This window comes from Pseudomonas sp. NFACC56-3, from assembly GCF_900100025.1.
GTDB lineage: Bacteria > Pseudomonadota > Gammaproteobacteria > Pseudomonadales > Pseudomonadaceae > Aquipseudomonas > Aquipseudomonas fluorescens_AA.
In genome coordinates, this window is sequence record NZ_FMTK01000018.1 from 1 (window position 1) to 115,343 (window position 115,343).

The window sequence follows — 115,343 nt, forward strand, 5'->3', positions numbered from 1 at the left end:
CGTTCGTCTAGTGCCGGAACCATACAAAACTAAGCCCTTGAAAAATGAGGGGGCTTTGTTTTTTCTGAAGTATTCACTTTTATGCACCCCCTGAAAAACCTGTGGGAGCGAGCCTGCTCGCGATGAGGCCATCAAACCCACCGACAATCTTTCAGCCAAGACAACAGGCAGCCTTCCCTGGACCGGCTCAACCAAACAGCATCTTTTGCCAGTGATCCTCACCCACAATGGCAATCGAAGCCCCCGCCTCCCGCAGTTCCACTGCCTTCATGATCTTCGTTCCGTAGGTGCTGTGGCGCCACTGCTCATTACCCACGCTGCCGACCACCAGGTAATGCACCTTCTTACTCATCCCACCACCAATCAAACCGCCACGCTCTTCGACCAGTGCCTGGCAATCTTTGCGAGGTCCAAAGGCCATGACGCCTGTAAATACAAACATTCGGCCATCCCACACCAAGTCAGGGGCTGGGGAATTGAAGGGAAGGTCCGTTGGAGTAATGGCAACAGCTTCGCCGATCTTCGATCTCTCAATGCCCACGCCAGAAAAGCTACGTAGGATGTTAAGCAGCTCAAGAGACTCGTCCGGGTCCAGAGCATCGTCCTGAAGCATGGACGCCAGACGCGAATACAACAGATTGATCACAGGGTCATTTAGATGGGCGAGGTTGTTTTCCAACCATTGCTTTAGGAAAACCGCTTCGCTGGTGTTCACGACACCGTCCGCCGTAATCCCCGCGGCCAGTCCCACCAAGGCATCGGCGGCGCGTCGATCGATGCGGGCGTGGTGGAGGAATTTGCTGTTTTCGAACTCGTTGTGTAGGTCCATTACGGGGTTCCTTAGGATGGGTATCGGTTCAGCACTGAAGCATTACCGGTTGGGGAAATGTTGTGTTCAAACCTAGCACTCCTGCGCACAGCCCCCCATTTTTTGATCGAGGAAATAAATCCGTCCCCTTTTCCGTCCCCTTTTCCAAGCCCTGTCCCACGCTTCCGATCTGCTCCACGTTGCCAAGGTCCTGGCCGAGGACGCGGCGATGATTCGCGGTACGGATCGGTATGCCTGGGCGTCGTGTTATTTGCAGGATATGAGCAAGGCCGTCATCGACGACGTGGTGAAGGTGCTGGAGGCGCCGGGGAGTAATCCTGCTTAAGGGCCGCAGGCCCAATGCTGTCCGCTGGGTCGAGCAGCATTGGGTTTCTTCTGTATGACGGGAACGATTGAAGAAGGGCTGCTTCGCAGCCCAGCGGGAGCAAGCTCCCTCGCCACGGATTAGGGACAGAACACAATGACTGACTGCAATGAGTTTGTGGGATTTCTGAATGGGCTGTGTTCCCTCCACCCTCCCCCTGTCCAAACAGTTTGCAACGTATTCATCTAATCAAATCCCCCGCCGATACCTCATATAAGCGCATGGAATACCGCAAGGCTCCGTTCGCGCTCGACTACACTTTTCCAGAATTCTCCCGCTCCAGGAGCAGTAAGCGATGAAGATCCGCACCAAGGTCATAGGCTCGGGGTTGGTCAGTCTTTCCTTTGCGTTGCTGCTCGGCGGTATTGGGCTGTGGGGCTATCACTCCATGACCGAGGCCTTGGTGCAGAACGAGACCAGTATCTCCGCCATGCGCAAGCACATGGAGGCGGACATGATGCACGACGCCATTCGTGCCGATGTGCTAGCCGCCCTGCTGGTAACGCCGGGGGATGCCCAGGGGGCGAAGGAGGTACTGGAGTCATTCGACGAACATACGCAGCGGATGCGCAAGGTCATCGCCGAAAATGCCGAGGCGAAGTTGCCGCAGGATATTGCCAAGTCGATTGGCGAGCTCAAGCCACAGGTCGAAACCTATATCGATAAAGCCAAGCAAGTGATTGGCAAGGCGCTGAGCGGGGCTCAGGACGGTCGCGCGCTACGGGCGGAGTTCGACGGGGCGTTTTCGGCGTTGGAGGAGCGCAACGAGGCGGTGAGTGAGCTGATCGAAAACCAGGCGCAGACGTCCCGCGAACTCCAGGACGGCAGCATTCAAAGCTCGCAGGGTTGGCTGGTCGGGACGTTGCTGGCCACCTGCGTGGCGCTGGCGCTGTTGTCGTGGAGCCTGCTCAAGGCGGTGCTTACGCCGCTGAACAAGATCATCCTCAATACCCAGGCGATTTCCCAAGGGGATCTGCAGCGGTCGATGGGGGCCCAAAGCAAAGATGAGCTGGGCCAGCTACAAGGCGTGATCGAGCAGATGCAGACCAATCTGCGGCAGATGATCGCCACGATCCGCGGCCAGAGCGATGAGTTGCATGGCACGTCCCGGAACCTGGGCGATACGGCGCGGCAGATTGTGTCCAGCGCCGACCAGCAGGCCCAGAGCGCGACCAGCATGGCGGCCAGCATGGAACAGATGATGGCGAACATCAGCCAGATCCATCAGCACGCCGACAGCGCCCGGACGATTTCGGCGCAGTCCGAACAATTGGCGAGCAGCGGTGGCCAGGTGATTCTCGGGGTGGTGGAAGGCATGAACCGGATCGCCGAGGTGGTCAACCAGTCCTCCAGCAAGATCACCGCGCTGGACGCCTCGTCCGAAGACATTCATTCCATCATCCAAGTGATCAAGAGCATCGCCGAACAGACCAACCTGCTGGCCCTCAATGCCGCCATCGAAGCCGCCCGCGCCGGCGAGGCGGGCCGCGGTTTTGCGGTGGTGGCCGACGAAGTGCGCAACCTGGCGGCGCGCACCACCCAGTCCACCCAGGAAATCACCGCGATGATCGAGCGCATCCAGTCCAGCGCACGGGACGCGGTGGCGAACATGCAGGCGTGTGTCAGCCGCGTGGACGAAGGCGTCAACCTGGCCCAGCAGGCCGGGGTGTCCATCAGCGAGATCCGCACCGGCGCCCGGCATGCCGCCGAAGTGGTGGAGGAAATTTCCCAGACCATTGCCGAGCAGTCGAAGGCCAGTGATGAGATGGCTCAGCGGGTGGAGTCGATTGCTGCCCAATCGCGAGAAAACACGCTTTCCATCCACAATCTGCAACACACCGCCGATCAGTTGAATGATGCGGCGGGATCGATGCAGTCGTCGGTGCAGCGGTTCAAGATTTGATCCGACCCGGCCAGGGGGCTGTTGCAGCCCCTTGTCACAGCCGGGTCAATGGCAACTCACACCTGACTCACCTCGAACACAAACGAAATCTCCCGCTTCTGGGCACTCCAGACATAGCGAATATGCTTGCCTTGCACCGGAATCGAAACCGCCGGCGGGCGAAACGCGGCCACGCATTCGTGGCCAGGCAAGCGGACGCTGTTGTACAGCAGCCCCCAGGACAAGGTTTCACGCAATTGCCGGGCGAACACCTGGGATGGGCCGTAGGCCGTAGGGTCCGGGTTGTGGAGGTGGGGGTAGTCGTGGCGAATGTCGTGCAGGGGTTTGACGACCTTGTTGACGTAGGTGCGCATGGTCAACTCCAGGTCTGGCTCGTTGGTCGCCCCGAGGAATCGCGCCTGGTGGTAACAGGTCTCGGCGATGGCGGCTTCCTGGCTGCTGGCGGCGTAGTAGACACCGAAGGTGCCGTCGCTGAAGCGGCTGCTTTTGCCGATGTGGGTAAACGCCGCCATCACCGGCGAGGAGCCGGGCCCGGAAACGCGGTCCTCGGGGCGGACCCGGGACAGCACGCCGGCCTGTTCCATCAGCCGATCGTTGGTCAGCGCTTCCAGGGCGTAGGCCGTGGGCAGGTCTTCAGGGTCGAGTACGTCTTCGAACAGCGAAATCGGTGGGAAGCTGCTGTTGACGATCCGATAGGCCCGTTTCCATTGCGGGTCCGCCAGGGGTGGCATCATTAACCGCGCACTCCGTCCAGGTATCGCCGCACATCGGCGATGTCCACCACCCGCCCGGTCAACATGTAGGACAGCGCCGACTGGCCGTTGAACGGTGCCGCGGTATTCGGGCTGCTGACCCACTGATAGGCACGGTCCCGGTTATTGCTGAAGATGATGCTCAGCGCCTTGTGGATACCCATGAGGTAGGAAATGCGCTCCAGCGTATCGCGAGGCAGCCTCACGTTCTCCGGCAACTGTTTGTATTTGTAGAAGGTCGTGTTGCCCACCTTGCCCAACAAGGTGCGCTGCTGCTCGACGCTGCAGCCCCAGAGCGCCATGAGGTTGAAGAAAAACTTCAACGCGACTCGACCCGCATCCGGGGAATCCAATTGCTGCTGCGCGTTGAGGGTGATGGAGGAAGTCGCCATGGGTTTGGGCTCCTTTTAGCGGGTTGGTGCTGAGAGGATAGTACACATATGGATTATTTTTAAGTTTTTATTCGCAAATGGACTCTATCGCCACGCTATTTGAACAATTCGGCATGGCTTCCCAGGTCAATAAACGTAACCAGCTTCCCGCCAACGGGTCCTGGCCAGTATCTGCTGGGCAAAATCCCCAAATCCCGCATAAGCTCCAACCATCGCCTCCCGGCGCTTTTCGGCACAAAATCGCGACAAGCGTGACAAGGTGCATGATGATAGCCGGCATGGCCACTTGGCCGGCCCAGGTGCACAACAATAGCGAGCCCACTTAAGCAGAGGGCATTACCTCATGGATAGCAGAACCCTACGCAACCTCATGCGTATCGTGCAGACTGGCTCGTTGTCGGCAGCGGCCGAGCATTCGTGCCTCACGGTGCAGGCGTTGGCGGCGCAGTTGAACAAGGTCGAGGAGCAGTTCGGTTTCCGGTTGTTCCGGCGCTCGAACAAAGGCCTGACGTTGACGAGCCAGGGCTCGGAACTGACCCCCTTCATGGATCAGGTGCTGATTGCCACCCGGCAATTGGAAGAAAAAGTCGCGGCACTCAAGACACCGCGACAGCGCACGCTCAGAGTGGCGCTCAATACCACCCTGCCGGCGGAGTTCAACCGGCGGATGATCGATCGATTGATCGCCGTGTTCCCCCAGTATCAATTGGAATTCAGCTACGCCGAGTCGATGGAGAACCTGAGCAAGCTCAGGAACGAAGATTTTGACCTGGCGATCCTGATCGGGCAGCAACCGGGCGGTTTTACCAGCATCGCCATGCCGGATGTGCAGGTGCGGGTGGTCGGCGCCCATTGTGGCGACGAAGACGACTCCCTGGGCCTGCTCGGTGACAAGTTTCAGGTGCGTCCGGCAGAAGAATGTCCGTATTCCCACAGCTTCCTGCGCTTTCTCGACGCTGGCCTGGGTGAATACGGGTCGAGCCAGCGCATGGTGTATTCCTGCAGTGAGACGCTGACATTGTCGTTGATCACGCAGCTCGACGGCCTGGGGCTGGTGTCCCGGGAGGCGGCGCTGCGCAACGGCCTGGCGATTTTCCCGGACTTCGAGGATTTCCTCGAGGTCCGCCTGGCGGTGAACAATCCGGAGTTGCCAGGCCAGGCGCTGCACGATGTGGTGGACCTGACGCTACAGGAACGAACCGAGCGCGATATACGCCGCCGTGCCCAGCGCCACACTGAGAAACAGGTTGCGGCTGAAATACGCACATAACAGCGTCGGAATCGCGGCATAAAACTCAGGGCGGTCGAGTTGTATCTGCTGGTCCTTGATCAAGAGTGGGGTCAGGCTGATGGCAGCGACGATCGCCACTGGCAGGTATTCCAGGGCACGGGCGACGAAGGGCGGCCAGTGTTCGGTATTGACCTGCAACGGCAGGGCACGTGGCAGGAAAGTCACGGCCATCATCAGGACCACGACCAGGATCAGGAACGTTTGGTCAGGCATACGCCCACCCCGCAGCCAATGAACGTGGCAATGAAGACATTGAACGGCGAGCTGCCCAGCAGGCTCAGCCCGCCCATGCAGACGACGGCCGCCAGGGCCGCGATCAGTTTGTTGCGGGTGTCGCACAACGAAACCAGCACATAGAGCATCATCGCGGTCAGCGCATAGTCGAGCTGGTATTTGATGAGGTGCGCCGCGTATTGCGCACACACCGCGCCCAGCAAGCCACCGAGCACCCAGGACGTATGGCAGAACAGGTTGAAACCGACCAGGTAGCGCACGCTCACCGGCGCCCCGCTGCCGAGCTTGACGCTGTGGAAAGCGAATGACTCGTCCGTCAACCCTGCCGCGTAGCACCAGCGTTCGAAACGACTGAGGCCCAGCGCACGCAGGGCCTTGGCCATGTAGACCGACATCAGCATATGCCGGGCATTGATCAGGAACGTGGTGAGCACGATGGTGGTCAGTGACGCACCGCTGGAAATCAATGCCAGCGCCGCGAATTGCGAAGCCCCCGCGTAGACGAACAGGCACATCGCCACCGGCAACCACAGGGGCAGCCCGGCGTTGACCGCCATCAGACCGAACACAAACGAAACCGTGAAATAACCCGCTACCACCGGACTGGCTTCAGCAAAGGTACGCGAGGCTTGTGCTTCGACCGCCAGCGGCTGGCTGGAAGTCTTGTTCATAAATCCCTCTCGAAGGTGATTTCACCCCGGGGCTCACAGAACCCCTGGGCGGCCCAGAAACGCTTGCCGGCCAGATTAGCATCGTCGACGAAAAGGAACATGCGCAGCACGCCTACCCGCTTCATGTCAGCCGAGGCGGCCTCGACCAGGCGCTGGCCCAGGCCTTTGGTGCGATGCGGCGGGCTGACCGCCAAGTGATTGATCGTGCCACGGGTACCGAGCATGCCGCCGATCACCGCGCCCACCACGTCACCGCTCGCATCGATGGCCAGGTACGCGGTGGTGGTGTCCTGCAACAACACACCGCGCAGGAAGCGGGCATCCTGCCATTCGCAGAACGACACTTCGTCGAAACCGCGAAAGAACCGCTCCAGTCGCTCGGCGTCCCGGACCATGGCCCGGCGCAACAGGACTTGCTGCGTCGGGTCATCCATGGGTTCGAGCCGTTCAGCGAACAATGTCGAAAGCGGTCCCGGGCCGCGAGAAGGAAATGGCCAGGATCTGCCGGTACGCCATGTCATGCTTATGGGTGTTGCGCGCCGGCGTCACGTAGTGGCGCATGTCGCGGTCCAGGAAGAACGTGGTGTCGAGGATGTCCTCGTAAGTCGTCGCCGCCAGCTGCTCTTCCTGGGCGCTGTACAAACGGCTCTCCGCACCCGCCACATTCTGGCGCCCCCAGAAGTGCACGCCGCTGAACGGATAGCCGTCGCAGTGGATCCCTTCGGGGGTGATTTCCAGTTGTTTGCCCGGCTTGATCTCGATGCGGATCTGATGGATCTGGCATTGCCAGATTTGATCGTGCAAGTCCTGGGGCAGGACGTTCTTGTACACCTCGAAGTCCGTGTCGATCAGGCTGCGCATCACCGGCGAATTGATCACTTCGTTGGAGAAGTCCTGGAAGTGACGCTCCAGCCCGCCGACATAGCTGTTGTTGGCCTTGGACTGAACGTAGGCCCGGTGTTCGAGCTGCTTGAGCTCTCGGGTCGTGGGGTTGTATTCGAAATCGCTGTAGCGGCGAAAACGCATGCCTGACTCGGCCTGGCCGTAGTAACTGTCGGGCTCCATGTTTTCCCAGCTTTTGGTCAGCCGGACAAAGTCGCCGAAATGACCGTAGAGGTTGAAGTCCCCACCGCGAACGTTGACGTATTTGTCACGTCTCAGCGCTTCGCCCACTTCCCTGTTCAGAACGATCATTTTTCATAGGTCTCCACTGCATTGAGCGGCCTAATCTAGTAGGTGCAGGATTTACGTCCATGAGAAAGTATTTGAGGCATTTCAAGCGACGCTTGAAACGGAGGGCAACGTTGCATGAGTACGACTTTTTCTCGGGAAAACAGGCTGTTTCAGTGGCTTTTCTTGCGCTAAAAGCCAAAAGAACCCGAGTTTGGCGTCGCAACGCTATTCACTTCAGGCAGGTATGAATCAGTCGTGGCGAGGGAGCGTGCTCCCTCGCCACGGTTTTATCGGCTCGTAACCCGTTCAGGCATCAGAAGACGCTGATCGGGTAATCCACGAACACCCGCAGTTCATTGCCGCTGACGTTGTATTCGCTGGACTTCTGCGACACCCGCAACACGGAGCTGCGCAACCTGACGCTCAAGTCCTTGGCCGGGCCGCCCTGGACCACGTACTTGAACTGGTTGAAGATCTCGCGCTCGGTACCGCCTTCGCTGGTGGACGTGGTGATGTTATCGCCACGCACATAAGCGACGTTGTAGGTCAGGCCCGGAACGCCGAAGGGGGTGAAGTCCAGGCCGTAGCCCAACTGCCAGCTGCGCTCATCCTCGGCGTTGAAGTCGGACCAGTAGGAGTTGGCCAGGTAGATCGTGTTGCCGCCGTCACCCACGCGATTCTGCCCGCGCTGATAGCCGCCGTAGGCGTAGCCCAGGTTGCTGTCGCCGGTGCTGCGCTGGTGAGCGAGCGTGAAGCTGTGCGGGCCGGTGGCGAAGGTGGCGGCCAGGCTCCAGATCTTGTTGTCGTCGCCGGTGACGTTGTTTTCGCGAACGTAGCTGTTGTCCAGCTTGGTGCGATAACCGTTGAAGTCCAGGGTCAGGGACTGATCCTTGGCCAGCGGGAACACGTAGTTGGCGTTCACGTATTGCTTCTTCAATACATCCTCGACATCCGAGGCGTAGAGCGAAGCCTTGAACTGCTCGGTGAACTGGTAGCTGCCGCCCAATACGTTGATCGACTTCAGGCCACCGCTGTCACGGCCTTCGGCGCTCTTGCGCGATTCGGCGGTGAAACGGCCGGCATTCAGTTCCAGGCCCTTGATCTCCTTGGAGGTGATCAGCGTGCCGGTGTAGCTTTCCGGCAGCAGGCGCGAGTTGTCATAGCTCAGCACCGGCAGGGCCGGCATCTGGTCACCGTAGGCCAGTACGGTGTTGGAAACGCGGAACTTGACCGCGGCACCGAACTTGGACAAGTCATCGGCCGCGTTGCCGCTGTCACCTTGCTTGAAGAAATCGATGCCTTGCGCACCGCTACGACCTTTGCCGCCGTCCAGACGCAACGCATACAGGCCGAAGGCATCTACACCCACGCCCACCGTGCCTTGGGTGAAACCGGACGAGAACGTACCGATGGCCGCCTGGCCCCATTCGGCCTTGTCCTCGTTGCCGTCTTTGTAGTCGCGGTTGATATAAGCGTTGCGCAACAGCACTTTCAAGCTGCTGTCTTCAACGAACCCCCTTGACTCTGCCTGGTCGTTGGCCATGGCGTGTGTCGTGCTCAAGATCCCCAGTGCGATCAAACTAATGCGCTTGTTCAACATGATTATTTTCCTTGTATGGGTTGATACGCACCGCGGCGAGCAGCCGAAATGGCGCTTTCTGCGCTCTTTTTCGGACTCTTGCTCCTGAAAATAATGAAAAGGCCCGCCCACGAGCGAGCGTGTCGGGCCTTTTTATTATTTAAGAGTCATGGCTGTCAGCCACAGGCGTAGGGCGAATCCTAGTCGCGCCCTCAACAGTGTGTCAATTTCGTGAATCGTCTGTAATTAGGCGAAAAACATCTAAGAATCGATCAAAACGAACAGCCGTCCAAACCGCAAGTCGCCGAGGACGCGCAGGCCTGCTCCGGCAGGGTTTGCTTGAGGGCGAAAGCCACTGCCCAGGAACTCCCCCAGGGATTTTGTGTGGATTCGAATCCTGCGAACACAAAAAAAGCGCTGCCATTCCGGCCAGCGCTTTTTATCAATCCGTCGAATCCTATCCTTGCATCACATCCCACAACGCTTCCAACTCAGCCTCGCTGAACAGGCCAGCGGGGTAACGCTCAACGATCATCCGGCGCGGATCAGGTTCTCTGATCTGACGCGTTCCGTTGGACTTCAACCACTGTGCCAAGGCTTGAAGCGACTCACCATTAACGGCCAAGGGATGGCATGTGCGCTCGCTTGTCATATTCATTCCAGCGCCCTCTCCTGGTTGATGAGCGGCTAATTTATCCAAGGTTTATGACAAAACAACTCAGCCCCATTCCCGGAACTGCCGCTGATCCGATACAAGAGCTATGCCAATGTATCCACGCCAACCCATGAACAGATACAAAAAAACCCGCGACCCCATCGGGCCGCGGGCTTGCCGGGATGGATCCAAAATCGCCTGCCCAGGGCCGGCGCAGGCGCTACCGACGGGCTGTTACATCGTCACTCATTTTACGTACGGCGCGGGTTGCTGTTGGGTAAGGCAATGAATATTCCCGCCGCCCAGTAACAGTTCGCGCCCGGGCACCATGACCACTTCGTGCTGCGGGAACAGGCCCTGCAGGATGTCCCTGGCCGGTGCATCCAGCGGGTCGTCAAAGCTGGGCGCGATGATGCCGCCGTTGACGATCAGGAAGTTCACATAGGAACCGGCCAGTCGCACGGTTGGGTTGCGCTCCTGGGAACCTTCCACCGCATCCACGCCCGCGCATTCCTCTTCGGTGGCATACATCGGTCCCGGAATCGGCATTTTGTGCACTGTGAACGGGCGCCCCCTGGCGTCAGTGCTGTTTTGCAGCACATCCATCGCCGCTTGGCAGCGGGTGTAGTTCGGGTTTTGCGGGTCGTCGGTCCAGGCAAGCAGGACTTCCCCCGGACGCACGTAGCAACAGAAGTTATCCACATGGCCGTCGGTTTCGTCATTGAACAGACCGTCCGGCAGCCAGATGATCTTGTCCACCGCCAATTGCGCGCTGAGCACCGCCTCGATCTGCTCACGACTCATGTGCGGGTTGCGATTGCGGTTGAGCAGGCACTCCTCGGTGGTGATCAGGGTGCCTTCGCCATCCACATGGATCGACCCGCCCTCGAGCACGAAACCTTCGGTGCGATAACGCGGGCTGCGTTCGATCTCGAGAATCTTGCCGGCCACTTGCGCATCACGGTTCCAGGGCGCATACAGGCCGCCGTCAAAACCGCCCCAGGCATTGAAATCCCAATCGACGCCACGCACTTCCCCACTGTCATTGATCACGAACGTAGGGCCGGTATCGCGGACCCAGGCATCGTCGCTGGACATTTCTACCAAGCGGATATTCGGCACGTCGAGGCGCGCCCGGGCATTTTCGTACTGGGCCGCGGACACCGCCACAGTCACCGGTTCAAAACGGGCGATGGCCTTGGCGACCGCCACGTGGGCGGCCTGCGCAGGCTTGCCGCCCAGGCGCCAGTTGTCCGGACGCTCGGGCCAGATCATCCAGACCTGGGTCTGGGTCGCCCATTCGGCAGGCATGTGGAAACCATCCGCGCGCGGAGTGCTGTGCAACGTTGTCATGGGTCATCTCCTGGGCGATGGGCAGTGGCAACTTTATAAACGATAAATATCGACTAATAAAGCCACAAAAACTGAACCCCATCAAAAAACAGCTTAAAACACCGACAAAAATCGATTTAAGAACAGCACTGACCCTATGGGCGCGAGCTCGCTCGCGATAGCGGTGAGTCAGCCACATAGATATTGGCTTAAGCACCGCTATCGCGAGCAAGCTCGCTCCCACAGGGAAACAGCTTGACGTTCCAGATCGATTACAGCCCCTCGTCCAATACCTTCGCCAGCATATCGACAAAGAAATCCACACTCTGACGCGTGGTCACCATCGGCGGTTTGATCTTGAGGATGTTCAGATAATCGCCCGTCGGTTGCATGAAGATCCCCAACTCCCGCAGGCGATTGCACAGCGCCGTGGTCTCTTCAGTGGCCGGTTCCAGGGTCTCGCGATCCCGGATCAGTTCCACGCCCAGGTAGAACCCGGAACCATGCACCGCACCGACCAATGGATACTGGTCGATCAGGGCCTCCAGTCGAGCCTTGAAGTGCCCGCCAACCACCCGTGCGTTTTCCCAGAGGTTGTCTTCTTCCATGACATCCAGCACCGCCATGCCGATCTGGCAACTGACCGGACTGCCACCGGCCGACGAGAAGAAGTACCCCTCGGCTTCCAGTGCCTCGGCGATTTCCCGGCGGGTGATGACCGCACCCAGCGGCTGGCCGTTGCCCATGCCCTTGGCCATGGTGATGATGTCCGGCACCACGCCTTGCTCTTCGAAGCCCCAGAAAAACTCGCCCATGCGCCCGTACCCGACCTGCACCTCGTCGGCGATACAGACCCCACCGCGCTCGCGCACCATCGCGTAGACCTGCTTCAGGTAACCGGGCGGCAGCGCGATCCCACCGGCGTTGCCGTACACCGGTTCGCAGATGAAGCCGGCGAGCTGACGCTTGCTCTCGGCAATTTTCGCCAGGTTGTGCTCGACGCTGCGCACGTAGTCCGGCGCACTGTCGGGACCGCGGAACTCGCCGCGGTAGGTGTTCGGGGCGGTCACCGGGTGCACCCAGTCCGGGCGGCTGCTCAGGGCCTGGGGGTTATCGGCGATGGACGTCGACACCGCGTCGGCGGCCACCGACCAGCCGTGATAGGCCTCCAGCACACTGAGCATGTCCCGTCCGCCGCTGTAGGCCCAGGCCAGGCGGATCGCCAGGTCATTGGCCTCGGTGCCGCTGTTGACCAGGAACACCCGGTCCATGTTGGACGGCGACAGCGCCAGCAGGCGTTCGGAAAACTCGGCGATCGCCGCATAGTGGAAACGCGAGTTGGTATTGAGCAGCGACCATTGCCGGGCAGCCACCGCCGCCATGCGTGGATGGCCGTGGCCCAGCACGGCGACGTTGTTGAGCATGTCCAGATACGAGCGGCCCTGCATGTCGATCAGGTGGTTGCGCCAGCCACGCTCGATGCGCGGCGGATCGACGTAATAATGTTTCTGCGAACGGGCGAAGCTCGCATCGCGGCGGGCCAGCAGTGCCTCGGGATCGACCTCCGGTTCGGCATCGCACGCCAGCCCCAGCAGCACCGCCGGCGAAGGGCAAAGCGCCTGCCAGGCCAGGGCCCTGGAGGGCGTGCAGAACAGCGGCGGATTCACCTGGGCGTCCCGGCATAACTGAACCTGCAACGGCCCCGTCACTTCACCCAACACCTGCCCCTTGACCAGCGCCGCCCCGGAATGCAGCGGCGACGTCACGCCCCACAAGCGCACGCTCAACTGCGCGCTGTCCAGTTGCAACATGCCGTCGGCGGCCTTGTGCACAACCCCGGCGAACGGTGATTCGAGCGGCGTGCCCTGGGGCACACTCAACGCCACGTGCAATGGATAAGTGTCGGGTTCGACGGCGCTGTCCGGCCGGGTGCGAGACAAACGGTACTGCCCGTAGCGGCTGGCGGCCAGGCCGTGAAGCCCGGCGGCTTCGTCCAGCAGACGCTGGTCGATTCCCGGCTGCTCCCAATTGCCGGCCTCGAAATGCGGGCTCAACACACCCAGGTCGATCAGGGCGAACTCACGTCCCACCAGAGTCGGCAACAGCGGCGCAAAGCCCTCGCTTGCAATGGCCGGCAGGCTGTGGCCGACGGCGGTGAGAATCGCCGCTTCCATCAGTTCGAAGGGCACCGAGTGCGCCACTCGGAAAATCTCCCACTCATGGGTCAGGTTGTCGCGGCTGTATTGGTTGTCCGGGTCGATGGAAACCTGCTGTTCACCGCTGAGCACCAGCACCGCGGCACGCGCCACGATCAGTGGCCACAGCGCCAACAGTTCCTGGCGCTGCAAGGGGTTGACCGCGTGATAGGCCTTGATCGCCGGCAAGATGAAGAACGGATCGCCATCGGCGTGATGCAGCAGGGCCGCGCACGTCACCGACAAGTCAGTGATGCGCCAGGTACGGACCAGGTCGCCGAAATCGATGACGCCCTGCAATTGCCACTGGCGCTGGGCATCGCGCTGCCAGACCACGTTGTCATCGGTGATGTCCATGTGGATCGCCTGCACCGGCAAGCTGGCCTTGAGCGGCTGCAAGCGCCGCTCGGCCTGTTGCGCGACCTCGGCGACCAGATGTCGCCGTTGTTCATCCTCGATGACAGGCAACAGGTATTCGACCAGGGCCGGAGCATGGCGCGCATCCCATTGCAGGGTGCGCTCCAGGCCCGGGTGGTCGAATGTCGCCAGGGCCAGGTCCATTTCCGCGCACAGGCGGCCCAGGCCCGTGACAAGCTCGGGTGTCAGGTGCTTGAGTTGCGTGAGGGACTGGCCGTCGATGTACTCCAGCAGGCGCATGTGAATCGCTTGGCCGTCGACGTCCAATGTCAGCAGGTCCAGCCCGTTGCTGGCGCAAATCACCCGCGGGACTTTCACCGCGTCGTGTCCGGCCAACTGCTTGAGGGCTGCGTGTTGGGCCTGTATTTCCGGGACAGCGTAGTCGCCGTGGCAAATTTTCAACACAAAGCGCCCGCGCTCGCTGTCGACGCGGTAGTTGAGGTCCTGGTTGCTGCCAAGGGGTCGAAGGTCGCCGCTGAGTCCGTAATTCAAGCGCAACAGCACCAGCGCCTGCTCGGCGCTGATCTGTGGGCTTGGCAAACTGGCACGGTGAACCAACGTAGCGAGTGGCATACAAAGACCCCTGGGGTGGTTTTGTTCGGATGCCTATCTCGCCACTGAGTCGGAGGATAAGCAACCCCTCTGTTCAAAAATATGCACAGCGCTCCTGAGGCAATGCATCGGGAGCGTGTGCCCGGGGGATATTCGCTTGCGCCGCTCCCGCCATGCCGACAAGCTATGCTCCTATGCTTTGTCGTCCCACGGAAAAAGGCTTAACCGGATGCGCATTCTCATCACTGGCGGTGCTGGCTTCATCGGCTCGGCGCTCATACGGCACTTGATTCTCGATACCGAGCACCAGGTCCTGAACCTCGACAAGCTGACGTACGCAGGCAATCTCGAATCGCTGAGCAGCATCGATCACGACAGCCGCTACGAATTCGTCCAGGCCGACATTGTCGATCAAGCGACCGTCAGTGCGGTGCTTGCGCGATTCAAGCCTGAGGCCGTCATGCACCTGGCGGCCGAATCCCATGTAGACCGCTCCATCGATGGCCCGGCAGACTTCATCCAGACCAACATAGTGGGCACCTACAGCCTGCTGGAAGCCACCCGCGCATATTGGCAGGCCCTGGCCGAGCCGCAGAAACGCGCGTTTCGCTTCCACCACATCTCCACCGACGAAGTGTATGGCGACTTGCACGGCGTGGATGACCTGTTCACCGAAACCACCGCTTACGCCCCAAGCTCACCGTATTCGGCGAGCAAGGCGGCGTCCGACCATCTGGTCCGCGCCTGGCAACGCACCTACGGCTTGCCCGTGCTGTTGACCAACTGCTCGAACAACTACGGGCCGTTTCACTTCCCCGAGAAGTTGATTCCCCTGGTGATTCTCAACGCGCTGGCCGGTAAACCGCTGCCGGTCTATGGCAACGGCCAGCAAGTACGCGACTGGCTGTTCGTCGAAGACCATGCCCGGGCGCTGCTCAAAGTCGTCACCCAGGGCGCGGTCGGCGAGACGTACAACATTGGCGGGCACAACGAGCAGAAAAACATCGACGTGGTGCGCAGCATCTGCGCGCTGCTCGAAGAGCTGGCGCCACGCAAACCCGAGGGCGTCGAGCACTATGCCGACCTGATCAGCTTCGTCCAGGATCGCCCCGGCCACGACCTGCGCTATGCCATCGACGCCAGCAAGATCGAACGGGAACTGGGCTGGGCACCTCGGGAAACCTTCGAGACCGGACTGCGCAAGACGGTGCAGTGGTACCTCGAGAACCTGCTGTGGTGCCAACGGGTCCAGGACGGCAGTTATCAGGGCGAGCGCCTGGGCTCGCTCGACAACAAGGATGCAATTGCATGATGAAAGGCATTGTCCTGGCCGGCGGTTCCGGCACCCGCCTGCACCCGATTACCCTCGGGGTTTCCAAGCAGCTGCTGCCGATTTATGACAAACCGATGATTTATTACCCGATCTCGGTGCTGATGCTCGCGGGCATCAAGGACATCCTGATCATTTCCACCCCCCAGGATCTGCCGCAATACCGCAACCTGTTGGGCGACGGCCAGCAGTTTGGCGTGCAATTCAGCTATGCCGAGCAGCCGTCGCCCGATGGCTTGGCCCAGGCGTTCCTGATCGGCGAACAGTTCATTGGCAGCGACTCGGTGTGCCTGATCCTGGGCGACAACATTTTCCACGGTCAGTATTTCGGCGAGCAATTGCAGACGGCCATCAACCGGCCAAGTGGCGCGACGGTGTTCGGCTACTGGGTCAAGGACCCCGAGCGATTTGGCGTGATCGACTTCGATTCGGAAGGGCGGGCGATGTCCATCGAAGAAAAACCCACTGCGCCTAAATCCAGCTACGCGGTGACCGGCCTGTACTTCTACGACAACGACGTGATCGAGATCGCCAAGTCCATCAAGCCATCCAAACGCGGCGAACTGGAAATCACCGACGTCAACAACGCCTATCTGCAACGCGGCGACCTGCACGTCGAGCGCTTCGGCCGCGGTTTCGCCTGGCTGGACACCGGCACCCACGACAGCCTGCTGGAAGCCTCGCAGTACGTGCAAACCATCGAACATCGCCAAGGCCTGAAAGTGGCGTGCCTCGAAGAAATTGCCTACCAGCAAGGTTGGGTCAGCCGCGAGCACATCCTTGAGCGCGCCCGGTATTTCGGCAAGACCGGCTACGGCCAGTACCTGTTCAAGATCGCCGGAGAAACACGTTGAACGTCATTGCCACCCGTCTGCCGGACATCCTGATCATCGAACCGAAAGTCTTCGGTGACGATCGGGGGTTTTTCTACGAAAGCTTCAATGCCCGGGCGTTTGCCGAGGCGACCGGCTGCACCCTGCCGTTCGTCCAGGACAACCACTCACGCTCCACCCGGGGCGTGTTGCGGGGCCTGCACTATCAAATCGAACAGACCCAGGGGAAACTCGTACGCGTCACTGCCGGGGAGGTGCTGGATATCGCGGTGGACATTCGTCGCGGCTCGCCGACCTTCGGCCAATGGGCAAGCGTTCGCCTGTCGGCGCAGAACCATCGGCAGCTGTGGGTGCCACCAGGGTTTGCCCACGGCTTCGTCGTGCTGAGCGAATCGGCGGACTTCCTCTACAAGACCACCGATTACTACTCACCTTCGGCCGAACGCTGCATTCGCTGGGACGATCCGCAACTGGCCATCGATTGGGAGCTGGAAGGCGCGCCGATCCTTTCGGCCAAGGACCAGAACGGCAAGGCCTTGCACGAGGCAGACCTGTTCCCATGAATCCCCCCCTGCGCATCCTGATCGTCGGCCGCAATGGCCAGGTTTCCCGGGCACTCCAGTCGCGCCTGAGCGGCATGGGCGAGTTGCTGGTACGCGGCAGCGACCAACTCGATCTGGCGCAACCGGACGCCCTGCGCGCGCCCATCGAGGCCCTGAGCCCCGACCTGATCATCAATGCCGCCGCCCACACGGCCGTCGACCAGGCCGAGAGCGAACCGGAACGGGCGTTTGCCATCAATGCCACGGCACCGGGCATCCTGGCCCAGGCAGCGCTCGACCTGGGCATCCCGTTGATTCACTACTCCACCGACTACGTCTTCGATGGCCTCAAGCCCGCCCCCTACACCGAGGACGACACCCCCAACCCCCTGAGTGTCTACGGGCGCAGCAAACTGGCCGGCGAACATGCTATTCGCCAGGTTGGCGGCCAGCACCTGATCCTGCGCACCAGTTGGGTGTACTCCACCGAAGGACGCAATTTCCTGCTGACCATGCAACGCCTGTTGCAGGAAAAACCGCAACTGCGGGTGGTGGCCGATCAGATTGGCGCACCGACCTGGGCGGGCACCATTGCCGACAGCACCGCCCAACTGATCGAGCGCTGGCAGGCCGCTCAACCCGGAGCCTGGGGCACCTATCACCTGACGGCCCGGGGCGAGACGTCCTGGTTCGGTTTCGCCCAGGCCATCGGCGAAAACCTGCTCGAGCGACACAAGCCGTGTGCACTGCTGGAGCCCATTGCGTCCAGCGCTTACCCGACGCCGGCCCCTCGACCGCTGAACTCGCGCCTGGACTGCAGCCGCCTGCTCAAGGAATGGACGGTGAGCCAACCCGGCTGGCGAGACGCGTTGCAGCAGTGTCTTGCCGGACAAGCCTGGTAAGGCCTTACAAATAGTATTTGCGGGGCAACTAGGCATAATACGCCTGTCACCACAGGCGCCCGATGCCCATGAACTCCACCCTTCCCCGCAGACCCCGTTGGCGCAGCCTGGCCTTGCTTGCGCTGTGCCTGGCGCCGTTGTTGTGGCCGCTCGAGCACCTGGCCGAACGTTATTACCGTAGCGAACTGGCCGGACAGAACCGTCAGACCCTCGACCTCTACGTCGCCAACCTGTTGGGCACGCTGCACCGCTATGAGGTGCTGCCACAGATTCTCGGCGACCTGCCGGCCTTGCGCGCCGTCTTGTCGACCCCGGACGACGGCGTGAGCCAAGGCAACGCCAACCGGCTGCTGAAAAACATCAGTGCCCAGACCGGCGCGGAAGTCATGTACCTGATGGACCCTACCGGCAAGACCCTGGCGGCGTCGAACTGGGACAAGCACGACAGTTTCGTCGGGCGCAACTTCGCCTTCCGTCCGTACTTCATCGAAGCCATGGCCGGGCGCCTGGGGCGCTTCTTCGGCTTGGGTACCACGTCGGCCAAGCGCGGTTATTTCTTCGCCGCCGCCGTGCACGACCGCGAAAAAGTCATCGGCGTGCTGGTGGTCAAGGTCGACCTCGACCACACCGAAAGCCTGTGGGGCAAGACCCCGGAACAGTTGCTGGTGACTGACCATAATGGCGTGGTCATCCTCACGTCGCGCCAGGAATGGCGATTTCGCGCGACTCGACCGCTAAGTGATGACGAGCGCCAGGCCATCAGCGCGGTACAGCCTTATCCGACCCGCGACCCCAAGCCGCTGAACCTGGATGCCAACGCCTGGCTGACCCAGACCCAATCCATCGAAGAAACCGGCTGGAGCGTGAGCATTCTCGCCCCGCGCACGCTGATCGACCGGCCGGTGCGCACCGTGGTCGCCATCGGCGGCGCGGCATTGCTGGTCTTGATGCTGTTGCTCGGGTTGATGATGCAACGCCGGCGCCATTATCTGGATCGGATCGCCTTCGAAGCCAAGGCCCGTCACGAGCTGGAGGGGCGGGTGGCCGAACGGACCAGCGACCTGGAAGGCCTGAACCGGCGACTGCGCCAGGAGGTGCTGGAGCGCGAGCAGGCCCAGCAGGAGTTGGTCCGTGCCCAGGATGACCTGGTGCAAGCCGGCAAGCTGTCGGCCCTGGGCACCATGTCGGCGAGCATCAGCCACGAACTCAACCAGCCGCTGGCGGCGATTCGCAGCTACGCGGAAAACGCCGAGATATTGCTCGACCACCAACGCACCGAGGATGCCCGCGGCAACCTCAAGCTGATCAGCGAACTGACCGGGCGCATGGCATCGATCATCGCCCACTTGCGCGCCTTTGCCCGGCGCGATCGCCACGCCCCGGAAAGCGTCGCCCTGCAACCGGCGCTGGACGATGCCCTGGCGCTGCTCGCCAAACGCCGGCGCAGCATGGAAGTGGAACTGATCCGCGACTTGCCGGCCGCCACGTTGTGGGTCGAGGCCGGCGAAACCCGCCTGCGCCAGGTGCTCGGCAACCTTTTGGCCAACGCCCTCGACGCCCTCACGGAAAAAGGCCCGCCACGCAAACTCTGGCTCAGCGCCCAGGCCACCGACACCGGCGTCAACCTGTACATCCGCGATAACGGCCCGGGGTTTTGCATGGAAGCCTTGGGGCGCGCCGGTGAGCCCTTCTACACCACCAAGACGCGCACCCAGGGCCTTGGCCTGGGGCTGGCGATCTGCGACACCCTGATGCGCGCCTTCGGCGGCGAACTGTCGTTCGCCAACCACAAGGAAGGCGGCGCCCTGATCACCCTGAAGCTGCGCGCCGGCGCGCCCGGGGTGAGCCTGCAACCGTCCGAGGACCGAAGTGTATGACCATCGATAACCGGATTGAGGTGGTGCTGATCGATGACGATCCCCATCTACGTCAGGCCTTGAGCCAGACCCTCGACCTGGCCGGCCTGAAGATCCTGCCCCTGGCCGAAGCCAAGGGCGTGGCCGGGCAACTGCCCCGTGACTGGCCGGGGGTGGTGGTCAGTGATATTCGCATGCCGGGCATGGACGGCCTCGAACTGCTGGGCGAACTCCACGCCCAGGACCCGGAACTGCCGGTGCTGCTGATCACCGGCCACGGCGACGTGCCGCTGGCGGTGCAAGCGATGCGCGCCGGGGCCTACGACTTCCTGGAAAAACCTTTTGCCAGCGATCATCTGCTCGACAGCGTGCGCCGGGCCCTGGCCTTGCGCCGCCTGGTGCTGGACAACCGCAGCCTGCGCCTGGCCCTGAGCGATCGCCACGAACTCAGCGCCCGCCTGGTCGGCCAATCGGCTCCGATGCTGCGCCTGCGCGAGCAGATCGGGGCACTGGCCGCCACCCGCGCCGACGTGTTGATCCTCGGTGAAACCGGCGCTGGCAAGGAAGTGGTCGCCCGTGCCCTGCACGACCTCTCAAGCCGACGCAATGGCCCCTTCGTGGCGATCAACGCCGGAGCCCTGGCCGAGTCGGTGGTGGAAAGCGAGCTGTTCGGCCACGAACCCGGTGCTTTTACCGGTGCGCAGAAACGCCGTATCGGCAAGTTCGAGTTCGCCAACGGTGGCACGCTGTTTCTGGATGAAATCGAAAGCATGAGCCTGGATGTCCAGGTCAAGCTACTGCGCCTGCTGCAAGAGCGCATGGTGGAACGACTGGGGGGCAATCAACAGATCCCGCTGGATATCCGCGTCATCGCCGCGACCAAGGAAGACCTGCGCCAGGCCGCCGACCAGGGACGTTTCCGCGCCGACCTGTATTACCGCCTGAACGTCGCGCCGCTGCGCATACCGCCGTTGCGGGAACGGGGCGAGGATGCGCTCATGCTATTCCAGCATTTCACCAACGAAGCCAGTGCTCGCCATGGCCTGCCGCCCCATGAATTGCAACCGGCGCAACGGGCGTTGCTGCTGCGCCACAGCTGGCCGGGCAATGTCCGGGAGCTGCAGAACGCCGCCGAACGCTTTGCCCTGGGACTGGAACTGGCCCTGGACAACAGCGCGCCAGACGGCAGCCCCGGCGCACCGGTGGAACTGGTCAGCGGCGGCTTGAGCGAGCAAGTGGAAAACTTCGAGAAAACCCTGATCGCCGCCGAACTGGCCCGTCCCCACAGCTCGGTGCGCAGCCTGGCCGAAGCCCTGGGCATCCCCCGCAAGACCCTGCACGACAAGTTGCGCAAGCATGGCCTGACCTTCGGCGACAGCAGCCAGGGTTCGGCCGATGAGTCCGATTGAATTATCGTCATTTCCCCGTCAAGCAAGAGGCCCCGCAATGAACCGCGACAGCCGTTACCTGGAATCGATCCTGCACCACGACATCCCCTTGACCCGGGACATGGGCCTCAAGGTGCTCGATTGGCAGGCCCGGCAACTGCGCCTGTTCTTGCCGCTGGCGGCCAACGTCAACCACAAGAGCACCATGTTCGGTGGCAGCCTGTATTGCGGCGCCGTACTGGGTGGCTGGGGCTGGCTGCACCTGGCCCTGCGTGAGGAAGGCATCGAAGACGGGCATATCGTGATTCAGGAAGGGCAGATCAGCTATCCGCTGCCAGTGACCCGCGATGCGACGGTTGTCTGCGATGCGCCCGAGGAAAAGCTGTGCCAACGCTTCCTGGCCACGTATCGGCGCTATGGCCGGGCGCGGCTGGCGTTGCAGACACAGGTGATGAACGTGGGAAGCGATGAAATCGCGGTGCAATTCGAGGGGCAATACGTGTTGCACCGCTGAAACACCGCCGGCCCCTGTGGCGAGGTACCGCTTTGTGGGAGCAAGGCTTGCCCGCGATGGAGGCGCTGCGGTCTTTCAGAAATCGAGGCGCCTGTATCGCGAGCAAGCTTTGCTCCCACAATCCCCTCGCCACAAGGGATCGAGCCAGACTTAAGAGCGAGCCAGCTCCAACAGCTTCCCACGCCACGCCGCCTTGGCCGGCAACGCCAGGAATGACGTATTCAACAGCGACTCCCGCGGTGGATAGCAGAACGCTTCGCCGCTCAAGTCCAACACCTCGCCCCCCGCCCCTTCCAGCACACCCTGGGCGGCGGCGGTGTCCCACTGGGAGGTCGGCGCCAGCCGGGGATAACAATCCGCCGCGCCTTCAGCCACCAGGCAAAACTTCAACGAACTGCCAATGCTGGTCAGTTGCAGCTCGCCCAGGCTCTCGCTCAAGCCCTCCAGCAGGCGTTCCTGCGCCGGGCTGGTGTGCCGGCGACTGGCGACCACGGTGAACGTTTCGCCCGGCGCCAATGCATCACGAACCGCGATAGGCAAAGGCACACCGCCCTTGTCGCCACGCCAGGCACCCAACCCTGCGCCGCCGACGTAAAAGCGTCCATTGGTCGGCATCGATACCACACCGAAGACCACGCGGTCCTGTTCCACCAAGGCGATATTGACGGTGAATTCCTCGCTGCCGGAGATGAATTCCTTGGTGCCATCCAACGGGTCCACCAGCCACCAGCGTTGCCAGCCGGCGCGCACGCTTTGGGCAATATCGGCATCCTCTTCGGAGAGGATCGGAATATCCGGGGCCAGCGCCGTCAATCCGGCCACGATCACATCATGAGCCGCCATGTCCGCGGCAGTCACCGGCGACTCGTCGGCCTTACGGTCGACCTGCACGTTGGCGCGCCAGAACGGCAGGATCGCTTCACCGGCCTGGAGCGCCAGCTCGACTACGGGGGCCATCAACGGATGAGGGAAAGTCATGACAGGAACGCTCCACGCTGGGCCAGCAGGTCACGGGCCAGGTACAGCGCCGCCAAGGCCCGGCCCTCGGTGAATTGCGGATTCTGCGCCAGGGCCGAGAGCTCACGCAGGTTGACCTTGTCCACCCCCATCGGCTCGGGCTCGTCGCCCTCCAGCCGTTCTTCATACAGATCGGTGGCCAGCACCACCTGGATCTTCTGGCTCATGTAGCCAGGGGACAGCGACAACTCGGTCAGGTGTTCCAACTGTCGCGCGCCGAAGCCAGCTTCTTCCTTGAGCTCCCGCTCGGCCGCCGCCAACACGTCTTCCCCTGGCTCGATCAAGCCCTTGGGCAGGGACAGTTCGTAGGCATCGGTGCCACCGCAATACTCTTCCACCAGCACCGCGTGGTCGGCATCGAGCATCGCCACGATCATCACCGCGCCGTAGCCCGCCCCCTTGCTCGCCAGACGCTCATAGGTACGCTCTACGCCGTTGGAAAAGCGCAATTTCAGTTCTTCCACACAGAACAGGCGGCTGGTAGCGACGATCCGGCGATCGAGTATGGTGGGTTTCTGGCGCATAAACGGCTCCCTGGGCGATAGCAGGCTACTATACCCGGCCTATTCTGATTGTTTGTGTCGGATATCCGATTACCGCTGGAGAAGTTTTATGGCCTCGTTGCCCTGGCATGAGATCGATACGGTTCTGCTGGACATGGACGGCACTCTGTTGGACCTGCATTACGACAACCATTTCTGGCTCGAACACCTGCCCCAGCGCTATGCCGAACTGCATGGCGTGAGCCGGGCGATGGCCGAGATGGAGCTGCAACCCCTGTTCGAGCGCAACGCCGGCCAGTTGCAGTGGTATTGCTTGGATTTCTGGAGCACTGAGCTGAAGTTGCCGGTGCGCGAACTGAAGTTGGAAACCGCCCACTTGATCGCCTTGCGCCCGGACGCCGATACGTTCCTGGCGGCAATCCAGCGGGCCGGCAAACGCGTGGTGATGATCACCAATGCCCACCGCGATTCGTTGTCCTTGAAGCTGGAACGCATCGAACTGGCCCCCTACTTCGAACGCTTGATCAGTTCCCACGACTACGGTTTCCCCAAGGAGAATCCGCAATTCTGGGACGCGCTGCAAGCCGACCTGAATTTCGACCCGGCCCGCAGCCTGTTCATCGACGACACCCTGCCGGTGCTGCGCAGCGCCCGGGACTTCGGCGTGGCGCACCTGCTGGCGGTCAGCGAGCCGGACAGTCGCAAGGGGCCGAAGGATACGGGGGAGTTCGAGGCGTTGGGGGATTATCGGGACTTGATTGCCGGGCTTTGAACCGCGCCGTATTCATCGCGAGCAAGCTCGCTCCCACATTGGTTTCGCGACGAACCAAGAACCCCTGTGGGAGCGAGCTTGCTCGCGATGAAGGCAACACAGGCCTGAAAGTTACTCGGGAATACGCAACACCTGTCCCGGATAGATCTTGTCCGGATGCGACAGCATTGGCTTGTTGGCTTCGAAGATTTTGTTGTACTTGTTCGCATCGCCGTATTCGGCCTTGGAGATGGCGCTGAGGGTGTCGCCTTTCTTCACCGTCACGAAACGCGCCGCCTTGGCCACCGGGCCCGTCACGGTGATCTGGTCGTCGACACTGCCGACACCGGCGATGTTACCCACCGCCAACAGGATCTTTTCCTTCTCTTCCTGGCTCGCGACTTCACCGGTGACGATGACTTTGTCGCCCTCGACGGTCGCCTGAACGTTCGGATTGCCCAGGCCGACCTTTTCAATGTGCTCTTTCAGTTGTTCGCTGGCATTGGCATTGCCGGGGGTCAGCAGGTCGATCAGCTTTTCACCGGCTTCCTTCACAAAACTAAAGATACTCATGGCACACGCTCCTTGATTAAATGTCCAGACGCAAAGACTAGACCAGGCGAGACGAACCCGGTTCCCAGCCGACCAATGACCCCGCCACGCGCAAGCGCTAGAATCCGAATCTTCCCGCGCCCTGGAGCGAAGATGGACATCAAGCAGCTGAAATTTCTCATCGCGCTGGACGAAACCCGTCACTTCGGCCAGGCCGCCGCACGCTGCCATATCACCCAGCCGACGCTGTCGATGCGTCTGCGCAGCCTGGAAGAAGAACTCGACCTGCCGCTGGTCAACCGCGGCCAGCGCTTTGAAGGTTTCACCGCGCCGGGAGAACGGGTGCTGGCCTGGGCACGCACGGTGCTGGCGGCCTATGACGGGCTGCAGGCCGAAGCGGCGGCCTGTCGGGGCAACCTGGTGGGTACGCTGCGCCTGGGGGTGGTGCCGTTGTCGGACTTCGACCCGCTGGCGATGATGCAGCGCTTGCACGCCGAGCACCCCAGCCTGCGTTTCGAATTGTCGTCCCTGAGCTCCGAACGCATCCTCGAACAGTTGGCGAACAACCGCATCGACCTGGGCATTTCCTACCTGGAACGCCTGGACAACGAACGCTTCGAGGCCCTGCCCTTCAGCCCCACCCGCATGGGCTTGCTTTACGACCAGCGTTATTTCTTTTTCGGTGAACAACCGCTGAGCTGGGAGGCATTGATCGAATTGCCCCTGGGCATGCTCACCAGCGGCATGCATTTTCGCCAGTCCATCGACCACAACTTCCACAGCCGGGGTCTAACCCCACAACCGCTGTTGCAAACCGACGCGGTGCATCAATTGTTACAAGCTGTGCACGGCGGACTGTGTTGCGCGGTGATGCCCCTGGACAGCGGCCTGGACGTGCTGACCGAAGACTTGCGCATCCAGCCCATTGAAAGCGCGCAAACACTGGTCTCGCTGGGCCTGATCATGCGACGCGGCGCCCCCCGCTCGGCGTTGGCAGAGGCCTGTTTTGCCCTCTACCAGAAATCAGCGACGACTTCTTGATCGACGTTATCTATTGAAAGATCAGTAATAGCGATTAGACGTGGCAGATTGCCGCATTTAGTCTTAACACTATTCCTACTTTCAGTGATGCCCATGAACGACAAGCCTCCGGTCAGTCCAGCGCCAGCGATGGAAACATCCACGCCGGTCGCCAGCCAGAGCTATGGCTACTGCAATCTGGACCACTCCCAATCGGACAGCACCGCGCTGGCCGAGGAAGTGGCGCTGGCGATTGCCTATAACGGCATCAGCCAGGCAGTCATGCTAGTCACTCCCACCGACCTGGAAGACTTCATCGTCGGTTTCAGCCTCGGCAGCGGCATCATCGAAGATTCATCGGACATCTATGACCTGCAACTGAGCGGCACGGGTGCCGCGCACTATGCCCAGGTGACCATCGCCAACCGCGCCTTCTGGAACCTCAAGCAGCAACGCCGGCAGTTGGCGGGCACCAGTGGCTGCGGATTGTGCGGCGTGGAAGCGGTGGAACAGGCCTTGCCAAACCTCAAGGTGCTGCCCGGCGCACCACTGCCCGCGGCGCAATGGCTCGATGGCCTGCGTGACCGTATCAGCCAGTTCCAGCCCCTGGGCCGACATTGCGGCGCGGTCCATGCGGCGTTGTTCATGAACGCCCAGGGTGAATTGCTGCTGGGCCGCGAAGACATTGGCCGGCACAACGCCCTCGACAAGCTGATCGGCGCATTGATCCGACAACAGGTTCCGGTGGCCGGTGGCGTGGCGATCGTCACCAGCCGTTGCAGCCTCGAACTGATCCAGAAAGTACTGCGCGCCGGCATCCAGACCCTGGTCAGCCTGTCGTCGCCCACGGGCCTCGCCGTGCAGTGGGCCCGCCAACACAACCTCAACCTCATCCACCTGCCGCAAAAAAGTGCGCCGCGGGTCTACAGCCCTGCGATGGAGAAACAAGCGTGAGCAATCATCAACAAGCCGACCAGAAACCCATACCGCGTTACAAGCCTTACAAGGGCCCGGCCGGTGGTTGGGGTGCGCTGATCAGTGTCGCTCAGGCCTGGTTGACCAGCGACAACGCGCTGAAGAACATCCGCATGATGCTCAAGACCAACCAGAATGGCGGTTTTGACTGCCCTGGCTGCGCCTGGGGCGACTCTCCCGAAAGCGGTATGGTCAAGTTCTGCGAGAACGGCGCCAAGGCCGTGAACTGGGAAGCCACCAAGCGCCGCGTCGACGGTGCGTTTTTCGCCAAGCACAGCGTGACCTCGCTGCTGGAGCAGAGCGATTACTGGCTCGAATACCAGGGTCGCCTGACCGAACCCATGCGCTACGACGCCGACACCGACCGCTACAAGCCCATCAGCTGGGAAGCGGCGTTCGCCCTGATCGGCAAGCACCTGCAAGGGCTGTCCAGCCCCAGCCAGGCCGAGTTCTATACGTCGGGCCGGGCCAGCAACGAAGCGGCCTACCTGTATCAACTGTTCGTGCGCGCCTACGGCACCAACAACTTCCCCGACTGCTCGAACATGTGCCACGAAGCCAGCGGCGTAGCCCTGGCCCAGAGCGTGGGCGTGGGCAAGGGCACGGTGACGTTCGACGACTTCGAGCACGCCGACGCGATTTTCGTCTGGGGCCAGAACCCTGGCACCAATCATCCAAGGATGCTCGAACCGCTGCGTGAAGCAGTGAAGCGCGGCGCCCAGGTGGTGTGCATCAACCCGCTCAAGGAGCGTGGTCTGGAGCGTTTCCAGCATCCGCAACACCCGCTCGAAATGCTCACCAACGGTGACAAGCCAACCAATACCGCGTATTTCCGCCCGGCCCTGGGTGGCGACATGGCGATCTTGCGCGGCATGGCCAAGTTTCTGCTGCAATGGGAGCGTGAGGCGCAGAACAGCGGCGCGGCGTCGGTATTCGACCACACGTTCATCAATGAACACAGCACCAACGTGCTGGATTACCTGGCGGCGGTCGACGATACGCCGTGGGAACAGATCGTCGAGCAATCGGGCTTGACCTTGGTCGAAATCGAGCAGGCGGCGCGCATGTACGCCAAAAGCGAGAACGTGATCATGTGCTGGGCGATGGGCATCACCCAGCACCGCCATTCGGTGGCGACCATCCAGGAAATCGCCAACGTGATGATGTTGCGCGGCAACATTGGCCGGCCAGGCGCAGGCTTGTGCCCGGTCCGCGGCCACAGCAACGTGCAGGGCGACCGGACCATGGGCATCAACGAGCGTCCGCCGGTGGCATTCCTCGACGCCCTGGAGCGGCGCTTCCAGTTCAAGGTACCGCGAGAAAATGGCCACAACGTGGTCGAGGCGATCCACGCCATGGCCGACGGCCAGGCGAAGGTGTTCATCGCCCTGGGCGGCAACTTCGCCCAAGCCACGCCGGACAGCCAGCGGACCTTCCAGGCCTTGGCCAATTGCGACCTGACGGTACAGATCAGTACCAAGCTCAACCGCAGCCACCTGGCTCATGGCAAGGACGCATTGATCCTGCCGTGCCTGGGCCGCACCGACATCGACCTGCAAACCGAAGGCGCGCAAGCGGTGACCGTGGAAGACTCCTTCAGCATGGTGCATGCCTCATACGGCCAGTTGCAGCCGCTGTCGAACCAGATGCGCTCCGAACCGTGGATCATCGCCGGCATCGCCGCCGCCACGCTGGGTAGCCGTCCGGTGGACTGGAACTGGCTGGTGGCCGACTACAGTCGCATCCGCGACCTGATCGCCGATACCGTCCCCGGTTTCAAGGACTTCAATGAAAAACTGAAGAACCCTGGCGGATTCTATCTGGGCAACAGCGCCGGTTCGCGACGCTGGAACACCCCATCGGGCCGCGCCAACTTCAAGTCCAACCGGCTGCCGAGCGACCTTGTGCATGAACGCACCCGTGCCACCGGCCAGTTGCCCGACCTGATCATGCAGTCCATGCGCTCCCACGATCAGTACAACACCACCATCTATGGCCTCGATGACCGCTATCGCGGCGTCAAGGGCCAGCGTGACGTGTTATTCGCCAACGAAGCGGACATCATTCGCCTGGGCTTCAAGCCGGGGCAGAAAGCCGACATCGTCTCGCTCTGGGATGACGGTCGCGAACGTCGGGTCAAGGGTTTTACCCTGCTGGCGTTCGACATTCCGGCCGGGCAGGCCGCGGCCTACTACCCTGAAGTGAACCCGTTGGTGCCGCTGGAAAGCACAGGCGACGGCAGCCACACCCCGACCTCGAAATTCGTCGCGATCCGCCTGGAAGCGGCGAGCGAAAATGGACTGATCCTGGCCAAGTCGGCCTGACATACAGTTCATTGGCGAGGCGATTGGATTGTGTGGAAGCAAGCTTTGCTCCCACACAGCTCGCCCCCATGAGCGTACTTTTCGAGCGCCCACAAAAAAGGCCGTTTTCCCTAGAAAACGGCCTGTCCGAAGTAGCTAAAGACCGGCCAATTTGCGTTAAGTTCCGACCGTAAAACAATAACTTAGAGAATTGTGCACAAGTCGTGTTACTCGTCGGATTTCGATTGTAAGCAAGCGAAGCGAGCCTCAGGATCGCGCCGTCATCCCTTTGAGGCTCCTCTATGAAGTTCTCCTCCATTCTCTTGTTGTCCCTTAGCCTGACCAGCGGCATCGCTTGCGCCGGTGGTACTGCCGAAGCAGGTGTGGGCGGCGCATTGGGCGGGGTTTTGGGTTCGGTCGTCGGCCAGTCCCTGGGCGGCAACACCGGTTCCACTATCGGCGCGGCGCTGGGCGGTGCGGGCGGTAGTGCGGTCGGCGCAGACAAACACAGCCGCGGCGAAGCGGCGATCGGCGGCGCGCTGGGCGCGGCCGGCGGCAACGTGGTCGGCCGTAGCGTCGGTGGCAGCACCGGCAGCCTGATCGGTGCGGCGGCGGGCGGTGGCGCGGGTGGCGCCCTGGGTAACTACATGGGCAAGGACGATGACGATGACCGTCGTTATGATGATCGCCGTGGTGATCGCCGCTACTACCGTGACGGCCACCCAGGTCGCGGCCATGCCTATGGGCACCGCAAAAAACATCATCGCCACTACCGCGACTAACGGCGGATCGATACCAGCCGTTGAAGATCGCAGCCTCCGACAGCGCCCAGCGCTGGCAGGAGGCTGCGATTTTTTGTTTCAGACCACCAACCGCTCCAACGCCCCACGTAGCCGATCCGGAATCGCCACCGGTCGATTCGACGCCCGATCCACGAATACGTGAACAAAACGCCCCGCCGCACACGCCTCCTCCTCGCCCGCCTTGAACACCGCCAGCTCATATTGCACCGAACTGCTGCCCAACTTGCCCACCCGCAGGCCGATTTCAATCCGGTCTGGAAAGGCGATCGAGGCGAAGTAGTCGCAGGCCGAACTCACCACGAACCCCACCACGTCTCCATCATGGATATCCAGGCCGCCGACTTCGATCAGGTAGGTATTCACAGCGGTATCGAAAAAGCTGTAGTAGGTGACGTTGTTGACGTGACCGTACACATCGTTGTCGTGCCAGCGCGTGGTGATGGGCTGCAAGTGTGGGTATTCGTTGCGTTGGGGCATCAGGTGTCCTTCATGGTTGTTCAATGGTCTTGACGTGGCACGGGGCTCAGGCCTGCGCGAATCCCTTGCCCTGCGCCGCCAGCTCGCCGATCAGACGCGCGGGTTTCCACTGGTCGCCCTGCTTCGTTTCGAGCTCCAGCAGGCGTGCGTGGATGGTTTCCAGCCCCTGCCCGTCGGCCCAGGCCATCGGCCCGCCCTTGTCCGCAGGGAAGCCGTAGCCGTTGAGGTAGACCAGGTCGATCGCGTGGGCCGACTCGGCAATGCCTTCCTGCAAGATCTTCGCCCCCTCATTGACCAGCGCCAGCAAGCAGCGCTCGAGGATTTCCTCCGGGCCGATTTCGCGACGCTGGAAACCCAGCGCCTCACTGACCCGCAACACCAGGGCATCGACTTCGACATCATGCTCGGCCTGTCGACTGCCCGGCTCGTAGTGATAATACCCATTGCCGCTTTTCTGGCCGAACCGCCCCAGCTCGCACAGACGATTGTCCACCTGCACTTCGGGCGCATCCTGGCCCTTGCCCGCCAGCTCACGGGCGCGCCACTCCAGGTCGATGCCAACGACGTCGTACATGCGAAACGGCCCCATGGCGAAACCGAAGCCTTGCAACGCCGCATCCACCTGATGGGGGAACGCCCCCTCCAGCAACATCTTGCGCGCTTCCAGCACATACGGATGAAGCATCCGGTTGCCGATGAAGCCGTGGCAGTTGCCTGATATCACGCTGACCTTGCCCATGCGCTGGCCCAGCGCCAGGGCCGCATCCAGCACCGCTTTGGAGGTTTGTGCGCCGCGAACGATCTCCAGCAGCTTCATGATGTGCGCCGGGCTGAAGAAATGCAGGCCCAGGACTTGGGCTGGCCTGTGGGTGACGGCGGCGATGGCATCGATGTCCAGCGCCGACGTGTTGCTCGCCAGGATGGCCTCGGGTTTGAGCAGACCGTCCAGCTCGCGAAAGATGGTCTGTTTGAGCTCCAGGTTTTCGTAGACCGCTTCGATCACCAGGTCCACATCACGGATCGCCGCGTAATCATCCGCCCGTGTCACCCTGGCGATCCGCGCATCTGCCTCACCCTGGTCGATACGGCCCTGGCGCACACCATGGGCATAGGTCTCGGCCACGGCAACCAGTGCCTGCTCGAGCATCTGCGGATTGTTGTCGACCCACTGCACCGCCACGCCGGCGTTGGCCAGGCACATCACGATGCCCCGTCCCATGGTGCCTGCACCGACCACCGCGGCGCTCTGAATGTCGAAAGGTGTCTGGCTCATGTTGGCTCTCTTGTTGGCGATCCGAAGACAGCCTTCACCTTAGTCAGGCGCCGAATGTTTTTGAAATTTATTCGTGTGATGAAGGGCATTCAGCGGATGGATGCAGCTCACAGATGCGCTTGAGTCCACTGGCGAACTTCCGCGTATGGATACGCTTCCAGCGCGGCATACCCAGGAATCTTCCGTGCCTTCAATCGGGTGAACAGCGGCACACTGATCCCGCACAGGAAGCGGGTGAGGCGCTCGGCAGATGGCACGCTGCCGCTGTGCTGCTCATGCTTGTGGATAAAATCGCCACACAACGCCTCGAAGCTTTTATCCACAAGCGCCGGCAGCGCAGGCGGCTCCGGCAGGCGAGCGATCTGCCCATGGCACACCGAACAATGACCACACGGGTGTGGCGCACTGTCGTCGCCGAAATACTGCGCCAAGCGATGACCCAGGCAACGGTCGGTGGCGAACAGTTCGAGCATGGCGTGGATCCGTGCGATTTCACCGTGTTCGTGCCGGGTGAAATAGGCATGCAGCTCGGCACTCAAGGCCTGCACATCCAAATCCGCTTCCAGCACGCTGTACCCCTCGGTCATCTGCTTGCTTTCCAGCTCGATCCAGCCCTTCTCCTGGAAATAATCCAGCGCCTTGACCACTCGATTACGCTCAGCGTGGTACTGCCGGTGCATCCCGTCGAAATCCACCGTGGCCCAGCTCCGGGCGCGACTGGAGGTCTGGATGATGGCCGCGACGAAGTCCCTGCGCTCACCTTCGAAGCGCTCCAGCAGCTCCTGCGGCTCGATCAGGAACTTGAAACGATACTCCGCGAAATAGGCATAGCGCGGCGCGATCAGCCGGCGCAGCTCCAACTGGACCAACAACGTCTTGAGTGGCAGTTGCCGGATGTTGCTCTGGTCCGCCAGCGGACCCAGCAAGAACTCCCATTGCCCATCGGCGGCGGCCGCCTTCAGTTCATCGAGCACGCAAGCAATGCCTGCGAGTTCCGGCGTATCGCCGTACACAAAGTTCTCCAGCACGTTGAGGCTGTCGCGGTTGGCCAGCACCAGGCAATCGGACGGCTGCCCATCGCGCCCGGCCCGACCGATTTCCTGGCTGTAGTTTTCAATGGACTTGGGCAGGTCGAAATGCACCACGTTGCGGATGTCGCTCTTGTCGATGCCCATGCCGAAAGCGATGGTGGCGACAATGCAATTGGATTGCCCGTCCATGAATCGCCGCTGGATGGCTTCCCGTTGCTCATGGGGCAAACCAGCGTGATAGGCCTCGGCCTCGATACCGTGCTGGCTCAGGTATTCGGCGATCTGCTCGGCGGTTCGCTGCAAGGTGACGTAGACGATGCTCGGCTGCCCGACGCGCGCGCCCAACCACTGCACCAGCCGTGCGCGCTTGGCGACACCCGGCACGGGTTCGACCAACAGATTGAGGTTAGGTCGGTAGAACCCGGTCGTCACCACATCAGCGGCGGCAATGGCGAACTTCGCCTGCATGTCGGCGATGACCTTGGGCGTGGCGGTGGCCGTCAGCAGCAATACCTGGGGAATATTGAACTGGTGCTGGTAATCGGGAAGCTTGAGGTAGTCAGGTCGGAAGTTATGCCCCCACTCCGAAATACAGTGGGCCTCGTCCACCACCAGCAACGAAATCGGCACCTGCTGCAGGAAATTGCGAAAGCGCTCGTTCTTCAGGCGCTCCACGGAGATCATCAGGATCTTCAACTCGCCCGAACGGGCCCGCGCCATGGCGTCGTTGGCTTCGTCACGGCTCTGGGCCGAATCGATACTGGCCGCCGCAATGCCGTAGCGCTTGAGGAACGCCAACTGGTCCTGCATCAACGCCAGCAGTGGCGAAACCACCAGGGTCAGGTGCGGCAAGAGCAGGGCCGGCAATTGATAACACAGGGACTTGCCCGAGCCGGTGGGGAAGATGGCTGCCGCCGACCGACCGGCCAGTATGGCGCCGATGGCCGCCTCCTGACCGGGACGAAACTGTGGATAACCGAAAACCTGTTCCAGGGTGCTGTGCATGCGCGGTCGCTCCTTTGACTGCTGCGAGACCCAAAGCCTAGCGGGACAACGCAGCGCGTCGAGAAAAGGTCGGGGGTAAAAACGATACTGGATGATACAGCGTCGAGCGCCTTTGCCTTGCCACGAGCGGATACAAATCCGGGCAATTTGATGTCTCGTCCCGACTTCGCCACCACGGTAAGGTGCGCCGACAACTCATGCTGTACGTCAAGGCCAGGAAGGCTGACGCTCGATTTCAATTCTTCAAGGAACGAACCATGCCACACCCATTTTCCGCTCTACGCGCGCTGACGATCACGTCGGCCTCATTGCTCGCCGGTTGCTTGACCGTCCCCGATCCACCCGGCGTGGACCCTGCCCAGTTCGAAACCCCGGAGTATCACGCTCAACAAGGCTTGGCCGTCATCAAGGCATCAGCGCTCTACGCTCGTGGCAGGACTGGCCAGGATGTTGTCGTGGCGTTGATCGACTCGGGGCTCAACGCCAGCCTCGAGGAGTTCGAGGGCAGACTGGATGATCCTGGGTTCGACCATGTCGAAGACCGTCCCGGCACCGTTGACCGCATCGGTCATGGCACGCAGATGGCCGGTATTCTCGCCGCCAACAAGGACGACCGGGGCATGCACGGCATCGCGTTCAATGCGCGGTTGATCCCCTTTCGCTTTGGCGACGACAACGAGCCGTTTTTCTTCGACAGCGAAATCGCCCGGTCCTGGCAAAGTGGTTTTGACAAGGGTGCCCGGCTGTTCAACAACTCGTGGGCCAACGCCATTCCCGCCACCGAGATCAATGAAGCGCGCTACAACCAGGTGATGCCCGACTCCCTGGCCGTCGCTCGAAAACTGGTCGCGAACGGCGCCGTATTGGTCTTCCCCACCGGTAACGAACTCAAGCGCGAGCCCCTGGCCGAGCCAGGACTGCCGGTCGCATTGCCAGAACTGGAAAAAGGCTGGATCGCAGTGGTGGCGTTGAAGAACGACGGCAGCGCCATCAACGGCAAATCCAACTATTGCGGCGTCGCAGCCGCCTGGTGCATCGCCGTTCCCGGCGGCGACGCCGGTGCACAGGCCGGCCTGCTCACCGTTGGCAAGGACGGCCGCTATGTGCAGACCGCTGGCACATCTCCCGCCGCCGCGTTGGTCAGTGGCGCACTGGCGGCGCTACAAAGCCTTCACCCGCAACTCAGCCCGCAGCAGATACGCGAACATCTGCTGGCGACAGCCAACCGCACAGGTATCTACGCCAACAGCGAAGCCTATGGCAGAGGATTGATGGACCTTGAGGCCGCCGCACTACGCATGCCTGAACAGATGGCTGACTGAACCCAACCCTTATCGCTCGCGAGCCTGGCAGCAATCGACTCGCGATACCCATGAACACTTTGCGCCTGCCCCACCAACGCCAGGACGCCCGCGGTTCGCAGCTTGAAAAAGGAAATAACCATGTTGCACAAACTGAACCTACCTACCGTCCTGATGCTGTCCCTACTACTGGGCGGATGCATGAAATTCCCCGACGACCCGCCAATCCTCGCGACGGTCAAAACCGCAATCGCGACGCCTGCGATTTCTTGATTGCAGCGTTCTTCTTTTTCCAACGGGCAACGATTTCCCCCTAAACTTTCCACCGGTACAGACGCACTTCTTTTATTCTGGACATTTCATCATGCACCTTGCGCCAGACTTCCCCGATGACCATGCCATGCGCCAACTCATGGAACTGCTCCATGAAGAAATCGGCCTGCCTGAACGCAAGACGATTCGCCTGGGCACTGCGATCAATCTCGACTTGGGTTGCGATGGCGCGGACGCCCGACACCTGATGGAGGCACTGGAGGAGCGGTTCGCCATCGAGCTCATCGACTACGACGCCTACCGCTATTTCCAACCGGAAGGGTTCGATGTATTTCAAAAGCGCAGGGCCAAGGGACGGGGGAACAAGCTGCCACTGACCATCGGCATGCTTTACAAGGCGATCAAGGCGCAGCGATGGGATACGCGGGAAGTGGAAGAGGCCTAGCTGATCGGCGCACCTCAAATAGCCGTCCACAAAAAACCGCCCATGAAGGGCGGTTTTTTCATTCACCAACCAAGCCTTACAGCTGCGGACCTGCAGCCTTGATCGCGTCGCTCACGTCGAACTTCTTGAAGTTCTCGGTGAACAGACCGGCCAGCGCCTTGGCTGCTTCGTCGTAGGCGGCTTTGTCGGCCCAGGTGTTGCGTGGGTTCAACAGGCCAGTCTCGACGCCTGGCACAGCCAGCGGCACGTCCAGGTTGATGATGTCCAGGTGTTCGGTTTCAGCACCGATCAGCGCGCCGCTCTGGATCGCCGCGATCACCGCACGGGTGGTCGGGATGTTGAAGCGCTTGCCGACGCCGTAGCCGCCACCGGTCCAGCCGGTGTTGACCAGGTAGACCTTGGAGCCGAAACCACGGATGCGCTTGATCAGCAGCTCAGCGTACTCACCGGCCGGACGCGGGAAGAACGGGGCGCCGAAGCAGGTGGAGAAGGTCGACTTGATGCCGCTGCCCGAACCCATTTCGGTCGAGCCCACCAGTGCGGTGTAGCCGGACAGGAAATGGTAGGCGGCTTGTTCTTCGCTGAGGATCGACACCGGCGGCAGTACGCCGGTCAGGTCGCAGGTCAGGAAGATCACGGCGTTTGGCTCGCCACCGAGGTTTTTCGGTGCGCGTTTTTCGATCAGCTCACGCGGGTACGCAGCGCGGCTGTTCTGGGTCAGGCTGTCGTCGGCGTAGTCGGCTTTCTTGGTGACCGGGTCCAGAACGACGTTTTCCAGTACCGCGCCGTGCTGGATGGCTTTCCAGATCACCGGCTCGTTCTTCTCGGACAGGTCGATGCATTTGGCGTAGCAGCCGCCTTCGATGTTGAAGACCACGCCCACGCCCCAACCGTGTTCGTCGTCACCGATCAGGTAACGGCTTTCATCGGCGGACAAGGTGGTCTTGCCGGTGCCCGATAGGCCGAAGAACAGAGTTACATCGCCCTCTTCGCCCATGTTCGCGGCGCAGTGCATCGGCAGCACATCAACGGCTGGCAGCAGGAAGTTCTGCACGGAGAACAGGGCTTTCTTCATTTCACCGGCGTAGCGCATGCCGGCGATCAGCACTTTCTTGGCCGCAAAATTGATGATCACGGTGCCGTCGGAGTTGGTGCCGTCGCGCTCAGGCTCGCAAACGAAATTCGGCGCGTTGAGGATCTGCCATTCATCCTTGCCACCGGCGTTGTATTGCTCGGGGTTGATGAACAGGCAGCGGCCGAACAGGTTGTGCCACGCCGTCTCGGTGGTCATCTTGACCGGCAGGTAGTGCGCAGGATCGGAGCCTACATGCACATGGGAGACAAAACGCTCGCGCTCGCCCAGGTAGGCTTCGACGCGGTTCCACAGGGCATCGAACTTGTCGGCCGGGAACTTGCGGTTGATCGGGCCCCAGGCGATGGCGTCCTGGGTGGTTGGCTCTTCCACAATGAAACGGTCGACTGGCGAGCGACCGGTACGATGACCGGTGCGGACAACCAGCGCGCCAGTATCGGCAAGCTCGCCTTCACCGCGACTCAGGGCTTCTTTGACCAGATCATCGACACTCAGATCGGTGTACACGGCGTTATTGGCTTGCGTCATGAGATTCCCCGTCGGCCCGTGGCCGAGTGCTCCAAACGTTTTGTAGTAGGAAGTCGCGCACTACTACCCGAAAAAAGTGGGCCGGATTATGCCAGAAAAGCCCAAAAAAAGTAGGGCCCTCCTGTCAGTACGGCGTAAATCCGGCGTTTGCCAGGAGATTTACCTGCGCTGAACCGTTTTAGTGTCGGGTATCTGACGGTGTGTCGACACCCGCACCGGCGAACAATTGAGCGATGTCCGCCGCGTCGAACAGGTAGCGCTCGTTGCAAAACTGGCAGTCGATCTCGATGGCACCGCCATGTTCGATCACCAGTTGCTGCGCATCTTCCAGACCCAGACTGACCAGCGCATTGCCGGAACGTTCACGAGAGCAACTGCATTGGAAGCGCAACGACTGGCCGTCGAACAAGCGTACCTGCTCCTCGTGATAGAGGCGATGCAGCACGGTTTCGTTGTCCAGGCTCAGCAGTTCATCGGCGCTCAGGGTGCTGGCCAGAGCGGTGATGTGTTGCCAACTGGCGTCGCGTTCTTCAGGGTCGCGAAGGCGATCGGCGGGCAGTTGTTGCAGCAGTAAACCGCGCGCGCGCCGCCCGTCGGCGTAGAGCCAGAACCGGGTATTGGTCTGCTGGGACATGACGAAGTAGTTGGTGAAGCACTCGGCCAGGGTCGCGCCGTCGAGATCGACGATGCCCTGGTAGCGCTTGCCATGGGTGGGGTCCACCGTCAGGGCCAGCACGCCGTTGGGCATCATGTCGGCCAGGGTCGCGTCGGGCGCGATCTGCTCGGCGTGATAACGGGCCAGGCCGCGGATTTCGCGCTCGCTGGAGCACTCGATCATCAGCAGCGGGACCGGCCCCTCGGAGCGCGCCTGGAGAATCAGCAAGCCATCGAACTTCAAGGTGCCCACCAGCAACGCCGCAGCCGCCATCAGCTCGCCGAGCAGTTGTGCGACCGGCTCCGGATAGGGGTGCTTGGCGAGGACTTCGGCGTAGCTACGCTCCAACGCCACCAGCTCGCCACGGGCGTCGCTGTCATCGAAGATGAAACGTTGGGTGTAGTCGGTATCCGGTAAATCAGTCATAGGATCTGGTATCTGAGGTGATGACAAATGATGGCGGGCATTTTATGGGCATTCAGGGTGGGTTCCAAGCAAGGCTTGGGTTTGCCTGACGGGAAGAGACCGATGACTCAATCCGAATGGTCATTGTGGCGAGGGAGCTTGCTCCCGCTCGGTTGCGCAGCGACCGTCAGATTTTGGGGCCGCTAAGCAGCCAGCGGGAGCAAGCGCCCTCGCCACGTGCCTTGCGCCAGCTTTTTATTCGTTATTGCTGCCATGAAACTTGAACAGGTCCCGGCGCTGCTTCTTGCTCGGCTTGCCATCGGTGCTGACCCCCAGGGCGCCGGCCTTGCGTTGCGCGGCGGCGGTTTCGCGCTTGGCGATGCTGGCTTCGGTTTCGCGATACAACGCCTGCGCTTCAGGTGCACCGCGACGCACGATCGACAGGGCCTCGACCACCACGGTCTTTTCATCGAACCCGGTGCGGATGACAAACTCATCGCCGATGCGGGGCTCCTTGCCCGGCTTGCAGCGCTCTCCCCGGTGATGGACCTTGCCGCTTTCGATGGCGGTCTTGGCCAGAGCCCGCGTCTTGTAGAAGCGCGCCGCCCACAACCATTTATCGAGACGGACCTTGTCGTCTTCTTCCTTTTTTTGTGCCACTGCAATTCCTCTTTCTGCCATTAGCCGGAACTGTACTACCGTTTTTGTCGAGCGCACGAATCAGGCCCGACGGATAGAATGCCCGCCAAACCGGCGTCACACCCATCGCTTCGGCCGGAATCGGTTACAAGCACACACAAGTGCGTAGATAACTGTCGCCATTTTGTGATTATTCTGCGTGAATACCGCGATTCGCGGAGTCCACGATCCGATGCACTGATCGCAGGTTTTTTTATTGAAGACTTTTGACCATTTGACCGTTGTCGGTCTGCGCGAGTGGGTGGCGCTCCCGGATCTGGGAGTCGTGGGCCTGCGGGCAAAAATCGACACCGGGGCCAGCACCTCCAGCCTGCATGCCACCGACATCGAGCCGTTCGAGCGCGATGGCCAAAAGTGGGTGCGCTTCACGGCGCACCTTGGCACGGTGGTGCAGTTGCGCCATCGCCGCTGCGAAGCCCCGTTGGTGGCGCGCAAGACCATAAAGAGTTCCAACGGCCACGCCCAGGTCCGCTACGTGATCAGCACCACGTTGGCGCTGGGTGACCGGGTCTGGCGGGTCGAGTTCACCCTCGCCTGCCGCAAATCCATGCGATATCGCCTGTTACTGGGTTCCAAAGCCTTGATCGACGGCCAACTGGTAGTCAATCCGGGCACCAAATATGTTCAAGAAAAGCCGGCATTCCCGGTGTCCACTACCTCTGCCACAGGTGTTGCATGAAGATCGCTGTGCTGTCGCGTAATCCGCGTCTGTATTCCACTCGTCGCCTGGTTGAAGCCGGGACCGAACGTGGCCATGAAATGGTGGTGATCGATACCCTGCGCGCCTACATGAACATCGCCAGCCACAAGCCGCAGATCCACTACCGTGGCAAGCCGCTGGAAGGATTCGACGCGGTGATCCCGCGCATCGGCGCATCGGTGACGTTCTATGGCTGCGCGGTGTTGCGCCAGTTCGAAATGATGGGAGTATTTCCCCTCAACGAGTCCGTGGCCATCGCCCGTTCCCGGGACAAGCTGCGCTCGCTGCAATTGCTGTCGCGGCGTGGGATCGGCCTGCCGGTCACCGGTTTTGCCCACTCGCCCGACGACATTCCCGACCTGATTGCGATGGTCAACGGCGCACCGCTGGTGATCAAGGTGCTGGAAGGCACCCAGGGCATCGGCGTGGTCCTGTGTGAAACCGCGACGGCGGCGGAGTCGGTGATCGAGGCATTCATGGGCCTGAAGCAGAACATCATGGTCCAGGAATACATCAAGGAAGCCGGTGGCGCCGACATTCGCTGCTTCGTGGTCGGCGACAAAGTGATTGCCTCGATGAAACGCCAGGCCAAGCCCGGTGAGTTCCGCTCCAACCTGCATCGCGGTGGTAGCGCCAGCCTGATCAAAATCACCCCGGAAGAGCGCATGACCGCCCTGCGGGCCGCAAAAGTCATGGGCCTGGCCGTGGCGGGCGTGGACATCCTGCGCTCCAACCACGGGCCACTGGTAATGGAGGTCAACTCCTCGCCGGGCCTGGAAGGCATCGAGACCACCACCAGCAAGAACGTGGCGGGGATCATCATCGAGCACCTGGAAAAGAATGGCGGGCCGAACATGACCCGGACTAAAGGAAAAGGCTAAGTCAACGTAACCCCCGTGGGAGCGAGCTTGCTCGCGAAAGCGGTACATCAGTGCCGAATCGGTTGACTGACGCACCGTCATCGCGAGCAAGCTCGCTCCCACAGGTTCCTGCAATCAGATCGATTACACCGCATCCCGAGGCAGCATCAGCCCCAACGGCAACCGCACTCGAGCTTCCAGCCCGCCACCGGCGCGATTGCGCAGCTCGACGTTGCCGCCGTGCATCGAGGCGATACGCTTGACGATGGCCAGACCCAGGCCCGTGCCTTTCCCACCCCGGGCGCGATCGCCTCGGGTGAAGGGGTTGAAAATGGCTTCCAGTTCCGAGGGGTCGATGCCGGCGCCACGGTCCATGACGCTCAGCACCACGTAAGGTGCGCTGGTGTCGCCGGAGACATAGGCCGCGACTTCGACGCCGGCGCCGGCATGGTTCAGGGCATTGCCGATCAGGTTGTTCAACAAGCGCTTCATCGACACCCGGCGCAACGGGAACGGCTGAATCGGTTCCAGGCGCAGGTGCACTTTCTCGTCGTTCTGGTTATAGGGCGCGACCACCTCCCGCACCAACTCGCTGAGGTCCACCTCTTCCACGGACTCATCACGGCCGTCGCGTATGAACGCCAGGAACTGGTCGAGAATCGCGTCCATGTCCTCGATATCGCGGACCATCTCGTTGGTCAGGTCGGTGTGCTCGCCCATCAACTCCAGCGACAACCGCAGCCGGGTCAAGGGCGTGCGCAGGTCGTGGGAGACGCCCGCCAGCATCAGCTCGCGTTCGCGCCCGGCCTGCTCCACATCCTCGGCCATCTGGTTGAAGGCGCGGTAGACCTCCGTCATCTCGCTGGGCGTATCGCTGATGGGCAGCCGCACGCTGCGCCCCTGGCCCAATTGGCGGGCGGCGTAGACCAGGCGTTTCAACGGTTGGTTGAGCTGGCTGACGAAGATCCACGCCGATGCCGTCGACAGCAGGCCGATGGCCAGGAACCAGCCGAGCACGTTCCAGATTTTCTGGCCGCGCAACGGATGCGGGTACAACGGCACTTTCAGCCAGCCATCCCCCAGGCTTGGAGCCCGGACCCAAAGCGCCGGCGGCGAGTGCATGCGCAATCGCACCTCGGTATCGGCGCCCAGTTCGGCCTGCATCTGGCGTTGATAGATCTCGCTGTAGGGCCAATGCTGCTCGCCCTCCGGCACGCCAGCACCGACGACACGGATCAGCGTCGCCGCCTCGGCAATTTTCGCCCGGTTGGTTTCGTCCGCCGCCCAATAGGCCCGCAGGGTCAAGGCAACGCCGTGGCTGTACTGCCGGTCCACGAGCACGTCTTCGTTCATCAGCAGGTACACCAACGTCAGTGCCTTGGAGAAGAGCACGACGATCAGCACCAGCCAGAGGGTGCGGGAGAAGAAACTCTGGGGGAACCAAACGGGGGTTTTCATGAATAACCGCTACACACTTGCAGGAGCGAGCGATGCTCGCACAATGACAGACCGCGAGTCGCCTGGAAGAAGACATTTCAACCGGCCAGGCCACCCGCTCCTACAAATCGCCGATCACTTGCTGGCGGCACCATCCGGCACGAACACATAGCCCACGCCCCAGACGGTCTGGATATACCGCGGCTTGGAAGGATCAGGCTCGATCATCCGGCGCAGGCGGGAAATCTGCACGTCGATGGAGCGCTCCAGCGCATCCCATTCACGACCACGGGCCAGGTTCATCAGCTTGTCGCGGGTCAGCGGCTGGCGGGCGTTCATCACCAGGGCCTTGAGCACGGCGAACTCACCGGTGGTGAGCATGTGGACCTCATCGCCGCGCTTGAGCTCACGGGTGGCCAGGGACAGTTCGTAGTCGCCGAAGGTCACGCTTTCATCTTCGCTGCCTGGCGCACCCGGCACCGGCGCCGACTGGCGGCGCAGCACCGCCTTGACGCGGGCCATCAACTCGTCGGGGTTGAACGGCTTGGCCAGGTAATCGTCGGCGCCCAGTTCCAGGCCCTTGATACGGCTCAGCTCGTCGCCCTTGGCGGTGAGCATGATGATCGGGATCTGGTTGTTGGCGCCGCGCAGGCGGCGGCAGGCGGTCAGGCCGTCTTCACCGGGCAGCATCAGGTCGAGTACGACCAGGTTGAATACTTCACGGGCCAGCAACCGATCCATTTGCTCGGTGTTCGGTACGGTGCGGGCGCGGTAGCCCTTGCTGACGAAAAAGCGTTCCAGCAGGCTGCTCAGCCCTGGATCATCGTCAACAATAAGAATTTTTTCGCCTTCAGCAGTTTGTGCAGTGCTGCTCATAGGAAGCTCCTTTGATCTCGGCGCGCATTATGGCCTAGCTGCCGTTATACGCACCGTGTGCATTGTTAGCAGATTTTTCCTCTATCTCCACAAATCCGGGTATCAAGCCTACAGACCATGTCCCCCCCTTCGGGACGGAACGCTGGTTATAATGCGCAGCCTTTTGTGCCAGGGAATGTCGGATCGTGATCCCGGCGTGCCATTTTTTCAGCCTTGGCCAGGCAACTTTTTGAATTTCGCGGGTCGACAGGCAGCCTTTTGACCCAGGCAGCGGCGCATGCCAGGCCGCTCAACCAGTCTCGCCGAGCCCGGTTTCTGTGGTGGCGAGCCTGATTTCACAATTTGTCAGGTGGTTTTATGGACAGCATCAACAGCCGCATCGCCGAGGAACTCGGTGTACGCCCACAACAGGTCGAAGCGGCCGTCGCGCTACTCGATGAAGGTTCCACGGTACCTTTCATCGCCCGTTACCGGAAAGAAGTGACCGGCAGTCTCGATGACACCCAATTGCGGCATCTGGAAGAACGCCTGCGCTACCTGCGAGAACTCGACGAACGGCGCATCAGCATCCTGGCCAGCATCCAGGAGCAGGGCAAGCTGACCCCGCAACTTGAACGCGACATCAAGCTGGCCGACACCAAGACTCGTCTCGAAGACTTGTACCTGCCCTACAAGCAAAAGCGCCGCACCAAGGGCCAGATCGCCCTGGAAGCCGGCCTCGGCGAGCTGGCCGACGGCCTGTTCAACGATCCGACCCTGGCCCCGGAAACCGAAGCCGCGCGCTTCGTCGACGCCGAAAAAGGCGTGGCAGACGTGAAAGCGGCGCTGGAGGGTGCCAAGTACATCCTCATGGAGCGTTTCGCCGAAGACGCCAACCTGTTGGAAAAACTGCGCAACTTCCTCAAACAGGAAGCCATCCTCAGCGCCCGGGTGATCGCCGGCAAGGAAGAGGAAGGCGCGAAGTTCCGCGACTACTTCGAACACGACGAACCGCTCAAAAGCATGCCGTCCCACCGCGCTCTGGCGATTTTCCGGGGTCGCAACGAAGGCATCCTCAGCTCCGCGCTGAAGGTCGGTGAAGAATTGCCCGGTACCATGCACCCGTGCGAAGGCATGATCGGCCAGCAGTTCGGCATCCAGAACCAGAACCGCGCCGCCGACAAATGGCTGGCCGAAGTGGTGCGCTGGACCTGGAAGGTCAAGCTCTACACCCACCTGGAAACCGACCTGCTGGGCGAGTTGCGCGACAACGCCGAGACCGAGGCGATCAACGTGTTCGCCCACAACCTGCACGACCTGCTGCTGGCCGCACCGGCCGGTCCCCGCGCCACCCTGGGCCTGGACCCGGGCCTGCGCACCGGTTGCAAGGTCGCGGTGGTGGACGCCACCGGCAAGCTGCTGGATCACGCCACGGTCTACCCGCACGTGCCGCACAACAAGTGGGACCAGACCCTCGCCGTGCTCGCCGCCCTGTGCGCCAAGCATTCGGTGGACCTGATCGCCATCGGCAACGGCACCGCCAGCCGCGAGACCGACAAACTGGCCACCGAGCTGATCAAGAAATACCCAGCCATGAAAATGACCAAGGTCATGGTCTCCGAGGCCGGCGCTTCGGTTTACTCGGCATCGGAACTGGCTTCCAAGGAGTTCCCCGACCTGGATGTGTCGATCCGTGGCGCGGTGTCCATCGCCCGTCGCCTGCAGGATCCACTGGCGGAGCTGGTGAAGATCGACCCCAAATCCATCGGTGTCGGCCAGTACCAGCACGACGTTTCCCAACTGAAACTGGCCCGTGGCCTGGACGCGGTGGTGGAAGATTGCGTGAACGCCGTGGGCGTGGACGTGAACACCGCTTCGGTGGCGCTGCTGGCGCGGATCTCCGGCCTGAACGCCACGCTGGCGCAGAACATCGTCACCCACCGGGACGAACATGGCGCGTTCAAGACCCGCGCCGCGTTGAAGAAAGTCCCACGCCTGGGTGAAAAAACCTTCGAACAGGCCGCCGGCTTCCTGCGGGTCATGAACGGCGACAACCCGCTGGATTCGTCGGCCGTCCACCCCGAAGCCTACCCGCTGGTGCAACGCATCGCCGCCCAGACCGACCGCGACATCCGCTCGCTGATCGGTGATGCCGCATTCCTCAAGCGCCTGGACCCGAAGAAATTCACCGACGAAACCTTCGGCCTGCCCACCGTCACCGACATCCTCCAGGAGCTGGAAAAACCAGGCCGCGACCCGCGCCCCGAGTTCAAGACCGCCGAGTTCCAGGACGGCGTCGAAGACCTCAAGGACCTGCAACCGGGCATGATCCTCGAAGGCGTGGTGACCAACGTCACCAACTTCGGTGCTTTCGTCGACATCGGCGTGCACCAGGACGGCCTGGTGCACATTTCGGCGTTGTCCGAGAAGTTCATCAAGGACCCGCGCGAAGCGGTGAAGGCTGGCGATGTGGTGAAAGTGAAGGTCATGGAAGTCGACATCCCGCGCAAACGTGTCGGCCTGTCGATGCGCATGAGCGACACGCCCGGCGAGAAAGTCGATGGCGCCCGTGGTGCTCGCCCTGGCTCGACGCCGCGTCAGTCGCAGAACACCGCGCCGCGCAAGGAAACCGCCACCGCGGCCCCGGCGAACAACGCCATGGCCTCGCTGTTCGCCAACGCCAAGCAGTTGAAGAAGCGCTGATGGACGTGCCGGCCGGGTTGGTGGAAAGCGCCTTCTTCAAGCTGCTCGGCTGCCGCTTGCAGAGCCTGGGGGACGGGGTGGCGCAAGTCGCCCTGGGCCTTGAGCCGCCGTTGCGCAACCGCGGCGGCAAGCTGCACGGCGGCGCACTGTTCAGCCTGGTGGACATCGCCATGGGCCTGGCCTGCTCCAGTGTCCATGGCTTTGACCAGCAGAGCGCGACCATCGAATGCAAGATCAACTACATTCGCGCCGTGTCCGACGGCGAAGTGCTGTGCACCGCCCGGGTCATCCATCCGGGTCGGCGCACGCTGGTGGTCGAAGCCGAGGTGATGCAGGGCGACAAACTGGTCGTAAAAGCGCAAGGCACGTTCGCTGTCCTATAGCTCCCTGTCATCGATTTGGGTTAATTTCGACGCCATGAATGCAGTGTCGGACTTTCCTGTGGGAGCGAGCTTGCTCGCGATAGCGCAGGGTCCGTCAAGATCAACGTTGCTGATCCACCGCCATCGCGAGCAAGCTCGCTCCCACAGTGGGGTTGCGGTGGCTAGCTTTTGGCACGAAAACCAGGCGAAAACGCCAGTTTTAACTTCACCCTTGTAGACCGTCTTGCCCACCCCCATATTGGGGCGACTGACGCGTGAAGGAATTCAACTTGAGCGACCTTTTAAACCGCCGCCTGGCCCTGCTCGGCGAGCGCGCCAACCTCTCCCTGCTCGAACAGTGCCTGCACGGCATCGAGCGTGAATGCCTGCGTGTCACGGACGATGGGCGCCTGGCGCAGACTCCGCACCCCAAGGCCCTGGGTTCGGCGCTGACCAACGAACAGATCACTACCGACTATTCCGAGTCGCTGCTGGAGTTCATCACGCCCGCCCTGGCCAACCCGGCCGATACCTTGCGCAGCCTCGACAAGATCCACCGGTTTGCCTACAGCAAACTGGGTGACGAGTATTTGTGGAGCCCGTCGATGCCGTGCCCACTGCCGGCCGAAGAAGAGATTCCGATCGCCTACTACGGCACTTCGAATATCGGTCGGCTCAAGTACGTCTATCGCAAGGGCCTGGCCCTGCGCTACGGCAAGACCATGCAGTGCATCGCAGGTATCCACTACAACTTCTCCTTGCCGGAAAAGCTCTGGCCGCTGTTGCGCCAGGACGAAGCCGCCGAGGTAAGCGACCGGGACTTCCAGTCGTCGGCCTACATCGCGCTGATCCGTAATTTCCGCCGCTACAGCTGGTTGCTGATGTACCTGTTCGGTGCCTCGCCGGCCCTGGACGTCGGTTTCCTGCGGGGCCGCCCGCACCAGTTGGAACAACTGGATCCGGACACCTTGTACCTGCCCTACGCCACCAGCCTGCGCATGAGCGACCTGGGTTACCAGAGCAACGCCCAGGCCGGCCTCACGCCATGCTACAACGACCTGGAGAGCTACACCGACAGCCTGCGCAAAGCGGTGGCGACGCCCTACGCGCCGTACGTCGAAGTCGGCACTCACCAGAACGGCGAGTGGGTGCAGCTCAATACCAACATCTTGCAGATCGAAAACGAGTACTACTCCAACATCCGTCCCAAGCGTGTGACCTACACCGGCGAGCGGCCGATCCAGGCCTTGATGGCCCGGGGGATCCAGTACGTCGAAGTGCGCTGCCTGGACATCAACCCGTTCCTGCCGATGGGTATCGACCTCACCGAAGCGCGGTTCCTCGATGCGTTCCTGCTGTATTGCGGCCTCAATGACAGCCCGCAGCTGGAAAACAACGAATGCGGCAACGCCACGAGCAACTTCCTGACCGTGGTCAAGGAAGGTCGCAAGCCAGGCCTGCAATTGCAGCGCCAGGGTCAAGCGGTGGACATGCAGGCCTGGGCCGTGGAATTGCTGGAAAACATCGCCCCGCTGGCTTCGCTGCTCGACCAGAGCCACGGTGGCGATGCCCATCGCCAGGCACTGGACGCGCAATTGGCGAAAGTCCGCGATCCGTCCCTGACGCCTTCCGCCCAGGTGCTGGCCGCCATGGCCGAACATCAGGAAAGCTTCGCCCAGTTCTCCCTGCGCCAAAGCAAGGCCCACGCCGAATTCTTCCGCGCCGAGCCGTTGCCTGCCCAGGAGCAAGCGACATTCGAAGAGACCGCACGCGAGTCGCTGGTCCAGCAAGCCGAGCTGGAGCAGAACGAGGTGGGGGATTTCGATGTGTTCGTGGGTTCCTACCAGGCGAGCATTCTGGCGATCAGTAACTGACCAGCCCTCTTTGGCGGGGATACTCTTGTGGCGAGGGAGCTTGCTCCCGCTCGGCTGTGCAGCAGTCGTGAAATGGGCCTGCTGCGCAGTCCAGCGGGAGCAAGCTCCCTCGCCACGGAGGCTTTAGTCGTTTCCGGATGTTTTTTTCGCAAATAAGCTAATTCTAAAAAGTTATTTATTTTTGAATTCTTAGATCATTTAGTCTCCTCGAACGCCGAACGTCCGGTGGCCTGTTGAGGAGATTTTCCATGTCTTTGCGTTTCCCCCTTCGCCTTCTCGCGGCCGCCTCCCTGGCCGTCACCAGCTTTTTTGCCCAGGCAGCCGACCTGACCGTCGCCTACCAGACCACCGTCGACCCGGCCAAGGTCGCCCAGGCCGACGGCGCCTATGAAAAAGCCACCCAAGCCAAGATCGACTGGCGCAAGTTCGACAACGGTGCCGACGTCATCACCGCCATCGCCTCGGGCGATGTGCAGATCGGCTACCTCGGCTCCAGCCCGCTGACCGCCGCCATCACCCGCAAGGTCCCGGTGGAAACCTTCCTCATCGCCACCCAGATCGGCGCCGCCGAGGCCCTGGTGACCCGCAACGGCTCCGGGATCAATACCCCGCAGGACCTGATCGGCAAGAAGATCGCCGTGCCGTTCGTGTCCACCGGCCACTACAGCCTGCTCGCCGCGTTGAAGCACTGGAACATCGACCCATCGAAAGTCACCATCCTCAACCTCGCGCCACCGGCCATCATCGCCGCCTGGAAGCGTGGCGACATCGACGCCACCTACGTCTGGGACCCGGCCCTGGGTGTGGCCAAGGAAAACGGCAAGGTGCTGATCACCTCCGCGGAGCTGGCCAAGTTCGGCGCTCCGACGTTCGACGCCTGGATCGTGCGCAAGGACTTCGCCCAGAAGCATCCTGAAATCGTCACAGCCTTCGCCAAAGTGACCCTGGACGCCTACGCCCAGTACCGCAAGGACCCACAGGCCTGGCTGGCCGATGCGTCCAACGTCGACAAACTGGTGAAACTCTCCGGTGCCAAGGCCAGTGATATCCCACTGCTGTTGCAAGGCAACGTCTTCCCCCTGGCGGCCGATCAGGTCGTAAGCCTCGGCGCTCCGACCACCAAAGCCATCACCGACACTGCCGCCTTCCTCAAGGAGCAAGGCAAGGTCGAAGCCGTGCTGCCGGACTACGCGCCTTTCGTCAGCGCCAAATACATCACCCAGTGATCGAACACTAAAAGGAGTCACGGCGATGGCCTTGCTACAGCTGGAGCGCATCAGCGCACAGTACCCCGGTGCGACGGACCCCGTGCTGGCGGACATTTCACTGACCCTGGGGCCCCAGCAGTTGCTGGTCGCCCTCGGCCCGTCCGGCAGTGGCAAGACATCGCTGTTGAACCTGATCGCCGGGTTCGTCGAGCCCAGCGCCGGGCAGATCACCCTCGACGGCACGCCGGTCAAGGGCCCGAGCGCCGAACGCGGCGTGGTGTTCCAGGACGATGCACTGCTGCCGTGGCAAGACGTACTGGCAAACGTTGGGTTCGGCCTGGAACTGGCCGGCATCCCCAAGGAAAAACGCGAGGCTCGCGCCCGGGAAATGCTTGCCCTGGTGGACCTGGCCGGTTTCGAGCGACGCCGCGTCTGGCAGCTCTCCGGCGGCCAGAAGCAACGCGTCGGCCTGGCCCGGGCGTTGGCGGCCGACCCGCGTGTGCTGTTGATGGATGAGCCATTCGGTGCGCTGGACGCCTTCACCCGCGAGCAGATGCAGGAACTGTTGCTGCAGGTCTGGCAACGCACCGCCAAGCCGGTGTTCCTGATCACCCATGACATTGAAGAAGCCGTGTTCCTCGCCACTGACTTGATTCTGCTGGCACCGAACCCGGGGCAGATCGTCGAGCGCCTGAGCCTGGATTTCGGCCAGCGCTACGGGGCCGGGGAATCGGCACGGTCGATCAAGTCCGACCCACGCTTCATCGAAACCCGCGAGCATGTGCTCGCCAAAGTGTTTTCCCAACGCAGCGCCACTCGACCCCAGGAGCGCGCATGAGCAGCTACGAAATTCCAGCCGTGGTCCGTGACGCGACGACCCGGCCCACGGCCAACGGTTTGAGCCCCCATCTGAGTACGCGTTGGATCAGCGGCTTGACCTTGATCGCGCTGCTGGCAGCCTGGTGGGCTGTCACCGCCAGCGGCCTGATCGAACCGCTGTTCCTGCCCCCGCCCTCGGCCGTGCTGCAAAAAGGCTGGCTGCTGGCGACCCACGGCTACATGGACTCCACCCTCTGGCAACACTTGGCCGCCAGCCTTGAACGCATCGGCCTGGGCCTGTTGTTCGCGGTGCTGACGGCGGTGCCGGTGGGCATCGCCATCGGCGCCAACCGCATCGCGCGCGGCGTGCTCGATCCGTTGATCGAGTTCTACCGGCCGATTCCACCGTTGGCGTACCTGCCATTGATCGTGATCTGGTGCGGCATCGGCGAGTTGTCGAAGGTGCTGCTGATCTACCTGGCGATCTTCGCCCCGATTGCCATTGCCACCGCCACCGGCGTGCGCACCGTCGACCGGGCCAAGCTGCGCGCGGCGCAATCGTTGGGCGCCACGCGGGCACAGTTGATTCGCCATGTGATCGTGCCCAGTGCCCTGCCGGATATTCTCACCGGCATCCGCATCGGCCTGGGCGTGGGCTGGTCGACACTGGTGGCCGCCGAACTGATCGCCGCCACCAGCGGGCTGGGATTCATGGTGCAGTCAGCGGCGCAGTTCCTGGTCACCGATGTGGTGGTGCTGGGAATCCTGGTGATCGCGCTGATTGCCTTCGCCATGGAAATGGGCCTGCGCGCCCTGCAACGCAAACTGGTGCCGTGGCACGGCCAGACACATTGATACCCAATGACCACGCCGACCATTCGGCGCCCAGACCGAGAACACTGCGATGAACCGCCCGACCATTACGCCTTTGAGCACCGCCCTCGGCGCGCAGATCGAAGGAATCGATATCCGCCAGCCGCTGAGCCAGGCCGACCGCGACACCCTCGAGCAGGCGCTGCTCGAACACCAGGTGCTGTTTTTCCGCGACCAGCCGATCGAACCGCCCCAGCAGGCGCGTTTCGCCGCGTATTTTGGCGACTTGCACATTCATCCGATCTACCCCAACGTGCCGGAGCAGCCTGAAGTCTTGGTGCTCGACACCGCCGTTACCGATGTGCGCGACAACGCCGTGTGGCACACCGACGTGACCTTTCTCCCAACGCCAGCCCTGGGTGCGGTGCTCAGCGCCAAGCTGTTGCCAGCGGTGGGTGGGGATACGTTGTGGGCCAGTGGCATCGCCGCCTACGAAGCCTTGTCGACACCGTTGAAACGCTTGCTGGCAGGCCTGACGGCAACCCACGATTTTACCCGGTCCTTTCCCTTGGAGCGCTTTGGCAACACCGCCGAAGACCTGGCGCGCTGGGAAGAGGCACGGCGGAAAAACCCGCCGCTGTCCCATCCGGTGATCCGCACCCATCCGGTGAGCGGGCGTCGCTCACTGTTCGTCAACGAAGGCTTCACGACACGGATCAACGAGCTGTCGGAAAGCGAAAGCGAGGCGATCCTGAAACTGCTGTTCGCCCACGCCACCCGCCCGGAGTTCACCCTGCGCTGGCGCTGGCAGGTCAACGACGTGGCGTTCTGGGATAACCGTGTGACCCAGCATTTCGCCGTGGACGACTACCGCCCGGCCCGGCGGGTAATGCACCGGGCGACGGTGTTGGGGGATGTGCCGTTTTTTCGCTGAACGCACCACTCACTTGTGGCGAGGGAGCTTGCTCCCGCTCGACAGCGCAGCAGTCGTAAAACCTGTGCGCCGTATTGAATGGGTTTTGGGGCTGCTACGCAGCCCAGCGGGAGCAAGCTCCCTCGCCACAGGGTTTTGTGTTACTCCGCTGACGAAGGCTTTTCCCAAAGATTGATCCCGCCTTCCTGGGCAAATCGGTCGATCTCGGCCAGTTCTTCGGCGCTGAAGTTCAGGTTCTGCAAGGCTCCGACGTTCTCGATGATCTGCTCCGGCCGGCTAGCGCCGATCAGGGCGGAGGTGACCCGGGGATCGCGCAAGGTCCAGGCCAGGGCCATTTGCGCCAGGCTCTGGCCACGACGCTGGGCGATCTCATTGAGGGCGCGTACGTGGGCGAGGTTCTCCTGCGACAAGTGCGAAGCCTGCAACGAGCCGCCCCCCGGACGATTCACCCGCGCATCGGCCGGAACGCCCTTGAGGTACTTGTCGGTCAGCAGGCCTTGGGCCAACGGGGTGAAGGCAATCACGCCGGTACCCAATTCGTCGGTGGCGTCCAGCAGGTCTTTTTCCACCCAGCGGTTGAGCAGGTTGTAGGCCGGCTGATGGATCAGCAGCGGGATTTTCCACTCCTTGAGCAGCGCCGCCATTTCCCGGGTCTTCACCCCGGAGTACGAGGAAATGCCGATGTACAGCGCCTTGCCCTGCTGCACTGCAGTGGCCAGTGCACTGGCGGTTTCTTCCAGGGGCGTATCGGGGTCGAAGCGGTGGGAATAGAAGATATCCACATAGTCCAGCCCCAGGCGTTGCAGGCTCTGGTCGAGGCTGGCCAGCACGTATTTGCGCGAGCCACCGCCCTGGCCGTAAGGTCCCGGCCACATATCCCAACCGGCCTTGCTGGAGATGATCAGCTCATCGCGGTACTGCTGGAAATCTTCGCGCAGCAACCGGCCGAAATTGATCTCGGCGCTGCCATAGGGCGGGCCGTAGTTGTTGGCCAGGTCGAAATGGTTGATCCCCAGGTCGAACGCCGTGCGCAGCAAGGCACGCTGGGTGTCGATGGGCGTACTGTCGCCAAAGTTGTGCCACAACCCCAGCGACAACGCCGGCAGCACCAACCCGCTGCGACCGACGCGGCGGTAAGGAATGGACTCGTAACGGTTTTGCGCAGCGGTGTAGGTCATCGAAAAGGCTCTCTGTTCGGACGGCGGGTGACAGACGCTAACATTTCACAGACGCCTCGGTCAGGCTGAAAGTTCGCAATAGGGTGGGAGCGAGCTTGCTCGCGATAGCGGTGGATCAGCCAACGAAAATATCGATTGGCAAAGGCCTCATCGTGAGCAAGCTCGCTTCCACAGGGCCAACGATAACCACGGCCCCCATTAACGCGCCTGCGCAAACACCTCCGTCACCCAATCCACGAACACGCGAACCCGTGGCGACATGTGTCGGTTGTGGGGATAGAGCACCGACACCGGCATGGACGGTGGTGGGGTGGCGGTGAGGACTTCCTGGATCAGGCCCTGCCGGATCGGTTCTTCCATTCGGTAATACGGGCATTGAATCAGGCCCAGGCCGGCGATGGCCGAGGCGGCGTAGATCTCGGCGCCGGACACCGACAACGAGCCCCCGATCGGCACCTCCTTGAGTTCGCCATCGACCATGAACTCGAACGGATAGAGTTTGGCGGTAGTCCGCGAGACGTAATTCACCGCCCTGTGATGCTTCAAGTCATCGAAGCTCTTCGGCTCGCCATACTGGCGCAGGTAACCGGGGCTGGCACAGGTGATCTGCCGAAGATTGGCGACACGCCGGCCGATCAATGACGAGTCCGCCAGCGTACCGGAACGCAGCACGCAATCGACGCCCTCGGCAATCAGGTCGACGAAACGATCCGCCTCGCTGATGAACAGTTCTATTTCGGGGTAGCGCGCCATGAATTGCGGCAATGCCGGAATCACGAAGTACCGGGCCTGGGTGCCGTGCAGGTCTACTCTGAGTTTGCCTTTGGGCGCCACGCCGCGAAACGCCAGTTCGGCCTCTTCAAGCTCCGCCAGCAATTGCACGCAGCGCGGGTAGTAGGCCTCGCCGTCGAGGGTCGGGCGCACCTTGCGGGTGCTACGCTCCAGCAAACGAATGCCCAGCCAGGCTTCGAATTGATTGAGCGTATGGGTCAGCGTGGCCCGGGGCATATTCAAGTCTTCAGCGGCCAGGGTGAAGCTGCTGCGCTCGTATATGCGGACAAATACCCTCATCGCCTTGACTTGGTCCATCTGAAGCCCGTGCACCGATTGTTGGAAAATATTGAACAGTCAAGGCAACTCTCGGGCATTTATCGCCAAGAGTAAACATGTGAATCTGGCTTCAATGAACTACGACACTTCAACCTCAAAGGAACCTCACATGACTGTTCAGCATTCGAAAGTTGCCATCGTGACCGGCGCCTCCCGCGGTATCGGAGCAGAAATTGCCAAGCAATTGGCCAGCGAAGGTTTTGCCGTCGTCATCAATTACGCCAACAGCGCCACCGAAGCCTCGAAACTGGTGGTTCAACTGCGCCAGGCCGGCCACCAAGCCATAGCGATCAAGGCGGACGTGTCCTCTTCCGCCGATGTGCGGCGGCTGTTCGACGAAACCGAAGCCCAACTGGGCAAGGTCGATGTGTTGATCAACAACGCCGGCATCCTTCAGGTAATGCCCCTGGCGCAACACAGCGACGAGCTGTTCGAGCAGACGTTCGCCATCAACACCCGTGGCACCTTCAACACCCTGCGCGAAGCCGCGACCCGCCTGAACGACGGTGGCCGGATCGTGAATTTTTCCAGCAGCACCGTAGGGCTGAACCTGCCCGGCTACTCGGTATATATCGCCAGCAAGGCGGCAGTGGAATCCCTGACCCAGGTGTTCGCCAAGGAACTGCGCGGGCGTCAGATCACGGTCAATGCCGTGGCTCCCGGCCCGGTCGCCACCGAACTGTTCATGCACGGCAAAAGCGAAGAACAGGTGCAGCACTACGCCAAGATGCCGCCCCTGGAACGCCTCGGCCAGCCGCAGGACATTGCCAACATCATCGCGTTCCTGGTGAGCCCGGCCGCTGGCTGGGTGAATGGGCAGGTTCTGCGGGCCAATGGCGGGCTTGTCTGAAGCTTCGCCGGGCGCCCGCCAAACCGTTATCGCGAGCAAGCTCGCTCCCACAAGGGAATCGGCAGCCCTCAAGAAGGAATCACTGCCCCTGTGGGAGCGAGCTTGCTCGCGATGAGGCCGGTAAAGATGGAAAACCTACGGCCTCGCTCAGCGCACCAAATGCAGGAACTGCAGGTGCCGCTCGTACTGGTCGAGGATGTCGTTGATGATTTGCTCCTTGGTGTAGCCCACCAAGTCGTAATCCTGGCTGCCTTCGCTCAAGTGCACCTCGGCACGGTAGTAGCGCCGGTTGTTGAGCTGCTTCGAGCCCATGCCGCCGCGGGCGAAGGACGGCGTGAAGTAGCCACGCATCTGCACCTGGTAAATGAACGGATGCTGCTCGCCGTGACCGATCTCCAGGCTGACGCTGTCGTTGGCCGGGTCGGGCTGGGTCACCACCGTCAGCCCCTTCTCGACGAACACCGCGGTCACTTCTTCAATGGCCGGGCGCACCGTGGTGTCGAGGAAACGGTACACCTCGTCACGGGACGGAAAATGCACCGCCTGGCTCAAGCGCTGACGCCAGCCACCCGTGCCCCGGCGCGCTCCCGATACCGGCGCCAGGGAATGCAATTGTGCGATCTGTTTCTGGGACTCCAGGTAAAACGCCTTGTGCAGCCCCCACATCATCAACAGCAGAATCAGTGAGAACGGCAAGGACGTCAGCACCACCGCCGACTTCAGGGCATCGATGCTGCCGGAGAACAACAACGCGCTGGTCACCAGGGCGGTCATCGCGCCCCAGAACACCCGCAGCCATTTCGGCCCATCCTCATCGGGATTGCCGCCCTTGGCTGACAGCGTCGAAAGCACCACGGTGCCCGAGTCAGCGGACGTGACGAAGAACACGAAGCTGATGAACACGGTGACCGCGATGACGGTCTTGCTCCAAGGGTAGGTTTCCAGCAGCAAGTAAAGGCTCATCGACGGGTTGTCCAGGGCGGACATGCCCAGGGCACTCATGCCGTGGTTCAGCACTTGGTCGATGGCGCTGTTGCCGAAGATGGACATCCACGCCAGGGTGAAGCCCAGAGGAATCAGCAGCACGCCGAACACGAACTCACGAATGGTCCGTCCACGGGAAATCCGCGCGATGAACAGGCCCACGAACGGCGACCACGCGATCCACCAGGCCCAGTAGAACACCGTCCAGCCGCCCAGCCAGTCGCTGGGCTCGTTGTAGGCGTACAGGTCGAAACTCTTCATCGGCAGGGCACCGAGGTAATCGCCGATGTTCTGGATCAAGGTATTGAGCAAATGCTGGGTGGGCCCGGCGAACAGCACGAACAGCAACAACGCACAGGCCAGCAGCATGTTGATGTCGGACATGACCCGCACACCCTTGTCGACACCGGCCACGGCGACGATGATCGCCGCGCCCATCATCAGCACGATCAAACCAACTTGAATCCACTGGGTGTGAGCAATGCCGAACAGGTAATCGAGCCCGGAATTGAGGTGCAGCACACCAAAACCCATGTCCGCGCCAAGGCCGAACACCGTCGCGATAATGCCGAAGCCGTCCACGGCGTAGCCGATGGGGCCGTTGATGCGCTTGCCGATCAGCGGGTACAGCGCCGAACGCAGGGCCAGCGGCAAATTGTGCCGATAGGCGAAATACGCCAGGGCCATGCCGACGAACGCGAAAACGCCCCAGCCGTGCAGGCCCCAGTGCAAGAACAGAATCTGCATGGCCTGGCGCGCTGCCTCGGCGGTACCGGCCTCACCCTGGGGCGGCTGCACCAAATGGGTCAGCGGTTCGGAGACGCAGAAGAAAAACAGCGTGATGCTGATGCCGGCGGCGAACAACATGCCGGCCCAGGACAAATAGCTGAACTCGGGCTCGTCGTGGTCGGCACCGAGCTTGATCTTGCCGTAGCCGGACAAGGCGGTGACCACCACGAAGACCAGATACAGCGTCATCGCGAGCATGTAGTACCAGCCGACCGTATTGGCCGCCCAGTTCTGCGCGGCCAGCAACCAGGCGCCGGCCTGGGCGGGCATGGCAATCACCACCAGGCCGAACAACAGGATGAAGGTCGCGGCGAAGTAAAACACCGGCGGATTCATGCGGACCAGGCCGCTGGGTGGCAGGGACGAAGCACTCATGGACGAGGGCCCCCGGGCAACGAAACAGCGAGGGGCGAAAACGGACTCGGCAAAAGCAAGCCTCCTTATTGTGAGCGGGCAGCAAACCGACGGTTTAACTTGAATGAACGTTCAAGTTAAACATGAATAGGCAGCTAAGGACTAATCGCAGGGCTCAACGGCATGCTTCCTACGCTAGCCTACGGGAGGGTATGACGTTGCCTGGTGAACATTCGTTCAGTGACTAAGCCATATACACAGCCCCCTGTGGGAGCGAGCTTGCTCGCGATGGCGGTATGTCAGTAAATACAGAGGCCAACTGAACCACCGCTATCGCGAGCAAGCTCGCTCCCACAGGTTTTTCGGCGCTCACACATCATTCGTGCTTCCTATCCCGCGCCGGTTTACTTCCAAACAAATGATTGCCGGTTGCCCACGAATATCCGCGTGCCTATAGTCCAGACATCGCCTACAACCAGTACGGACCCATGATCAAAGAACAGTTGTCTCGCTTTAACCGTCTCGACCTGCTCAGCCATCCGACACCGCTGGAAAAACTCGACCGCCTCTCCACCTGGCTAGGCCGGGACATCTACATCAAGCGCGACGACCTGACGCCCCTGGCCTTGGGCGGCAACAAACTGCGCAAGCTCGAATACCTGGCCGCCGATGCCATCGCCCAAGGCGCCGATACCCTCATCACCGCCGGGGCGATCCAGTCCAACCACGTACGCCAGACCGCCGCCCTGGCCGCGAAGCTGGGCCTGGGTTGCGTGGCCTTGCTGGAAAACCCCATCGGCACCGAAGACAGCAATTACCTGGGCAACGGCAACCGGCTGCTGCTGGAGCTGTTCGACGCCAAGGTCGAACTGGTGGAAAACCTGGACAACGCCGACGAGCAATTACAGGCCCTCGCCGGGCGCCTGCGCAGCAATGGGAAAAAGCCCTACCTGGTGCCGATTGGCGGTTCGAACGCCTTGGGCGCGCTGGGGTATGTGCGCGCCGGCCTGGAACTGGCCGAGCAGATCAAGGACAGCGGAATCGAGTTCGCTGCCGTGGTACTGGCCTCGGGCAGTGCCGGGACCCACAGCGGCCTGGCGCTGGCGTTGAGTGAAAACCTGCCGGCGCTTCCGGTCATTGGCGTCACCGTTTCCCGCAGCGAGGAGGACCAGTTTCCGAAGGTCCAGGGCCTGGCCGAGCGCACGGCAGCGTTGCTCGAAGTCGCCCTTCCGGAAGCGTTCAAAGTGATCCTGTGGGACGAATATTTCGCCCCCCGCTACGGCGAACCGAACGCCGGGACACTGGCGGCGGTCAAGCTGCTGGCCAGCCAGGAAGGCCTGTTGCTCGATCCGGTCTACACCGGCAAGGCCATGGCCGGCCTGCTCGATGGCATTGGCCGCGACCGTTTCGACGAAGGCCCGATCATCTTCCTGCACACCGGCGGCGCACCGGCGTTGTTTGCCTATAACGCAGTCTTCTGAAGATATGGAAACCTCAATGTGGGAGCGAGCTTGCTCGCGATGAGGGTGCGTCAGTTGATTGGAATTGGGGCTGATCCACTGCTATCGCGAGCAAGCTCGCTCCCACAGGATGTCATTCCAAGCAGGAATATATGGTTGATTTAATATTATTTTCCAATCTATAAAAGCCAACTTATAGTCTCGCCGCAGGCGCATTTGCCGCGAGACGCCCAGGTTGCTTTAAGGCAGGATGTGGCAACCTTTTCGAATCGCGGCTACGCCTTATCTCAGCCAAAATAACCTCTTCATAAGAAAACACAGGGGCTTGTCATGAATTTTTCCGCATTACGTCGCAACCTGTTGGTCGGTTCGCTGGGCCTGGCATTGAGCGCCGGGCTGCTGGGGCAAGCGGTTGCCGGTGAGCAACTGCAGAAAATCAAGGATGCCGGTGAAATCAAGATCGGCCTGGAAGGCACTTATCCACCGTTCAGCTTCGTCGATGACAGCGGCAAGCTGACCGGCTTCGAAGTGGAGTTCTCCGAAGCCCTGGCCAAGGAACTGGGTGTGAAGGTCAAGCTGCAGACGACCCCATGGGCCGGCATCCTCGCGGCGTTGGAATCCAAGCGCCTGGACGCAGTGGTCAACCAAGTGACCATCTCCGAGGAACGTAAGAAAAAGTACGACTTCTCTGAGCCATACACCATTTCCGGGATTCAAGCGCTGGTACTGACCAAAAAAGCCAACGAGTTGAACATCAAGAAGGCCGCAGACCTGGACGGTAAAAAAGTTGGCGTGGGCTTGGGCACCAACTACGAACAGTGGGTAAAAGCTGAAGTACCGGGCGCCCAAGTCAAAACCTACGATGACGACCCAACCAAGTTCCAGGACCTGCGCGTCGGCCGTATCGATACCATTCTGATCGACCGCCTGGCCGCGCTGGAATACGCCAAGAAAGCCAAGGACACCACCGTCACCAGCGAGGCCTTTTCGCGCCAGGAAGCCGGTATCGCCCTGCGCAAAGGCGAGCCTGAGCTGTTGGCAGCCGTGAACAAGGCCATCGAGAAACTGCGCGCTGACGGTACGCTGAAGAAGCTCTCTGAAAAATACTTCAGCGCTGACGTCACGAAATAATGGAAGCAGCTCTTCAACTCGCACTGGACTCCGCGCCCTTTCTGCTCAAGGGCGCGTACTACACGGTCATCCTCAGCCTGGGCGGCATGTTTTTCGGCCTGCTGCTGGGGTTCGGCCTGGCGCTGATGCGCCTGTCGCGCTTCAAGCTGGTGAACTGGATCGCCCGCATCTACGTGTCGTTCTTTCGTGGCACGCCGTTGCTGGTGCAGTTGTTCGTGATCTATTACGGGCTGCCGCAACTGGGCATCGAGCTGGATCCGCTGCCAGCGGCCCTGATCGGTTTCTCGCTGAACATGGCCGCCTACGCGTGTGAAATCCTGCGGGCTGCCATCAGCTCCATCGAGCGCGGCCAGTGGGAAGCGGCAGCGAGTATCGGCATGACCCGCGCCCAGACCCTGCGTCGGGCCATCCTGCCGCAAGCCGCACGCACGGCCCTGCCACCGTTGGGCAACAGCTTCATTTCCCTGGTCAAGGACACCGCGCTGGCGGCGACCATCCAGGTGCCGGAGCTGTTCCGCCAGGCGCAGTTGATCACCGCGCGAACCTTCGAAATCTTCACCATGTACCTTGCCGCCGCGCTGATCTATTGGGTTCTTGCCACCGTGCTCTCGCACCTGCAGAACGTCCTGGAAGCCCGGGTCAATCGGCATGACCAGGAGTCCTGACCAATGATTGTCGTGGAAAAACTGACAAAGCAGTTCAAGGGTCAGGTGGTGCTCAACGGCATCGACCTGAAGATCGAAGAAGGCGAGGTGGTTGCGATCATCGGCCCCAGCGGCTCGGGCAAGACGACGTTCCTGCGTTGCCTGAACTTCCTCGAAGAGCCTACCAGTGGCCGGATCAAGGTCGGCGACATCGAGATCGATGGCAGTCGCCCGCTGAACCAGCAACAAGGCCTGGTGCGCCGTTTGCGCCAGCAGGTGGGCTTCGTGTTCCAGAACTTCAACCTGTTTCCCCACCGCACCGCCTTGGAAAATGTCACCGAAGGCCCGCAGGTGGTGAAGAAGATGCCCCGCGCCGACGCCGAAGCCTTGGGACGCAAGCTCTTGGCCAAGGTCGGGCTGGCCGGCAAGGAAAACGCCTACCCACGGCGCCTTTCCGGCGGCCAGCAACAGCGCGTGGCGATTGCCCGGGCGTTGGCGATGGAACCGGCGGTGATCCTGTTCGACGAGCCGACCTCGGCCCTCGATCCGGAACTGGTGGGCGAGGTCCTGGCGACCATTCGCGGCCTGGCTGAAGAAAAGCGCACCATGGTCATCGTGACCCACGAAATGGGCTTCGCCCGGGACGTGGCCAACCGTGTGGTGTTTTTCGACAAAGGCGTGATCGTCGAACAAGGCGAAGCCAAGGCCTTGTTTGCAGCCCCCAAGGAAGAACGCACGCGACAGTTCCTCAGCAAGTTCCTCTCTGCCGGACACGGCGACCAGTAAATCAGGGTTATCACTTCCAGGGATGGAAGTGAGACCGTTGCACAACTTACACGGCATCGCCACTTTTTATCCGAACGACACAACTTGCAACTACCCCTTGCTAAAAGCCTCCGCCTTTATATAGGAAGTAACCTATATATAACTCTCGCAACACTTATCCTCCGTACTCCTCACAAACTTAGTTGTCAGAGGCAGTTTCCAGCCCTTTTCGAAAAAACCAACGAGCCGAGGAAATTGGCCTGCTGCGCCGCGCATTCTTAACATGCGCACGTAGGATGTTTCTGAAGCCTTTCACAATGAGTTATTAAGCAACCGGCTCTATTGACACTGAAACTGCAGAGCCCTTATCTAGTGCCCGACAGGCGACGCACCGTATTTTAGTTTGCGCAGTGACTAAGCGCAGACAGCCCCTATGGCTACATCCATAACAAATATATCGCGATGGTCCATCGCCTTTTGATCTTCCCGAAACGGACTTAGTTTTCAAGCCTCAAGGAGAACACCATGACATGTAAGTCGAAGAGTCCTGAATTGGCCGCCCCCACCCTGGCCAATGCCCATCCTGTTGGCATCAATATCGCCAACGCCGCTCACTTGGAAGTAGTCATTGCACCTTATCCCGACATGGACGCCGGTGACCTGATCGAACTGTTCTGGGACAACTGCTACGTCGGCTCGCGCGTGCTGTCCCAGGCCGATGTACTGGGCAACATCACGATGCGGGTCCCGGAGAGCTTCATCGTCAATGGGACCTCGCGCATCCATTATCGGGTGATGCAGGTCGGACGCGGGCCGGCTCTGTCGGCCAAGCAACAGGTGCTGGTGAAGCTCGATTGTCCCGGCGGCCAACCGTTGGCCCTGAGCGGCGATGAAAACCAGGGCTTGGCGCCGGTGCGCATTCCCACCGCCATCCGGCGCCAAGGGGTGAACCCGAGCCAGATCAAGCGCGGCGTACCGCTGACCATCGAACCCTACCTGAACATGGCCGTCGGCGATGCCGTGACCCTGCGCTGGGGCGATGTGCGCATGGACCTGCCTGCGCTCACCGCCAGTGAAGTCGGCCAACCGATCAATATCTGGGTCCCGCCGCAGATCATCCTGGAGGCGGGAGAAGACCTGCGCCTGGAAGTGACCTACTGCATCCTCGACCGCGTGGGCAACAACTCCCACTGGGCACCGCCACGGACGTTGAAGATCGGTTGCGCCAATCCGTACCTGAACACTTCACCGAAACTGGCGCTCATGGCTGCCGAAACGCGCCGCCGAGAGCCATGATGCAAACAGTTATGCGGCCAGCCTGCTTTTGTGGCGAGGGCGCTTGCTCCCGTTGGGCTGTGGGAGCAAAGCTTGCTCGCGAAACAGGCGCCTCGATTCTGCAAGACCGCATCGCGTCCATCGCGGGCAAGCCTTGCTCCCACATAGCGGGGGCAAGCGCCCTCGCCACAAAAGCTGCTTCACCCAGGGGGAGCATACGGGCGTCAATTTAAAACCAACCTATCAATATTCCTAAAAGTTAGTTCAAAAATAATTTACACACGCTTAGGGTATATAAACCGGACCACCGGACATTCTTGATTTTTGCTCGCCGCCTTCACTGCGGCGTTTCTTGAGATGTGAGGTGGGTATGGAACGCAACACAATCGCCCCAGTGCAGTATGCCAAGGCACTGCCCGCAGCCACGGAGTGGCTGTAATGTCGGATCTGGCGCAAGCAAAGGTCCAGAGCGACCTGGACATCGCCCCCCTGCTGTTGCCCGCACAGGTGCTGCGCAACGATGCCGAGGCGATCAAAGCCGCCCATGAACTGGCACAGGTCGCCCGTCAGCAAGCCGCGCGTCGTGACCAGCAACGCAAGCTGCCTTGGGCGGAAATCGAGCAATTCACCCGCAGCGGACTGGGCAGCATCGCCGTTCCCCGGGCCTACGGCGGCCCGCAGGTTTCGTTCGTCACCCTGGCCGACGTGTTCGCAATCATTTCCGCCGCCGACCCGGCCCTGGGGCAGATCCCCCAGAACCAGTTCGGCGTGCTCCAGCTGATTCTCGGTACCGGTACCGAGCGGCAAAAAAAAATCCTACTGCAGAGCGTGCTCGAAGGCTGGCGCATCGGCAATGCCGGGCCCGAACGTGGCACTCGCAACACCCTTGAACTCAAGGCGCGGATCACCGCCGACGGCGACGGCTTCGTCATCAATGGCCAGAAGTTCTATTCCACTGGCGCACTGTTCGCCCACTGGGTCGCGGTCAAGGCGCTGAATGACGAGGGCCGGCAAGTGCTGGCGTTCGTGCGGCGCGGCACCCCTGGCTTGCGGATCGTCGACGATTGGTCGGGCTTCGGCCAACGCACCACGGCCAGCGGCACCGTGCTGCTGAACAATGTGCGGGTGGATGCCGAACTGGTTCTGGAAAACTGGCGCATCAACGAAACGCCCGGCGTGCAAGGGGCGATTTCCCAACTGATCCAGGCCGCCATCGATGCGGGCATTGCTCGTGGCGCCATCGACGATGCCATCGCCTTCGTGCGCGAACGGGCCCGGCCCTGGATCGACGCCAAGGTCGACCGGGCCAGTGACGACCTCTACGTGATCGCCGACATCGGCAAGCTGAAAATCGAGTTGCACGCCGCCGAAGCGTTGCTGCGCAAGGCCGGACACGTATTGGACCAAGTCAGTGCCGCCCCCATCACGGCGCAATCGTCCGCCCGCGCCTCGATTGCCGTGGCCGAAGCCAAGGCACTCACCACCGAGATCGCCCTGCAAGCCAGCGAAAAACTGTTCGAGCTGGCCGGCAGCCGCGCCACCCTCGCCGAATTCAATCTTGATCGCCACTGGCGCAACGCACGGGTCCACACCCTGCACGACCCGGTGCGCTGGAAGTATCACGCGGTAGGCGCCTACCACCTGAACGGCACCTTGCCGGCCCGGCATTCCTGGATCTGACGACCCGACCTCTGGAGCAGTACATGACGTTTTCTCAACACGTCGCGGTGATCACCAGCGATGAACAAGCCCTGATCGTGGCCAGCGACCTGGCCGATGACTTCCAGCGCGACAGTGCCCTGCGCGACCGCGAGCGGCGCCTGCCGTACCCGGAGCTGGAGGTCTTCTCCCGTTCTGGCCTGTGGGGCATCAGTGTACCCAAGGCCTATGGCGGCGCCGGTGTGTCCAACGTCACCCTGGCCAAAGTCATTGCGCTGATTTCCCAGGCCGACGGCTCGCTGGGGCAGATTCCGCAAAACCATTTCTACGCCCTGGAGGTGCTGCGGGTAAACGGCACTGAAGCGCAAAAACAACGCCTGTACGCCGAAGTGCTCGCCGGTCAGCGTTTTGGTAACGCCTTGGCCGAACTTGGTACCAAGACTGCCCATGACCGCACCACCCAACTGCGCCGCGACGGCGAGGGCTATCGCATCAACGGCCGCAAGTTCTACGCCACGGGGGCGATCTACGCCCAGCGCATCCCCACGTCGGTGGTGGATGAAAACGGCGTGCAACAACTGGCGTTCGTCCCTCGCGACAGCAAAGGCCTGACGGTGATCGACGACTGGAGCGGTTTCGGCCAGCGCACCACGGGCAGTGGTTCGGTGGTGTTTGAAAACGTGTATGTCGCCGACGACGACATCGTGCCCTTCCAAAGTGCTTTCGAACGTCCCACACCGGTGGGGCCACTGGCGCAGATTCTTCACGCCGCTATCGACACCGGCATCGCCCGTGCCGCCTATGAAGACGCCTTGCATTTTGTCCGCACTAAAACCCGTCCCTGGATCGATGCCACCAGCGACGTCGCCACCGAAGACCCGCACACCCTCAAGAGTTTCGGCCAACTGAGCATCCGCCTGCATGCCGCCGAAGCCCTGTTGGAACGCGCCGGTGAATTCCTCGACCGGGCCCAGGCCGACACCCGGGCCGACACGGTCGCCGCCGCCTCGATTGCCGTGGCCGAAGCCCGTGCCATCAGCACCGAAATATCCCTGGCCGCCAGCAGCACGCTGTTCGAATTGGCCGGCAGCCAGGCGACCCTGGCCGAACATGGCCTCGACCGTCACTGGCGCAACGCCCGGGTGCACACCCTGCATGACCCGGTGCGCTGGAAATACCACGCCGTGGGCAACTTCTACCTCAACGACGAAAAACCGCCGCTGCGGGGGACCATCTGATGGCGGCCGGAAAGAAAAAGATCCTGCTCAACGCGTTCAACATGAACTGCATCGGGCACATCAACCATGGCCTGTGGACTCATCCCCAGGACACGTCGACTCAGTTCAACACCCTCGAATACTGGACCGCCCTGGCGCAATTGCTCGAGAGCGGGTTGTTCGACGGGCTGTTCATCGCCGACATCGTCGGGGTCTATGACGTGTATCAACAGTCGGTGGACGTCACGCTCAAGGAGTCGATCCAACTGCCGGTCAATGACCCATTGCTGCTGGTCTCCGCGATGGCCGCCGTGACGAAAAACCTGGGCTTCGGCCTCACCGCCAACCTGACCTACGAACCGCCCTACCTGTTTGCCCGACGCATGAGCACCCTCGACCACCTGAGTCGCGGCCGGGTCGGTTGGAATATCGTCACCGGCTACCTGGACAGCGCCGCCAAGGCCATGGGCCTGACGGCACAAGTCGAACATGACCGCCGCTACGACCAGGCCGACGAATACCTGCAAGTGCTCTACAAACTGTGGGAGGGCAGCTGGGAAAACGACGCCGTGGTCAACGACCGCGAGCAGCGGATCTATGCCCAACCGGAGAAAGTGCACAAGGTCCGCCACCAGGGCGAGTTCTACCAGGTCGAGGGCTATCACCTGTGCGAACCGTCGCCCCAACGTACCCCGGTGCTGTTCCAGGCCGGCAGTTCCGAGCGTGGCTTGCTGTTCGCCGGGCGGCACGCCGAGTGCGTGTTCATCAGCGGCCAGAACAAACCGGCGACCAAGGCCCAGGTGGACAAGGTCCGCGCCAGTGCCATCGAAGCCGGGCGCAACCCCGGGGACATCAAGGTATTCATGGGCCTGAACGTGATTGTCGGCGAAACCGAGGCGGCCGCCTGGGCCAAGCATGCCGAGTACCTGAGCTACGCCAGCGCCGAGGCCGGGGTAGCGCATTTTGCCGCGTCGACGGGGATCGATTTTTCCCAGTACGAACTGGACGAGCCGATCCAGTACGTCAAGAGCAACGCCATCCAGTCGGCTACCAAGACCCTGCAGAACAACGACTGGACCCGGCGCAAATTGTTGCAGCAACACGCCTTGGGCGGTCGCTACATCACGGTGGTCGGCTCGCCCGAACAGGTGGCCGACGAGCTGGAGTCGTGGATTGCCGAAACCGGCCTCGATGGCTTCAACCTGACGCGCATCGTGACGCCGCAAAGCTATGTGGACTTCATCGACCTGGTGATCCCCGAGTTGCAGCGACGCGGCTCGTACAAGACCGGATACGACACCGGCACCCTGCGGGAGAAGCTGTTCCGCGCAGAGGCCCATTTGCCCGAACGACACACCGGTTCGACCTACCGCCAAAAAGCCCATGGCTCAATTAATCAATGACTGGAATAACCGACATGACCACGCAACTCCTGACCCTGCCAGTCAAAGCACTGGCCCTGGCCCTCGGCCTGTTCAGTTCGGCGCTGTTTGCCGCCGACGCCCCGTTGAAGATCGGCACCACCGCCGCGTTCGCCATTCCCCTGGAAGCAGCGGTCGAAGAAGCCGGCAAGCAAGGCCTGAAGGTCGAACTGGTGGAGTTCAGCGACTGGATCGCGCCCAACGTCAGCCTGGCTTCCGGTGACATCGACGTGAATTACTTCCAGCACATCCCGTTCCTGGAAAACGCCAAGGCCGCCGCCGGGTTCGACCTGGTGCCCTTTGCGCCAGGGATCATCAACAACGTCGGCCTCTATTCGAAAAAATACAAAAGCTTCGACGAACTGCCCGAAGGCGCCAGCGTCGCCATTGCCAACGACCCGATCAACAGCGGTCGCGGCCTGCAACTGCTGGCCAAGGCCGGGCTGATCAGCCTCAAGCCGGGCGTCGGCTACAAGGCCACCGAAGACGACATCGTCGCCAACCCGAAGAAACTCAAGATCCTGCAAGTCGAAGCGGTGCAACTGGTGCGCGCCTATGAAGACGCCGACCTGGTGCAGGGTTATCCGGCCTACATCCGCCTGGCCAAAACCTTCGATGCCAGCTCGGCCTTGCTGTTCGACGGCCTCGATCACAAGGAATACGTGATCCAGTTCGTGATCCAGCCCAAGAGCCAGAACGATCCACGGCTGATCAAGTTCGTCGACATCTACCAACACTCGCCAGTCGTGCGCGCCGCCCTGGACAAGGCCCACGGCAAGCTCTACCAAGCCGGTTGGGAAGGCTGACATGAACGCCGTCAACGCGCGACTGCGCGACGCAGCCCCCGCGCCGCAAAGCGCCGACCAGACTGAACTGCATCCAGAGCTGAACCGCGCCCACGTGCGCTTCATCGGCCTGGGCAAGACCTACAACGGCAGCCAGGGCCCGGTGGCGGCACTGCAGGGCATCGACCTGGCTATCCAGCGTGGCGAAGTGTTCGGCATCATCGGCCGTAGCGGTGCCGGCAAGTCTTCGCTGATCCGCACCATCAACCGGCTCGAACAACCCACCAGTGGCCGGGTGTTGATCGATCGGGTGGACATCGGCGAGTTCGATGAAGACCGCCTGGTGGAGCTGCGTCGGCGCATCGGCATGATCTTCCAGCACTTCAACCTGATGTCGGCCAAGACTGTGTGGCAGAACGTCGAACTGCCGCTCAAAGTCGCCGGCGTGCCCAAGGAGCAGCGCCAGCGCAAAGTCCGCGAGCTGTTGGAATTGGTGGGTCTGCACGGCAAGCACAAGGCCTACCCGGCGCAGCTTTCGGGCGGGCAGAAGCAGCGGGTCGGGATTGCCCGGGCGCTGGTACATGACCCGCAGATCCTGTTGTGCGACGAGGCCACCTCGGCCCTGGACCCGGAGACCACCCAGTCGATCCTCGGCCTGCTGCGCGAGATCAACCAGCGGCTGGGCCTGACCATCGTCTTGATCACCCATGAAATGGCGGTGATTCGCGAAGTCTGCGACCGGGTGGTGGTGCTTGAGCAGGGACGGATCGTCGAGCAGGGACCGGTCTGGGAAGTCTTCGGCAACCCGCAACACGAGGTCAGCCGGACGCTGCTGGCACCGTTGCAACACGCCATCCCGCAAGAGCTGCAAAGTCGCTTGCAGGCGCTGCCGGCGTCGGCGGACGCGGCTACGGTGCTGCGCCTGCAATTCACCGGCATAGATCGCGAGGAACCGGATCTTGCCGCCTTGTTCAGCGCCCTCGGTGGGCGGGTGCGCTTGCTGCACGGCGGCATCGAACGGATACAGGGCCACGGGCTTGGGCAATTGCTGCTGGCCGTGAGCGGTTCGTCGTGGGGCGCCGAGGAACTGCGTCAACGGGCGGGCAATTGGGCGCAACGGGTGGAGGTGCTGGGTTATGTGGTTTGATCGGTTGTTGCAGGGTTTCATCGACACGTTCCTGATGGTCGGCGTGTCGTCGTTGATCGCGTTGCTGGCGGGCATACCGCTGGCGGTGATCCTGGTCACCAGCGACAAGGGCGGGATCTATGAAGCGCCGGCCTTGAACCGGGCCCTGGGCGCGTTCGTGAACCTGTTCCGCTCGATACCGTTCCTGATTCTGATGGTGGCGCTGATTCCGTTCACCCGGTTGATCGTCGGCACCACCTATGGCGTGTGGGCCGCGGTCGTCCCGCTGACCATCGCCGCCACGCCGTTCTTCGCCCGTATCGCCGAAGTCAGCCTGCGGGAAGTCGACCATGGCCTGATCGAAGCGGCCCAGGCCATGGGCTGCCGCCGCTGGCACATCGTCTGGCATGTGCTGCTGCCTGAAGCCCTGCCGGGCATCGTCGGCGGTTTCACCATCACGCTGGTGACCATGATCAACTCCTCGGCCATGGCCGGGGCGATCGGCGCCGGTGGCCTGGGCGACATCGCCTACCGCTATGGCTACCAGCGTTTCGACAGCCAGATCATGCTCACGGTGATCGTGTTGCTGGTGGCGTTGGTCGCCGTGATCCAATTGGGTGGTGACCGCCTGGCGCGGGGCTTGAGCAAGCGCTGACGGGAGGAAGCAGTTGACCTGTGGATGTGCGGTATAGTCAGCCCAACGTTTCCCACCCAAGCCAATACCCATGAAGCACACCGCCGACGACCTGCACGCCATCACCGCCACGACCCTGAGCCATTACAACGCCGTGGCAGAAAGCTTTCGCGAGGGCACCCGCGACCATGATGTCAGCCAGAACATCGACGCCTTGCTGCGCCATATCCAGGGCCAGGCACCGCTGCACATCCTGGATTTCGGCTGCGGCCCGGGGCGCGACCTGCGCACCTTCACGGCCATGGGCCATGTCGCGGTCGGCCTCGACGGTTCAGAGGCATTTGCCCGCATGGCACGCCAGGACAGCGGTTGTGAGGTGTGGCAGCAGGACTTCCTGGAACTCGATCTGCCAGCCGAACGCTTTGACGGGATTTTCGCCAACGCGGTGCTGTTCCATGTCCCCGTCCAGGAACTGCCTCGGGTACTTAAGCAACTGCACACCACGCTCAAGCCCGGCGGCGTGCTGTTCAGCTCGAACCCTCGGGGCGAAAACCAGGAAGGCTGGAACGGCCAGCGCTTCGGCGCTTATCACGACCTCGAGGCCTGGCGCACATTGCTCACGCAAGCGGGCTTTGTCGAGCTGGAGCATTATTACCGGCCGGCAGGGCTGCCGCGGGAGCAACAGCCTTGGTTGGCGAGTGTCTGGCGCAGGCCTGCTTAGGATGCGAGGACGCCATCGCGAGCAAGCTCGCTCCCACACTCGATCAGTTGTGAACTCAGTATCGGTGGGCACCACAGCTCCATTGTGGGAGCGAGCTTGCTCGCGATAGCGGTCCAACAGTCAATGAAGCTTGATGGCTTACCTCATCGCCTGGAAGCTTTCACTCCTGTTTCTTCAGCCACTTCTGCGACAACTGCTCCAGCCTCCCGTCATCCTTGATACGCGTCAGGGCGTTATCCAGGCTGGCCTTGAACGCCGGGTTGCCCTTCTGGAACGGAATCACCAGGCTTGGCGGCGGGCCGCTCTTCTCTTCCGGCTGGAACGACTGCGCCATGATCAACGGACGCTGCGGCTCCTCCTTGCTCGCCAGCAGTTGTGCATCCGGACGGCTGTAAGCGGCACTGAGGTCGAAACGTTCCGCCAGTTCCGGGGTCATTGCTATGTGGTTGATGGCAACGTCGTACTTGCCAGCCTCCACACCGGACAGTAGATCCCCGGCATCGGTGACCACGAAATCGGGCCGTACATCGAGCTCCGCCGCGAGCATTTCACCCAGTTCCACTTCGAAGCCGGTGAGTTTGCCGTCTTCCTTGAAGTTGAAGGGCGCGGTGTTGGCCTCGAGGGCAATGCGCAGTTCGCCACGGTCATTGATGTCATCGATCAGTTCGGCATGAGCCAGGGGGCTCAAAAGGGGTAGCAGGCAAATCAGGCCAGGCAGAAAACGCATGGTCACTCCTTTGTATTTATACAAGCGACGCTCGTTTCAGGCTCGCTTTGCTATGGTTGTTGCAGGCTTCGACAACGATTGGTCATGAAGTTGTGATGGCCAGGCGGATTTCATGGAAAAACTGGAGAAAAAAATGAAAAGCTTTATGTCTCGTGCCGCGTTGGCCGGTCTGTTATTGGGCGCTTCGATGCTGGCAAGCGCCGCGACACCGGCGCCTAAAGGTGCTGAAGTGTTCATCGTTTCCCCGAAAGACGGTGCGACGGTCGCCCAGGAATTCACGGTCAAGTTCGGCGTCAAGGACATCGCCCTGGCCCCCGCCGGCGATGTGACCAAGAACACGGGCCATCACCATTTGCTGATCGATGTCGACAAGTTGCCTGCGGCCGGCGCGCCGATTCCGACCGACGCCAATCACATGCACTTCGGCAAGGCACAGACCCAGGCCACCATCAAACTGGCCCCGGGCAAGCACACCTTGCAATTGATCCTGGGCGACAGCGGCCACATGCCATTCGAGCCGTCGATCGTGTCCAAGAAGATCACTGTCAACGTGAAATAACGCATGACTGGCTGACATAACACAAACCTGTGGTCACGTGCTCGACAAAAAAACGGGAGCCCTTGCGAGGCTCCCGTTTTTTATTGCACGCCAAACTCGGCAAGCGGCTGGATACTGCGCCTTAGAACAACACGCGGCAACGAATCGTGCCATTGATGTGCTGCAGTTTCTCTTGCGCCAAGTCCGAGTATTCGGCGTCGACGTCGATCACGACGTAGCCGACTTTCTCGTTGGTCTGCAGGAACTGACCGGAAATGTTGATGCCGTTTTCGGCGAAGACCTTGTTGATCTCGCTCATCACACCCGGGATGTTCTCGTGGATGTGCAGCAGGCGATGCTTGCCAGGGTGTGCCGGCAGGGCCACTTCCGGGAAGTTCACCGACGATACCGACGTACCGTTGTCGCTGTACTTGACCAGTTTCTCCGCCACTTCCAGGCCGATGTTGGCTTGGGCTTCAGCGGTGGAACCACCGATGTGGGGGGTCAGGATCACGTTGTCCAGGCCACGTAGCGGGCTTTCGAAGATGTCGTCGTTGGAGCGCGGCTCCACCGGGAACACGTCGATGGCGGCGCCAATCAGGTGCTTGTCCTTGATCGCGTCGGCCAGGGCGTCGAGCTTGACCACGGTGCCACGCGCGGCGTTGATCAGGATCCCGCCCTTCTTGATGGCACGGATTTCCTTCTCGCCGATCATCCACTGGGTGGCGGCGGTTTCCGGCACGTGCAGGGTCACGATGTCGGACATGCCCAACAGCTCGTGCAAGTCGTTGACCTGGGTGGCGTTGCCCAGGGGCAGCTTGGTCACGGTGTCGTAGAAGAACACTTGCATGCCCAGGCCTTCAGCCAGTACCGACAACTGCGTGCCGATCGAGCCGTAGCCGACGATACCCAGCTTCTTGCCGCGGATTTCGAAGGAGTTGGCCGCGCTCTTGATCCAACCACCACGGTGGCAGGAAGCGTTCTTCTCAGGGATGCCGCGCAGCAGCAGGATCGCTTCGGCCAGTACCAGTTCGGCGACGGAACGGGTGTTGGAGTACGGCGCGTTGAACACCGCGATACCGCGCTCGCGAGCCGCGTTGAGGTCAACCTGGTTGGTGCCGATGCAGAAGCAGCCGACTGCCACCAGTTTCTTGGCGTGGTCGAAGATCTCTTCGGTCAGTTGAGTACGGGAGCGAATGCCGATGAAGTGAGCATCGGCGATCTTTTCCTTGAGCTGGGCTTCCGGCAGAGAACTGGTGATGTACTCGATGCTGGTGTAGCCCGCCGACTTGAGGACGTCGACAGCCGATTGGTGGACGCCTTCGAGAAGAAGGAACTTGATCTTGCTCTTATCGAGAGAAGTCTTGCTCATCTGCGTAAACCTGTGTCCCGGAGAAAAATGGCAGGGAATCGGACAGCGCATGCTGGCCCGACCGGCGTGACAGCCGTCGCCGCAGAACAGCCGTTGGGCACTACGCTGCGGGGTCGGTATGCTAGCATACGCACCCCGCTAAACACTCATTCCTGCGACGTGAAGCGTTCTCAGGATGACCATGAATTGTTCGAGAGTTCTATCGATGACCCATCCTGCCGTGATAGATGAGCTGAAGATCCTGGTTGAGCCTGGCAAGGTCTTGACCGATGCCGACTCCCTGAACGCTTACGGCAAGGATTGGACCAAGCATTTCGCCCCGGCGCCGACCGCCATCGTCTTTCCCAAGACCACCGAGCAGGTCCAGGCCATCGTGCGCTGGGCCAACGCGCACAAGGTCGCGCTGGTGCCATCGGGCGGGCGTACCGGGCTGTCCGCCGCGGCCGTGGCCGCCAACGGCGAAGTGGTGGTGTCGTTCGACTACATGAACCAGATTCTCGACGTGAACCTGACCGACCGCACTGCCGTGTGCCAGCCCGGCGTGGTCACCGAACAGCTGCAGAACAAGGCTGAGGAACATGGCCTGTACTACCCGGTGGACTTCGCCTCGGCAGGTTCCAGCCAGATTGGCGGCAATATCGGCACCAATGCCGGCGGAATCAAGGTCATTCGCTACGGCATGACCCGCAACTGGGTGGCGGGCATGAAGGTCGTCACCGGCAAGGGCGACCTGCTGGAGCTGAACAAGGACCTGATCAAGAACGCCACCGGCTACGACTTGCGACAGCTGTTCATCGGCGCCGAGGGCACCCTGGGCTTCGTGGTCGAGGCCACCATGCGCCTGGACCGCGCGCCGAAAAACCTCACCGCCATGGTGCTCGGCACCCCGGACTTCGACTCCATCATGCCGGTGCTGCACGCTTTCCAAGGCAAGCTGGACCTGACCGCCTTCGAATTCTTTTCCGACAAGGCCCTGGCCAAGGTCCTCGGACGTGGCGACGTTCCGGCGCCGTTCGAAACCGACTGCCCGTTCTACGCCCTGCTGGAATTCGAAGCCACCACCGAAGAGGTCGCCAACCACGCCCTGGAGACCTTCGAACACTGCGTGGAACAAGGCTGGGTACTGGATGGCGTGATGAGCCAGAGCGAAACCCAACTGCAGAACCTGTGGAAGCTGCGCGAGTACATCTCCGAAACCATTTCCCACTGGACGCCCTACAAGAACGACATTTCGGTGACTGTCTCGAAAGTCCCGGCCTTCTTGCGGGAAATCGACGCGATCGTCGGCGAGCACTACCCGGATTTCGAAATCGTCTGGTTCGGTCACATTGGCGACGGCAACCTGCACCTGAACATCCTCAAGCCGGAAAACCTCGGCAAGGATGAGTTCTTCGCCAAGTGCGCGACCGTGAACAAATGGGTTTTTGAAACCGTCGAGAAGTACAACGGCTCGATTTCCGCCGAACACGGCGTGGGCATGACCAAGCGCGACTACCTGACCTATAGTCGTTCGCCGGTAGAAATCGAATACATGAAAGCCGTGAAAGCTGTCTTCGACCCGAACGGCATCATGAACCCGGGCAAGATTTTCGCGATTTGATACCTAAAACACCTGATGAACCCCAGAAGCAGGAGTCGGTAATGAGCTATCAGCACCAGTATGTCGACGGTACACGTATTCATTTCCCGGTGGGGAAAGTGGTGTGCATTGGCCGTAACTACGCCGAACATGCAAAGGAACTGGACAACCCGGTACCCACCGAACCCTTGCTGTTCATCAAGCCGGGCAGTTGTGTGGTGCCACTGGAAGGTGGCTTCAGCATTCCCGCCGACCGTGGCTCGGTGCACTACGAGGCGGAAATCGCCGTACTGATCGGCAAGCCGCTGTCCACCAAGCCCAGCGCTGAAGAAGTACTGGACGCGATCTCCGGCTTCGCCCCGGCCCTGGACCTGACCCTGCGGGACAAACAGGCCGAGCTCAAGGCCAAGGGCCTGCCTTGGGAGGTTGCCAAGTCCTTTGACGGCGCGGCGGTGATTGCCCCCTTTGTTTCGAACGCCACGTTTGCCGACCTGACCGACATTCCCGTGCGCCTGACCATCAACGGCGAAGTGCGCCAGGACGGCAACAGCAGCCTGATGCTCAACCCCATCGTGCCAATGATCCAATACATGGCCGGTTGCTTCTCGCTGCAGGCCGGCGACGTGATCCTCACCGGCACCCCGGCGGGCGTCGGGCCGCTGAACGCGGGCGATGAGCTGATCCTGGAACTGCCAGGGACGAGCCGCTTCGAAAGCAGCGTTCGCTAACCCGGTTCTGTGACCGCTGGAAATTGTGTGGGAGCGGGCTTGCTCGCGAAGGCGGTATAACGGTCGACATAGGTGTTGAACCTGACGGCCCCTTCGCGAGCAAGCCCGCTCCCACAGACATCCAGCTTTCCGAACCCAAGGTTTTACCGTTTTTTTCACATGCCATCCGGATAATTCCGGGGAATGCGGCATCTGAGCCAGCCACTCCCCTAGCCGAATTTTCTGGAACGCATTCCCGATGGCCAAAACCCAAGCACTGCCTGTCGCCAAACCTGTCCGCCGCTCGCGCTTCGCCCTGCCCTGGTATGCCTGGTCGCTGCTGGCGGTGGCCGCAGCCTATGGCCTGGCGGTTGCGATGCATTGGGACGACCGCGGCCTGCTTTGGCTATCGGAGCACTTCCAGAGCCCGGCCCAGCGCCAGGAAAGCATCTGGCTGCCAGATTACCGCGCCGTGATCGACGCCAAGCCGCTACCAGGCATGGAGAAGGACGAGGCGTCCGATGTGGCCTACAACCCACAGACCAAGACCCTGTTCGCGGTCATGGGCAAGAACCCGTTCCTGGTGGAGCTGACCCTGCAGGGCGACGTGCTGCGCAAGATGCCTTTGGTGGGCTGGGACAACCCTGAAGGCGTGACCTGCATGACCAATGGCCTGTTGGCGATTACCGACGAGCGCAATCACATGCTGTCGATCGTCCAGGTGGATGCCAACACCCGCGAACTGAACAGCGCTGACTTTCCTCACTATGACCTGGGCGCCTCGCAGAACCAGAACAAAGGGTTCGAAGCCATCGCCTGGGACCCGCGCAACCAGCAACTGGTGCTCGGCGAAGAACGCCCCCCGGCCTTGTTCACCTGGAAAAGCGACGGCAGCCAACTGCTCAAGGGCGACAAGCAGATCCATGTCAGCAATGAACTGGACCTGCGCAACCTCTCGGCATTGGCGATCGACCCGCGCACCGGCCATACGCTGGTGCTTTCGGCCGACTCCCACCTGCTACTGGAGCTGGACGAAAAAGGCGAGCAAGTCAGCTTCATGACCTTGCTGGGTGGCTTCAATGGCCTGAAAGACACGATCCCGCGCGCCGAAGGCGTCACCGTCGACGACGCCGGCAACCTGTACGTGGTCAGCGAACCGAATCTGTTCTATCGTTTCGAAAAGCAGCGCTGACAGCGCTAACTCTGTAGGATAAATTCCCTTTCGTTGTAGGGTGTGGCACACCGCCATTAAGCTTCAGTTCAGGCAACCGTGGTATTTCCACCCACCTGTTCTCATCCGAGCCCACCCCAACATGCGTCGACTCGCCCGTCCCAAACCCTTGATCCTGATATTGCTGACACTGGCGCTGATCCTCCTGATCGCCGTCGGTCAACACCTGCGCCTGTTCGAGCGTGCCTGGTTCAACCTCAACACCTATTGGAAACCCACCAGCGAAGAGACCATCGCCCTGGACCAATACCGGGTCACAGTGGAGGCGCAGATGATCGACGGCCTGGACGATGACGTTTCCGCGCTGACGTTCGATCCGGTCCGCAAGAGCCTGTTCACCGTGACCAATAAAAATGCCGAGCTGATCGAACTGTCGCTGGACGGCAAGATTTTGCGACGCATCGCCCTGATCGGCTTCGGCGATCCGGAAGCGGTGGAATTCATCAGCGAAGACACTTACGTCATCACTGATGAACGCCAGCAGCGCCTGATCAAGATTCACCTGGAGGACGACACCCAATTCCTCGACGCCGCCGACGCCGAGCAAATGACCCTCGGCGTGCACATGAGCGGCAACAAGGGGTTCGAAGGGCTGGCCTACGATTCGGTGGGCAAACGCCTGTTCGTGGCCAAGGAACGCGACCCGATGCTGATTTATGAAGTGCATGGGTTCCCCCATCACAATCCGGAAAAGTCCTACGCGGTCCATGTGATCAACAACCCCAAGCGCGATGCCGGGCTGTTCGTGCGCGACCTTTCAAGCCTGCAATACGATGAACGCAGTGGCCACTTGCTGGCGCTGTCCGATGAATCGCGGCTGATTATCGAATTGGACATCGACGGCCGGCCGTTGAGCACGCTGTCGTTGAGCAAGGGTGCCCAGGGCCTGCAAAAAACCGTGCCCCAGGCCGAAGGCCTGGCCATGGACGACGATGGCAACCTGTACCTGGTGAGCGAGCCGAATCTGTTCTACGTGTTCAAGAAGCCACAGCCTTGATGCACCACACAACCTAATGTGGGAGCGAGCTTGCTCGCGATGGCGGTGTGTCAGCCAACATTAATGTGTTGGGTAGACCGCTATCGCGAGCAAGCTCGCTCCCACAGGGACTGCTTCACTCAAAAGAGCTATTTCGCCAACTTACTCAGCCCGCAGGGTCTTCACCCCTTCAGCGGTTCCCAGCAACAGCACATCCGCCGGACGCGCCGCGAACAAACCATTGGTGACCACGCCAACGATAGCGTTGATCTGGCTTTCCAGCGCCACCGGGTTGGTGATCTGCAGGTTGTGCACATCCAGGATGATATTGCCGTTATCGGTGAGCACGCCTTCGCGGTACACCGGGTCGCCGCCCAGCTTCACCAGTTGCCGGGCCACGTGGCTGCGGGCCATGGGAATGACTTCCACCGGCAATGGGAACGCGCCGAGCACGGGCACCAGTTTGCTGGCATCGGCAATGCAGATGAAGGTCTTGGCCACCGCCGCGACGATCTTCTCGCGGGTCAAGGCCGCGCCGCCGCCCTTGATCAGGTTCAGGTGCGCGTCGCTTTCGTCGGCGCCGTCGATGTAGAACTCCAGATCGCTGACGGTGTTGAGCTCGTACACCGGGATCCCGTGGCCCTTGAGGCGCGCGGCCGTCGCTTCGGAGCTGGCGACCGCGCCATCGAACGCGCCCTTGTGTTGCGCCAGCGCATCGATGAAGCAATTGGCCGTGGAGCCGGTGCCGACCCCGACGACGCTCTTGTCATCCAGTTTCGGGAGGATGAGGTCGACGGCGGCCTGGGCCACGGCCTGTTTGAGTTGATCCTGGGTCATGCGGGCTCCGAAGGTGCCGAGAGGGAACGAAAGGCCGGCATTATAGGCGCCGCAAGGGCCTCGGTCATCGCCTGATTGAACGCAGATCCCTGTGGTCGCCCGGCCAAAAGCCGGGTTAGACTCCCTGGTCCTGCCCAACCCGCTCAGTGATGCTTTCCGATGCTTGAACAGTACGTCAAAAAGATCCTCACCTCGCGCGTTTACGACGTTGCCGTGGAAACCCCGCTGCAGACCGCTCGCCAGCTCTCCGAGCGGCTGGGCAACAGCATCTTGCTCAAGCGTGAAGACTTGCAGCCGGTGTTCTCGTTCAAGATTCGCGGGGCCTACAACAAGCTGACCCAGCTCAGCGACGAAGAGCGCGCCCGCGGCGTGGTCACGGCTTCGGCGGGCAACCACGCCCAGGGCCTGGCCCTGGCGGCCAAGGTGCTGGGGGTCAAGGCGACCATCGTGATGCCCAAGACCACGCCGGAAATCAAGGTCGAAGGCGTGCGCTCCCGTGGCGGCAAAGTGGTGCTGCACGGCGATTCGTTCCCCGAAGCCCTGGCCTATTCGCTGAAACTGGTGGATGAAAAGGGCTACGTCTACATCCACCCGTATGACGACCCCCACACCATTGCCGGGCAGGGCACGGTGGCGATGGAAATCCTGCGCCAGCACCCTGGGCGCCTGGATGCGATTTTCGTCCCGGTGGGCGGTGGCGGGCTGATTGCCGGGATCGCGGCCTACGTGAAATACCTGCGCCCGGACATCAAGATCATCGGCGTCGAACCGGACGACTCCAATTGCCTGCAAGCGGCCATGGCCGCGGGCGAACGCGTGGTGCTGCCGACCGTGGGGTTGTTCGCCGACGGCGTCGCCGTGGCGCAGATCGGCCAGCACACCTTTGATATCTGCAAGCATCATGTGGACGAAGTGATCACTGTCAGTACCGACGAGATCTGCGCCGCCATCAAGGATATCTACGACGATACCCGCTCGATCACCGAACCTGCCGGCGCCCTGGGCGTGGCCGGGATCAAGAAGTACGTCGAGTCACGGGGCATCGGCGGCCAGACCCTGGTGGCCATCGACTCCGGTGCCAACGTCAACTTCGACCGCTTGCGCCACGTCGCCGAGCGCGCTGAACTGGGCGAAGGCCGCGAAGCGATCATCGCCGTGACCATCCCCGAGAAGCCGGGCAGCTTCAAGGCGTTCTGCGAAGCCGTCGGCAAGCGCCAGATCACCGAATTCAACTATCGCTACAACACCGGCAGTGAAGCGCACATTTTCGTCGGCGTGCAGACCCACCCGGAAAACGACCCGCGCAGCGCGCTGATCGCCAGCCTGACCGAACAAGGCTTCCCGGTGCTGGACCTGACCGACAATGAGTTGGCCAAGTTGCACATCCGCCACATGGTCGGCGGGCATGCGGCCCATGTCATCGATGAAGTGGTGCTGCGCTTCGAATTCCCGGAGCGCCCGGGCGCGCTGTTCAACTTTCTCAACAAGCTAGGTGGGCGCTGGAATATCTCGATGTTCCACTACCGCAACCATGGCGCGGCGGACGGCCGCGTGGTCGCGGGGCTGCAAGTGCCTCACGATGAACGCCACCTGGTCCCTGCCGCCCTGGAAGAAATCGGCTATCCGTACTGGGATGAAAGTGACAACCCGGCGTATCAGCTGTTCCTGGGGTGAACCCATAATTGCGACTGTTTGGACTGGGTGGACCTGTGGCGAGGGAGCTTGCTCCCGCTTGAGTGCGAAGCGCTCACTGCTTTTTGGGGCCGCTTCGCGACCCAGCGGGAGCAAGCTCCCTCGCCACGGGGGTCTAAGCTGTTGAGCAAGCCATAAGGAAATCGAACGATGGAAACGTTAACCGCGCTGAAAATCGCTCACGTCGTCGCCACGGTGTTGCTGTTGGCAGGCGCCCTGGGGCTGGCCGCCTGGGTCTGGCGCACGCGACGCAACGGCGATGCCACGGCGGCCGCGCGCACGCTGCAACGGCCGCGACTGTTCATCTGGCTGGTGATGATCCTGGCACTGGCGAGCCTGCCCTTCACCGGCTGGTGGATGGTTCATCAAGTCGGCTGGCCACTGGGCCAGACCTGGCTGCTGGCTTCCAGCGTGCTCTACACCTTGGCGGCGCTGGCGGGGTTCTGGCTGGTAGTGCGGCTGAACAGACTGCGCAAGCTGCCGGCGGCGGGCAATGGGAAATTTACCTTTGCCCTGGCGCTGTTCAGCGTCGTCTGCTTTATTGCCATTGCGGGGTTGATGGGGGCCAAGCCGGTTTAAGGCTCTGGACCGTGTCGCTTTCATCGCGAGCAAGCTCGCTCCCACAGAGGTTGCATGATCGACGCAAATCCCTGTGGGAGCGAGCTTGCTCGCGATAGCCATTTTCAGCCGCGCAACGAAATCACCGGCCAACCCCGCCTCTCGGCCTCGGCCCGAAGATTCGGATCCGGATCCACCGCCACCGGGTGCGTCACCGCCTCCAGCAACGGCAAGTCGTTCATCGAATCGCTATAGAAATAGCTGCCCTCCAACGAATGCCCGGTTTCTTCCAGCCAACGGTTCAACCGAGTCACCTTGCCCTCGCGAAAACACGGGATATCGGTGCTGCGGCCGCTGTAGCGCCCGTCGACCATCTCGCATTCGGTGGCGATCAGGGTTTCGACGCCCAGGCGCTCGGCAATCGGCGCGGTGACGAAGCGGTTGGTGGCGGTGATGATCACCAGCTTGTCGCCGGCGTCACGATGCTTTTCCAGCAGTTCGATGGCCTTGGGCAATACGATCGGCTCGATGCAGTCGCGCATGTAGTCCTGGTGCCACTGGGCCAGCACGTGCATTTCGGTACGACCGAGGATTTCCAGGCAAAAATTCAGGTACTCGGCGTTGTCGAGCTTGCCGGCCAGGTAATCCTCGTAGAACGCGTCGTTGCGTGCCTTGTACGTGACAGCGTCCAGAAAACCGCGCTCACACAGGTAATCGCCCCACGCGTGGTCGCTGTCGCCGCCCAGCAATGTGTTATCCAAGTCGAATAAAGCCAGCCGCATTGCAGTTACTCGCTGAAAAATCTGAAGAAAGGCGTCCAGAATACGGACTTTTCACAAGAGTGCACATAAGCTAGGGGCGCTCGTTGCTGCTTTCACAACCTTTGTGGAACAATGCGACGACATGCGTTTGCGAGGTTGTTGCCGTGATCGATCCCGATGGTTTCCGTCCCAATGTGGGGATCATTCTTACGAATGATGCTGGGCAGGTGCTATGGGCTCGCCGTATCAATCAAGACGCCTGGCAGTTTCCCCAGGGTGGGATCAACCCCCAGGAGACGCCGGAAGAGGCCTTGTACCGCGAGTTGAACGAAGAAGTGGGGCTCGAGCGAGAAGATGTCGAAATACTCGCCTGCACCCGAGGCTGGTTGCGCTATCGTTTGCCGCAACGCCTGGTCCGCACGCACAGCCAACCGCTGTGCATCGGCCAGAAGCAGAAATGGTTTCTCCTGCGCCTGATCTCCAATGAGCAGCGGGTGCGGATGGATTTGACCGGTAAACCGGAGTTCGATGGCTGGCGCTGGGTCAGCTATTGGTATCCGTTGGGCCAGGTGGTGACATTCAAGCGCGAAGTGTATCGACGCGCTCTCAAAGAGCTTGCCCCGCGCCTGCTGACGCGCGACTGACGACGGAGTTCGACCCCGAGCCATGCTCAATACGCTGCGCAAGATCGTCCAGGAAGTTAACTCCGCCAAGGATCTCAAGGCGGCGTTGGGGATTATTGTATTGCGCGTCAAAGAGGCCATGGGCAGCCAGGTCTGCTCGGTCTACCTGCTGGACCCCGAGACCAACCGTTTCGTGCTGATGGCCACCGAGGGCTTGAACAAGCGCTCCATTGGCAAGGTCAGCATGGCCCCCAATGAAGGCCTGGTCGGCCTGGTCGGCACGCGCGAAGAACCCCTGAACCTCGAAAACGCCGCGGATCACCCGCGCTACCGCTACTTTGCCGAAACGGGCGAAGAGCGTTATGCCTCGTTCCTCGGCGCACCGATCATCCACCACCGCCGCGTCGTCGGCGTGCTGGTCATCCAGCAAAAAGAGCGCCGCCAGTTCGACGAAGGTGAAGAAGCCTTCCTCGTGACCATGAGCGCGCAACTGGCCGGCGTTATCGCCCACGCCGAGGCCACCGGCTCGATCAGCGGCCTGGGTCGCCAGGGCAAGGGCATCCAGGAAGCCAAGTTCGTCGGCGTGCCGGGTTCGCCGGGCGCGGCGGTGGGCACGGCCGTGGTCATGTTGCCGCCCGCCGACCTCGACGTGGTGCCGGACAAGACCATCACCGACATCAACGCCGAGCTGGGCCTGTTCAAGACCGCCATCGAAGGCGTGCGGGCCGACATGCGAGCCCTGTCGGCCAAGCTGGCGACACAGCTGCGCCCTGAAGAGCGCGCGCTGTTCGACGTCTACCTGATGATGCTCGACGATGCCTCCCTGGGCAGCGAAGTGACCACCGTCATCAAGACCGGCCAGTGGGCCCAGGGCGCGCTGCGCCAAGTGGTGACCGACCACGTCAACCGCTTCGAACTGATGGACGACGCCTACCTGCGCGAGCGCGCCTCGGACGTCAAGGACCTTGGCCGCCGCTTGCTGGCCTACTTGCAGCAGGAGCGCCAGCAGACCCTGGTCTACCCCGACAACACCATCCTGGTCAGCGAAGAGCTGACCCCGGCCATGCTCGGCGAAGTGCCCGAAGGCAAGCTGGCGGGGCTGGTCTCGGTATTGGGCTCGGGCAACTCCCACGTGGCGATCCTGGCCCGGGCCATGGGCATCCCGACGGTGATGGGCCTGGTGGACCTGCCGTACTCCAAGGTCGACGGCATCCAGATGATCGTCGATGGCTACCACGGCGAGGTCTACACCAACCCCAGCGACGTGCTGCGCAAGCAGTTTGCCGATGTGGTGGAGGAAGAAAAGCAACTGTCCCTGGGACTGGATGCGCTGCGGGACCTGCCATGCGTGACCCTCGACGGCCACCGCATGCCCTTGTGGGTCAACACCGGCCTGCTGGCCGACGTGGCCCGGGCGCAGAAGCGTGGGGCCGAGGGTGTGGGCCTGTACCGCACCGAAGTGCCGTTCATGATCAACCAGCGCTTCCCCAGCGAAAAGGAACAGCTGGCGATCTACCGCGAACAACTGGCCGCGTTCCACCCGCAACCGGTGACCATGCGCAGCCTGGACATCGGCGGCGACAAGTCCCTGTCCTACTTCCCGATCAAAGAAGACAACCCGTTCCTCGGCTGGCGCGGCATCCGCGTGACGCTCGACCACCCGGAAATCTTCCTGGTCCAGGCCCGCGCCATGCTCAAGGCCAGCGAGGGCCTGAACAACCTGCGCATCCTGTTGCCGATGATCTCCGGCACCCATGAACTGGAAGAAGCCCTGCACCTGATCCACCGGGCCTGGGGCGAAGTACGCGACGAAGGCACCGACGTGCCGATGCCACCGGTAGGGGTGATGATCGAGATTCCGGCGGCGGTGTACCAGACCAAGGAACTGGCGCGACAGGTGGACTTCCTGTCGGTGGGCTCCAACGACCTGACCCAGTACCTGCTGGCCGTGGACCGTAACAACCCACGGGTCGCCGACCTGTACGACTACCTGCACCCGGCGGTGCTGCAAGCCCTGCAGAACGTGGTGCGTGACGCCCATGCCGAAGGCAAGCCGGTGAGCATCTGCGGTGAGATGGCCGGCGACCCGGCGGCCGCGGTGCTGCTGATGGCGATGGGGTTCGACAGCCTGTCGATGAACGCCACCAACCTGCCGAAAGTGAAGTGGATGCTGCGCCAGATCAACCTCAGCAAAGCCCAGGAATTGCTGGCGGAAGTAATGACCATCGACAACCCGCAGGTGATCCACAGCTCCCTGCAACTGGCGCTGAAGAACCTTGGGTTGGCGCGGATGATCAATCCGGCCTCGAACAAGACACTCTGATCCTGCGGCGCCCCTATCGCGAGCAAGCTCGCTCCCACAGTGGTTCTCGGTTGTTCACAAAATTTGTGTTCACTGACGATCTACTGTGGGAGCGAGCTTGCTCGCGATGAGGCCAGCAGTGACACAGCAAAACTAAGCCCTGACCTCCACCTCCCCCAAATGCCCCCCGTGGGGCCCGAAACTGCGCTCGACCATGTGCCGCGTCCCATCGGCATGGACAACCAGCGCCGTACTCGCCCGCGTCCCGTAGGCCGGACTGGCAATGAACACACTCGATAGCAGCATCTCGGTCGCCAGGCCCACGCCCGTGTCTGGCAGTTCCGCCACCGGCGCGGGTTGTGGGTCGTTCAGCAGCGCCAACAAGGCCTGGGGCTGCGGATCGTCTAGCACCTCGCCCAGGGCCGCCCGGGCCTTGAGCAATTTGGGCCATGGCGTGTTCAGCCCAGCGTTCGACAAACCATAGACACCCTCGGCCAGCCGCTGGGGCTGGGTATCGCGGGCGTTGTAGTGCCACAGCTCGGTGCCATCGCCGAGCAGCAGGTTGAAGCCACCATACTCGTTGGCGCGGGGCACGATTTCGCCGAGGTAATCGGCAATCGACAGATTCCCGGTCAGGAACCGCGCGACCAGCTCACCGCGCGACTTGAAGGCCGGCAACTGGCCCGGGTCACGGATATTGGTCAGGGCGGCAAAACGCCCTTCGGCGCCAATGCCGAGCCAGGTGCCACCGGCTTCGAGATCGCGCCCGGCATGGACATGGGGCGCGTCAGGCCATTGGGCCAAGGGCAAGGTTGGCCGGGCATAGAACTCGTCGCGGTTGGCCGCCACGATCAGCGGTTGGGCGTGGCCGGGTCGCCAGGCAAATACGATCAGGCACATCAGGTCGTCCTGTTAGAAAATGAACCGAACACTCCGCTTTTGTGGCGAGGGGATTTATCCCCGCTGGGCTGCGAAGAAGCCCCAAAACTATCGAATCAATCAACCTGGCAAATCCGGCTGTCAGGTTTTCAGGGGCTGCTTCGCAGCCCAAACGGGGATAAATCCCCTCGCCACAGAGGTTCCGCTCCAGATCATCTGTGGGTCACTCTACCCACACATCGCCCCGGCATCCATCGCCTTCAGTGGAGCCTGGGGCCCTGGATCCGTTACCATGCCGCTCTTATTTCGGGGATGGGCGGGGAGAGTCTGGTGGAATTTGTGCTCTATCTGCTGCTTGGCGCCTGCGCGGGGGTGCTGGCCGGGCTGTTCGGCGTGGGGGGCGGGATCATCATCGTCCCGGTGCTGGTGTTCAGTTTCACCCTGCAGGGTTTCGATCCGCAGGTGTTGACGCACCTGGCCGTCGGCACGTCCCTGGCATCGATCATCTTCACCTCGATCAATGCCGTGCGCGAACATCAGCGCAAAGGCGCGGTGCGCTGGCCGATTTTCGCCTGGATGACGGTGGGAATCCTGATCGGTGCCGGTTTCGGCGCGATCACCGCCGAAGCGATTTCCGGCCCGCACCTGCAAAAGATCATCGGCGTGTTCGCCCTGATCGTTGCCGTGCAACTGGCCTTGGACGTCAAGCCCAAGGCCAGCCGCACCGTACCGGGCAAGGCCGGGCTGACCGCGGCCGGCACCGTGATCGGCTGGGCCTCGGCGATTTTCGGCATCGGCGGCGGTTCGCTGACCGTGCCGTTCCTGACCTGGCGCAGCGTGCCGATGCAACAAGCGGTCGCGACGTCATCGGCCTGCGGACTGCCCATCGCCGTGGTCAGTGCGTTAAGTTTCATGATCCTGGGCTGGCACGATCCGCTGCTGCCGGCCCATAGTCTCGGTTTTGTGTATTTGCCGGCGCTGCTGGGCATCGCCTTGACCAGCATGGTCTTCGCCCGTTTCGGCGCGCGGCTGGCCCATCGCCTGTCGCCGCGTTTGCTCAAGCGGCTGTTCGCCGCCTTGCTATTCTGCGTGGGCTTGAGTTTTCTGTTCTGACGCAATCCTGGCTTAATCCCGAGGTGGCAGCGTCGCCCGGGCATTTTTGACGTTTACGAGGAATATCAATGCTGCCTTACCCGCAGATCGATCCGGTGGCCCTGGCCATCGGCCCGCTGAAAATCCACTGGTACGGCCTGATGTACCTGATCGGCATCGGCGGCGCCTGGCTGCTGGCGTCGCGCCGGCTCAACCGCTTCGACCCGACCTGGAACAAGGAAAAGCTCTCCGACCTGGTGTTCTGGTTGTCCATGGGCGTGATCGTCGGCGGACGCCTGGGCTACGTGCTGTTCTACGACCTGAGCGCGTACCTGGCCAACCCGACGCTGATCTTCGAAGTCTGGAAGGGCGGCATGTCGTTCCACGGCGGGTTCATCGGCGTGATGCTGGCGGCGCTGTGGTTCGGCAAGCGCAACAACAAGTCGTTTTTCGAGCTGATGGACTTTGTCGCGCCAATGGTGCCGATCGGCCTGGGCGCCGGGCGCATCGGCAACTTCATCAATGCCGAATTGTGGGGCAAGCCGACCGACGTGCCGTGGGCGATGATCTTCCCGCCGTTCAGCGACCCGGCGCAATTGCCGCGCCATCCGTCGCAGCTGTACCAGTTCGCCCTCGAAGGCGTGGCATTGTTCCTGATCCTCTGGCTGTTCTCGCGCAAGCCGCGGCCAACCATGGCGGTGTCGGGCATGTTCGCGCTGTTCTACGGGATCTTCCGCTTCATCGTTGAATTCGTCCGTGTACCGGATGCCCAGCTCGGCTACCTGGCCTGGAACTGGCTGACCATGGGCCAGTTGCTCTGCCTGCCGATGATCATCGGTGGCCTCGCGTTGATCTGGCTGGCTTATCATCGAGCGCCGGCTGCGGCGGCCAAGGTTTAAAATTCGAACCCCGGGGCGCTGGCCCCGGGTTCAAGGACACAGGTAACCCATGAAGCAATATCTCGATCTGGTGGCCCACGTCATCAAGAACGGCACCAAGCAAGCCAACCGCACCGGTGTGAATACCATCAGCTTCCCCGGCGCCATGCTGCGCTATGACTTGCAGGACGGCTTTCCGGCCATCACCACCCGCAAGATGGCCTTCAAGTCGGCCATCGGCGAGATGTGCGGTTTTCTCCGTGGCGTGAACAATGCCGCCGAGTTCCGCGCCCTGGGCTGCAAGGTCTGGGACCAGAACGCCAACGAAAACGCCCAGTGGCTGGCCAACCCGTTCCGCCAGGGCGACGACGACCTGGGCGAGATCTATGGCGTGCAATGGCGCAAATGGCCGGCCTACAAGCAGATTCCCCTGAGCAACCCGGCGGCCATCGAGCAGACGCTGGCCCAGGGTTACCGGCAGATCGCCGAAGGCGAAGAGAACGGCCAGGCCTACGTGGTGCTGTACAAGGCCATCGACCAGGTGCGCCAGTGCGTCGACACCATCATCAAGGACCCGGGCAGCCGCCGTATTCTGTTCCACGGCTGGAACTGCGCCCAGCTCGATGAAATGGCCCTGCCGCCGTGCCATCTGCTCTACCAGTTCCACCCGAATGTCGAGACCCGGGAAATCTCCCTGACCCTCTACATCCGTTCCAACGACCTGGGCCTGGGCACGCCGTTCAACCTCACCGAAGGCGCCGCCCTGCTGAGCCTGATCGGTCGCCTGACCGGTTATACACCGCGCTGGTTCACCTATTTCATCGGCGATGCCCACGTCTACGAAAACCACTTGGACATGCTCAACGAACAGCTCAAGCGTGAGCCGTTCCCGATGCCCAAGCTGGTGATTTCCGAGCGCGTGCCGGCGTTTGCCAAGACCGGTGTGTACCAGCCGGAGTGGCTGGAGTTGGTGGAACCGGGCGACTTCTCCCTCGAAGGCTACCAGCACCACGCGCCGATGACCGCGCCAATGGCCGTCTAAGCCACACCACCCGCCCCTGTGGGAGCGAGCTTGCTCGCGATGAGGCCCTTACATTCAACATAGAGGTTGACTGCCAGGCCGCTATCGCGAGCAAGCTCGCTCCCACATTGGATCTCCATGGGGTCAAGATCGGTGGCATGGGCACTCAATGCCCGTGACTGCGCCCCACATGCGAATGCTCCACCTCCGGCGCCACCGCCCCGCTCACCTCCAACCGCTGCAAGATCCCGCATTGATCCAGGTCCGGCCCTTCGCCACAGCGATGGCGCAGGTCGATCAGTTGCGTCTGCAGGGCCAGTAGGCCATCGATGCGGGCCTTGACGTGCTGGATGTGTTCGTCAATCAGTGCATTGACGCTTTCGCACTGGTCTTGGGGGCTGTCGCGCAGGACCAGGAGGCTGCGGATTTCTTCCAGGGTCATGTCCAGGGTGCGGCAGTTGCGGATGAACGTCAGCCGCTCGGCATGGGCCTGGGTGTAGACGCGGTAATTGCCGTCGCTGCGGGCCGGTTCCGGCAGCAGGCCTTCGCGCTCGTAATAGCGGATGGTTTCGACCTGGCAGTCGGTGATTTTCGCCAATTCTCCGATCTTCATGATGCGGCCTCCCAAATAGGTGCTTGACCCTATAGTGGCTACAGGGTCTTTACTGCGCAACAGGCACTTTTCACGGACGTCACCCGATGAGCGATTCCCTTCACACCCACAAACCCGACCACGGCCATGACCACGGGCATTCCTGCTGCGCCTCGAAAGCGGCGCCAGCGGTGGTCAACCTCGGCAAAACGCCGACGGACGGTGCGCGGCTGAGCAGTTTCCGCATCGAAGCCATGGACTGCCCCACCGAACAGACGCTGATCCAGAACAAGCTCGGCAAGCTTGAAGGCGTGCAGCGACTGGAATTCAACCTGATCAACCGGGTGCTGGGCGTGACTCACGATTTGCCCAGCGACGCGCCGATCATCCAGGCCATCGAGTCCTTAGGGATGCAGGCCGACCCGCTGGTCCCGGGCCAGAAACCGGAAACCAACGACCTGCCCGCCCCGGCCAAACCCTGGTGGCCGTTGGCGCTGTCCGGCGTGACGGCCTTGGGTGCCGAGCTGATCCATTTCACCAATGCCGCGCCCAACTGGGTGGTCGCGCTGGTGGCGTTGGTGTCGATCCTCAGCGGTGGCCTGGGCACGTACAAGAAGGGCTGGATCGCCCTGAAGAACCGCAACCTGAACATCAATGCGCTGATGAGCATCGCCGTGACCGGTGCCGTGCTGATCGGCCAATGGCCCGAAGCGGCGATGGTGATGTTCCTGTTCACCGTGGCCGAGCTGATCGAGGCCAAATCCCTGGACCGGGCGCGTAACGCCATCAGTGGCCTGATGCAGATGGCCCCGGAACAGGCCACTGTGCAACAGGCCGATGGCAGCTGGCAGGTGCAAGAGGTCAAGGCCATTGCCCTGGGTGCGCGAGTGCGGGTGCGCCCCGGCGAACGCGTGGGCCTGGACGGTGACGTGGTCGCCGGCCGCTCCACCCTCGACCAGGCACCGATCACCGGCGAAAGCCTGCCGGTGGAAAAAACCGTCGGCGACAAAGTGTTCGCCGGCACCATCAATCAGGCCGGCGAACTGGAATACACCGTGACCGCGGCGGCCGACCAATCCACCCTGGCGCGGATCATCCACGCCGTGGAGCAAGCCCAGGGCTCCCGCGCACCGACCCAGCGCTTCGTCGATCAGTTCTCGAAAATCTACACCCCGGCGGTATTCGCCCTGGCCTTGGCCGTGGCCGTCATCCCGCCGCTGTTCATGGGCGCGGCTTGGTTCGACTGGATCTACCGGGCGCTGGTGCTGCTGGTGGTCGCCTGCCCTTGCGCGCTGGTGATTTCCACGCCCGTGACCATTGTCAGCGGCCTCGCCGCCGCGGCGCGCAAAGGCATCCTGGTCAAAGGCGGCGTATACCTGGAGGGCGGCTACAAGCTCGACTACCTGGCCTTGGACAAGACCGGCACGATCACCCACGGCAAACCGGTGCAAACCGACTACGTGGCCCTGGACCCGACGGTGGAAAGCACCGCCCCGGCCCTGGCCGCCAGCCTCGCCGCCCGTTCCGACCACCCGGTGTCCCGGGCGATTGCCAATGCGGCGGTGGATAAGCAACTGGTCCCGCAGGTTGTGGATAACTTTGAGGCGCTTGCCGGGCGCGGCGTGCGCGGCGACATCGGCGGCCGGACCTATCACTTGGGCAATCACCGCCTGGTGGAAGACCTCGGCCTGTGCTCTGCCGAGCTGGAAGAAAAACTCTTCGCCCTGGAAAAACAAGGCAAGTCGGTGGTGCTGCTGCTCGACGCTACGGGCCCCTTGGCGCTGTTTGCCGTGGCCGACACCGTAAAGGACTCCAGCCGCGAAGCCATCCGGCAATTGCACGACCTGGGCATCAAGACCCTGATGCTCACCGGCGACAACGCCCACACCGCCGAAGCGATTGCCGCGCAGGTGGGCATGGATCAGGCGCGGGGCGACTTGTTGCCGGAAGACAAGCTGCAAGCCATCGAGGCGCTGTATGCCCAGGGTCACCGCGTCGGCATGGTCGGCGACGGCATCAACGACGCCCCGGCCCTGGCCCGTTCGGAAATCGGTTTCGCCATGGCAGCAGCCGGCACCGACACGGCCATCGAGACCGCCGACGTCGCGCTGATGGACGATGATCTGCGCAAGATTCCGGCGTTCATTCGCCTGTCGCGGCAGACGTCCAGCATCCTCAAGCAAAACATTGCCCTGGCGTTGGTGATCAAGGCGATTTTCCTTGGGGTCACCTTCGCCGGGCTTGCCACCATGTGGATGGCGGTGTTTGCCGACATGGGGGTGAGCTTGTTGGTGGTGTTCAACGGGTTGCGGTTGTTGCGCAAGTAAAAGGCTGGGTGGCCGGGCTGGCCTCATCGCGAGCAAGCTCGCTCCCACAGTGGTTCTCTGTCGCTCGCAGAATATGCGCTCACTGAGGATCCCTGTGGGAGCGAGCTTGCTCGCGATAGGGCTGCACAGCAGCCCTTATGGGGCCGCTTCGCGGCCCAGCGGGAGCAAGCTCCCTCGCCACAGAAGCCGTGCATGGCAGCTCTCGTCAGCAGTGCAGTTCTCGTCGCAATGACGATCAGTCGCGCTTGGGCTCGCGGATCTTGTACCAGGCCACATACAGCGCCGGCAGGAACAGCAGTGTCAACAGCGTGGCGATGATGATCCCGCCGATCATCGCGTAGGCCATCGGCCCCCAGAACACTTCCCGGGCAATCGGGATCATCCCCAGGCTCGCCGCGGCGGCCGTGAGCAGGATCGGTCGGCGCCGGTGTTCGGTGGCCTCCACCACGGCATCCCAAGGCTCGTAGCCGTCACGTTCGTATTCATCGATCTGGGTCACCAGGATCACCGAGTTGCGGATGATGATACCGATCAAGGCGAGGATCCCGAGGATCGCCACGAAGCCCATGGGCGTGCCCGTCGGCACCAGCGCCAGCACCACGCCGATCAACCCGAGGGGTGCGACGCTCGCCACCAGGAACAGTTTCTGCACGCTGTGCAGCTGGATCATCAGAAAGGTCGCCATCAGAAACAGCATCAGCGGCACGACACTGGCGATCGGCCCTTGGGCCTTGCTGCTTTCTTCCACCGTACCGCCCGTGGCGACCTTGTAACCCACCGGCAGGCCGGCGGCGAACTTGTCGATATCCGGTTGCAGTTGCTTGACCAGGTCGGTGGGTTGGATCTCGTCGCGCACCGCGGCCTTGATGGTGATGGTCGGCTTGCGGTCGCGACGCCACACCAACGGCTGCTCCAGTTCATAGCGCACCGTGGCAAACGCCAGCAGCGGAATCGAGGTGCCACTCGGGGTGACGATTTGCAGGTTCTGCAGGGTCTCCGGCGAACCGCGCTCGGCATCCTCAGCACGGCCGACCACGTCGATCAGGTAGATATCGTCGTTGACCTGGGTCACCGGCGAGCCACTGACGATGCTGTTCATCAGCCTGGCCACATCATCGGAAGACAAGCCCAATTGCCGCGCCTTGTCCTGGGCGATATCAATGCGCAGGACCTTGCCCGGCTCGTTCCAGTCGTAAATGATTTCGCCGATGTGCGAGTTCTTGTCCAGCTCGGTGGCCAGCTCGATGGCGTGCTTGCGCACCTGGTCGACGTCCTTGCCACTGACCCGGTACTGGATCGGCCGGCCCACCGGCGGGCCCATTTCCAGGGCCTGCACGTAGCTGCCGATGCCGACGAAATCCTCGCGCAAACGCTTTTGCAGGCGCTCGGTCAGGGCGGTGCGCGACTCCAGGCCTTTGCTGACGATCACCAGTTGCGCGTAGTAGGGGTTCTGCAATTGCTGGTCCAGCGGCAGGTAGAAGCGAATCGCGCCTTCGCCGATGTAGGTGCTCCAGCGCGCGATGTCCGGGTCCCCCTTGAGGGTCGCTTCCAGGCGGTCGACAGCTTTGCGGGTCTCGTCCATCGAGGCGTTTTGCGGCAAGTTGAGGTCCACCAGGATTTCCGGTCGGTCCGAGGAGGGGAAGAACTGGTTCTGCACGAAGCGCATGCAAAACACCGCCAGCACAAACAGCAATATCGTGATGCCGATAGCCCACCAGCGATTGCGCATCGCCCACAGCAGGCCGCCGTTGAACGCCCGGCCGATCCGCCCCGGCTCGGCGCTGTGAGGTTTGACGTTGGTGCTGAGAATATGCACGCCGATCACCGGGGCAAACAGCACCGCGACGATCCACGACACCAGCATCGCCACGGCGATGACCGCGAACAGGGTGAAGGTGTACTCACCGGCGGAACTCGCATTCAGGCCGATAGGCACGAAACCGGCGACAGTCACCAGGGTCCCGGTGAGCATCGGGAACGCCGTCGAGGTATAGGCAAACGTCGCGGCCTGTTCCTTGCTGTCACCTTTTTCCAGGCGCGTGACCATCATCTCCACGGTAATCATCGCGTCGTCCACCAGCAGGCCGAGGGCGATGATCAACGCGCCGAGGGAAATCCGCTGCATGGTGATGCCGCTGTATTCCATGAACAGGAAGACCATCGCCAGCACCAGTGGAATCGAACAGGCCACCACCAGCCCGGCCCGTACACCAAGGCTGATGAAGCTGACGACCAGTACAATGATCACCGCCTCGAACAAGGCGCTGGTAAAGCCGCCGACGGCCTCTTCCACCACCTCGGCCTGGTCTGAAACGGTGTGCACGCCAACGCCCACCGGCAGGTCGGCGGTCAGTTCGTTCATGCGCGCATGCAGTGCCTTGCCGAAATCCTGGATGTTGCCACCCTTCTTCATCGCGATGGCCAGGCCAATGGCCGGCGTGCCGTTGAAGCGGAACATCGGTGTGGCGGGGTCGACGTAACCCCGGCTGATATCGGCGATGTCGGCCAGTCGATAGAACCGGTCATTGAGCCGCAGGTTGACGTTGGCCAGGTCTTTTTCCGACTGGAACTGCCCGGACGTACGCACGGAAATCCGCTCCGGCCCCGCGTCGATCACCCCGGCCGGCGTCACGGCATTCTGCGATTGCAGGCTCTGCACCACCTGGCGCTGATCGATGCCCAGCGCAGCGAGTTTGCGCGTGGAGAAGTTCAGGTACAGCACTTCATCCTGCTCGCCGAGCATTTCCACCTTGCCCAGCCCGGGCACGTCGCGAATCTCGGCGCGCACCTGCTCCACGTAGTCGCGCAACTGGCGCATCGACAGACCGTCGCCGGTGAAGGCGTACACCGAACCGTACACGTCACCGAACTCGTCGTTGAACCCCGGGCCTTGCAGCCCCTGGGGGAAGTCGCCACGAATGTCATCGATCTTCTTGCGCACCTGGTACCAGATCTCGGGGATGTCCTTGGCCCCGGTGGTGTCGAGCAGGTACACGAACACCGTCGATTCCCCCGGACGGGTGTAGCTTTTGACGTAGTCGAGGGAGTCGAGCTCTTCGAGTTTCTTCTCGATGCGGTCGGTGACCTGCTTGAGGGTTTCTTCCTGGGTCGCGCCCGGCCAGCGGGTCTGGATAATCATGGTCTTGATGGTGAACGACGGGTCTTCCTCCCGCCCCAGGTTCATGTACGAGAACACGCCCATCAACAGCGCCACGAACATCAGGTACCAGACGAACGACTGATGCCGCAGGGCCCATTCGGATAAGTTGAAAGGCCCTTTCATCGTGCGTCCTCGTCGAGTTTCACTTTCTGCCCCGGCTTGAGGCTGTTCACGCCGGCGCTGACCACGCGGTCGCCGGCCTTGATGCCGTTGGCCACCAGCACCGCATCATTGGAGCGTTCGAGAATCCGTACTTCGCGGGGGGAGACGGTCTGGTTCTGCGGGTCGATGAGCCAGATGCGCGCCTTGCCGTCGATCTCTTGCAGGGCGCTGAGCGGCAGCTCGATGCGCGGTTCGATGGTCGAGCTCAGGGTCACGCTGATGGCCGTGCCCAGGCGAAAGCCTGGCGGTGTGTCGGTCAGCGTCAGGCGCGCGCGGCGGGTGCGGGTAGCGCTCTGGGCCTGGGGTTCGATCTCGCGCACGATGGCGCTGGTGTGGACAGTCGGGTCCAATTGCGCCGCGACCTCGAACACCACGTCCGCGGGCAGGCGCTCGACCAGCCCGGCCGGCAGGTCGATCACCGCTTCCTTGACGTCCGGGCGGGCCAGGGTCACCACTTGTTGGCCGGCGGTGACCACCTGCCCGGCTTCGGCATTCCAGGCAGTGACGACGGCATCGTGGTCGGTACGCAGCTCGCTGTAGTTGAGCTGGTCGCGGGCCTGCTCCACCGAGGCCCGGGCCTGTTCGAGAGAGGCGCCGGTGGTTTTCAGATCGGTCTGGGCGATGTCCAGTTGCGCCTGGGCCCCAACGCCACGGTCGAACAATTGCTGCTGGCGACGGGCATTGGCCTGGGCATTGATGTACTGCGCCTCGATCCGCGCCAGGTCGCCCTGGGTGGCGCGCAACTGATTCTGCTGGTCGGTGGGGTCGAGCGTGGCGAGCAAGTCGCCCTTCTTCACTTCAGCGCCGACATCGACATTGCGGCTGGCGATGCGGCCAGGCACGCGGAAACCCACGTTGCTCTCGTATCGCGCCTGGATATTCCCGGCGAACCGCCCGAGTGCCTGCTGGTCAAGGGCCCGGACCTCAACGAACAACACCGGGCGCACCGGTTCGGGCGGCGCTTCTTCCTTGGAGCAGGCGGCCAGCAACAGGCCGGCCGAGATCATCCACAAACGCTTCATGGCTGGGCTCCCGGGGTGGTTTTTCCATAGGTGTCTTCAGCGATCTCGACGCCTACGCCGGGGTGCAGCAACTGCCCGCCTGCGGTGACGACTTTCTCACCGCCCTTGAGGCCGTCGCTGATGATGACCTTGCCGGTCAGGTAGCGGCCGACCGTCACCGTTTGCAACTGCGCCTTGCCCTCGCCGTCCACCAGCCATACAGCCGGCTCACTGAGGTTCTTGGTCAGGGCCGACCAAGGCAGCTCGAAAGCGGTCTTGCCGGCGGACTTGGCGGTGGCACTGACCACCGACCCCAGGCGCATGCCTTCGGGCAAATCATTGAGGGTGACCTTGACCTGCACGGTGCCGGTCTGGGCAGACACCGCCGGGGTGATTTCACGCACCGTGCCGGTGGTCTTGATGGCGGGGTCATCCAGCAGACTGATGGTGATTGCAGGGTCCGACGGCGGTTCGCTCAACAGCGATTCGTAGACATTGAACACCGCGTCGCGCTCGCCGTCCCGGGCCAGGCTGAAGATCGGCTCCGTGGCCTGCACCACCTGGCCGACTTCCGCCTGGCGCGCGGTGATGATGCCCGGTGCCTCGGCAATCAGCGCGGTGTAGCTCAGTTGCTCACGGGCGTTGGCCAATTGGGCCTGGGCGGCGGCCAGCGCACTCTGGCTGCTGCGCAATTGAGCCTGGGCCGCGTCGTATTCGCTCTGGCTGGTGTAGCCCTTGGGCAGGAGTTTCTGCTGGCGTACGAACGCCGCGGCACTCTGCTTGACCCGCGCCTGCTCGGCGGCCACCTGGGCCTCGGCGGAATCGACGTTGGTCTGCAGGTCCCGGGGATCGAGCCGGGCCAGCACTTGCCGGGCCGAGACCCGGTCACCGACATCGGCCTTGCGCTCGATGATCTTGCCGCCCACACGAAACGACAGATCGGTCTGCACCCGCGCCTGGACATCGCCGGTCAGGGTCACCGAGGCTGCGTATTCACTGGGCACGGCTTGCTGCACGAAAACCCGTGGCAGGGCTTTTTCTTCGGGCTTTTTATCACCGCACCCCGTCAACAATGCACACACGCCCAAACCAATAACCCATTTGATTCCGGGACCAGTCATGCAGACTCCTTTGCGTTGTACGGACGTACCAGTGACGATACGACTGTGAGCTTAGAACAGGGTTCACTGAAAGCACAGCAATCGGGCAGACTTGCTCCTGACGCCCGTGCAAGGAAACAGGCATGCTCAAGACATTAGCGGTGGCCAACTACCGCTCGATCAATAAATTGGTCATTCCCCTGGGCCGGCTGAACCTGATCACCGGCCCCAACGGCAGCGGCAAATCCAATCTATACCGCGCCCTGCGCCTGCTGGCCGAGACGGCCCAGGGTGGGGTGGTCAACGCCCTGGCCCGTGAAGGCGGACTCGACTCGACCTTCTGGGCCGGCCCGGAGGAAATCAGCCGCCGCATGCGCAACGGCGAGGTGCCGGTCCAGGCGATAGTGCGCCAGGGCACCAAGCGCTTGCGCCTGGGTTTCGCCGGGGAAGACTTCAGCTATTCGATCGCCCTGGGCTTGCCGGAACCCAGTCGCTCAGCGTTCTCACTGGACCCTGAAATCAAGCGCGAATGCATCTGGGCGGGCCCGGTGTTTCGGCCCGCCAGCCTGCTGGTGGACCGCAACGGGCCGATGATCCGTGCCCGCGAAGGCCGTTCCTGGGATGTGCTGGCCCAGCACACGCCCACCTTCGACAGCCTGTTCGACCAGGTCGGCAGCCTGCGCACTTCGCCGGAGGTCCTGCAGATACGCGAGTTCATCCGTCGCTGGCGCTTCTATGACCATTTTCGCAGCGACGCCGACGCCCCGGTGCGCCAACCGCAACTGGGCACCCGCACGCCGGTGCTGCACCACGACGGACGCGACCTGGCCGCCGCCCTGCAGACTATCCTTGAAATCGGTGAAGACGAAGCCCTGCATGCCGCCATCGGCGACGCGTTCCCCGGTGCCCGCCTGAACATCGAGAAACTGCAAGGCGGACGTTTCGCCATCGCGTTTCAACAACATGGCCTGCTGCGGCCGCTGTCCGCCGCCGAACTGTCGGACGGGACCCTGCGCTACCTGTTGCTGGTGGCCGCCCTGCTCACCCCTCGACCGCCTTCGCTGATGGTGCTCAACGAACCGGAAACCAGCCTGCACCCGGACCTGTTGCCGGCCCTGGCGCGGTTGATCATCCGCGCCTCGGCAAATTGCCAAGTCTGGGTCGTGTCCCACGCCACGCGCCTGATCGCCGCCCTGGAACAGGATGAGCAATGCAATTGCATCGTGCTGGAGAAAGACCTTGGACAGACCGGGATCGTCGGGCAGCGGGCGCTGGATGAGCCGGCGTGGCACTGGCCGGATTAGGCCGCACCTGACAAACCGCTTTCGCGAGCGTCTTGATGTCACGCAAAAACCTATCCCCGGATTTGCCGCGAAGAGCAAAGACGACTATTTTCCTTGCGCCGCAGGGAGGATCTTTTTTCGACATCCCCCTCACCATTACAAGGAAGAAAACATGGCTGACATAAAAGTGCCGCAGCGACTGGAACCGCAGGACATATTGAAATTGTTGATGGCGTTGCGCAGGGCGTTGAAGAGCGGGGCGGCCTGATCCAATCCCCTGTGGGAGCAAACTCCCACAGTAAAAAACGCCGACGCTGTATCAGCCGTCGGCGTTTGAAACCATGAAAGGGTTTACCACGCGAATCAGAACGCCGGCAGTACCGCGCCGCTGTATTTCTTCTCGATGAACGCCTTCACTTCAGGGCTGGTCAGGGCCTTGGCCAGTTTCTGGATGGCCGGGCTGTCCTTGTTGTCCGGACGGGCCACCAGGAAGTTGACGTAAGGCGAATCCGAACCTTCGATCAGCAGGGCATCCTTGGCCGGGTTAAGACCCGCTTCCAAGGCATAGTTGGTGTTGATCAGGTCCAGGTCGACCTGGTCCAGCACCCGCGGCAGCATGGCCGATTCCAGTTCCTTGAACTTGAAGTTGTGCGGGTTCTTGGCGATGTCTTTCGGCGTCGCCAAAGCGTTTTTCGGGTCTTTCAACTCGATCAGGCCAGCCTTCTGCAACAGGATCAGCGCACGGCCACTGTTGCTGCCTTCGTTGGGCAGCGCGATGGTCGCGCCGTTTGGCAGGTCAGCCAGCTTCTTGTACTTCTTCGAGTAGCCACCGAACGGTTCGACGTGGACACCAATTACGGTCACCAGGTTCGTGCCCTTGCCTTCGTTGAAGTTCTTCAAGTACGGCAGGGTCTGGAAGTAGTTGGCGTCCAGGCGTTTCTGGTCAACCTGCACGTTGGGTTGGACGTAGTCGGTGAAGACCTTGATTTCCAGGTCCACGCCTTCCTTGGCCAGGGTTGGCTTGATCAGCTCGAGGATTTCAGCGTGGGGCACCGGTGTGGCGGCCACGACCAGTTTTTCCGCGGCCTGGGCCAGGCCCGACGCCAGGGCTGCCGCCAATGCGGTGAACAACAGAACCTTTTTCATGCAGTGTCCTTATCGAAAATCACAGTCGTCATGGACGACGGCTAAATGAGGGTGTGCCAGTGAAGTGCTATCGCTGGCGTGATGCGGACAATACCGACATTTTTTATTCCTTAACAATATCTTTTGTTCAAGTTCATATTCATTTTACTCATATAGCTAAAACCGCTTTTGTGGCGAGGGAGCTTGCTCCCGCTCGGTTGCGCAGCAACCGCAAGATCTTGGGGCCGCTACGCAGCCCAGCGGGAGCAAGCTCCCTCGCCACAAGAGCGGGTCAGCCACACTTACAGCGTCGAGCCCAATCGACTGAGCAGCACCTTGAGTGCGGCACGCTCACCTTCCGATCCCCCTGCGATGACCTGCGCCACTTGCTGCTCGATCAGTTCCGGCACTGAAGGCTGGGGCGGCAAATTCAGGTGCTCGGGTAAAATCTCGTCACCGGTGCTCACCAGCAACGCGAAGTGAATGACATTTTCCAACTCGCGGGTGTTGCCCGGCCAACTGTGCCGCTCGAGGGCGGACTGCGCCGCTTCACTGATCAGTGGCACGCTGAGACCGAGTCGCTGGCTGTAGATGCCCAGGAAGTATTCGGCCAGGGACAGAATATCGCCCACCCGTTCACGCAGGGCTGGCAGTTCCAGCTGGCCTTCGCCCAGGTAGTGGTAGAGCCGTTCGTGGAATTTCCCGGCCGCCACCGCTTGTGCCAGGTCGATGCTGGTGGCCGCGACCAGACGGACATCCACCGGGCTGGGCTGATGGGCGCCGACACGGGTGACTTCGTGGTTCTCCAGGGCCGCCAGCAACTTGATCTGGATCGGCAGCGGCAAATCGCCGATTTCATCCAGGTAAAGGGTGCCGCCGTTGGCCGAACCGAACCAACCGGCCCGGCTGCTGGCCGAGCCGCTGTAGCTGCCGGCGGCATATCCGAACAGTTCGGCGTCGGCGTAGGTCGGGCTGATGGCGCCGCAGTTGACCGACACAAACAATCCGCCGCGATCGCTTTCGCGATGGATATGCCGGGCCAGCAGTTCCTTGCCGCTACCGGTTTCGCCGCGTATCAGCACCGATATCCCACGGGGCGCCAGTTGCTCCAACTCCTGACGCAACTGCCGTGAACGAGGATCGACGAACACCAGCGCCTTGGCGCGAATGCTCAGGGGGCTTTTTTCCGCATCGGGAAAGGTCAGCAAGGGCTGACCGAAGGTTTCATGCAAACTCATGGCAGGCTCCCGCCCCAGGCCGCCGGGAGACGGAGGGCGCTAAAAATTCAGGCGCGACGCAGGGCGTGATGCTCCATGCGGTTTTGCAGACGATAGAGATAAGCGAAACCCTGCTCCCAACGCTGGTGGCCGGACTTCACGTTGATATGCCCCGCTCCGGCCAGGATTCCGGCCTCGGCCCCCCAGTTGCGCGCCAGTTCCAAGGCACGCGGAGCGCTCACGGCGTCGTCGTTATCGGAGCTGACCACTTGGCTTGGGAACGGTAACAGATCGCTGGGAATCGGCGCGAAGTTGCGCAACGCCGGGACGCAGGCTGGCCGCTCGACATCCGCCGGCGCCACCAGCAACGCTCCACGCACCTGCCGCAAAAACTGCACCGGCGCGGTGGCGGCCCAATGGGCCACCGTGATGCAACCCAGGCTATGGGCAATCAGGATCACCGGGGTGCTGTCGGCGGCCACGGCCTCGGCCAGCGCCGCGACCCAGTCTTCACGCCGGGGCGTCACCCAGTCGGCCTGCTCGACCCGCGCGCTGTTGGGCAGGCTGTTCTGCCAGTGGGTTTGCCAATGATTTTCCGGCGATCCTTGCCAGCCCGGCACAATCAGGTAGCGAATCGATTCGTTGCGCATGGGTGCTCTCCTGCGTGTCTGTTCCCGGACGAGTATAGGGAGGAGAGCTATATTATTTAAGGAATAAGAAGCTATTTATTAATACTTAAAACGAATAACAGACTAACCCCTGAGGGAGCGAGCTTGCTCGCGATAGCGAACGGTCAGTCGACATTGATGTAACAGACATACCGCTATCGCGAGCAAGCTCGCTCCCACAGGTTCTCTCAGGCAGGTCGCTCGCTACGCCCCTTGCGCAACAACACATCCAACTGGTCTATCACTTCCGCCCAGTCCGCATCCTCGAGGATTTCCTCGCGCAGCATTTGCCGCTGGCCCTCATTCCAGAAAAACGCATCGGCCAAGTGCAACCCGGGCTTGAGGGGTGAATGCGCGGCGATGAACTGGTCAATGCCAACGGCGTCATCGGGCAAGCCCAACTGCTTGAACAATGCGCGAAGGGTGTGGATCGGCGGTTCCATAGGGGGCTCCTGGACATGAATGGATGGCGGGGTCGTTCCCAGGCAGTCTAGCCCTTCGCCGACCGCCAGGGATGGCGGAGTTGTCGCCCAACAAGGCTTGATGCGTTACCGACAATGCGGGCACTGCCCACTGTGGGAGCAAGGCTTGCCCGCGATGGCGGCGATGCGCTCTTTCAGAAATCGAGGCGCCTGTTTCGCGAGCAAGCTTTGCTCCCACAACGGGAACCTGCGGCGTTCGCTAAACCCCCTTGCCATAGCGCAATGTTTCGAGTGCCTCATAGGGCCCCTGCGCCCAGCGCAGGACCCGCTCACGCAACAGCGCCGAAGCCTCCCGGCGCTTGTCCTCGCTGTCACCGACAAACGCCTGCGCCGGCTGCTTGGCATGCTGCCCCACCGTCGCGAACACCTGCCCGCATTGCTCGTCATCGAGCCCGAAAAACGCCGCCAACCTGCCCGTCATCGCCTCGGGCAGTTCGGTGTAGTTGACCGCCATCCCAGCCAATGCCCGGCAGTACTCCAAGCCTGTTGCCAACAGCCGCCCCACCCGACGCGAGATGAAATCTTCCTGGCTGCCGAACGGCAATCCATCGTCCAGGACCGTCGCCCCGATCATCCCCGGCACCATGTGCACGCCAGGACGCCGCAGGTGTGAGACTGAAATTTCCAAGGGGTCGCGGTACACGAACAGCCAGGGTGTGTCGGGAAAGCACTCATGCAGCAGCGGCAGTTCACCGATGTTCCAGGCGTCGAGCTTGACCACCAGGCGTTGCTCCACACCTCGGCGGCGCTGCCCGTAGGCCGACATCAAGCCCTTGAGTGCCACACACCGCTCGGCCGGTGGCAAATCACTGCGCAGCAGCGTATCCAGAGGCGGCGGTTCCGAGATAACGATATGGTCGTCCAACTGGGCGAGCATCTGGCTGATCAATGTCGAGCCGCAACGGGAGGCATGGAAAATGAATGTGCTGGGCTCAAGTCCCGGGGTTTGTCGTTGCCACTGGCCGAGTGCGTCCAAGGGCGTCCGGCGGCGGAACGCCTGGTTGAAGGGCAGGCGCAGGGCGTCTTCCACCGCATCGCCAAAGAACGGCTGTGACAGACGCGCGTCGCCGAACCAGCACCAATCGACCCACCACTGCCCGGCCTCTTGCCATAGGCGGATCGGCAACCAACCGTGCAGGCTCAGGTCTTCCACGGGTTTCTCCACTGCTGGCGACCGTTGCGCATGGCAGCCCGCAATTCTTCCCGGGTGAAATGCAGCCCTCGCTCGGCCCCCAGCGCCAGAGTGGATTCAATGAAAGCGTCGAGGTCGTGCAGGCCCTGCAAGGTGCGGGCGAGGTCAGGATCGGTTTCCACGTGCTGCTGAAAACGGGCGAAGTCGCTTTGCCTGACGCCCGCGGCAGGGGTGGTGGGCAGCCCATCGGCGATCTGCTGGGCCAGCCACGGCCCGGGGCGACAATCGAGCACCAGATGAACCCGCGAATGAGCACTTCGGTTAACCACCCGGTGAGGCCGCGCCAGGTCGAAAAACCAGCACTCGCCGGCCGTCAGCGGAATGATTTGTCCATCCAGGAAAAAGTCCACGTCAGGTGGGCTGAGCAGCGGAACGTGCAGGCGCAGATCGGCGTCCGGCCCGCCCAGGTCATAGTCGCGATGCTCGTGGATGCACCCACCGGGCCCCAGCCGCAGCAGCCGGGCCGAGACGATCTCCAGGGGCCAGTCGCGCAACGCCTCATGCCAGCGATCATCCGCTAGCCAAGGCGCACGCTGGCTTGGCTGACCGCGCCCGGGCGACAGCTCGGTGACGGCATCCGCCGCCGAAATCAGCGCTACCCCGCTCCAGTCGCCGCTGTAATAGGCACTGTTGAAATGCCCTTGCCAGCGCGCGTCTTCAATGGCCGCCAGTGCCTGCAACAGCAACGGCAGGTTCACCGCCACCGGCAACCGGGAAAACGCCGGGCGCGTCATGCCCAAGGTCCGTTACTGGGGCACAGCGGCCGTTGGCACGTTGATGTTCCCTTGGGCCCAGGCCGCTTCGCGGTTAGCCAGCGCCGTAGCGATCGATTGCACCGCGGTCGATTGCACTTCGTTCGGCATTGGATCGAGGCCGGCGCTGGCGAAGATCTGACCGTAGGCGTTGCGCAGGTCGGCATAGGCCAGGTCCCGGCGCAGATCAGCCTGCAAGGTGTTCAGTTCACCCTGGATCAGGTCCAGCTCGCCAATGCCCGCAGCCTGGTGACGGCTGCGCAACTGGCCAACGATCTGTCCGTCGATGTCCGACAATTGCTGGCTGGTCTTGAACTGGCGCAGGGCTTCGCGATAGTTGGCATTGGCCACGTACAGTTGGGCCAGCACGGCAATCGACATCGCCTGGCGCCGCGCCGCAGCGACTTCTTCACCGGCCTTGGCCACGTCGATGGCCGCCGGGGCGGAGATCACGTTGAACAGGTTCCAGGTGACTTTCACGCCATAGTCAGCCCAGCCCTGCTCCACCAGGAACGAGTTGCTGTCGTAGTGTCCGCCGGCGGAAAACTCCAGCCCCGGCAGCAGGCGCAACATGGCCTTGCGGGTTTCGGCGGCAGTGATGCGGGTCTGGTAATCCTGCTCGCGCAGTTCCGGGCGGCTGGCCAGGGCTTCCTGTTCGAGGCGGACCAGGTCGACCTTGAGTTCCGGGATGGTGTATTCATCCTGGGTCGCCAAGGTCAGCTCGGTGCCCAGGGGCAGGTTGATCAGGGTCGCCAGTTCGGTCTTGGCCAGGGACAGCGCCCGGCGCTGTTCTTCAAGCTGGCGGGTGGCCTGGATCAGCGAGCGCTGGTAACCCAGGGCCTGCACCGGATCGCCGATGCGCTGTTCGCTCATGCTCTGGCTGTTGCCACGCGCCGCGTCGACCCGGACCATCAGGCTGTCGATCTGCTTGAGCAGGCGCTCGGCGGCCATGGCGCGCCAGTAGGCCGAACGCACGTCCTGGACAATGGTGTTGATCACCTTGCGCCGGCGCTCCTGCACGATCAGGCGCTGGTCCCCGGCCTGCTTGGCACTGATGTAGCTCACACCGAAATCGAGCACGTTCCAGACCATGGTCAGGTCCGCTACTTCGCGGTCACGGTCCTGGGAGGTCGACGGTTCCAGGGACTGGGTACCGGTTTCCACGCTCTGGCTGCTGGAGGCGTTGACGTTGTTACGCCCCACATACCCGGCGTCCAGGGCCATGCGTGGCAGCATGTCGAAACTGGCCAGGTCCAACTGACGCTTGGCCAGGGCCTCCTCCATAATCTTCAAGCGCCCTTCGAGGTTGTACTTCACCGCCCGGGCCATGGCCTGGTGCAGGGTCAGGGGGCCGCTCAGGGGTTCCTGGTCCTTGTACATGTTCTGCAGGTCGGTTCGGGCGCGCTGTTCGCTGACGCTGCGATCGATCGGCTCGCTGGTGACCGCACACCCGCTGACCACCAACGCCAGCAAACTCATGCCGAATAACTTCTGACTTCTATTCATTCCCTGGATTGCCCCTGGCTGCCCCAATATTTTTTTAGAATTCAGGCCTGCGCCTGGCTGATGCCGACCTGTCGTAACGCCGTTGCCAGGCTGTCGACCTGACGCTGTTCAGTATCCTTGAGCTGTTGCAGCTGTTGGCCCAAGGTCGGTGCGCCGAACATCCCGCGCAGCCCTTGGGACACATCGCCCCCCTGCATCGACTGGCTGCCGAAGGCGTTCAGCGTCTCGGTGTCGGAACCGGAATCGCGATTGAACAGCCCCGACAACGTGCTGCTGCCGAACACCCCGCCATCGCCCCCACCAAAGCCCAGGAACCCCTGGCCGGAACCATCGCCGGCGGCGTCGGTGCTGAAAACCTGGGCGATATAGCTCGGCGCCAGTTGGCCCCGGTTGATGAAAATATCCCCAATCGGCTTGAGGCCACCGCCAACGTCCCGCTGCTCGAACAACGGCGGGAACCCCAGCGGCGAACCGAGGTTGCCGGTCGGCGGGGTAAAGACGATCGGTTGCAGCGGCACCTCGGACGGCGGGATAACCGTGACCGGGTCGGACGTCAGGAACTCCGGCGGCGGCTTCACATCGTTGGGTACCACGGTGTCGATCGCATAGTTGTTGGACACCGCCACGCTGGCCCCGGTGTTGCCGGTCAGGTCGCTGACATTGCTGGTGTCCAGGGCGATGAAATTGCTCGGGTCGGTGAGGTTCGCCGTGGGCGTGAACGTCGCGGTCCAGGTCCTGCCGCCGTCGCTGCTGGTCAGGTTGGTCAGCTCGCCATTGGTGACGCTGAGGTCCGACAGATCGAAATTGCTCACCGCCTCGCTGAAGGTGATGGTGACCTGGGTCGTCTCGCCCACGGTCAGGTTCGGATCGGCCACCACGATGGTCGCTGTCGGCCGGGAGGCATCGAGCGCGTAGTTGCTGGAGATCGCAATGCCTGCCCCGACGTTGCCGGCGAGGTCCTGCACGTTGCCGGTGTCCAGCAGGATCAGGTTGGTGGCATCGCTGACGCCTGCGCTGGGCGTCAGGGTCGCCGTCCAGGTCAGGCCGCCGTCGCTGCTGGCGAGGTTGGACAGCACGCCATTGGCCACGCTGAGGTCCGACAAGTCGAAGCCGGACACCGCCTCGGTGAAGCTGATGGTCACGGTGGTGCTCTGGCCGATGCCCAGGGTGGTATCGCCCAGGGAGATGGTCGCGCCAGGACGAGCCGTGTCGATTGCGTAGTTGTTGGAGTTCACCACGCCGACACCGCTGTTGCCCGAGGCGTTGACCACGCCGCCGGTGTCCAGGCTGATCAGGTTACTGGTGTCGGTAATGCTCGCGCTCGGGGTGAACGTCGCCGTCCAGGTCACGCCGCCATCGGAGGACGAGACATTGCTCAGCGTACCGTTGCTCACGTTCAGGTCGGCGTTGTCGAAACCGCTGACCGCTTCCGAGAAGGTAATGGTGACCTGTGAGGTTTCCCCTATCCGCAGGGCACTGTCAGCCACCACGATCGTGGCAGTCGGTACCTGCGTCTCGACCGCGTAGTTGGCCGAATCGGTCGTGCCCGTCCCGGTGTTGCCGGCCGCATCGCTCACGCCGGTGTTGTCCAGGCTGATCAGGTTGGTGGCGTCGGTCACGCCCAGGGTTGGGGTGAAGGTCGCGGTCCAGGTCAGGCCGCCATCGCTGCTGCTCACGGCGCTCAGGGTGCCGTTGGCCACGTTCAGGTCAGCGTTGCTGAAGCCGGTTACCGCCTCGCTGAAGGTGATGGTCACCTGGGCAGTTTCACCCGGCTTCAACACCGAATCGCTCAGTACGATGGTGGCGGTCGGACGCTGGCTGTCGACACTGTAGTTGTTCGAATCAGTGGTGCCGCTGCCGACGTTGCCTGCCAGGTCGGCGACGCCGCCATTGGCGAGGGTAATGACATTGCCGGTGTCAGTGATGCCAGCGGTAGGCGTGAAGGTCGCGGTCCAGGTAATGCCGCCGTCATTGCTGCTCAGCCCGCTGAGGGTCCCGTTGGCGACGGTCAGGTCGGCAGTGGTGAAGCCCGTCACGGCCTCGCTGAAGGTGATGGTCACCAGCGAGGTCTCACCCGCGGCGATGGCGGTGTCGGCGACGATGATAGTCGCCGTTGGGCGCACGGTGTCGATCGCGTAGTTGTTCGAATCGGTGGTGCCGACGCCAGCGTTTCCTGAGACGTTGACGACACCGGTATTGTCCAGGGTGATCAGGTTGCTGGTATCGGCAATGCTCGCACTCGGTGTGAACGTGGCCGTCCACGTGACGCCGCCGTCGGAGGACGACACATTGCTCAGTGTGCCGTTGCTGACGGTCAGGTCGCTGTTGTCGAAACCGCTCACCGCCTCATTGAAGGTGATGGTCACCAGGGAGGTTTCACCGATGCTCAGGGACGTATCCGCCACCACGATGGTCGCCGTCGGCACCTGGGTATCGACGGTGTAGTTGGCGGAATTGCTGGTGCCGGTACCGGCGTTGCCGGCCGCGTCGCTCACTCCGCTGTTGTCCAGGACGATCAGGTTGGTAGCGTCCCGCGTGCCGGTGGCCGGGGTGAAGGTCGCCGTCCAGGTAATGCCGCCATCGCTGCTGCTCACGGCGCTCAAGGTGCCATTGGCCACGCTCAGGTCCGAATTGTCGAAACCACTGACCGCCTCGCTGAAGGTGATGGTCACCAGTGAGGTTTCGCCGACGCTGAGGTTGCTGTCGGCCATTACGATGGTCGCGGTCGGACGCAGGGTATCGACAGCGTAGTTGTTCGAATCCGCAGTGCTGGTGTTGATGTTGCCGGCCACATCGGCGATCGAGCCACTGTTGAGGCTGATCAGGTTGGTGCTGTCGCTGATTCCCGCACTCGGGGTGAAGGTCGCGGTGAAGGTAATGTTGTCGCTGGTACTCAGCCCGCTCAGGGAACCATTGGCCACGGTCAGGTCAGCCAGGGTGAAGCTCGTCACGGCCTCGCTGAAGGTGATGGTCACCAGCGAAGTTTCGCCGACGGCAATGGCGGTGTCGGCCACGACGATGGTCGCGGTGGGGCGCACGGTGTCGACCACGTAGTTGTTGGAATCGGTGGTGCCGACGCCCGCGTTGCCCGCGCCGTTGATCAAGCCGGTGTTGTCCAGGGTGATCACGTTGCTGGTATCGGAAATGCTGGCACTCGGCGTAAACGTGGCCGTCCAGGTGACGCCGCCGTCGGTGCTGCTCATGGTGCTCAGGGTACCGTTGCTGACGGTCAGGTCCGCATTGTCGAACCCACTGACCGCCGAGTTGAAGGTCACGGTAACCACTGAAGTCTCGCCGATGCTCAAGCTGGTATCGGCAATCACGATAGTCGCCGTCGGTACGTTGGTGTCGACCTGGTAGTTGTTGGAGTTGGTGGTGCCGGTGCCCGTGTTACCTGCCGCATCGCTGACGCCGGTGTTGTTCAGGGTGATGACGTTGGAGGTGTCGCTGACCCCCAGGGCCGGGGTAAACGTGGCGGTCCAGGTGAAGCCGCCATCGCTGCTGCTGACCGCGCTCAGGGTGCCATTGGCCACGCTCAGGTCCGAATTGTCGAAACCGCTGACGGCCTCGGAGAACGTAATGGTCACCAGCGAGGTTTCGCCGACGCTCAGCGCGTTGTCGGCCACCACGATGGTCGCGGTGGGGCGCAGCGTGTCGACGACGTAGTTGTTGGAGTCGGTGGTGCCGCTGCCAGCGTTGCCCGCCCCGTCCGTGACGCCGGAGTTGCCCAGGGAAATCAGGTTGCTGGCATCACTGGTGCCGACGCTCGGGGTGAAGGTGGCGGTGTAGGTGATGTTGTCGCTGGTGCTCAGCCCGCTCAGGCTGCCGTTGGCGACCGTCAGGTCCGCCAGGGTGAAGCCGGTCACCGCCTCGTTGAAGGTGATGGTCACCACTGAGGTTTCGCCCAGGGCGACGGTCGTATCGGCGACGACGATGGTGGCGGTGGGGCGCGCCGTGTCGATGGCGTAGTTGTTGGAGTCGGTGGTACCGCTGCCGACGTTGCCGGCGGCGTCCGCCACGCCGGTGTTATTCAGGGTGATCAGGTTGGTGGCGTCGCTGATGCTGGCGCTCGGGGTCAATGTCGCGGTCCAGGTGATACCGCCGTCGCTGCTGCTCAGCCCGATAAGGGTGCCGTTGGCGACCGTCAGGTCGGCGGTGGTGAAGCCGGTCACTGCTTCGCTGAAGGTAATGGTCACCAGGGACGTTTCGCCGATTCTCAAGGCATTATCGGCGACGACGATGGTCGCGGTCGGGCGCGCGGTGTCGACGGCGTAGTTGTTGGAACTGGTGGTGCCGGTGCCAGCGTTACCGGCCGCGTCCAGTACGCCGGTATTGGCCAGGACAATCAGGTTGGTGGCATCCGTGATGCTGGCGCTTGGGGTGAGCGTCGCGGTCCAGGTGATACCGCCGTCGCTGCTGCTCAGCCCGCTCAGGGATCCATTGGCAACGGTCAGGTCGGCCAGGGTGAACCCCGTCACCGCCTCGCTGAAGGTAATCGTCACCAGGGAGGTTTCACCGATGTTCAGCGCGTTGTCGGCCACCACGATCGTGGCGGTCGGGCGCAGGGTGTCGATGGCGTAGTTGTTCGAGTTGGTGGTGCCGGTACCGACGTTGCCGGACAGGTCGGCAACGCCACTGTTGCTCAACGTGATCAGGTTGGTGGTATCGCTCACGCTGGCGGTCGGGGTCAGCGTTGCGGTCCAGGTGATACCTCCGTCGCTGGTGCTCAGCCCGGTGACCGTACCGTTGGCCACCGTCAGATCTGCGGCGGTGAAACCACTGACCGCCTCGTTGAATGTGATCGTCACCAAGGACGTTTCACCGGCGCTCAGCGCCGTGTCAGTCACCACGATGGTGGCGGTCGGCAGCACGGTGTCGATGGCGTAATTGTTTGAGTTGGTGGTGCCGACCCCGGCATTGCCGCTCAGGTCCGCGACACCGGTATTGTTCAGCACCACCAGATTGGTGGTGTCGGTGATAGCGGCGTCGGGTGTCAGGGTTGCCGTCCAGGTGATACCGCCATCACTGCTGCTCAGGCCGCTGAGGGTGCCGTTGGCCACTGTCAGGTCGGCCGTGGTCAATCCGCTGACCGCCTCGGAGAAAGTGAGGGTCACCAGTGAGGTTTCACCGTTCCTCAGGGCCGTGTCAGATACCACGATGGACGCCGTCGGCGCCACGGTGTCGTTGACGATGTAATTGTTCGAGTCGGTGGTGCCCACGCCGGCATTACCGGCCAGGTCGGCAACGCCGGTGTTGTTCAAGGTGATGATGTTGGTGGTATCGGCGATGTTGCTTGCTGCCGTCAGCGTACCGGTCCAAGTGATGCCGCCGTCGCCGCTGGTCAACGTGCCGATGGTGCCGTTCTGCACCGTCAGGTCCGCCGCGGTCAGCCCGGTCACCGCCTCGGAGAAGGTGATGGTCACCTGCGAGGTGCCGCCAGAACTCAGGTTGGTGTTGGCCACCACAACGGTCGCGGTAGGCGGCGTTTCGTCCGGCACGTAGTTGGTATTGATGGTGCCGCCGTCGCCATAGACGTTGGCCACCGAACTCGGCGTGACACCTGCCGTGCCGGCACTCGTTCCACCAGTGCCGCTGCCGCCGACGTTGCCGGCCAGGGCCGCGAAGTTGGCCGCGGTCATCAGGATCGAACCCTTGTTCCAGATCGCACCGACACCCACGCCACCGGCGCCGCCCGCCTGGGTGTAGCCACCACCGGCACCGCCGCCACCGCCACCACCGCCCGCTCCGATGTTGTTGGAGATGACCGAGTTACCGATGATCCGCAGGGTTGCGCCCGTGTCGTTGTAGATCCCGCCGACCGCGCCACCGCCGGCACCGCCGATGTCGTTATAGCCGTCGCCACCACCGCCGCCGCCGATGGACAACCCGCCGCTGCTGGCCGTGCCACCGGCGGAGCCGGTGCTGTAGCCGGCATAGACAGCGCCACCGGCACCGCCGGTCGTGGAGCCGCCACGGCCACCGATGTTGAAGAAGCCGCCACCGGCACCGCCCTGCCCCGTCGAGCCGTTAGAACCCGTGGAGTTAAGCGTATCGCCGCCGCGACCGCCGATGCCGCTGCCGGCCGCTCCGCCACCACCGCCGCCGCCGCCCGCGTACTCCGGGGTCACACCGCCGCCGCCACCACCGCCAGAAGCGACGTTCGCGGTGACCGTGACGTTCCTCAGGGTCAAGGTGCCGGCGTTGTAGATCCCGCCGCCCTTGGACACCAGCGCATCGTCGCCGCCGTTACCACCATTGCCCGCCGTCATGCCCCGGGTAATCACCAGGCCATCGAGGGTGGCCGTGGTGCCGGCCGTCACGTTGATCACCTGGGTGCGGAACTGCCCGTCCAGGGTGACATCGGCGACGTTGTCGTTGTTGAGATCGCCGTCGATCGTGATGTTCCTGTTCACCACCAGCACCTGGGTCAAGGCGACGGTCATGCTGCTGTTGAAGGTGACAATGTCGCCGTTCTGCGCGGAAGCCAGGGCGGCGCGCAGGGAGCCCACGCCGGAGTTGGCATTGTTGGTGGCGGTCCAGGTGGCCAGGCCCCACTGGTATTCACTCATGGCATTGGCCGAGAGCACGTTGGCGCTCTCGATGTTGCCGGTGGCAATCTCCAGGTCCCAGTCGCCGCCGACGCCCGTGCGATCGTCGGAAGCCGCCACGTCGCGGCCGGTCAACTGTGCCAATGAATTCACCAGGCTAAGGCCACGGTCACCTTCGGCGGTGTAGCAGCCGTAGATCAGGATATCGCCGCCGGCGTTCATGTCCTGGCCGATCTGCGCCAGTACTTCGCTGCGGGCCTGGACGTTGTCCGCCGACAGGTAGCTGTTGCCCAGCCACAAATCACCGGTGTTGCCGTGGGCAATGATCTGCACCGAGCTGACACCCTGGTGGGTGTCCAGGTAATCGGCGATCTGTTGCAGGCCGTCCTTGGTGGCATCCAGTTGCACCACCTGGGTCCCGGGCGCCACGCCTTCGAGCAGGCTGGCGGAATCCTTGACCCGGGAATCGACGAACACCACGGATTTGCCCGGAACGGCGGCCTGGGTGGCATCGACCTGGCCTTGGGGCGCATGCGTGTCGGCCGGCTGGTCCGCCGTGGGCGTCTTGGCCGCCTCGGCAGTGGGTTGCGCGTCCGCTTGCGCGGCATCAGCCACGGTGGCGGCCACCGCGCCGTCGAACAGCATTCGCGGCTCCAGGGACATGATCATTGGCGATGCCAGGGCCTGTGCGCCCTCGGTTACCCGCGATTTGCCTTTGCTCCACCACATGACGATCACCTGGACTCGAACTTCTTGAACGCAAATGAAAAAAACCGCAGTCAGCTGACGGCGGCGTCGGTTTTCATACGAATGACATTGGCGGCGCTTGCGGACCCATCGTGCCAGAACGACAACTGGGCATACTTTTCAAACAGATCCGGCGGCAACAGGGTGCGCCGGGCTTGCGGCGCGACCTTGGGCTTGACCTTGTGCAGGCCGGCAACGCCCAGGGCCTGGTCGAAGGCCGGTGCGTCGTAGGTCAAGTGATTGAAATCGTGTTCGAACCAGGGCTCGCCGATGAACTCGTACACCAGGCGCATGACCCGTTCGGGGGCCTGGCTCAGCAGGTCGTAGTCAACGATCAGCAGCGACTCGGCGTTCTCGCCGTAATAGGCCTCTTTGAGCGCCGTCCAGGCAAGCCCCACCAGCCGATTGCGCTGGGCCAGGGTTTCGCAGCGGCTGTAGACGGTGTTGCGCTCGTCATCGTCGTTGAACAGCTTGGTGTTCTCAAACGGGTTGGCGCGATAAAGGCGCTCCAAGCTGTCGAGGATCCAGGCGACGTTGCGCACGCAAGCGATGGTCTTGGCTTGGGGGAACAGGTCCTGCAGGGCAGGCAGGCGGGCACACCATTGGCGGTTGGTATCGAAGATGACCGGTTTATCGGCTTTATCGGCGTAGTAGGAATCGAAGAGGCCGCGCAACAGGCGGCGGCGCAGGTCGGTGTCGATCACCGAACCGAACTCGCTGCCGGCGCTGCATTGCTGCAGCACGCTGCTGAACAGCGAACCGACGGGACTGGTCATGCCGGCATGAAAGCGCGGATTCTGCAACAAAATGGCAGAAAGCAGGGTCGAGCCTGAGCGCGGTAAACCGGAAATAAAGTGAAACTGCGGCAATCCCTTCACCTGTTTTGTAGTCCCTTCGTATCGCCCAAGCGTAGCCGAGGAAACAATCTTCGCCTAGTAGTACTTTGATATCAGATTCACCCAGGCTGTAAAAAAGATGGACGGTACAGACGCTGGGTGAACCTGAATCGATTAAGCCGTTTCGCGACATTTTTCCGCCCGCCTCGCTCGGCAAAATCAAACATCCCGGTCTACGCTCAGCCGTGCGTGACCAGGCCAGGGAATCAAAGGAGTCGGGCTGATCGCACTCTTGTCCTTTATGTGCCGGCATTGCGAAACCAATCACCTGAAGGATGAGGAATCTATGGAAGTATTCATCGGCACGATCCAGTCATTCGCCTTTAACTTTGCCCCCAGGGATTGGGCCCTGTGCAACGGGCAGACGCTTTCCCTTTCTCAATACCAGACCTTGTTCGCCTTGATCGGCGTGACGTACGGAGGCAATGGCCAGACCACCTTCATGCTGCCCAACCTGCAAGGTCGTCTGCCCTTGGGGCAAGGCAACGGCCTGGGCCTGACCCCGCGCGTCATCGGCGAGGTCTCCGGCACCGAAAACGTCACCCCGACGCTGAACAACCTGCCCATCCACACCCACACCCTCACGGGCGTCACCGCCTCGACCACCCTGCAACTGGCGAACCCGGCCAGCAATCCAGTGAACACGCCCACGGCCACCAACTCATTCATCGGCACCTCGGGCACCGGGCCAGGCTCGGCGGCGATCTATTCCGACCAGATCGGTGCCTCGCCCGTACCGCTGCAAGGTGTCAGCACGACCGTCAGCGGCACGATTTCCCCCGCGGGCAACGGAATGCCATTGGCCGTTATGAACCCGTTCCTGGCCATCAACTTCAGCATCGCCCTTCAAGGCTACTTTCCGTCCCGTAACTGATGAACCGCCGGAGGGCTGCGGTCCTCCGGCCTTTTGGAGTGTCGATATGCTGCAACAGGTTCATAGCCGCCATTTCCAACCGCTGCTGGGCCAGACCGGCAGCCTGACCCTGCCCGACGGCAGTTGCCTGCCGGTGCGCTTCGAAACCCTTGAAGAAACACCTCGGGCGAAGATGCCGAACACCGAGCGCATGCCCTTCAGCGTCGAGTTCAACAGCCTGGAAAGCACCGCGTTCGTGGATGGCCTTTGCGGGCTGGAGGTGCCGGAACTGGGCAAGATCGAGGGGGTGTTCGTGTCACGGATACCGCCCATGGGACGGGATCCGGCGCTGGGGTATTTCTACATCGCGTTTAACTAATCGCCCAAAACTTGAATCCACAACAAATCCATTGTGGGAGCGGGCTTGCTCGCGAAGACGGCGTGTCAGTTGGCACATTTATTACTGCCGCACCGCCTTCGCGAGCAAGCCCGCTCCCACAGGGGATGTGATGTGTTCTGAAAGACCGCTCACTTGCCTTTCGGATACCAGACCAACCGCTCCGCCGCCGGGTTGCGCTCTTGCACTTCGAAGCCCAGCGCCAGGTAATGCCGGCGTGCATGGGGGTTGCTGGCCCAGACCACCGTCGCCACCGGGCAGCGGATTTGTTGCGCGGCTTTCTGCACCCCTTGCAACACCGCCCGGCCATACCCCTGCCCACGCGCCTGGGGAATGAAGGCCAGGTACAGCACGCGAATTTCATTGGGGCCGAAATCCGTGCTCAAGGCACCGATCGCGGTGCCGAGTTTTTCCACGACGTAATGCATGGCGTCGGGGAAGTTCTCGCCCAACCCTTGCTCCTGCACCTGGAACTGCTGGGCAATCACCTGCTGCACCTGTTCGGGGTCACCGTCGATCCATTGCAGGTCCGGCCGCGCCGCCTGGTAAAGGCCCTGCAGGAACGGGCCATCGCTGACCCGCGATGGACGCACCACCAATCCCTCTGCCGCCACTGACTCCATGCTCGCTCCCCAGGACTAGAACCCGCTTTCCCTGACACCCAACGCCGCCAACCGTCGCCAGGCCGCTCCCAACACCGACTCGCCCTTGCCCTGCAACACCGCCACGCCACGCAGCGGCTGCGTCGGAGCGGACGTGTCGTCCAGCGCGCTCAGGCGCACACCGTATTGGGCCTGCACCGGCTCGGCCCGTTGCTGCGAATCGCGGCGCACCGCAATCGGCCCATGGTGGTCGGAGGTCAACGCTTGTTGCTCGACCCAGGCCACGCCGTTGGTGTCGACTTCATTCAACTGCACGGCAATCGACGGGTGCATCGGATCGTCCGCGATGAACCGTCCCGTGGCGCCCGGCCTGACCCGCCAAAGCTCGGCTTCGGTGAGGTATCCGCGCAACCGCGAATCGGTCTGCACCACTCGCGCCAGCGCCTGCGTCGGTGACAGCCAGCGCCCTACCGACAGTTGCGGCAACAAGTCGCGCACCTGGCCGGCATGGGGCGCACGCAACAACAGGCGTTCGCGCTGGGCCACCAGGCCCCGGTGCTCGGCCACCGCTTCGGCCAGTTGCTGTTCGATGATGCCGGCATCGGCAGCGGTTTCGCTGCGCCCGGCCTGACGGCGCATCTGCAACTGCTGGATCTGGATTTCCCGGCGCACGATGGCCAGGCGCGAGGCCATGTCCGGCGATTCCAGCTCAATCAATACATCGCCCTGGGCCACGGTCTGGCCGTCGTGCACGTTCACCTGCTTGACCCGTGCCGCCACTGGCGCATGCAAGGCACTGGCCCGCCCGGCCTCGAGCATGACCGGCACCTCCACCGCGCTGCGCCAGGGCAACAGCAACGCCAACAGCAACGCCAGTAACACCAGGCCGCTGAGGAGCATCCGCCCACCGCGGGCTTGCTCACGGCGGCTCCACCATTGCCGCCATTCATTCACGATGGGCATAAAAATGAACCACACCAATTCCACCATCATCAGAAAAATGCCCAGCACCTTGAAGAACAGGTGATAGACCGCCAGGGCAATCCCGAAAAACAACAATGCCCGCCACAGCCAGGAGCCATACCCCCAGACCAGCAAACGCCGGCGCATCTTCGGCGACCAGGGCTCCGGCGCCGCCGCGCCATAACCGAACAAGGCTTCGCGCAGGCGCCAGCGGCACAGGGCGAACGCACGCCCCTGCAGGTTATCCACCGCCCAGAAATCACTGAGTAGGAAATACCCGTCAAAACGCATGAAAGGGTTCAAGTTGATGATCAGCGTGGTGATCCAGGTGGCGCTGGCCAGCATGAACGCCGCGGTGCGTGCCGGCCCATCGGGCAGCAGCGACCAGGCCAGCAGTGCGATGCACGCCAGCAGCAGTTCGGCCAGGACGCCGCCGGCACCGATCAGCAACCGTGCGCGACGGTCGTTGATCCGCCAGGCGTCACTGACGTCGGTGTAGAACATCGGCAACAGCAC

The 115,343-nt window shown here is 62.1% G+C and carries 101 protein-coding genes (1 of these 101 running past the window's edge); 56 read left to right on the forward strand and 45 right to left on the reverse strand.

Features of this window, described 5'->3' with window-relative positions; translation table 11 throughout:
- Positions 1-187: 187 nt before the first annotated feature.
- A complete protein-coding gene (locus tag BLO80_RS21130) occupies positions 188-829 on the reverse strand; it encodes a BRCT domain-containing protein (protein WP_092330144.1) in 642 nt (213 codons plus the stop codon).
- 118 nt (positions 830-947) lie between these two features.
- Between BLO80_RS21130 and BLO80_RS21135 the strand changes: the two genes are divergently transcribed.
- Both BLO80_RS21135 and BLO80_RS21140 read left to right on the forward strand, forming a co-directional pair.
- Positions 948-1,154 carry a DUF3077 domain-containing protein gene (locus BLO80_RS21135; protein WP_092330142.1) on the forward strand — a complete coding sequence of 69 codons (207 nt, stop codon included), beginning with the start codon at positions 948-950 and terminating at the stop codon, positions 1,152-1,154.
- Positions 1,155-1,488: 334 nt separating this feature from the next.
- Positions 1,489-3,096 (forward strand): methyl-accepting chemotaxis protein, encoded by a 1,608-nt coding sequence (locus BLO80_RS21140; protein WP_092330139.1) that lies wholly within the window; start codon positions 1,489-1,491, stop codon positions 3,094-3,096.
- Positions 3,097-3,152: 56 nt separating this feature from the next.
- Here the strand turns inward: BLO80_RS21140 and BLO80_RS21145 are convergent, their stop codons facing one another.
- Positions 3,153-3,830 (reverse strand): RES family NAD+ phosphorylase, encoded by a 678-nt coding sequence (locus BLO80_RS21145; RefSeq protein WP_092330132.1) that lies wholly within the window; start codon positions 3,828-3,830, stop codon positions 3,153-3,155.
- Positions 3,830-4,240 carry an MbcA/ParS/Xre antitoxin family protein gene (locus BLO80_RS21150; RefSeq protein ID WP_072409138.1) on the reverse strand — a complete coding sequence of 137 codons (411 nt, stop codon included), beginning with the start codon at positions 4,238-4,240 and terminating at the stop codon, positions 3,830-3,832. Before BLO80_RS21150 ends, BLO80_RS21145 begins: the two co-directional genes overlap by 1 nt.
- Positions 4,241-4,583: 343 nt before the next feature.
- Between BLO80_RS21150 and BLO80_RS21155 the strand changes: the two genes are divergently transcribed.
- Positions 4,584-5,510: a LysR family transcriptional regulator gene (locus tag BLO80_RS21155; RefSeq protein WP_092330123.1), complete on the forward strand. Its 927-nt coding sequence runs from the start codon at positions 4,584-4,586 to the stop codon at positions 5,508-5,510.
- Here the strand turns inward: BLO80_RS21155 and BLO80_RS21160 are convergent.
- The 8 genes from BLO80_RS21160 to BLO80_RS21195 form a co-directional block, all read right to left on the reverse strand.
- Positions 5,427-5,744, reverse strand: coding sequence for an AzlD domain-containing protein (locus BLO80_RS21160; RefSeq protein WP_072409143.1), 318 nt, complete (start codon positions 5,742-5,744; stop codon positions 5,427-5,429). The genes BLO80_RS21155 and BLO80_RS21160 overlap by 84 nt on opposite strands.
- A complete protein-coding gene (locus BLO80_RS21165) occupies positions 5,723-6,436 on the reverse strand; it encodes an AzlC family ABC transporter permease (RefSeq protein WP_092330121.1) in 714 nt (237 codons plus the stop codon). The genes BLO80_RS21160 and BLO80_RS21165 overlap by 22 nt, the downstream gene beginning before the upstream one ends.
- Entirely contained in the window at positions 6,433-6,870 is a 438-nt protein-coding gene (locus BLO80_RS21170) for a GNAT family N-acetyltransferase (protein WP_175459532.1), read from the reverse strand. The genes BLO80_RS21165 and BLO80_RS21170 overlap by 4 nt, the downstream gene beginning before the upstream one ends.
- 13 nt (positions 6,871-6,883) lie before the next feature.
- On the reverse strand, positions 6,884-7,630 hold the full coding sequence (locus BLO80_RS21175; protein ID WP_092330112.1) for a 2OG-Fe dioxygenase family protein: 747 nt from the start codon (positions 7,628-7,630) through the stop codon (positions 6,884-6,886).
- A 292-nt stretch (positions 7,631-7,922) separates the two neighbouring features.
- Positions 7,923-9,209 (reverse strand): OprD family porin, encoded by a 1,287-nt coding sequence (locus tag BLO80_RS21180; RefSeq protein WP_092330106.1) that lies wholly within the window; start codon positions 9,207-9,209, stop codon positions 7,923-7,925.
- Between the two features lie 436 nt (positions 9,210-9,645).
- Positions 9,646-9,846, reverse strand: coding sequence for a hypothetical protein (locus BLO80_RS21185; RefSeq protein WP_057449186.1), 201 nt, complete (start codon positions 9,844-9,846; stop codon positions 9,646-9,648).
- 243 nt (positions 9,847-10,089) lie between these two features.
- Entirely contained in the window at positions 10,090-11,196 is a 1,107-nt protein-coding gene (gene aguA / locus BLO80_RS21190) for an agmatine deiminase (RefSeq protein WP_092330102.1), read from the reverse strand.
- A 251-nt stretch (positions 11,197-11,447) separates the two neighbouring features.
- On the reverse strand, positions 11,448-14,360 hold the full coding sequence (locus tag BLO80_RS21195) for an aminotransferase (RefSeq protein ID WP_092330100.1): 2,913 nt from the start codon (positions 14,358-14,360) through the stop codon (positions 11,448-11,450).
- Between the two features lie 208 nt (positions 14,361-14,568).
- Here BLO80_RS21195 and rfbB point away from each other — a divergent pair, with 208 nt between their 5' ends.
- The 7 genes from rfbB (at position 14,569) to BLO80_RS21230 (ending at position 21,704) form a co-directional block, all read left to right on the forward strand.
- A complete protein-coding gene (gene rfbB, locus BLO80_RS21200; protein WP_092330098.1) occupies positions 14,569-15,651 on the forward strand; it encodes a dTDP-glucose 4,6-dehydratase in 1,083 nt (360 codons plus the stop codon).
- On the forward strand, positions 15,648-16,523 hold the full coding sequence (gene rfbA / locus BLO80_RS21205) for a glucose-1-phosphate thymidylyltransferase RfbA (protein WP_092330096.1): 876 nt from the start codon (positions 15,648-15,650) through the stop codon (positions 16,521-16,523). Before rfbB ends, rfbA begins: the two co-directional genes overlap by 4 nt.
- Entirely contained in the window at positions 16,520-17,065 is a 546-nt protein-coding gene (gene rfbC / locus BLO80_RS21210) for a dTDP-4-dehydrorhamnose 3,5-epimerase (RefSeq protein WP_092330095.1), read from the forward strand. The genes rfbA and rfbC overlap by 4 nt, the downstream gene beginning before the upstream one ends.
- The gene (gene rfbD / locus BLO80_RS21215) at positions 17,062-17,946 is read left to right on the forward strand and encodes a dTDP-4-dehydrorhamnose reductase (RefSeq protein ID WP_092330094.1); all 885 of its coding nucleotides are present in this window, start codon (positions 17,062-17,064) and stop codon (positions 17,944-17,946) included. Before rfbC ends, rfbD begins: the two co-directional genes overlap by 4 nt.
- Positions 17,947-18,014: 68 nt before the next feature.
- Entirely contained in the window at positions 18,015-19,823 is a 1,809-nt protein-coding gene (locus tag BLO80_RS21220) for a sensor histidine kinase (RefSeq protein ID WP_092330092.1), read from the forward strand.
- Entirely contained in the window at positions 19,820-21,211 is a 1,392-nt protein-coding gene (locus BLO80_RS21225; RefSeq protein WP_092330090.1) for a sigma-54-dependent transcriptional regulator, read from the forward strand. Before BLO80_RS21220 ends, BLO80_RS21225 begins: the two co-directional genes overlap by 4 nt.
- A 37-nt stretch (positions 21,212-21,248) precedes the next feature.
- Positions 21,249-21,704: a YiiD C-terminal domain-containing protein gene (locus BLO80_RS21230; RefSeq protein WP_092330087.1), complete on the forward strand. Its 456-nt coding sequence runs from the start codon at positions 21,249-21,251 to the stop codon at positions 21,702-21,704.
- A 150-nt stretch (positions 21,705-21,854) separates the two neighbouring features.
- Here BLO80_RS21230 and cysQ read toward each other — a convergent pair whose 3' ends face one another.
- Together cysQ and nudE are read right to left on the reverse strand one after the other, a co-directional pair.
- The gene (gene cysQ, locus BLO80_RS21235; RefSeq protein ID WP_092330084.1) at positions 21,855-22,682 is read right to left on the reverse strand and encodes a 3'(2'),5'-bisphosphate nucleotidase CysQ; all 828 of its coding nucleotides are present in this window, start codon (positions 22,680-22,682) and stop codon (positions 21,855-21,857) included.
- Entirely contained in the window at positions 22,679-23,245 is a 567-nt protein-coding gene (gene nudE / locus BLO80_RS21240) for an ADP compounds hydrolase NudE (RefSeq protein ID WP_053117370.1), read from the reverse strand. Before nudE ends, cysQ begins: the two co-directional genes overlap by 4 nt.
- Positions 23,246-23,333: 88 nt before the next feature.
- Between nudE and yrfG the strand changes: the two genes are divergently transcribed.
- Positions 23,334-23,996, forward strand: coding sequence for a GMP/IMP nucleotidase (gene yrfG / locus BLO80_RS21245; protein ID WP_092330075.1), 663 nt, complete (start codon positions 23,334-23,336; stop codon positions 23,994-23,996).
- A gap of 111 nt (positions 23,997-24,107) precedes the next feature.
- Here the strand turns inward: yrfG and lysM are convergent, their stop codons facing one another.
- Positions 24,108-24,548, reverse strand: a complete 441-nt coding sequence (gene lysM / locus BLO80_RS21250; RefSeq protein ID WP_092330074.1) for a peptidoglycan-binding protein LysM — start codon at positions 24,546-24,548, stop codon at positions 24,108-24,110.
- 132 nt (positions 24,549-24,680) lie between these two features.
- On the opposite strand from lysM, the gene BLO80_RS21255 reads away from it, so the two are divergent.
- The 4 genes from BLO80_RS21255 (at position 24,681) to BLO80_RS21270 (ending at position 29,607) form a co-directional block, all read left to right on the forward strand.
- Positions 24,681-25,568, forward strand: a complete 888-nt coding sequence (locus tag BLO80_RS21255; protein ID WP_092330072.1) for a LysR family transcriptional regulator — start codon at positions 24,681-24,683, stop codon at positions 25,566-25,568.
- Positions 25,569-25,661: 93 nt separating this feature from the next.
- Entirely contained in the window at positions 25,662-26,501 is an 840-nt protein-coding gene (gene fdhD, locus BLO80_RS21260) for a formate dehydrogenase accessory sulfurtransferase FdhD (RefSeq protein WP_092330070.1), read from the forward strand.
- The gene (locus BLO80_RS21265; RefSeq protein WP_092330067.1) at positions 26,498-28,846 is read left to right on the forward strand and encodes an FdhF/YdeP family oxidoreductase; all 2,349 of its coding nucleotides are present in this window, start codon (positions 26,498-26,500) and stop codon (positions 28,844-28,846) included. Before fdhD ends, BLO80_RS21265 begins: the two co-directional genes overlap by 4 nt.
- Before the next feature lie 281 nt (positions 28,847-29,127).
- Positions 29,128-29,607: a glycine zipper domain-containing protein gene (locus tag BLO80_RS21270; protein WP_092330064.1), complete on the forward strand. Its 480-nt coding sequence runs from the start codon at positions 29,128-29,130 to the stop codon at positions 29,605-29,607.
- 78 nt (positions 29,608-29,685) lie between these two features.
- Here the strand turns inward: BLO80_RS21270 and BLO80_RS21275 are convergent, their stop codons facing one another.
- From BLO80_RS21275 to BLO80_RS21285, 3 genes are all read right to left on the reverse strand, one after another.
- Positions 29,686-30,105: an acyl-CoA thioesterase gene (locus BLO80_RS21275; protein ID WP_092330061.1), complete on the reverse strand. Its 420-nt coding sequence runs from the start codon at positions 30,103-30,105 to the stop codon at positions 29,686-29,688.
- A 46-nt stretch (positions 30,106-30,151) separates the two neighbouring features.
- Positions 30,152-31,378 (reverse strand): 3-hydroxyacyl-CoA dehydrogenase, encoded by a 1,227-nt coding sequence (locus tag BLO80_RS21280; RefSeq protein WP_092330055.1) that lies wholly within the window; start codon positions 31,376-31,378, stop codon positions 30,152-30,154.
- A 107-nt stretch (positions 31,379-31,485) separates the two neighbouring features.
- Positions 31,486-33,414: a RecQ family ATP-dependent DNA helicase gene (locus tag BLO80_RS21285; protein ID WP_092330053.1), complete on the reverse strand. Its 1,929-nt coding sequence runs from the start codon at positions 33,412-33,414 to the stop codon at positions 31,486-31,488.
- A gap of 257 nt (positions 33,415-33,671) precedes the next feature.
- Here BLO80_RS21285 and BLO80_RS21290 point away from each other — a divergent pair, with 257 nt between their 5' ends.
- Genes BLO80_RS21290 through BLO80_RS21295 form a run of 3 tightly spaced genes read left to right on the forward strand, consistent with a single transcriptional unit; the run spans position 33,672 to position 35,433 of the window.
- Entirely contained in the window at positions 33,672-34,736 is a 1,065-nt protein-coding gene (locus BLO80_RS21290) for a S8 family peptidase (protein WP_092330052.1), read from the forward strand.
- Positions 34,737-34,786: 50 nt separating this feature from the next.
- The gene (locus BLO80_RS29580; RefSeq protein ID WP_139197086.1) at positions 34,787-35,032 is read left to right on the forward strand and encodes a hypothetical protein; all 246 of its coding nucleotides are present in this window, start codon (positions 34,787-34,789) and stop codon (positions 35,030-35,032) included.
- 47 nt (positions 35,033-35,079) lie between these two features.
- Positions 35,080-35,433: a DUF1493 family protein gene (locus tag BLO80_RS21295; RefSeq protein ID WP_060739667.1), complete on the forward strand. Its 354-nt coding sequence runs from the start codon at positions 35,080-35,082 to the stop codon at positions 35,431-35,433.
- A 76-nt stretch (positions 35,434-35,509) separates the two neighbouring features.
- On the opposite strand, the gene BLO80_RS21300 is transcribed toward BLO80_RS21295, so the two are convergent.
- The 3 genes from BLO80_RS21300 to BLO80_RS21315 all read right to left on the reverse strand — a co-directional run bounded on the left by BLO80_RS21300 (position 35,510) and on the right by BLO80_RS21315 (position 38,774).
- Positions 35,510-37,054 carry a phosphoenolpyruvate carboxykinase gene (locus BLO80_RS21300; protein WP_092330051.1) on the reverse strand — a complete coding sequence of 515 codons (1,545 nt, stop codon included), beginning with the start codon at positions 37,052-37,054 and terminating at the stop codon, positions 35,510-35,512.
- Positions 37,055-37,232: 178 nt separating this feature from the next.
- On the reverse strand, positions 37,233-38,135 hold the full coding sequence (gene hslO, locus BLO80_RS21310; protein WP_072409190.1) for an Hsp33 family molecular chaperone HslO: 903 nt from the start codon (positions 38,133-38,135) through the stop codon (positions 37,233-37,235).
- A 234-nt stretch (positions 38,136-38,369) separates the two neighbouring features.
- Positions 38,370-38,774: an RNA-binding S4 domain-containing protein gene (locus BLO80_RS21315; RefSeq protein WP_092330049.1), complete on the reverse strand. Its 405-nt coding sequence runs from the start codon at positions 38,772-38,774 to the stop codon at positions 38,370-38,372.
- A 253-nt stretch (positions 38,775-39,027) separates the two neighbouring features.
- Between BLO80_RS21315 and BLO80_RS21320 the strand changes: the two genes are divergently transcribed.
- Both BLO80_RS21320 and rimK read left to right on the forward strand, forming a co-directional pair.
- Positions 39,028-39,492, forward strand: a complete 465-nt coding sequence (locus BLO80_RS21320) for a retropepsin-like aspartic endopeptidase RimB (RefSeq protein ID WP_175459534.1) — start codon at positions 39,028-39,030, stop codon at positions 39,490-39,492.
- Complete coding sequence (gene rimK, locus BLO80_RS21325; RefSeq protein ID WP_003196697.1) at positions 39,489-40,394, forward strand: 30S ribosomal protein S6--L-glutamate ligase; 906 nt, start codon at positions 39,489-39,491, stop codon at positions 40,392-40,394. The genes BLO80_RS21320 and rimK overlap by 4 nt, the downstream gene beginning before the upstream one ends.
- A 123-nt stretch (positions 40,395-40,517) precedes the next feature.
- Here rimK and BLO80_RS21330 read toward each other — a convergent pair whose 3' ends face one another.
- Together BLO80_RS21330 and ompR are read right to left on the reverse strand one after the other, a co-directional pair.
- Positions 40,518-41,831 (reverse strand): ATP-binding protein, encoded by a 1,314-nt coding sequence (locus BLO80_RS21330; protein WP_092330038.1) that lies wholly within the window; start codon positions 41,829-41,831, stop codon positions 40,518-40,520.
- Between the two features lie 114 nt (positions 41,832-41,945).
- Entirely contained in the window at positions 41,946-42,686 is a 741-nt protein-coding gene (gene ompR, locus BLO80_RS21335; protein ID WP_003196691.1) for an osmolarity response regulator transcription factor OmpR, read from the reverse strand.
- A 357-nt stretch (positions 42,687-43,043) separates the two neighbouring features.
- Here ompR and BLO80_RS21340 point away from each other — a divergent pair, with 357 nt between their 5' ends.
- The 7 genes from BLO80_RS21340 to tauD all read left to right on the forward strand — a co-directional run bounded on the left by BLO80_RS21340 (position 43,044) and on the right by tauD (position 51,378).
- The gene (locus BLO80_RS21340) at positions 43,044-45,368 is read left to right on the forward strand and encodes a Tex family protein (RefSeq protein ID WP_092330034.1); all 2,325 of its coding nucleotides are present in this window, start codon (positions 43,044-43,046) and stop codon (positions 45,366-45,368) included.
- Positions 45,368-45,751, forward strand: a complete 384-nt coding sequence (locus tag BLO80_RS21345; protein WP_092330031.1) for a PaaI family thioesterase — start codon at positions 45,368-45,370, stop codon at positions 45,749-45,751. Before BLO80_RS21340 ends, BLO80_RS21345 begins: the two co-directional genes overlap by 1 nt.
- A gap of 269 nt (positions 45,752-46,020) precedes the next feature.
- Positions 46,021-47,604, forward strand: coding sequence for a glutamate--cysteine ligase (gene gshA / locus BLO80_RS21355; protein WP_092330028.1), 1,584 nt, complete (start codon positions 46,021-46,023; stop codon positions 47,602-47,604).
- Positions 47,605-47,852: 248 nt separating this feature from the next.
- The gene (gene tauA / locus BLO80_RS21360) at positions 47,853-48,830 is read left to right on the forward strand and encodes a taurine ABC transporter substrate-binding protein (protein WP_092330025.1); all 978 of its coding nucleotides are present in this window, start codon (positions 47,853-47,855) and stop codon (positions 48,828-48,830) included.
- Positions 48,831-48,855: 25 nt separating this feature from the next.
- The gene (gene tauB / locus BLO80_RS21365) at positions 48,856-49,650 is read left to right on the forward strand and encodes a taurine ABC transporter ATP-binding subunit (RefSeq protein WP_092330022.1); all 795 of its coding nucleotides are present in this window, start codon (positions 48,856-48,858) and stop codon (positions 49,648-49,650) included.
- Positions 49,647-50,486: a taurine ABC transporter permease TauC gene (gene tauC, locus BLO80_RS21370; protein WP_092330019.1), complete on the forward strand. Its 840-nt coding sequence runs from the start codon at positions 49,647-49,649 to the stop codon at positions 50,484-50,486. The genes tauB and tauC overlap by 4 nt, the downstream gene beginning before the upstream one ends.
- A 49-nt stretch (positions 50,487-50,535) precedes the next feature.
- Complete coding sequence (tauD, locus tag BLO80_RS21375) at positions 50,536-51,378, forward strand: taurine dioxygenase (RefSeq protein ID WP_092330016.1); 843 nt, start codon at positions 50,536-50,538, stop codon at positions 51,376-51,378.
- A gap of 140 nt (positions 51,379-51,518) precedes the next feature.
- Here tauD and mgrA read toward each other — a convergent pair whose 3' ends face one another.
- The gene (mgrA, locus tag BLO80_RS21380; protein WP_092330009.1) at positions 51,519-52,556 is read right to left on the reverse strand and encodes an L-glyceraldehyde 3-phosphate reductase; all 1,038 of its coding nucleotides are present in this window, start codon (positions 52,554-52,556) and stop codon (positions 51,519-51,521) included.
- 198 nt (positions 52,557-52,754) lie between these two features.
- Positions 52,755-53,645 carry a LysR family transcriptional regulator gene (locus BLO80_RS21385; protein WP_092330007.1) on the reverse strand — a complete coding sequence of 297 codons (891 nt, stop codon included), beginning with the start codon at positions 53,643-53,645 and terminating at the stop codon, positions 52,755-52,757.
- 130 nt (positions 53,646-53,775) lie between these two features.
- On the opposite strand from BLO80_RS21385, the gene BLO80_RS21390 reads away from it, so the two are divergent.
- Positions 53,776-54,516: an SDR family oxidoreductase gene (locus BLO80_RS21390; protein WP_092330005.1), complete on the forward strand. Its 741-nt coding sequence runs from the start codon at positions 53,776-53,778 to the stop codon at positions 54,514-54,516.
- Positions 54,517-54,663: 147 nt separating this feature from the next.
- Here BLO80_RS21390 and betT read toward each other — a convergent pair whose 3' ends face one another.
- On the reverse strand, positions 54,664-56,625 hold the full coding sequence (betT, locus tag BLO80_RS21395; protein ID WP_175459535.1) for a choline transporter BetT: 1,962 nt from the start codon (positions 56,623-56,625) through the stop codon (positions 54,664-54,666).
- Between the two features lie 506 nt (positions 56,626-57,131).
- Between betT and BLO80_RS21400 the strand changes: the two genes are divergently transcribed.
- From BLO80_RS21400 to BLO80_RS21455, 12 genes are all read left to right on the forward strand, one after another.
- Positions 57,132-58,124 carry a D-cysteine desulfhydrase gene (locus BLO80_RS21400; protein ID WP_092330001.1) on the forward strand — a complete coding sequence of 331 codons (993 nt, stop codon included), beginning with the start codon at positions 57,132-57,134 and terminating at the stop codon, positions 58,122-58,124.
- A gap of 309 nt (positions 58,125-58,433) precedes the next feature.
- A complete protein-coding gene (tcyJ, locus tag BLO80_RS21405; protein WP_092329997.1) occupies positions 58,434-59,234 on the forward strand; it encodes a cystine ABC transporter substrate-binding protein in 801 nt (266 codons plus the stop codon).
- Complete coding sequence (tcyL, locus tag BLO80_RS21410) at positions 59,234-59,899, forward strand: cystine ABC transporter permease (protein WP_163006689.1); 666 nt, start codon at positions 59,234-59,236, stop codon at positions 59,897-59,899. The genes tcyJ and tcyL overlap by 1 nt, the downstream gene beginning before the upstream one ends.
- 3 nt (positions 59,900-59,902) lie before the next feature.
- Positions 59,903-60,664 carry an L-cystine ABC transporter ATP-binding protein TcyN gene (tcyN, locus tag BLO80_RS21415; RefSeq protein WP_092201294.1) on the forward strand — a complete coding sequence of 254 codons (762 nt, stop codon included), beginning with the start codon at positions 59,903-59,905 and terminating at the stop codon, positions 60,662-60,664.
- Between the two features lie 504 nt (positions 60,665-61,168).
- Entirely contained in the window at positions 61,169-61,939 is a 771-nt protein-coding gene (locus tag BLO80_RS21420; protein ID WP_092329986.1) for a hypothetical protein, read from the forward strand.
- Positions 61,940-62,356: 417 nt separating this feature from the next.
- Positions 62,357-63,598 carry an SfnB family sulfur acquisition oxidoreductase gene (locus tag BLO80_RS21425; protein WP_092329984.1) on the forward strand — a complete coding sequence of 414 codons (1,242 nt, stop codon included), beginning with the start codon at positions 62,357-62,359 and terminating at the stop codon, positions 63,596-63,598.
- A gap of 23 nt (positions 63,599-63,621) precedes the next feature.
- Positions 63,622-64,815, forward strand: coding sequence for an SfnB family sulfur acquisition oxidoreductase (locus BLO80_RS21430; protein ID WP_092329982.1), 1,194 nt, complete (start codon positions 63,622-63,624; stop codon positions 64,813-64,815).
- Positions 64,815-66,197 (forward strand): LLM class flavin-dependent oxidoreductase, encoded by a 1,383-nt coding sequence (locus BLO80_RS21435; RefSeq protein ID WP_092329980.1) that lies wholly within the window; start codon positions 64,815-64,817, stop codon positions 66,195-66,197. The genes BLO80_RS21430 and BLO80_RS21435 overlap by 1 nt, the downstream gene beginning before the upstream one ends.
- A gap of 14 nt (positions 66,198-66,211) precedes the next feature.
- Positions 66,212-67,021, forward strand: a complete 810-nt coding sequence (locus tag BLO80_RS21440; RefSeq protein ID WP_092329978.1) for a MetQ/NlpA family ABC transporter substrate-binding protein — start codon at positions 66,212-66,214, stop codon at positions 67,019-67,021.
- Between the two features lies 1 nt (position 67,022).
- Entirely contained in the window at positions 67,023-68,147 is a 1,125-nt protein-coding gene (locus tag BLO80_RS21445; RefSeq protein WP_092329962.1) for a methionine ABC transporter ATP-binding protein, read from the forward strand.
- Complete coding sequence (locus BLO80_RS21450) at positions 68,137-68,781, forward strand: methionine ABC transporter permease (protein WP_092329959.1); 645 nt, start codon at positions 68,137-68,139, stop codon at positions 68,779-68,781. The genes BLO80_RS21445 and BLO80_RS21450 overlap by 11 nt, the downstream gene beginning before the upstream one ends.
- Positions 68,782-68,851: 70 nt before the next feature.
- Complete coding sequence (locus tag BLO80_RS21455; protein ID WP_092329956.1) at positions 68,852-69,481, forward strand: class I SAM-dependent methyltransferase; 630 nt, start codon at positions 68,852-68,854, stop codon at positions 69,479-69,481.
- A 160-nt stretch (positions 69,482-69,641) separates the two neighbouring features.
- On the opposite strand, the gene BLO80_RS21460 is transcribed toward BLO80_RS21455, so the two are convergent.
- The gene (locus BLO80_RS21460; protein WP_092329955.1) at positions 69,642-70,208 is read right to left on the reverse strand and encodes a transporter substrate-binding domain-containing protein; all 567 of its coding nucleotides are present in this window, start codon (positions 70,206-70,208) and stop codon (positions 69,642-69,644) included.
- Between the two features lie 133 nt (positions 70,209-70,341).
- On the opposite strand from BLO80_RS21460, the gene BLO80_RS21465 reads away from it, so the two are divergent.
- Complete coding sequence (locus BLO80_RS21465) at positions 70,342-70,767, forward strand: DUF4399 domain-containing protein (protein WP_092330151.1); 426 nt, start codon at positions 70,342-70,344, stop codon at positions 70,765-70,767.
- Between the two features lie 121 nt (positions 70,768-70,888).
- Here the strand turns inward: BLO80_RS21465 and serA are convergent, their stop codons facing one another.
- Positions 70,889-72,118 (reverse strand): phosphoglycerate dehydrogenase, encoded by a 1,230-nt coding sequence (serA, locus tag BLO80_RS21470; RefSeq protein ID WP_053117264.1) that lies wholly within the window; start codon positions 72,116-72,118, stop codon positions 70,889-70,891.
- Between the two features lie 205 nt (positions 72,119-72,323).
- On the opposite strand from serA, the gene BLO80_RS21480 reads away from it, so the two are divergent.
- From BLO80_RS21480 to BLO80_RS21495, 4 genes are all read left to right on the forward strand, one after another.
- Complete coding sequence (locus BLO80_RS21480) at positions 72,324-73,718, forward strand: FAD-binding oxidoreductase (protein ID WP_092329954.1); 1,395 nt, start codon at positions 72,324-72,326, stop codon at positions 73,716-73,718.
- A 41-nt stretch (positions 73,719-73,759) separates the two neighbouring features.
- A complete protein-coding gene (locus tag BLO80_RS21485; protein WP_060739697.1) occupies positions 73,760-74,425 on the forward strand; it encodes a fumarylacetoacetate hydrolase family protein in 666 nt (221 codons plus the stop codon).
- 238 nt (positions 74,426-74,663) lie between these two features.
- Positions 74,664-75,596: an SdiA-regulated domain-containing protein gene (locus tag BLO80_RS21490; RefSeq protein ID WP_092329953.1), complete on the forward strand. Its 933-nt coding sequence runs from the start codon at positions 74,664-74,666 to the stop codon at positions 75,594-75,596.
- A gap of 121 nt (positions 75,597-75,717) precedes the next feature.
- On the forward strand, positions 75,718-76,632 hold the full coding sequence (locus BLO80_RS21495; protein ID WP_092329952.1) for an SdiA-regulated domain-containing protein: 915 nt from the start codon (positions 75,718-75,720) through the stop codon (positions 76,630-76,632).
- Between the two features lie 141 nt (positions 76,633-76,773).
- Here the strand turns inward: BLO80_RS21495 and rpiA are convergent, their stop codons facing one another.
- On the reverse strand, positions 76,774-77,448 hold the full coding sequence (gene rpiA, locus BLO80_RS21500) for a ribose-5-phosphate isomerase RpiA (protein ID WP_092201324.1): 675 nt from the start codon (positions 77,446-77,448) through the stop codon (positions 76,774-76,776).
- Between the two features lie 159 nt (positions 77,449-77,607).
- Between rpiA and ilvA the strand changes: the two genes are divergently transcribed.
- Both ilvA and BLO80_RS21510 read left to right on the forward strand, forming a co-directional pair.
- On the forward strand, positions 77,608-79,122 hold the full coding sequence (gene ilvA, locus BLO80_RS21505) for a threonine ammonia-lyase, biosynthetic (RefSeq protein ID WP_092201326.1): 1,515 nt from the start codon (positions 77,608-77,610) through the stop codon (positions 79,120-79,122).
- A 168-nt stretch (positions 79,123-79,290) separates the two neighbouring features.
- The gene (locus BLO80_RS21510) at positions 79,291-79,719 is read left to right on the forward strand and encodes a DUF2269 family protein (protein ID WP_092329950.1); all 429 of its coding nucleotides are present in this window, start codon (positions 79,291-79,293) and stop codon (positions 79,717-79,719) included.
- 104 nt (positions 79,720-79,823) lie between these two features.
- On the opposite strand, the gene BLO80_RS21515 is transcribed toward BLO80_RS21510, so the two are convergent.
- On the reverse strand, positions 79,824-80,480 hold the full coding sequence (locus BLO80_RS21515) for a histidinol-phosphatase (protein ID WP_092329948.1): 657 nt from the start codon (positions 80,478-80,480) through the stop codon (positions 79,824-79,826).
- 143 nt (positions 80,481-80,623) lie between these two features.
- On the opposite strand from BLO80_RS21515, the gene BLO80_RS21520 reads away from it, so the two are divergent.
- A complete protein-coding gene (locus tag BLO80_RS21520; RefSeq protein ID WP_003186867.1) occupies positions 80,624-81,103 on the forward strand; it encodes an RNA pyrophosphohydrolase in 480 nt (159 codons plus the stop codon).
- Positions 81,104-81,125: 22 nt separating this feature from the next.
- On the forward strand, positions 81,126-83,405 hold the full coding sequence (gene ptsP / locus BLO80_RS21525) for a phosphoenolpyruvate--protein phosphotransferase (RefSeq protein ID WP_053180992.1): 2,280 nt from the start codon (positions 81,126-81,128) through the stop codon (positions 83,403-83,405).
- Positions 83,406-83,537: 132 nt separating this feature from the next.
- Here ptsP and BLO80_RS21530 read toward each other — a convergent pair whose 3' ends face one another.
- Positions 83,538-84,284 (reverse strand): NRDE family protein, encoded by a 747-nt coding sequence (locus BLO80_RS21530; RefSeq protein WP_092329946.1) that lies wholly within the window; start codon positions 84,282-84,284, stop codon positions 83,538-83,540.
- A 309-nt stretch (positions 84,285-84,593) separates the two neighbouring features.
- Here BLO80_RS21530 and BLO80_RS21535 point away from each other — a divergent pair, with 309 nt between their 5' ends.
- The 3 genes from BLO80_RS21535 to BLO80_RS21545 all read left to right on the forward strand — a co-directional run bounded on the left by BLO80_RS21535 (position 84,594) and on the right by BLO80_RS21545 (position 87,275).
- Positions 84,594-85,376 carry a sulfite exporter TauE/SafE family protein gene (locus BLO80_RS21535; RefSeq protein WP_092201404.1) on the forward strand — a complete coding sequence of 261 codons (783 nt, stop codon included), beginning with the start codon at positions 84,594-84,596 and terminating at the stop codon, positions 85,374-85,376.
- A 68-nt stretch (positions 85,377-85,444) separates the two neighbouring features.
- The gene (lgt, locus tag BLO80_RS21540) at positions 85,445-86,254 is read left to right on the forward strand and encodes a prolipoprotein diacylglyceryl transferase (RefSeq protein ID WP_053214828.1); all 810 of its coding nucleotides are present in this window, start codon (positions 85,445-85,447) and stop codon (positions 86,252-86,254) included.
- Positions 86,255-86,303: 49 nt separating this feature from the next.
- Complete coding sequence (locus BLO80_RS21545) at positions 86,304-87,275, forward strand: thymidylate synthase (protein ID WP_092329939.1); 972 nt, start codon at positions 86,304-86,306, stop codon at positions 87,273-87,275.
- Between the two features lie 145 nt (positions 87,276-87,420).
- Here the strand turns inward: BLO80_RS21545 and cadR are convergent, their stop codons facing one another.
- Positions 87,421-87,867 (reverse strand): Cd(II)/Pb(II)-responsive transcriptional regulator, encoded by a 447-nt coding sequence (cadR, locus tag BLO80_RS21550; RefSeq protein WP_092201336.1) that lies wholly within the window; start codon positions 87,865-87,867, stop codon positions 87,421-87,423.
- A gap of 86 nt (positions 87,868-87,953) precedes the next feature.
- On the opposite strand from cadR, the gene BLO80_RS21555 reads away from it, so the two are divergent.
- The gene (locus BLO80_RS21555; protein WP_092329935.1) at positions 87,954-90,173 is read left to right on the forward strand and encodes a heavy metal translocating P-type ATPase; all 2,220 of its coding nucleotides are present in this window, start codon (positions 87,954-87,956) and stop codon (positions 90,171-90,173) included.
- A gap of 235 nt (positions 90,174-90,408) precedes the next feature.
- On the opposite strand, the gene BLO80_RS21560 is transcribed toward BLO80_RS21555, so the two are convergent.
- The 3 genes from BLO80_RS21560 to BLO80_RS21570 are packed head-to-tail and all read right to left on the reverse strand — an operon-like array spanning position 90,409 to position 95,617.
- Positions 90,409-93,456: an efflux RND transporter permease subunit gene (locus BLO80_RS21560; RefSeq protein WP_092329929.1), complete on the reverse strand. Its 3,048-nt coding sequence runs from the start codon at positions 93,454-93,456 to the stop codon at positions 90,409-90,411.
- Positions 93,453-94,517 carry an efflux RND transporter periplasmic adaptor subunit gene (locus tag BLO80_RS21565; protein WP_092329928.1) on the reverse strand — a complete coding sequence of 355 codons (1,065 nt, stop codon included), beginning with the start codon at positions 94,515-94,517 and terminating at the stop codon, positions 93,453-93,455. Before BLO80_RS21565 ends, BLO80_RS21560 begins: the two co-directional genes overlap by 4 nt.
- Positions 94,514-95,617, reverse strand: coding sequence for an efflux RND transporter periplasmic adaptor subunit (locus tag BLO80_RS21570; protein ID WP_092329926.1), 1,104 nt, complete (start codon positions 95,615-95,617; stop codon positions 94,514-94,516). The genes BLO80_RS21565 and BLO80_RS21570 overlap by 4 nt, the downstream gene beginning before the upstream one ends.
- 122 nt (positions 95,618-95,739) lie before the next feature.
- On the opposite strand from BLO80_RS21570, the gene BLO80_RS21575 reads away from it, so the two are divergent.
- Positions 95,740-96,900, forward strand: a complete 1,161-nt coding sequence (locus BLO80_RS21575; protein ID WP_092329915.1) for an AAA family ATPase — start codon at positions 95,740-95,742, stop codon at positions 96,898-96,900.
- A 342-nt stretch (positions 96,901-97,242) separates the two neighbouring features.
- On the opposite strand, the gene BLO80_RS21580 is transcribed toward BLO80_RS21575, so the two are convergent.
- From BLO80_RS21580 to BLO80_RS21620, 9 genes are all read right to left on the reverse strand, one after another.
- The gene (locus tag BLO80_RS21580) at positions 97,243-98,025 is read right to left on the reverse strand and encodes a MetQ/NlpA family ABC transporter substrate-binding protein (RefSeq protein ID WP_092329908.1); all 783 of its coding nucleotides are present in this window, start codon (positions 98,023-98,025) and stop codon (positions 97,243-97,245) included.
- Positions 98,026-98,306: 281 nt separating this feature from the next.
- A complete protein-coding gene (locus tag BLO80_RS21585) occupies positions 98,307-99,242 on the reverse strand; it encodes a sigma 54-interacting transcriptional regulator (protein WP_092329900.1) in 936 nt (311 codons plus the stop codon).
- A gap of 47 nt (positions 99,243-99,289) precedes the next feature.
- On the reverse strand, positions 99,290-99,871 hold the full coding sequence (locus BLO80_RS21590; protein WP_060739717.1) for an alpha/beta hydrolase: 582 nt from the start codon (positions 99,869-99,871) through the stop codon (positions 99,290-99,292).
- A gap of 206 nt (positions 99,872-100,077) precedes the next feature.
- Entirely contained in the window at positions 100,078-100,332 is a 255-nt protein-coding gene (locus tag BLO80_RS21595; RefSeq protein ID WP_092329898.1) for a DUF2789 domain-containing protein, read from the reverse strand.
- Positions 100,333-100,570: 238 nt separating this feature from the next.
- Positions 100,571-101,524: a sulfotransferase family protein gene (locus BLO80_RS21600; protein ID WP_092329896.1), complete on the reverse strand. Its 954-nt coding sequence runs from the start codon at positions 101,522-101,524 to the stop codon at positions 100,571-100,573.
- Complete coding sequence (locus BLO80_RS21605) at positions 101,512-102,297, reverse strand: aspartyl/asparaginyl beta-hydroxylase domain-containing protein (protein ID WP_092329894.1); 786 nt, start codon at positions 102,295-102,297, stop codon at positions 101,512-101,514. The genes BLO80_RS21600 and BLO80_RS21605 overlap by 13 nt, the downstream gene beginning before the upstream one ends.
- A 12-nt stretch (positions 102,298-102,309) precedes the next feature.
- The gene (locus tag BLO80_RS21610) at positions 102,310-103,821 is read right to left on the reverse strand and encodes a TolC family protein (protein ID WP_092329892.1); all 1,512 of its coding nucleotides are present in this window, start codon (positions 103,819-103,821) and stop codon (positions 102,310-102,312) included.
- Between the two features lie 41 nt (positions 103,822-103,862).
- Positions 103,863-111,098 carry an Ig-like domain-containing protein gene (locus BLO80_RS21615; protein ID WP_092329883.1) on the reverse strand — a complete coding sequence of 2,412 codons (7,236 nt, stop codon included), beginning with the start codon at positions 111,096-111,098 and terminating at the stop codon, positions 103,863-103,865.
- Between the two features lie 50 nt (positions 111,099-111,148).
- Positions 111,149-111,994: a sulfotransferase family protein gene (locus BLO80_RS21620; protein WP_092329877.1), complete on the reverse strand. Its 846-nt coding sequence runs from the start codon at positions 111,992-111,994 to the stop codon at positions 111,149-111,151.
- Positions 111,995-112,298: 304 nt separating this feature from the next.
- On the opposite strand from BLO80_RS21620, the gene BLO80_RS21625 reads away from it, so the two are divergent.
- A complete protein-coding gene (locus BLO80_RS21625; protein ID WP_092329875.1) occupies positions 112,299-112,886 on the forward strand; it encodes a phage tail protein in 588 nt (195 codons plus the stop codon).
- A 46-nt stretch (positions 112,887-112,932) separates the two neighbouring features.
- Positions 112,933-113,244, forward strand: coding sequence for a DUF6916 family protein (locus BLO80_RS21630; protein WP_014335980.1), 312 nt, complete (start codon positions 112,933-112,935; stop codon positions 113,242-113,244).
- 149 nt (positions 113,245-113,393) lie between these two features.
- Here BLO80_RS21630 and BLO80_RS21635 read toward each other — a convergent pair whose 3' ends face one another.
- Together BLO80_RS21635 and BLO80_RS21640 are read right to left on the reverse strand one after the other, a co-directional pair.
- On the reverse strand, positions 113,394-113,885 hold the full coding sequence (locus tag BLO80_RS21635; protein ID WP_092329873.1) for a GNAT family N-acetyltransferase: 492 nt from the start codon (positions 113,883-113,885) through the stop codon (positions 113,394-113,396).
- A 15-nt stretch (positions 113,886-113,900) separates the two neighbouring features.
- A protein-coding gene (locus BLO80_RS21640) for a site-2 protease family protein (protein WP_092329871.1) crosses the window boundary here: on the reverse strand, positions 113,901-115,343 show its 3' portion. The gene runs 654 nt beyond the window's last position; the window shows 1,443 of its 2,097 coding nt (coding positions 655-2,097); its start codon lies off the right edge, out of view — the gene reads right to left on this strand; its stop codon occupies positions 113,901-113,903.

Coding starts and splice junctions, on each gene's coding strand:
- rfbD (WP_092330094.1), top strand. CDS start 17,062: ATGAATCCCCCCCTGCGCATCCTGATCGTCGGCCGCAATGGCCAGGTT.
- BLO80_RS21590 (WP_060739717.1), bottom strand. CDS start 99,871: ATGCGCAACGAATCGATTCGCTACCTGATTGTGCCGGGCTGGCAAGGA.
- BLO80_RS21595 (WP_092329898.1), bottom strand. CDS start 100,332: ATGGAACCGCCGATCCACACCCTTCGCGCATTGTTCAAGCAGTTGGGC.
- BLO80_RS21140 (WP_092330139.1), top strand. CDS start 1,489: ATGAAGATCCGCACCAAGGTCATAGGCTCGGGGTTGGTCAGTCTTTCC.
- BLO80_RS21630 (WP_014335980.1), top strand. CDS start 112,933: ATGCTGCAACAGGTTCATAGCCGCCATTTCCAACCGCTGCTGGGCCAG.
- BLO80_RS21275 (WP_092330061.1), bottom strand. CDS start 30,105: ATGCCCCAACGCAACGAATACCCACACTTGCAGCCCATCACCACGCGC.
- BLO80_RS21330 (WP_092330038.1), bottom strand. CDS start 41,831: ATGAAAACCCCCGTTTGGTTCCCCCAGAGTTTCTTCTCCCGCACCCTC.
- BLO80_RS21455 (WP_092329956.1), top strand. CDS start 68,852: ATGAAGCACACCGCCGACGACCTGCACGCCATCACCGCCACGACCCTG.
- cysQ (WP_092330084.1), bottom strand. CDS start 22,682: ATGACTTTCCCTCATCCGTTGATGGCCCCCGTAGTCGAGCTGGCGCTC.
- BLO80_RS21185 (WP_057449186.1), bottom strand. CDS start 9,846: ATGAATATGACAAGCGAGCGCACATGCCATCCCTTGGCCGTTAATGGT.
- BLO80_RS21270 (WP_092330064.1), top strand. CDS start 29,128: ATGAAGTTCTCCTCCATTCTCTTGTTGTCCCTTAGCCTGACCAGCGGC.
- serA (WP_053117264.1), bottom strand. CDS start 72,118: ATGAGCAAGACTTCTCTCGATAAGAGCAAGATCAAGTTCCTTCTTCTC.
- BLO80_RS21515 (WP_092329948.1), bottom strand. CDS start 80,480: ATGCGGCTGGCTTTATTCGACTTGGATAACACATTGCTGGGCGGCGAC.
- BLO80_RS21460 (WP_092329955.1), bottom strand. CDS start 70,208: ATGCGTTTTCTGCCTGGCCTGATTTGCCTGCTACCCCTTTTGAGCCCC.
- BLO80_RS29580 (WP_139197086.1), top strand. CDS start 34,787: ATGAACACTTTGCGCCTGCCCCACCAACGCCAGGACGCCCGCGGTTCG.
- ilvA (WP_092201326.1), top strand. CDS start 77,608: ATGCTTGAACAGTACGTCAAAAAGATCCTCACCTCGCGCGTTTACGAC.
- BLO80_RS21385 (WP_092330007.1), bottom strand. CDS start 53,645: ATGGACCAAGTCAAGGCGATGAGGGTATTTGTCCGCATATACGAGCGC.
- nudE (WP_053117370.1), bottom strand. CDS start 23,245: ATGCGCCAGAAACCCACCATACTCGATCGCCGGATCGTCGCTACCAGC.
- BLO80_RS21155 (WP_092330123.1), top strand. CDS start 4,584: ATGGATAGCAGAACCCTACGCAACCTCATGCGTATCGTGCAGACTGGC.
- BLO80_RS21295 (WP_060739667.1), top strand. CDS start 35,080: ATGCACCTTGCGCCAGACTTCCCCGATGACCATGCCATGCGCCAACTC.
- BLO80_RS21220 (WP_092330092.1), top strand. CDS start 18,015: ATGAACTCCACCCTTCCCCGCAGACCCCGTTGGCGCAGCCTGGCCTTG.
- BLO80_RS21565 (WP_092329928.1), bottom strand. CDS start 94,517: ATGAAGCGTTTGTGGATGATCTCGGCCGGCCTGTTGCTGGCCGCCTGC.
- BLO80_RS21160 (WP_072409143.1), bottom strand. CDS start 5,744: ATGCCTGACCAAACGTTCCTGATCCTGGTCGTGGTCCTGATGATGGCC.
- BLO80_RS21290 (WP_092330052.1), top strand. CDS start 33,672: ATGCCACACCCATTTTCCGCTCTACGCGCGCTGACGATCACGTCGGCC.
- BLO80_RS21440 (WP_092329978.1), top strand. CDS start 66,212: ATGACCACGCAACTCCTGACCCTGCCAGTCAAAGCACTGGCCCTGGCC.
- BLO80_RS21610 (WP_092329892.1), bottom strand. CDS start 103,821: ATGAATAGAAGTCAGAAGTTATTCGGCATGAGTTTGCTGGCGTTGGTG.
- tauC (WP_092330019.1), top strand. CDS start 49,647: ATGAGCAGCTACGAAATTCCAGCCGTGGTCCGTGACGCGACGACCCGG.
- BLO80_RS21150 (WP_072409138.1), bottom strand. CDS start 4,240: ATGGCGACTTCCTCCATCACCCTCAACGCGCAGCAGCAATTGGATTCC.
- mgrA (WP_092330009.1), bottom strand. CDS start 52,556: ATGACCTACACCGCTGCGCAAAACCGTTACGAGTCCATTCCTTACCGC.
- BLO80_RS21490 (WP_092329953.1), top strand. CDS start 74,664: ATGGCCAAAACCCAAGCACTGCCTGTCGCCAAACCTGTCCGCCGCTCG.
- BLO80_RS21445 (WP_092329962.1), top strand. CDS start 67,023: ATGAACGCCGTCAACGCGCGACTGCGCGACGCAGCCCCCGCGCCGCAA.
- BLO80_RS21615 (WP_092329883.1), bottom strand. CDS start 111,098: ATGTGGTGGAGCAAAGGCAAATCGCGGGTAACCGAGGGCGCACAGGCC.
- BLO80_RS21195 (WP_092330100.1), bottom strand. CDS start 14,360: ATGCCACTCGCTACGTTGGTTCACCGTGCCAGTTTGCCAAGCCCACAG.
- BLO80_RS21225 (WP_092330090.1), top strand. CDS start 19,820: ATGACCATCGATAACCGGATTGAGGTGGTGCTGATCGATGACGATCCC.
- BLO80_RS21635 (WP_092329873.1), bottom strand. CDS start 113,885: ATGGAGTCAGTGGCGGCAGAGGGATTGGTGGTGCGTCCATCGCGGGTC.
- BLO80_RS21165 (WP_092330121.1), bottom strand. CDS start 6,436: ATGAACAAGACTTCCAGCCAGCCGCTGGCGGTCGAAGCACAAGCCTCG.
- rpiA (WP_092201324.1), bottom strand. CDS start 77,448: ATGACCCAGGATCAACTCAAACAGGCCGTGGCCCAGGCCGCCGTCGAC.
- BLO80_RS21575 (WP_092329915.1), top strand. CDS start 95,740: ATGCTCAAGACATTAGCGGTGGCCAACTACCGCTCGATCAATAAATTG.
- tauD (WP_092330016.1), top strand. CDS start 50,536: ATGAACCGCCCGACCATTACGCCTTTGAGCACCGCCCTCGGCGCGCAG.
- BLO80_RS21495 (WP_092329952.1), top strand. CDS start 75,718: ATGCGTCGACTCGCCCGTCCCAAACCCTTGATCCTGATATTGCTGACA.
- BLO80_RS21430 (WP_092329982.1), top strand. CDS start 63,622: ATGACGTTTTCTCAACACGTCGCGGTGATCACCAGCGATGAACAAGCC.
- BLO80_RS21280 (WP_092330055.1), bottom strand. CDS start 31,378: ATGAGCCAGACACCTTTCGACATTCAGAGCGCCGCGGTGGTCGGTGCA.
- BLO80_RS21480 (WP_092329954.1), top strand. CDS start 72,324: ATGACCCATCCTGCCGTGATAGATGAGCTGAAGATCCTGGTTGAGCCT.
- hslO (WP_072409190.1), bottom strand. CDS start 38,135: ATGACTGATTTACCGGATACCGACTACACCCAACGTTTCATCTTCGAT.
- yrfG (WP_092330075.1), top strand. CDS start 23,334: ATGGCCTCGTTGCCCTGGCATGAGATCGATACGGTTCTGCTGGACATG.
- BLO80_RS21555 (WP_092329935.1), top strand. CDS start 87,954: ATGAGCGATTCCCTTCACACCCACAAACCCGACCACGGCCATGACCAC.
- BLO80_RS21145 (WP_092330132.1), bottom strand. CDS start 3,830: ATGATGCCACCCCTGGCGGACCCGCAATGGAAACGGGCCTATCGGATC.
- BLO80_RS21510 (WP_092329950.1), top strand. CDS start 79,291: ATGGAAACGTTAACCGCGCTGAAAATCGCTCACGTCGTCGCCACGGTG.
- BLO80_RS21180 (WP_092330106.1), bottom strand. CDS start 9,209: ATGTTGAACAAGCGCATTAGTTTGATCGCACTGGGGATCTTGAGCACG.
- rimK (WP_003196697.1), top strand. CDS start 39,489: ATGAAGATCGCTGTGCTGTCGCGTAATCCGCGTCTGTATTCCACTCGT.
- ompR (WP_003196691.1), bottom strand. CDS start 42,686: ATGAGCAGCACTGCACAAACTGCTGAAGGCGAAAAAATTCTTATTGTT.
- BLO80_RS21560 (WP_092329929.1), bottom strand. CDS start 93,456: ATGAAAGGGCCTTTCAACTTATCCGAATGGGCCCTGCGGCATCAGTCG.
- BLO80_RS21255 (WP_092330072.1), top strand. CDS start 24,681: ATGGACATCAAGCAGCTGAAATTTCTCATCGCGCTGGACGAAACCCGT.
- BLO80_RS21130 (WP_092330144.1), bottom strand. CDS start 829: ATGGACCTACACAACGAGTTCGAAAACAGCAAATTCCTCCACCACGCC.
- BLO80_RS21530 (WP_092329946.1), bottom strand. CDS start 84,284: ATGTGCCTGATCGTATTTGCCTGGCGACCCGGCCACGCCCAACCGCTG.
- BLO80_RS21420 (WP_092329986.1), top strand. CDS start 61,169: ATGACATGTAAGTCGAAGAGTCCTGAATTGGCCGCCCCCACCCTGGCC.
- BLO80_RS21450 (WP_092329959.1), top strand. CDS start 68,137: ATGTGGTTTGATCGGTTGTTGCAGGGTTTCATCGACACGTTCCTGATG.
- rfbB (WP_092330098.1), top strand. CDS start 14,569: ATGCGCATTCTCATCACTGGCGGTGCTGGCTTCATCGGCTCGGCGCTC.
- BLO80_RS21340 (WP_092330034.1), top strand. CDS start 43,044: ATGGACAGCATCAACAGCCGCATCGCCGAGGAACTCGGTGTACGCCCA.
- rfbA (WP_092330096.1), top strand. CDS start 15,648: ATGATGAAAGGCATTGTCCTGGCCGGCGGTTCCGGCACCCGCCTGCAC.
- BLO80_RS21345 (WP_092330031.1), top strand. CDS start 45,368: ATGGACGTGCCGGCCGGGTTGGTGGAAAGCGCCTTCTTCAAGCTGCTC.
- BLO80_RS21170 (WP_175459532.1), bottom strand. CDS start 6,870: ATGGATGACCCGACGCAGCAAGTCCTGTTGCGCCGGGCCATGGTCCGG.
- BLO80_RS21300 (WP_092330051.1), bottom strand. CDS start 37,054: ATGACGCAAGCCAATAACGCCGTGTACACCGATCTGAGTGTCGATGAT.
- tauA (WP_092330025.1), top strand. CDS start 47,853: ATGTCTTTGCGTTTCCCCCTTCGCCTTCTCGCGGCCGCCTCCCTGGCC.
- cadR (WP_092201336.1), bottom strand. CDS start 87,867: ATGAAGATCGGAGAATTGGCGAAAATCACCGACTGCCAGGTCGAAACC.
- BLO80_RS21465 (WP_092330151.1), top strand. CDS start 70,342: ATGAAAAGCTTTATGTCTCGTGCCGCGTTGGCCGGTCTGTTATTGGGC.
- BLO80_RS21285 (WP_092330053.1), bottom strand. CDS start 33,414: ATGCACAGCACCCTGGAACAGGTTTTCGGTTATCCACAGTTTCGTCCC.
- BLO80_RS21175 (WP_092330112.1), bottom strand. CDS start 7,630: ATGATCGTTCTGAACAGGGAAGTGGGCGAAGCGCTGAGACGTGACAAA.
- BLO80_RS21625 (WP_092329875.1), top strand. CDS start 112,299: ATGGAAGTATTCATCGGCACGATCCAGTCATTCGCCTTTAACTTTGCC.
- BLO80_RS21580 (WP_092329908.1), bottom strand. CDS start 98,025: ATGAAAAAGGTTCTGTTGTTCACCGCATTGGCGGCAGCCCTGGCGTCG.
- BLO80_RS21425 (WP_092329984.1), top strand. CDS start 62,357: ATGTCGGATCTGGCGCAAGCAAAGGTCCAGAGCGACCTGGACATCGCC.
- tcyL (WP_163006689.1), top strand. CDS start 59,234: ATGGAAGCAGCTCTTCAACTCGCACTGGACTCCGCGCCCTTTCTGCTC.
- tcyJ (WP_092329997.1), top strand. CDS start 58,434: ATGAATTTTTCCGCATTACGTCGCAACCTGTTGGTCGGTTCGCTGGGC.
- BLO80_RS21585 (WP_092329900.1), bottom strand. CDS start 99,242: ATGAGTTTGCATGAAACCTTCGGTCAGCCCTTGCTGACCTTTCCCGAT.
- BLO80_RS21545 (WP_092329939.1), top strand. CDS start 86,304: ATGAAGCAATATCTCGATCTGGTGGCCCACGTCATCAAGAACGGCACC.
- BLO80_RS21485 (WP_060739697.1), top strand. CDS start 73,760: ATGAGCTATCAGCACCAGTATGTCGACGGTACACGTATTCATTTCCCG.
- aguA (WP_092330102.1), bottom strand. CDS start 11,196: ATGACAACGTTGCACAGCACTCCGCGCGCGGATGGTTTCCACATGCCT.
- tauB (WP_092330022.1), top strand. CDS start 48,856: ATGGCCTTGCTACAGCTGGAGCGCATCAGCGCACAGTACCCCGGTGCG.
- fdhD (WP_092330070.1), top strand. CDS start 25,662: ATGAACGACAAGCCTCCGGTCAGTCCAGCGCCAGCGATGGAAACATCC.
- BLO80_RS21400 (WP_092330001.1), top strand. CDS start 57,132: ATGATCAAAGAACAGTTGTCTCGCTTTAACCGTCTCGACCTGCTCAGC.
- BLO80_RS21605 (WP_092329894.1), bottom strand. CDS start 102,297: ATGACGCGCCCGGCGTTTTCCCGGTTGCCGGTGGCGGTGAACCTGCCG.
- betT (WP_175459535.1), bottom strand. CDS start 56,625: ATGAATCCGCCGGTGTTTTACTTCGCCGCGACCTTCATCCTGTTGTTC.
- ptsP (WP_053180992.1), top strand. CDS start 81,126: ATGCTCAATACGCTGCGCAAGATCGTCCAGGAAGTTAACTCCGCCAAG.
- lgt (WP_053214828.1), top strand. CDS start 85,445: ATGCTGCCTTACCCGCAGATCGATCCGGTGGCCCTGGCCATCGGCCCG.
- BLO80_RS21230 (WP_092330087.1), top strand. CDS start 21,249: ATGAACCGCGACAGCCGTTACCTGGAATCGATCCTGCACCACGACATC.
- BLO80_RS21435 (WP_092329980.1), top strand. CDS start 64,815: ATGGCGGCCGGAAAGAAAAAGATCCTGCTCAACGCGTTCAACATGAAC.
- BLO80_RS21570 (WP_092329926.1), bottom strand. CDS start 95,617: ATGACTGGTCCCGGAATCAAATGGGTTATTGGTTTGGGCGTGTGTGCA.
- lysM (WP_092330074.1), bottom strand. CDS start 24,548: ATGAGTATCTTTAGTTTTGTGAAGGAAGCCGGTGAAAAGCTGATCGAC.
- tcyN (WP_092201294.1), top strand. CDS start 59,903: ATGATTGTCGTGGAAAAACTGACAAAGCAGTTCAAGGGTCAGGTGGTG.
- BLO80_RS21390 (WP_092330005.1), top strand. CDS start 53,776: ATGACTGTTCAGCATTCGAAAGTTGCCATCGTGACCGGCGCCTCCCGC.